Source organism: Streptomyces sp. NPDC051940 (assembly GCF_040680895.1).
Classification (GTDB): domain Bacteria; phylum Actinomycetota; class Actinomycetes; order Streptomycetales; family Streptomycetaceae; genus Streptomyces.
Genome location: NZ_JBFAXR010000020.1, coordinates 1 through 84,587, shown reverse-complemented (window position 1 = coordinate 84,587; position 84,587 = coordinate 1). Strand labels below are relative to the sequence as shown.

Below are 84,587 nucleotides of genomic sequence, written 5' to 3'. Positions count from 1 at the left end.
CGATCTCGGCGACGCCCGCGCTGCGGGCGGTCGGGCCGCCCGAGGGGCGGCACGGGCGGGCGCAGCGGCCCCGCACCCGCCCCGCCCTCCGTAACCACGGCCCGGCGGGGGCGGGGGTGACCCCGGGGGCCGCGGCGGGAGTCATGCGGCGGACATCCGCCGTACGGCTGCAGGGCTGCAGGAGGCAGGGCGGAAGGACGGCTCGCGGTGACGCCCCGCGCTGCGGGCGGTCGGGCCGCCCGAGGGGCGGCACGGGCGGGCGCAGCGGCCCCGCACCCGCGCCGCCTCCGCAACCACAGCCCGGCGGGGGCGACCCCGCGCAACCACTCCCGGGCGCGTGCCGGGGGCAGCCCTCGCAACCACAATCACGGCGGGGTCCGGGGGCAACCCCCGCAACACCACAGTCACCCGGGGTCCGGGGGCAGCCCCCGAAACCAGGACGCGGCGGGGGCCCGGGGGCACCCCCCGGGCCCACACCGCGAGGTCACTCGCCGGAGAGCACCGCCTGCGCGGCCCGCCGAGCCTCCTCGGCGGACTCCGCAGCCCGCGCCGCCGCAGCAGCGCGCTCGCACTGCGCGAGCGTGTGCTTCGCCAGCGTCGCCCGCACATACGGAATCGCCGCCGCACCCATCGAAAGGCTGGTGACACCCAGTCCCGTGAGCACACACGCCAGCAGCGGATCCGACGCCGCCTCACCGCACACACCGCAGCTCTTGCCCTCGGCCTTCGCGGCCTCGGCCGACAGCGCGACCAGGTCCAGCAGCGCCGGCTGCCACGGATCCTGCAGTCGCGACACCGCGCCGACCTGCCGGTCCGCGGCGAAGGTGTACTGCGCGAGGTCGTTCGTGCCCAGCGACAGGAACTCCACCTCCTGCAGCACCGACCGGGCCCGCAGCGCCGCCGACGGAATCTCCACCATCGCGCCGAACTTGGCCCGCAGCCCCGCCTCGCGGCACGCGTCGGCGAACGCCTTCGCGTCCTGCCGGTCGGCGACCATCGGCGCCATCACCTCGAGGTACACCGGCAGCCCGAGAGCCGCCTCGGCGAGCGCCTCCAACTGGGTGCGCAGCACGTCCGGGTGGTCCAGCAGCGACCGCAGCCCCCGCACACCCAGCGCCGGGTTCGGCTCGTCGGCCGGCGTGAGGAAGTCGAGCGGCTTGTCGGCACCGGCGTCCAGCACCCGCACCACGACCCGGCCCTCCGGGAAGGCCTCGAGGACCTGGCGGTACGCCTTGACCTGCTTGTCCTTCGGCGGCGCGGTGCTGGAGTCGTCCAGGAAGAGGAACTCCGTGCGGAACAGCCCCACACCCTCCGCCCCGGCCTCGACCGCCGCCGGCACGTCCGCCGGCCCGCCGACGTTCGCCAGCAGCGGCACCTTGTGCCCGTCCGACGTCGCCCCCGGCCCGGTCGTCGCGGACAGCGCCGCCTTGCGCTCCTCCGCGGCCCGCGCCAGCTCCGCCCGCCGCTCGGCGCCGGGCTCGACGAACACGTCGCCCGTGCTGCCGTCCACGGCCACGACCGTGCCCTCGGCCAGGTCCACCGCGCCCGGCAGCGCCACCACGGCCGGCACGCCGAGCGCCCGGGCGAGGATCGCGCTGTGGGACGTCGGCCCGCCCTCCTCGGTGACGAAGCCGAGCACCAGCGCCGGGTCCAGCAGCGCCGTGTCGGCGGGCGCCAGATCCCGGGCGATCAGCACGTACGGCTCGTCGCTGTCGGGCACACCCGGCATGGGCACCCCCAGCAGCCGCGCCACGATCCGGTTGCGCACGTCGTCCAGGTCGGCGACCCGGCCCGCCATGTACTCCCCGGCTCCGGCGAGCAGTTCGCGGTACGAGGCGAACGCGTCGTACACCGCCCGCTCCGCGGAGCTGCCGACGTTGATCCGCCGGTCCACGTCGGCCATCAGCTCGGGGTCCTGGGCCATCAGCGCCTGGGCCTCCAGCACCGCCTGCGCCTCGCCCCCGGCCAGATTGCCGCGGGCGGTCAGGTCCGCGGCGACGGCCTCGACGGCCTGCCGGGCGCGCTCCTGCTCGCGCGGTGCCTCCGCCGCGGGAATCTGCTTGGCCGGCGGTTCGAGCACCGCCGTGCCCATGTGCCGTACCTCGCCGATCGCCACGCCGTGGCTCACGCCCACGCCGTGCAGGGTTGTCTCCATTGCCTCAGCCCTCTGTGTGTATCGCGTCCGTGCCGGTCCTCATGGGGCGTCAGCTCCAGTCGAAGAGCTTGTCCCCGGCCTTGACCTCGCCGTCCTCCGCCAGAGCGGTGAGCGCGTCGGCCGAGGCCTCCAGGGCGACCACCGGCGAGATCGGGGACTTGCCCGCGGCCTCGACCTCGGCCGGGTTCCAGCGGACCATCTCCTGGCCGCGGGTCACCGTGTCGCCCTTGTTCACCAGCAGCTCGAAGCCCTCGCCGCCCAGCTGCACGGTGTCGATGCCCAGGTGCGTCAGCACACCGTGGCCCTCCGAGTCCACCACCACGAAGGCGTGCGGGTGAAGGGAGACGACCACGCCGTCCACGGGGGCCACGGCCGTGCCCGGGGCGCGCTCGGGGTCGATGGCCGTGCCGGGCCCCACCATCGCGCCGGAGAAGACGGGGTCGGGGACCGCCGCGAGCCCGACGGCTCGCCCGGTCAAGGGGGACATGACAGTGGTCATCGGGTGCCTCCAAGGTGGTGCCGGCGTCGGCGCTGCCACTGCCTGACCCGGGCGGCACGCCGTCTCCCGAGCCTAACCAATGGGAAGGAAAGGTTCCGCGCCGAGCGCAGCCAACCGGGGCTCCCACCAGGGAAGACCCGAGCCCCCGGAGGCAGGGGCCCGCGCGCGTCGCGCGCGGGGCTGCCGGTAGGGTCAGGGGGCATCCCGATCGGAAATGTCAGGTACAGGAGGCCCCCGGGTGGAGGTCCAGGAGACGGCGGTCCAGACGGACCGGATCCTCACCGTCCCGAACATCCTCAGCATGGCCCGCCTCGTCGGCGTCCCGCTGTTCCTCTGGCTCATCCTGTGGCCCGAGTTCGGGGGGCCCGACAACGACGGCTGGGCCCTGCTCATCCTGGCGTTCAGCGGGATCAGCGACTACCTCGACGGCAAGCTGGCCCGCCGCTGGAACCAGGTCTCCAGCCTCGGCCGGATCCTCGACCCCGCCGCGGACCGGCTGTACGTCCTGTCCACCCTGGTCGGCCTCACCTGGCGCGAGATCCTCCCGCTGTGGCTCACGGCGCTGCTGCTGGCCCGTGAGGCGATGCTGGGGGTGGCCGTGTTGGTTCTGCGCCGGCACGGGTACCCGCCCCCGCAGGTCAACTTCCTCGGCAAGGCAGCCACGCTCAACCTCATGTACGCGTTTCCGCTCCTTCTCCTCAGTGACGGAAGTGGCTGGCTGCAGTCACTCTCTGCTATTTTCGGATGGGCGTTCGCCGGCTGGGGTACGGCACTGTACTGGTGGGCAGGGATCCTCTACGTGGTTCAGGTCCGCCGGCTGGTCCGGGCGGACGCCGCGGCCGGCTAGCCCGCCGACGACGGCGTAGCTCAGCGACCGGGTGCCCGCCCGCGCTTTCCGTGGCCTACTTGGCGGTGAGGTCGGCCAGTCCCTGACGCCCCAGGGGCTGTATCCGTCTGTGCCAAGGAGGACGCTTCCGAATGAAGGCCGTCGTGATGGCCGGCGGGGAAGGCACCCGCCTTCGCCCGATGACCTCGAGCATGCCCAAGCCGCTGCTGCCGGTGGTGAACCGGCCGATCATGGAACACGTACTGCGGCTGCTGAAGAAGCACGGGCTGACCGAGACCGTGGTGACCGTGCAGTTCCTCGCCTCGCTGGTGAAGAACTACTTCGGTGACGGCGAGGAGCTCGGCATGGAGCTCTCCTACGCCAATGAGGAACGACCACTCGGCACCGCCGGGAGCGTCAAGAACGCCGAGGAGGCGCTGAAGGACGACGCGTTCGTGGTGATCTCCGGGGACGCGCTGACCGACTTCGACCTCACCGACCTGATCGAGTTCCACAAGGAGAAGGGCGCCCTGGTCACGGTCTGCCTGACCCGGGTGCCCAACCCGCTGGAGTTCGGCATCACCATCGTGGACGAGGAGGGCCGCGTCGAGCGGTTCCTGGAGAAGCCCACCTGGGGCCAGGTCTTCTCGGACACCGTCAACACCGGCATCTACGTCATGGAGCCGGAGGTCTTCGAGTACGTCGAGAAGGACACCCCCGTCGACTGGTCCGGCGACGTCTTCCCGCAGCTGATGAAGGAGGGCAAGCCGGTCTTCGGCTACGTCGCCGAGGGCTACTGGGAGGACGTCGGCACGCACGAGAGCTACGTCAAGGCCCAGGCCGACGTCCTCGACGGCAAAGTCGACATCGACATCGACGGCTTCGAGATCTCGCCCGGCGTATGGGTCGCCGAGGGCGCCGAGGTGCACCCGGACGCGGTGCTCCGCGGCCCGCTGTACATCGGCGACTACGCCAAGGTCGAGGCGGGCGTGGAGATCCGCGAGCACACGGTCGTCGGGTCCAACGTCGTCGTGAAGTCCGGTGCGTTCCTGCACAAGGCGGTCATCCACGACAACGTCTACATCGGCCCGCACACCAATCTGCGCGGCTGCGTCATCGGCAAGAACACCGACGTGATGCGCGCGTCCCGGATCGAGGACGGCGCCGTCATCGGCGACGAGTGCCTGGTCGGCGAGGAGTCGATCATCCAGGGCAACGTCCGCGTCTACCCCTTCAAGACCATCGAGGCCGGCGCGTTCGTCAACACCTCGGTGATCTGGGAGTCCCGCGGCCAGGCCCATCTGTTCGGCGCCCGCGGCGTCTCCGGCATCCTGAACGTCGAGATCACCCCGGAGCTGGCCGTCCGGCTCGCCGGCGCCTACGCCACGACGCTCAAGAAGGGCTCCACGGTCACCACCGCCCGCGACCACTCCCGCGGCGCCCGCGCGCTCAAACGGGCGGTCATCTCCGCCCTGCAGGCGAGCGCGATCGACGTCCGCGACCTGGAGAACGTACCGCTGCCGGTGGCCCGCCAGCAGACGGCCCGCGGCAGCGCCGGCGGCATCATGATCCGCACCACGCCCGGCGTGCAGGACTCCGTCGACATCATCTTCCTCGACGAGCGCGGCGCCGACCTCTCCCAGGCCGCCCAGCGCAAGCTGGACCGCGTCTACGCCCGCCAGGAGTACCGGCGGGCGTTCCCCGGCGAGATCGGCGACCTGTCCTTCCCGTCCAGCGTCTTCGACACCTACACGGGCTCGCTGCTGCGCGCCGTGGACACGAGCGGCATCGCCGAGTCGGGCCTGAAGGTCGTCGTCGACGCCACCAACGGCAGCTCCGGACTGGTGCTGCCGAGCCTGCTGGGCCGCCTCGGTGTGGACGCGCTCACCATCAACCCCGGACTGGACGAGTCCCGCCCGACGGAGACCGCCGAGTCCCGCCGCGCCGGCCTGGTCCGGCTCGGCGAGATCGTGGCCTCCGCCCGTGCCGCCTTCGGGGTCCGCTTCGACCCGGTCGGCGAGCGGCTCTCCCTGGTGGACGAGAAGGGCCGGATCGTGGAGGACGACCGGGCCCTGCTGGTGATGCTCGACCTGGTCGCCGCCGAACGGCGCAGCGGCCGGGTGGCGCTGCCGGTCACCACGACCCGGATCGCTGAGCAGGTGGCGGCGTACCACGGCACCCAGGTGGAGTGGACGACGACATCCCCGGACGATCTGACCCGGGTGTGCCGCCAGGACGGCACGGTCTTCGGCGGTGACGGGCTCGGCGGGTTCATCATTCCCGAGTTCTCGTCCGTGTTCGACGGCTCGGCGGCGTTCGCCCGGCTGATCGGACTGGTCGCCCGCACCCAGCTCACGCTCAGCCAGATCGACGCGCGCATCCCGCGGGCCCATGTGCTGCGCCGCGACCTGGCCACGCCGTGGGCGGTGAAGGGCCTGGTCATGCGGCGCGTCGTGGAGGCCGCGGGGGACCGGGCGGTGGACACCACCGACGGCGTGCGGGTGGTCGAGGCGGACGGCCGCTGGACCCTGGTCCTGCCCGACCCCGCGGAGGCCGTCACCCATCTGTGGGCGGAGGGCCCGGACGACGCGTCGGCCCAGGCCCTGCTGGACGGGTGGGCGGCGATCGTCGACGGCGCCGGCGAGTAGCGGCAACCCCCGGGCCCCGTCCGCGGCAGGCGGGCGGGGCCCCGGATACGCCCCGGAATTCATGCCTCCACACCGGCCGTGCCAGGATGTGCGGCATGCCGCAGCAGGGACCCGAACGGAGCAACGCGCGGACGCGTCCGCGTCCGGACGCCTCCATGTCCCTGCTCACGGAGATCATGGAGCACTCCCTCGACGACGGATACGCCGAGGCGGCCCGTCGTCCCGACGGTGCGCGCGGCCACCGGGCGGGCGCGCGACTGCTCGCCGCCGTGGGACTCGCGGTGGCCGCGCTCATCGTCACCGTCGCCGCCACCGAGGCCCACGACGCGGCGCCCACGATCGCCAAGGAGCGCGACGACCTGATCGAGCGCGTCGACGCCGAGACGGACCAGGCGGACGATCTGCACGACGAGGTCGACGCGCTCCGCGACGACCTCGACGCCCGCCGGGCCAAGGCGCTGGACAACCGGGGCGCGGCCGCCCTGGACCGGCTGGGTCTGCTCTCCGGCGCCACGGCGGTCGAGGGCCCCGGCATCAAGCTGGTCGTGGACGACGCGGCGGACACCTCCTCCGGCTCCGGCGACGGCGCGCGCCAGTCCACCGGGTTCTCCGACACGGGACGGCTGCGCGACCGCGATCTGCAGCGCGTGGTCAACGGTCTGTGGGCGGCCGGCGCCGAGGCGGTCTCCGTCAACGGCCAGCGGCTGACCGCCCTGTCGGCCATCCGCGCCGCCGGCGACGCGATCGTCGTCGACAACAGGCCGCTGGCACCGCCGTACACGCTGCTCGCCGTCGGCAGGGGCAAGGACCTCAGCGACGCCTTCCAGAACGGCGCCGACGGCCAGTACCTGTACGTGCTGCAGGAGAACTACGGGATCCGCACCAGGATCTCCGTACAGGACAACGTCACTCTGCCGGCCGCGGCCGGTCTCACCGTACGCAACGCACAGCCGGTGTCGCCGGCGGGGAAGGGCACGCCTTGATCGCGGTACTGGGGCTCATCTTGGGGGTCGTGGTCGGGTTCCTCGTCCGGCCGGAGGTGCCCACGGCGGTCGAGCCCTATCTGCCCATCGCCGTCGTGGCCGCGCTCGACGCGGTCTTCGGCGGCCTGCGGGCCATGCTCGACGGCATCTTCGACGACAAGGTCTTCGTGGTGTCCTTCCTGTCCAACGTGGTGGTCGCCGCGCTGATCGTCTTCCTCGGCGACCAGCTCGGCGTGGGCGCGCAGCTGTCCACCGGCGTGGTCGTCGTGCTCGGCATCCGGATCTTCTCCAACGTCGCGGCCATCCGCCGCCACGTCTTCCGGGCGTGAGGCCGATGAGCGACTCCTGGAGCCCTCAGAACGGCGACAGCGCGCCGGACGGCCCGCCGCCCGCCCCCGACGCCCGGCCCGCCGCCGGGGACGGCCGTACGGGCCGCCAGCGCCTGCTGGCCGCCCTGTGGCCGCCCCGGCTGGGCCGTGGCCAGCTCGTCGTCGGCCTGCTGCTGTTCATCGTCGGCCTGGGCCTGGCCATCCAGGTCACCTCCACCGGCAGCTCCAGCGCCCTGCGCGGCGCCCGCCAGGAGGACCTGGTCCGCATCCTGGACGAGCTCGACGACCGCAAGCAGCGCCTCGAGGAGGAGAAGTCCCGGCTGGAGGACCAGAAGGCCGAGCTGGAGAACAGCACGGACCAGGCCGAGGAGGCCCGGCGGCAGAACGCCCTGCGTGAGAAGCAGCTCGGCGTCCTGGCGGGCACCGTCGCCGCCGAGGGCCCGGGCATCCATCTGACCGTCGGCGACCCGCACGGCATCGTCGAGGCCGACATGCTCCTCAACACCATCCAGGAGCTGCGCGCCGCGGGCGCCGAGGCCATCCAGATCAACGACGTACGGGTGGTGGCCTCGTCCTACGTCGAGGACGGCGCGGACGGTGTGTCGGTCGACGGGCAGGAGCTGACCGCCCCCTACGTCTTCAAGGCCATCGGCCGCCCCGCCGATCTGGAGCCCGCTCTGCGGATTCCCGGCGGCGTGGTGCAGACCATGGAGAAGGAGCAGGCCACTGTGCAGATCGAGCCCCAGGACAAGGTCGTTGTGGACGCCTTGCGGGACGCGAAGCGGCCTGACTACGCTCGGTCGTCGTCGTAGACCGCGACTATGGGGGGCGGCGCATCGAACTGGTGACGCGTAGTGGAAACTGTGGGGACGGCTGTGCACGTTCACCTGCTGTGCGTTTGCGATGTGGTCCGTTGATGCAGGCATGGCTCCGAGAGTCCCTGCCCCACGGGCGGGTCTGTTCAAGGTTCAAGGGGAATCGCCCGTGAAGTTGTTTCAGAGGTTGTTCGGTAAGGGCCAGGCGGCGCAGGCCACCGGTCGGCACCGCGCCCCGGCGCGCCCGGCGGACGAGGGCGAGCGCCCGCTGTTCCGGGACCAGGCCGGCGCCGCGCCCACCCCTGCGGGTGACATTTCGGGTGGTCAGGGCGCGTCTTCTGTTGACCCTGGGGTGCCGGGCCGCATAGGTTTCCAGGAACCGTCAACCTCAAGTACGGGTGGAGACTTCGGCTCGCCCGAGTACTTGGGGCCGAACAATGCCGTCGCGGGTGATCCGCGGCAGGAGGCGCAGCCCATGGTTTGTCAGAGGTGCGGACACCGCAACGCCGAGGCGAGTCGGTTCTGCTCCAACTGCGGCGCCCCGCTGCGGGCGGGCGCGGTTGCGGAGCGCCCGTCGGAGACCACCTCGACGATCTCCATCTCGGGCATCGAGGCGTACGAGGCGGAGGTGATGGGCCAGGCGGCGCCGTCGCTGTCCCCCGAGGCCCAGGCCGCGGTCGACGCCCTGCCGATGGGCTCGGCGCTGCTGGTGGTGCGCCGCGGTCCGAACTCGGGCAGCCGGTTCCTGCTCGACGGGGAGCTGACCACCGCGGGACGGCATCCGCAGAGCGACATCTTCCTGGACGACGTCACGGTCTCCCGGCGGCACGTGGAGTTCCGCCGCGGCCCGGACGGCCTGTTCACCGTCGCCGACGTGGGCAGCCTCAACGGCACCTACGTCAACCGCGAGCGGATCGATTCAGCGGTCCTGGCCAACGGCGACGAGGTGCAGATCGGCAAGTTCCGCCTGGTCTTCTACGCCAGCCAGCGGGGCGTCTGAGCCGGTACGACTGCGGGAAGACGGGTTGATGTCGGACGCGGGCACGGGCGGCCCGGCCACCGCGGTGGCCGGGCGGCTGATGAGCATCGGATCGGTCCTCGCCGTACTGCGCGAGGAGTTCCCCGAGGTCACCATCTCCAAGATCCGTTTTCTGGAGGCGGAGGGGCTGGTCGAGCCGCAGCGCACGCCGAGCGGGTACCGCAAGTTCGCGCCGGCCGACGTGGCACGCCTGGCGCAGGTCCTGCGCATGCAGCGCGACCACTACCTGCCGCTGCGGGTGATCCGCGAGCAGCTGGACGCCGCCGAGCGCGGTGACCGGCTGCCGCAGCCCGGCGTGCCGGTGCACGCGGGGGACCCCTCGGCGTACGGGGAGGATCCCGAGGACGCCGGTGAGGCCGACCGCCTCAGCCGCCCCGAGCTGCTGCGCGCCGCCGGGGTGGACGAGGACGACCTCGCGGACTGGGAGTCCTACGGGCTGCTCTCCCCGGACGGCCAGGGCGGCTACGACCAGGAGTCCGTGGCGGTCGTACAGTTGTTCGCCGGACTCGGCCGCTACGGCTTCGAGCCCCGGCACCTCAAGGGCGCCAAGGCCGCCGCCGAGCGGGAGGCGGGGCTCATCGAACAGGCGATCGCCCCGCTGCGGCGCCATCGCAGCTCCCGTACCCGGGCCGAGGCGGAGGCGGCGGCCCAGGAGCTGATCGGCCTATCCAGCCGGTTGCACTCCGTACTCCTGCAGTCGGCGTTGCGTGCCCGCAAAGGCTGAAATCGGGCCATCCGCACCCCAACCGGTCGGGCCGTCGGCCTGCCCGACTACCCAAACCCGTCGGAGACGGCCTAGGGTTGCTGTGTGAACGAGCTCGACGTCGTCGGTGTCCGGGTTGAAATGCCCTCCAATCAGCCGATCGTTCTCCTGCGGGAAGTGGGCGGCGACCGGTACCTCCCCATCTGGATCGGACCGGGGGAGGCGACCGCGATCGCATTCGCCCAGCAGGGCATGACGCCCGCCCGTCCGCTCACCCACGACCTGTTCAAGGACGTCCTCGACGCCGTGGGCCAGCGACTGGCGGAGGTCCGGATCACGGACCTGCGGGAGGGTGTCTTCTACGCCGAGCTGGTGTTCGCCTCCGGGGCCGAGGTCTCCGCCCGCCCCTCCGACGCCATAGCGCTGGCCCTGCGCACGGGTACGCCGATCTACGGCAGCGACGGGGTGCTGGACGACGCGGGCATCGCGATCCCGGACGAGCAGGAGGACGAGGTGGAGAAGTTCCGCGAGTTCCTCGACCAGATCTCGCCCGAGGATTTCGGGACGAGCCAGCAGTAGTCCGGACAAGCCGGCGGTGGTGTGCAAGTCAGAAGAGCAGACTGCCTCACGCGCGCGCCTGCTAAACCACCCGTAGGGTGATTATCACTCGGCGTGCCGAGTGTGGCGTTCGTTGACGGACCCCGGGTGACTGCCTACCGTCGGACAGGCAGGTCAGGGAGCGGAGGTCGGCGTGAGATCCACCGGCAACGAAATGACGGCAGGGGCGGGCCCTTCTGATGGCCCCTTCCCGCTCCACGGACGATCCCTGCAGGGGGCGGCCACTGTGAGCTCCGGCGAAACCATCGGCTACCGCGGGCCCACGGCCTGCGCCGCGGCCGGCATCACCTACCGCCAGCTGGACTACTGGGCCCGTACGGGGCTGGTCGAGCCGAGCGTCCGCCCCGCCTACGGCTCGGGCACGCAGCGCCTCTACGGGGCGCGTGACGTGGTGGTGCTCAAGATCGTGAAGCGGCTGCTGGACACGGGCGTGTCGCTCCAGAGCATCCGCACGGCGGTGCGGCACCTGTCGGCGAGCAGCTCCTCCGATCTGCAGCAGATGACGCTCATCTGCGACGGTGCCACGGTGTACGAGTGCACCTCGCCGGACGAGCTGGTCGAGCTGCTGTCGGGCGGCCAGGGGATCTTCGGGATCTCCGTCGGCGCGGTCTGGCGCGACGTCCAGGGCGCCCTCACCCAGCTGCACGGGGAGCGCGTGGACACGGGTGAGACGCTGCTGGGCGACAGCCAGAGCGACGAGCTGGCCGCGCGCCGGCGGGGCCGGGCGGGCTGAGGGCACCCTGGGGCCGCTGTGTCCCGTGGTCTCCTGACTGACGTTGTCAGTGGTGTGGTGCACCATTCGGAGTTGTGAAGGCAGCACCCACCATCCTCCATCTGGACATGGACGCGTTCTTCGCTGCCGTCGAACAGGCCGCGAAGCCCAGTCTGCGCGGCAAACCGGTGGTCGTCGGGGGCATCGGCCCGCGTGGGGTGGTGGCCACGGCCTCTTACGAGGCGCGGGTGTACGGGGTCCACTCCGCGATGCCGACCGCGCAGGCGCGGCGGCGGTGCCCGAACGCGGCGTACCTCGTGCCGCGCTTCGGTGTCTACCGGCAGGTGAGCGACCGCGTCATGGCGCTGCTGAGCGAGCTGTCGCCGCTGGTGGAGCCGCTCAGCCTGGACGAGGCGTTCGTCGATCTGGAGGCCGGGGGAGTGGCATCGGACGAGGCGGCCGCGCGCCGGGTCGCCGAGCGGCTGCGCGCCGACATCCGGGCCCAGACGGGGCTGTCGGGGTCGGTGGGGCTGGCGGGGTCCAAGATGCTCGCGAAGATGGCGTCCGAGATGGCCAAGCCGGACGGGCTGGTTGTCGTCCCGCCCGGCACGGAGCGCGAACTGCTCGCCCCGATGCCCGTACGGGCCCTGCCGGGCGTCGGCCCCGCCACGGCCGAGACCCTGCGGCGCGCCGGGCTCTCGACGATCGAGCAGGTCACCGAGGCTGGCGAGGACGAGCTCGTACGACTGCTGGGCAAGGCGCACGGTGTCTGGGTGTCCGCGATGGCCCTCGGCCACGACGAGCGGCCGGTGGTCGCGGAGCGTGACGCCAAGTCGGTGTCCGTGGAGGACACCTTCGACGTGGACCTGCACGACCGGATCCGGATCCGCACGGAGGTGGCGCGGCTCGCGGACCGGTGCGTGGTGCGGCTGCGGGGCGCGGGGCGGTCGGGGCGGACGGTGGTGCTCAAGGTGCGGCGGTACGACTTCTCGACGCTGACCCGGTCCGAGACGCTGCGCGGGCCGACGGACGACCCCGTGGTGGTCCGTGAGGCGGCGGAGCGGCTGCTGGAGTCCGTGGACACCACGGGCGGCGTCCGGCTGCTCGGCGTGGGCGTCTCCGGGCTGGCGGACTACACCCAGGAGGACCTCTTCGCCCAGGCCGAGCAGGCGGCCGCGCCGGTGCCGGAGCCGGCTCCCGACGCGGCCGGGCCGGAACCCGCTCCGGAGCCGGAGACACGCCGGTGGCTGCCGGGGCTGGATGTGCGGCACGCCGAGTACGGGGCGGGCTGGGTGCAGGGGAGTGGGCTCGGGCGGGTCACGGTGCGGTTCGAGGGGCCGGGGGCGGTGGTGCCCGGGCGCGTGCGGACGTTTGCGTCCGACGACCCTGATCTGCAGGCGGCTGAGCCGCCTCCGCTCCTCCGCGACGGGTGACCCCGGGGCCCTGTGCCTATGGGACGGGTCGCCTGTCCGTGTCGGCGCCGCCCGCGCCTTCGGCGCGGGGTTGCCCCCGCCCACACGCCACCCGTTGCGGGTTGTCTTGCCTGACGTCGGCGCCTGGGGTGTGGGCGGCATCCGGTGTGGGGGTCGCGTTCCCCGCCTCGGTCAGCCCTCCGGGAGAGACGATGCTTGTCGGTGCGTGCCCGTCGCCACGGCTTGGCCGAGTTCGTGGGGCCGCGTTCCCGGCTTCGGACAGCCCGTGCGCCGGTACGGCCGGCTACTCGGCCGCGGGTGGTGCTCCGGCTTGAGCGGCCCACGTGGGTCGGCGGTGCTCCGCCTGGCCCTGCCCGCGTCAACCAGGAGCAGTCGGGCGCCGGTGGTTCCGGCCGAAGGCCGCAAGGAGGTCGCCGTCGCTCGCGGCGCGGCCGGTGCCATGGGTGTGACCGTCGTCACCGGCGTGTTCGCGGTGACCGGCGACCGGTGCCACCGGCGTGACCGCCCGTGACCGGCGCGGCTGCCGCAAGGGGCGGCCACCGTGGTCGGCGCGACCGCCCCTGCCGCGCGAGCCGCGCGGCCCGCGCTAGCCCTCCGCGCCCGCGATCCGGCCGAAGTCGTGGTCCTCCGGAGGGGGCGGGGTTCGCTCCGACGTGGGGAGGGCGAGGCCGTAGTGGTGGTAGAGCTGTAGTTCCTGTTCGGGGGAGAGGTGGCGGCCGACGCCGAAGTCGGGCGCGTCCTTGATCAGCTCCCGGTCGAAGGGGACCTGGAGCCCGCCTGAGGCCAGGGAACTGGGCTCGAGGGGGACGAACGCGTCACGGTGGAAGAGGCCCGTCCGGATCGCGGCCCACTGCGGCCGCCCCGTCGCATCGTCGAGGTAGACCTCGTCAACGGTGCCGATCTTCGTCCCATGCTCGTCGTACGCCTTGCATCCGATGAGGCTGCGGGGATCGATATCAGTCTGCACGGTCCCTCCAACGACTCGACTGTTCCGCTGGAACCACCCAATGCCAGATTGCGCCAAACGGCCACTCGAGGGAAACCACCCGGGTCCGCGGCGGCCCGCGAGGGCCCCCGCGGACGCCGCGCCACCGGCCGCCGGCACGCACCCCCGCGCTGGTACGCTTGCAGCGGCTGCAGACCCCGCGCGGGAGAGTCCGTCACCACGCACCACGACGACGGCGCCGAAGGAGCAAACCCTCCCCGGAATCTCTCAGGCACACGTACCGCACGGACGAGGTCACTCTGGAAAGCAGGGCCGGGCACACGCCCGGGCCTCACCGACGGTGAAAGCCGGCTCCCGGGCCGGTGAAGCTCTCAGGTTGAGATGACAGAGGGGGAGGCCGTTCGGGTGCCTGCCCTGGCGCCCCTCGAAGGTCGATCACGACCAGGAGGCCTTGTCGATGACCCCCACCCACCGCCCGACCCTCGCAGAGCTCGAGCGCGGCATCCCCTTCGAGCAGCGCCACATCGGCCCGGACCCCGAGGCCGAGGCCAAGATGCTGGCCCAGGTCGGCTACGGCTCCCTGGACGAGCTGACCGCCGCCGCCGTACCCGACGTGATCAAGGGCGCAGAGTCGCTCGCCCTGCCCGAGGCGCGCACCGAGGCCGAGGTCCTGGCCGAGCTGCGCGAGCTCGCCGACCGCAACCAGGTCCTCAGCTCCATGATCGGCCTGGGCTACTACGGCACCTTCACCCCGCCGGTCATCCTGCGCAACGTGATGGAGAACCCGGCCTGGTACACGGCGTACACCCCGTACCAGCCGGAGATCTCCCAGGGCCGGCTCGAGGCGCTGCTGAACTTCCAGACGGTCGTGGCCGACCTCACCGGCCTGCCCACCGCCGGCGCCTCCCTGCTCGACGAGGGCACCGCCGCCGCCGAGGCGATGGCGCTGTCCCGCCGGATGGGCAAGGTCAAGCAGGGCGTCTTCCTGGTCGACGCCGAGACCCTGCCGCAGACCGTCGCCGTGATCGAGACCCGCGCCGAGCCGACGGGCGTCGAGGTGGTCGTCGCCGACCTGAGCGAGGGCATCCCCGCGGAGATCGCCGAGCGCGGCGTCTTCGGCGTGCTGCTGCAGTACCCCGGCGCCTCCGGTGCCGTACGCGAGCTGAAGCCGCTCATCGAGCAGGCGCATGGGCTGGGCGCGGTCGTCACCGTGGCCGCCGATCTGCTGGCCCTCACGCTGCTGACCTCCCCGGGCGAGCTGGGCGCGGACATCGCCGTCGGCAACACCCAGCGCTTCGGCGTCCCGATGGGCTTCGGCGGTCCGCACGCCGGCTACATGTCGGTGCGCGAGAAGTTCGCCCGCAGCCTGCCCGGCCGACTGGTCGGCGTGTCCAAGGACGCCGACGGCGCCCAGGCGTACCGCCTCGCGCTGCAGACCCGTGAGCAGCACATCCGCCGCGAGAAGGCCACCTCCAACATCTGCACCGCGCAGGTGCTCCTCGCCGTGATGGCCGGGATGTACGCCGTGTACCACGGCCCCGACGGCCTGCGCGCGATCGCCCGCCGCACCCACCGCTACGCCGCGATCCTCGCCGCGGGCCTGACGGACGGCGGCGTGGAGCTCACCCAGGGCGCCTTCTTCGACACCCTCACTGCCCGCGTCCCCGGCCGCGCCGCCGAGGTCGTCGCCGCCGCCCGCGCGGCCGGCGTGAACCTCCGGCTGACCGACGCCGACCACGTCGGCATGGCCTGCGACGAGACCACGAACCGGGCCGTCGTCGAGGCCGTGTGGTCCGCCTTCGGCGTGACCGGCGACATCGAGGCGCTCGACGCCGGCATCTCGGACGCGCTGCCCGAGGGCCTGCTGCGCACCGACGAGGTCCTCACCCACCCCGTTTTCCACCAGCACCGCTCCGAGACGGCCATGCTGCGCTACCTGCGCAAGCTCGCCGACCGCGACTACGCGCTGGACCGCGGCATGATCCCGCTGGGTTCCTGCACGATGAAGCTGAACGCCACCACCGAGATGGAGCCGGTCACCTGGCCGGAGTTCGGCGCCCTGCACCCCTTCGCCCCCGCCGACCAGGCCGAGGGCTACCTCACCCTGATCCGTGAGCTGGAGGAGCGCCTCGCCGAGGTCACCGGCTACGACAAGGTCTCCATCCAGCCCAACGCGGGCTCCCAGGGCGAGCTGGCCGGTCTGCTGGCCGTCCGCGCGTACCACCGCGCCAACGGCGACACCGGCCGCACCGTCTGCCTGATCCCGTCCTCCGCGCACGGCACCAACGCCGCCAGCGCCGTGATGGCCGGCATGAAGGTCGTCGTGGTCGCCACCGCCGAGTCCGGCGACGTGGACGTCGAGGACCTGCACGCGAAGATCGAGAAGCACCGCGACGAGCTGGCCGTGCTGATGGTCACCTACCCGTCCACGCACGGTGTGTTCGAGGAGCAGATCACCGAGGTCTGCGCCGCGGTGCACGAGGCCGGCGGCCAGGTCTACGTCGACGGCGCCAACCTCAACGCGCTCGTCGGCCTCGCCAAGCCGGGCAAGTTCGGCGCGGACGTCTCGCACCTGAACCTGCACAAGACCTTCTGCATCCCGCACGGCGGCGGCGGCCCCGGCGTCGGCCCGGTCGCGGTGCGCGCGCACCTCGCCCCGTACCTGCCGAACCACCCGCTGCAGCCCACCGCCGGCCCGGAGACGGGCGTCGGCCCGATCTCCGCCGCCCCGTGGGGCTCCGCGGGCATCCTGCCCATCTCCTGGGCGTACGTCCGGCTGATGGGCGCCGAGGGCCTGCGCCGCGCGACCCAGGTCGCCGTGCTCAGCGCCAACTACGTCGCCAAGCGCCTCGAGCCGCACTACCCGGTGCTCTACACCGGCCCGAACGGCCTGGTCGCACACGAGTGCATCATCGACGTCCGGCCGCTGACCAAGGCGACCGGCGTGTCCATCGACGACGTCGCCAAGCGGCTCATCGACTACGGCTTCCACGCCCCGACGATGTCGTTCCCGGTGGCCGGCACCCTGATGATCGAGCCGACCGAGTCGGAGGACCTGGCCGAGCTCGACCGGTTCTGCGACGCGATGATCGCCATCCGCGCCGAGATCGACAAGGTCGGCTCGGGGGAGTGGGACAAGGACGACAACCCGCTCGCGGGCGCCCCGCACACCGCCGCGCAGGCCGGTGGCGCGTGGCCGCACCCCTACAGCCGGTCCGAGGCGCTCTTCCCGGCCGGTGTGAACGCCGCCGAGAAGTACTGGCCGCCGGTCCGCCGTATCGACGGCGCCTTCGGCGACCGGAACCTGGTCTGCTCCTGCCCGCCCATGGACGAGTACGACAACTGACAGCCGCTCCGGGCAGTGCCCGGGTACACATCAGGCCGGTCCGGCGCTCCTGCCGGGCCGGCCCTGGTATGTCCGGGATCCGCCGTGCCGTACCGCCGCCGGTTCAGGCCGCGGTGATCACCGTGCTGGTGCCGAGCGGGCGGTGCGGTGCGATGATCCGTCCGTCGGGGAGGAGTTCACCGGTGTCCTCGAAGAGCAGCACTCCGTTGCAGAGCAGGCTCCAGCCCTGCTCGGGGTGGTGCGCGACGGGGTGCGCGGCCTCGCGGTCGGCGGAGTCGGCGGACGGACAAGTCGGCTGGTGCGGGCACATGGTGGTGGGAATCTCTCGCTGGGTCTGCTGGGTGATGTGACTGGTTGCCTTGCTCATTGCCGTCCCCCGTTGGCGATTCGGTCGGACTCCAGTGTTGCCCCAAGACCGTCGTTCCGCAGGGATTTCGCGAGGACTGGTCTCGCTAGGGGAGGACGCATCACCCGAGCGGACGGTTGCCCGCCCGGAACCATCCCATCGGGTGGTCAACGGGCCACCCGATGGCTAGTCCTTCCGGGGGGTGCTCAGGCGGTCGTGCGCAGCAGCGGCGCCGGCGTCAGCCGGTGGGTGAGCACCGGGAGCAAGTCCGCGACGCGGTGCGGGCGATGGGCCGCGATACCGGGCGGGGCGGGCGCCAGCGGCACCAGCAGGTCGTCGGGCGCGGGGCGCCCGGTGAGGCCGTCGGACGCGGTGTCCGCGTGCAGCCACAGCGTCAGCATGTACAGCTCCGGGATGGACAGCAGCCGGGCCTGGAAGAGCGCGGGGAGCGACTCCACCTGGCGCAGCGCCCGTTCCGTGGACGTCACGTAGGGACCCTCCACGAAGTGCGAGAACGCCCAGCCGTCCGGGGTGAGTCCCGCCTCCGCCGCGGCCACCAGCTGGTCCCGGCCGCGCAGCTGGAAGCGCCAGCCGCCCAGCCGGGTGCACGGCGGTCCGCCGGCGGCGCTCACCCCGTCCATGATGTGCACCGGCAGCGGGTGTTCGGGGCTGACGGGACCCTGGTGGCGGATCAGCGCGGGGGTACGGGACCCGCGGACGGCGGTGGGGGATGCCAGGGCGGTCAGGATGCTGCGGAGCGCGGGAGCGGGAGCCGGAGGTGCAAGCAGCGGCATGTCAGTCGCCTCTCACTGGGACAGACCTGTGGTACGGGGATGGATGCGGACGGCGCTGTCGGCGTGCGGGGCCAGAGGGGGTGTGTCCGCATCTCCGTAGGGCCTGTCGTCGTCACTCCCGGTGCATGCCGCGGGCGGCGCGGCCGCCCCTGCGGACCTATGACGGGAGTGACGACGACAGGCCCCAGCATGGGCGGTGCCAACTCTCTGCCTCGACCGTGAGTTTAACCGGCCCGTGTTGAGGTGGGGTTTCGGCTAGGCGGCGGCAATATTGCCTGCAAGGAGAATTCGCGCCGTTGTGGGATCGCCGCAATCCAGGACGAGCCGTGTTTCCCGTGCCCGCGACCTGGCGCAAGCGGTTTCCGTGAGATGGCCGGAACTCGTCGGTGATTTTCACCATGCCGGTCCGCCGGGCGCCGGGCCTCTCATTATGCCCAGGGAATGTGCCAGTGGGGGGAGTCCAGTTCGAGCCTACTGTGACCGGTCCTGGACCGGGGAGTTATCGATCACATGTGCTGGGCATCATCCCGGCACGTCTGGTGCGAGGAGGGACGCTTCGATGGGCGAGAAGGTCGTGTCCGGCGGGTTCGACCTGTCCGACCGTCAGCGTTACCGGCACCGGCTGCGGCAGTGTCTGGCCGGGCTGGAACGACTGCTCGAGGAGAAGCGGTTCGACCGGCCGCAGAATCTCATGGGGCTGGAGATAGAGCTGAATCTGGTGGGGAGCGACGGTTTCCCGCGCATGCTGAACCACGCCGTCCTGGAAAGGATCGCGAGCCCCGACTTCCAGACGGAGCTGGGGCAGTTCAATCTCGAGGTGAACATCGCCCCGCACCGGCTTTCCGCCCGCGTGCTCGACCAGCTCGCGGAGGAGCTGCGCACGGGGCTCGGATACGCCGACCGCAAAGCGCAGGAGCTCGCCGCAAGAATAGTGATGATCGGAATTCTGCCCACGCTCACCAGCGACGACCTGGTCGCCGCGAACCTCTCCGAAGTGGACCGCTACCACCTGCTCAACGAGCAGATCATGACGGCCCGCGGCGAGGAGATATCCGTCGACATCCAGGGCGTCGAGCGGCTCACCTACAGCGCCGAGTCGATCGCCGCCGAGGCCGCCTGCACCTCCGTACAGCTGCATCTGCAGGTCACCCCGGGCAGGTTCGCCGACGTCTGGAACGCCGCGCAGGCGGCGACCGCCGCGCAGATCGCCGTGGGGGCGAACGCGCCCTTCGCCTTCGGCCGCGAGCTGTGGCGCGAATCGCGCCCCGAGCTGTTCCTGCAGGCCACCGACACCCGGCCGGCGGAGCTGCAGGCACAGGGCGTGCGGCCGCGGACCTGGTTCGGGGAGCGCTGGATCGACGGCGTCTTCGACCTCTTCGAGGAGAACCTGAAGTACTTCCCCGCGCTGCTGCCGCTGTCCGGGGAGGAGGACCCGCAGCAGGTCCTCGACGAGGGCGGCACGCCGTCGCTGTACGAGCTGGTCCTGCACAACGGCACCGTCTACCGCTGGAACCGGCCCGTGTACGGCATCGTCAACGGCGTACCGCATCTGCGGGTGGAGAACCGCGTGCTGCCGGCGGGGCCGACCGTCACCGACGTCATCGCCAACGCCGCCTTCTACTACGGCCTGGTGCGCACCCTCGCCGACGAGCAGCGGCCGGTGTGGGGGCGGTTGGCGTTCGACGACGCGGCGCGCAACTTCACCGAGGCGTGCCGGCACGGTATCGACGCCGAGCTGCTGTGGCCCAGCAGGCGGCGCCTCGGGGGCGTCGTCCGGGTGCCCGCGGTGCGGCTGGTGCGCGACGAACTGCTGCCGATGGCCGCCGCCGGGCTCGACGCCTGGGGCGTGGACGCCGCGGACCGGGACCGCTACCTCGGCGTCATCGAGGAGCGCTGCAAGCGCCGGGTGAACGGCGCCTCGTGGCAGGCGGCGGCCTTCCACCGGGAGCTGCGGGCGGGGCTGAGCCGGGAGGCGGCGCTGGCGGCCATGACGCGGCGCTACTGCGAGCTGACCCGCACGGAGGAGCCGGTGCACCTCTGGCCGGCGTAGCGCAACGCCCGGTCACCGTGCCGCCGTCTGGGCGGCGTCCATCACCGCCCGCAGCAGCACCTCGTGGATGTCCGCCGGGTCGCGTACGGGGTAGGAGGCGCCGCCCACCGCCTTGGCGATCTTCGCGCAGGCGGCCGTGTCCGCGTCCGGGCCCACCGCCAGGGTGATCAGGCCCACCGGGCGCTCGGGATCGGCGAGCGCCTTCAGCTGCCTGGTCAGCGCGGTCAGCCCGATGCTGCCCGGATCGTCGTTCGCGCCGTCCGTGACGATGACCAGCGCGTTGAACCGCCCGTTCGCGTAGCCGTCGAGGGCCTTCCGGTACGCCGCGAGCGTCGTGTCGTACAGGCCCGTCGAACCGCCCACGACCGGCCGCAGCGAGCCGAACGCCCGCGTCAGGCGCTCCCGCTGCAGCATGCCGTCGCCCACCCGGTCGCCGAGCGGCTCGGGCGGGACCAGCTCCTCGTAGTCCCGGCTGCCGTCGAGCCGCGTGGCGAAGCGCCACAGGCCGATCTCGTCCCGGTCGGTGAACTCCGGGAGGGCCTGCAGCAGCGCGGACCGGGTGACGTCCATCCGGGTCTCGCCGGGCCGGGACGGCACGGGGAAGGCCATGGAGCCCGAGGCGTCGACCACGGTCACCAGCCGGGCGGGCTGGACGGTGATCGTCCACATCTGCAGCATCGCCGACATCGTCCCGGCGTCGGGCACCTTCGCCGGTTCCTGCGTGTACGGCTGCGGGTCGCGCCCGCCCGCCGTGCGCACCGTGGTCTCGTCGGCGGCGCCGTCCCGGTCGCGGAAGCCGTGCCGGCGCAGCGCCTGCTCGCCGCGGGAGTCGTTGATCATCAGCAGCAGCCGGTTGGCGGCCGCCGTCATGTCGCCGTCCATCTCCTGGGTGTCCAGCACGGTGTACGGGTAGTCCAGCGCGGCCGCGCCGTCCGTCGGATAGAACAGGGAGAGCGCGGGGGCGTCACCGCTCTTGTTGTGGGCGAAGGCCGCCTGCTCGCTCAGGATCAGCGCGTTGTTGCCGGAAGCCGTCTCGACGGGGGAGTCGTCGCGCGGCAGGGAGGCGATGACCTGCTCGTCACCCGGCTGGATGCGTTCGGCCAGCTGTTTGGCGGCGGAAGCTGTGAGGGTGGCGGCATCCGCCTCATCGGCGCCGGCAGCGGAGGACGCGTGGATGGACTGAAGGGCCAGCAGCGAGGTCGCGCTGCGTGCGGGATCGGCGGCGCCGACGCCCAGCGCGGCCTTGCCCGCGCGGGCCTGCGCCAGCTGCGTCCAGCTGTACGTCCTGGCCGGCCAGCCCAGCGCCTCGGCGGCCGGTTCCACGGCGGCCAGGGTGACCGGGCTGGACGCCACCCGGCCCATCGCCTCGAGCTCGCTGTCCCCGCGGCTGGCGAGGACGTTCTCCGGCCAGACGGACGAGTCGGGTATCCAGACGTCGAAGTCGCCGCGTCCGCGCCGCAGGCCGTCCGCCACCAGGGCGCTCTGCCGGGCCGTGACGCGGACGGCCACGCAGCGGCCGCTGATCTTCATGTCCTCGGTGCGGGTGCGGGCGGTGATCTCCTTGAGCGCGGGCGCGATGTCCGGCGAGGCGACGAGGTCCAGCCGGACGTCGTCCTTGCCGCACTCCTCGCCGAAGGGCAGCAGACCGCTCTGCTGGGCGGCCAGCCCGCCCACCACGGCCGACAGCGCCACGGCGGCGGCCAGCACCACGCGGCGCGCGCGGACGCCCCGGCGGCCCCCGGCGTCGCCGCGGTGTCCGTCGTCGGGCATGCTGTGTCGTCCCATGAGTGCCGCCCCCCGGGGCTCTCGTCCTGGTACTGGTCAGATAGCTCGTTCGTGTTTTCGAGACCCTAGCGGCCTGAGGTGCTTGTGAGACTGGAAATCAGCAAGAACACGGGAGGGGTTCCGGTGGGCGAGACGGCGGCGGAGTCCGCGGCGGAGTGGGAGCCGGGGCCGGGCGGGCAGTCACGGCGGATGCTGGTCGCCGAGACCTGGCTGGTGCTCGCCGTGTCCCTGGGCGCGAGCGCGCTGTCGGCGCTCATCAGCTTCGTCGGCTCGGTGACCCGGCCCGGGGGGCTGAAGGACCAGTCCGCGAACCTCAACACCTCGGCGGCGCCCGGACGGCCGTGGCTGGATCTGTCGTGGCAGCTGTTCGACATCACGACGTCCCTGGTGCCCGTGGCGCTCGTCGCGTACCTGCTGCTGCGCGAGCGGGCCGGAGGGCTGCGGGCGATCGGCTTCGACCTGCGCCGGCCGGGGTTCGACCTCAGCAGGGGCGCGCTGGTCGCGGCGGGGATCGGGGGCAGCGGGCTGCTGCTGTACCTCGGTGCGCGGGCCTCCGGCGCGAACCTCACCGTCGTGCCCGAGTCGCTGCCGGACGTGTGGTGGAAGATGCCGGTGCTCGTCCTGTCCGCGCTGGAGAACGCCGCGCTGGAGGAGGTCGTCGTCCTCGGCTACCTGCTGCGCCGCCTCGGCCAGCTGGGCTGGACCCCCGCCGCGGCGCTCGCCGCCTCCGCCCTGCTGCGCGGCTCGTACCACCTCTACCAGGGACTGGGCGGCTTCGTCGGCAACGCGGTGATGGGCGTCATCTTCGTCCTTCTGTACCGCCGCTGGGGCCGGGTGGGTCCCCTCTTCGCGGCCCACGCCCTGATCGACATCGTCGCCTTCGTCGGCTACGCCCTGCTGGCGGGCAAGGTGGGGTGGCTGCCGACGGGATAGGCGTGCGGTGCCGGGTTCCGGCGGGCAGGCTGGGCGTATGCCCTTCCCCGACGAACCCGCCACCGCCCATGTCGTCGCGTACCGGCAGGCGTGGGCCCGGGAGTTCGAGGAGATCGCGGGCGTGCTGCGGGGGGTGCTCGGGGCGGAGGCGGTGGCCGTCGACCATGTGGGGTCGACCGCCGTGCCGGGGCTCGCCGCCAAGGACTGCGTGGATGTGCAGGTGCGCGTGCGGCGGATCGACGAGGGGGCGCAGCGGCGGCTGATGGCGGCCGCCGGTTTCCGGTGGCGGCCCGAGGCGTGGAACCGGGTCGAGCGTGTGCGCGGCGTCGCGTGTCCCAAGGCGGTGTTCGCGCCGGCCGTCGGCGCGCGGCGGTGCAATGTCCATGTGCGGCAGTACGGCGGCCCGAACGCCCGGTTCGCGCTGCTGTTCCGGGACTACCTGCGCGGGGACGCCGCCGCCCGCGCCGCCTGGGGCGACTTCAAGCGCCGGCTGTCCCGGGCCGTGCCCGACCTCGCCGCGTACGGGCAGATCAAGGCGCCCGCCACCGAACTGCTGATGACGGGCGCCGAGAGCTGGGCCGAACGGACCGGATGGCGGCCGCCGCCCGGGTGAGACGTCAGTCCGTGCCGGACTCCATCGCGGCGCGGTCCAGCGCCGCGTCCTCCTCGGAGACCTCGCCGCGGGAGGCGATGGCCTCCGCGCCGCCCTCCGGCATGGCGCCGATGAGGCCGATCGCGGCCGCCGAGGTGCCGAGCGCCGCGTCGGCGGTGCCGATCAGACCCAGACCCGCGTACTGCTCCAGCTTGGCCCGCGAGTCGGCGATGTCGAGGTTGCGCATCGTGAGCTGGCCGATCCGGTCCACCGGGCCGAAGGCCGAGTCCTCGGTCCGCTCCATCGACAGCTTGTCCGGGTGGTAGCTGAACGCCGGGCCCGTCGTGTCGAGGACCGAGTAGTCCTCACCGCGCCGCAGCCGCAGCGTCACCTCGCCGGTGACGGCCGCGCCGACCCAGCGCTGCAGCGACTCGCGGACCATCAGGGCCTGCGGGTCCAGCCACCGGCCCTCGTACATCAGCCGGCCGAGCCGCCGGCCCTCGTTGTGGTACTGGGCGAGGGTGTCCTCGTTGTGGATCGCGTTGACCAGCCGCTCGTACGCCGCGTGCAGCAGCGCCATGCCGGGCGCCTCGTAGATGCCGCGGCTCTTGGCCTCGATGATCCGGTTCTCGATCTGGTCGGACATGCCGAGCCCGTGCCGGCCGCCGATCGCGTTGGCCTCCATGACGAGGTCGACGGCGGAGGGGAACTCCTTGCCGTTGATCGTCACCGGCCGCCCCTGCGCGAAGCCGATCGTCACGTCCTCGGGGAGGATGTCGACGTCCTGGTCCCAGAACCGCACGCCCATGATGGGCTCCACGGTCTCGACGCCGGTGTCCAGGTGCTCCAGGGTCTTGGCCTCATGCGTGGCCCCCCAGATGTTGGCGTCGGTGGAGTACGCCTTCTCCGTCGAGTCCCGGTACGGCAGACCGTGGGCCAGCAGCCACTCCGACATCTCCTTGCGGCCGCCGAGCTCGGTCACGAAGTCCGCGTCCAGCCACGGCTTGTAGATCCGCAGGTTCGGGTTGGCGAGCAGGCCGTAGCGGTAGAACCGCTCGATGTCGTTGCCCTTGAAGGTGGAGCCGTCGCCCCAGATCTGCACGTCGTCCTCGAGCATCGCCCGGACGAGCAGCGTGCCGGTCACGGCCCGGCCCAGCGGCGTGGTGTTGAAGTACGCCCGCCCGCCGGAGCGGATGTGGAACGCGCCGCACGCGAGCGCGGCCAGGCCCTCCTCGACCAGCGCGGCACGGCAGTCGACCAGGCGCGCGATCTCGGCGCCGTAGGTCTTCGCGCGACCGGGCACCGAGGCGATGTCGGGCTCGTCGTACTGGCCGATGTCGGCGGTGTAGGTGCACGGGACGGCGCCCTTGTCGCGCATCCAGGCGACGGCGACGGAGGTGTCGAGTCCGCCCGAGAAGGCGATGCCGACACGTTCGCCGGCGGGAAGGGAGGTGAGGACCTTGGACATAGGAAGAGTATGCATGAAGACGCATGGTCATGCAAAGCCCCTTCGGGGATTTCCGGTGACGATCCGACTGGACCTCGGTCAGTCGATGCCTTCGACGATGCGGAAGTCGCGCTCGACGCCGTCGGCGAGGGTGGCCAGCGCCTCCTGGTAGGCCGCACTCTCGCGCGCCGCGACGGCCTGCTCGAAGCTGTCGAACTCGATCAGGATGGTGCGCTCGGCGATTCCGGCGTCATGCGCCGCGACCCGGCTGCCGCGGGTGAGGAGCCGGCCACCCCCGGCCCTGACGGCCGGACCGGCCAGCTTGTCGTAAGCGGCCAGCTTCTCGGGGTCTGAAACGGTGCGGTAGACGCTGACCCAGTAGCCCTTGGGCATGGAACCTCCAGTGTCGGGATGCGTGCATCTGACTTAAGGCTTGGTCTCGGACGGACGTCGGCGGGCGAGCGCGAGGCTTGTCAGCGTCGTGACCGCCATGGCGCCGATGCCGACCAGCGCCGCGGTGGTGTAGGCGCTGTCGTCGGGGAAGAGGTGGCCGGGGCGGGTGCCCGCGGCGAGGATCAGGCCGCCGACGGCGCTGCCCAGGGCGTACCCGACGCTGCGGACGACGTAGTTGAAGCTCATGGCGCTCGACGTCTCGCTCCTGGGGGTGACGGCCAGGATGACGCCGGGCATCGCGGCCGAGAAGCCGCCGACGCCGAAGCCGAGCACGCCCATCGCCGCGAACAGCTCGGCCAGGTCCGACCGGGCCGCCGCGAACAGGGCGAACCCGCCACCGACCACGACGGCGCTGCCCGCCAGGAGCAGGGGGTCGGCGATCCGCGTCCGGACCCGCGGCGTGAGCTTGCCGGCGACGAACCCCAGCACCGAGAACGGGATGAGGACCAGCCCGGCGACGAAGGTCGTCAGCCCGAAGCCGTAGCCGGCGCCCTGCGGCGTCTGCGCGTACCGGGTGATGAGCGTGAGCAGGAGGTACATGCCGATCCCGCCGACGAACATGGCGAGGTTCGCCCCGGCGACCGCCGGGTGCCGCACCGCCCGCACATCGACCAGGGGAGTCGTACTGCGCAGCTCGATGACGACCCAGACGCAGAGCAGCACGACCGCGACGACGGCGAGGCCCGCCGCCACGGCGAGGTGCCGGCTCCACAGGTTCCGGTCGCCGGCGAGGAACAGCACCAGGAGCAGCGCGGCGGCCAGGACGACCGCGCCTGCCACGCCCACGTGGGCGGAGCGGCCTTCGGGGGCTTCGGGTATGGAGCGCCACGCGGTCAGGAGGGCGGCGGCGGTCACGACCAGGCCGAGGCCGTAGGCGGCCCGTACCCCGCCGAGCTCGGCGAGCAGTGCGGCCAGCGGGTAGCCGACGCCGGCCCCGATGATCGAGACCACCGAGATCAGGGCGATCACGGCCGCGCCGCGCTCCTCGGGGAGGTGGTCCCGGGCCACGCCCATCATCAGCGCCGTCAGCCCGAGCCCGACGCCCTGGGCCGCCCGGCCGGCCAGCAGCCACGCGAACGGCAGGGGCAGCACGGTGAGCGCGCTGCCGGCGACGACGACCGCCAGCGTGGCGAGGATCGTGGCCCGCCGGTGCGGGCCGGCTCCGAGCCGGCCCAGGACCGGCGTGGCGACGGCGCCGCTGAGCAGCGCGACGGTCAGCGTCCACTGCGCGCTGCCGAGCGAGACGTGGAACGAGGTCGCCACGCTGGTGATGAGCGGCGTCCCGAGGCTGGCGACCGCCGCCACGACCAGAGCGATGAACATCAGGGCGGGGACCAGCAGCCGCCCCTCGGAACGCGCCGCCGGGAACGCCTTCGCGGCGACCCCGCCGACCGGCTGCCCGCTCACTTCTTCAGCCCTTCGCGGTCCTGGCTTTCGAGCTCTGCCAGATGTTTCAGCGCCGGAAGGGCCGCCACCAGCGCCTCGACCTCGTCGCCCGTGAGCTCGCCGATCAGCCGCTCGAACGCGTGGACGCCCGCCTGGCGCCGCGTCCGGACATAGGAGGCGCCGGCCTCGGTCAGGCACACCAGCGTGACCCGCTTGTCGGACGCGTCACCCCGCCGCTCGACCAGGCCGGACTCCTCCATCACCCGGACCAGGGCGGTCATCGCGGGCTGGGTGACGCCCTCGACCGCGGCCAGATCGGTGATGCGCCGCGGGCCGGTCCGGTCCAGGGTGGCCAGGGTGGCGGCGGACGTCAGGCTCATGTCCCGGGGCAGGCGTCTCGTGGCCCTGGTGGCCAGGCCGTAGAGGGCCGCCCCGATGGCGGCGGACGCGCCAGGAGCGGTGTCTTGACGACTCATGCCCGAAGCATAGCGCTTTTATATTCACAGTTTATGGAAATGGTCGACCGGCCGAGACTTCCGGTGGAGGGACTTGTCGTAAACCAGTTTCCGATATATCGTCGAGACATCGCGATGCTCTCGCGACCCAACGAAGAAAGGTTTACGATCATGCGACCCCCTCACTATGCACACGGAGGCGGCCCCCGTGACGGCCGCCGCGCTGCGTTCGGTCCCTTCGGACCGCCCTTCGGCCCGTTCGGCGGGCCCGGCCCCTTCGGTCCCCGAGGCCGCGGCGGACACCGCGGGCGCGCCCGCCGGGGCGATGTCCGCGCGTCGATCCTGGCGCTGCTCAAGGACCGGCCGATGCACGGCTACGAGATGATCCAGGAGATCGCCGAGCGCAGCGGCGGTGCCTGGAAGCCGAGCCCCGGCTCGGTCTACCCCACCCTTCAGCTCCTCGAGGACGAGGGCCTGATCAGCAGTGAGTCGGAGGGCGGCAAGAAGCTCTTCACCCTCACCGACGCGGGCCGTACCGAGGCCGACGCCGGTCCGGACGCCCCCTGGGCGGACGCCGGCCGCAGTGTCGACTGGGAGGCTATGCAGGAGATCGGCCAGGCGGGCATGGCCCTCGCCGAGGCGTTCCGCCAGGCCTGGACGACCGGTACGCCGGAGCAGCGCGAGAAGGCGCTCGCCGTCGTCAACGACGCCCGCAAGAAGCTCTACCTCATCCTCGCCGACGAGGATGAGAGCTGAGAGGGAGCCCGCCGCTGCTCCGGTGGGCCCTCCCGGGACGGACGGCTACCGCGCCGGACCCGTCCCCGCGGCGAGCGGCCGCACGCTGATGCGCCCGCTGCTGCACACCTCGCCGAACGGCCAGCGGACGTCCGTATGCGTCCGCTGGTCCGGCGGGATCACTTCCAGCACCGCCGCGGCCCGCTGACAGGGCCCGGTGGTGCTGTCGCCCGTTCCGGGCACCTGCGACCAGTTCAGCCGCGCCCAGATGGCCGCCCCCGGCCGGACCGTCAGCTGCACCGGCGTGACGGTGCGGTCGCGGACCACCAGCGTGGGCAGGTCGCGCCCGTCCGCCGCGACCAGCTGCAGCCCCGGGTAGCCCTGCGTACGGCAGGGGCTGTCCGAGACGTTGGTCAGCACCAGCGCCGTGTAGCGGTTGCCCGCCGCCGGGTTGAGCAGCCGCAGCGAACCCTTCAGCGCCGCCGTCGCGCACCAGGCGGGGCGGGACGAGGTGTCCTGCTGGGCGCCCGCCCCGCTGTCCTGCGCCGTGCCCTCGCCGGAGCCCTCGGGGGTGCCCGCGTCCGAGCTGCTCGACGGGGGTGCCGCCTCGCTCGGCGCAGGCGACTCCTGCTCGGACGTGTTCTTCCGTACTGCCTGGTCCCCTTGCTCCCCTTGGTCCCCGGTGCCGCAGCCGGCCGCCAGCAGGCCGGCCAGGGCAACGGCCGTGAGCGCGGCGCGGGTTCGGGATCGGTTCATGACGTCCTCCTTCGCTCGGGATGACCGTGCCGAAAGGTGGTGCCGGTGCTTGGACTCGGAAGTGGTGCCAGAGGTTCCGTCCGTACGTCTACCCGCTGTACGTCGGTAAGGTGCCACCGCTGGTGACACTCCTGACGGCGAGGTGTCATGATGTGCGGATGCACAACTCTCAGGGGCGGAACGCCGGGCTGGGCCTTGCCCTGGCGTCGGCGCTCGCATTCGGTGGTTCGGGGGTCGCGGCCAAGCCGCTGATCGAGGCGGGACTCGACCCGTTGCACGTCGTCTGGCTGCGGGCGGCGGGCGCCGCCCTGGTCCTGCTGCCGCTCGCCTGGCGCCACCGATCCCTGCTGCGCACCCACCCCGCCCTGCTGGCCGGCTTCGGGCTGCTGGGCGTGGCCGGCGTGCAGGCCTTCTACTTCGCCGCCATCGCGAAGATCCCCGTCGGCGTCGCCCTGCTCATCGAGTACCTGGGCCCCGCCCTGGTGCTGGGCTGGATCCGCTTCGTCCAGCGCCGCCCCGTGTCGCGTGCCGCGGCGATCGGCGTCGTGCTCGCGGTCACCGGGCTCGCCTGCGTGGTCGAGGTGTGGGCGGGGATGCGCTTCGACGTGGTCGGTGTCCTGCTGGGGCTCGGCGCGGCCGTGTGCCAGGCGTCGTACTTCATCCTCGGCGACCACGGCACCGACAGCGACGACGGTGCGCCCGATCCGCTCGGCGTGATCGCGTACGGACTGCTGATCGGTGCCGTCGTGCTCACCGTGGTGGCGCGTCCCTGGGGGATGGACTGGTCGGTGCTCGGCGGGAAGGCGGAGCTCGGCTCGGCGTCGGTGCCCGCCGTGCTGCTGCTCGGCTGGGTGGTGCTGGTCGCCACCGTCATCGCGTACCTCACCGGGATCGTCTCGCTGCGCCTGCTGTCCCCGCAGGTGGCCGGCGTGGTGGCGTTCCTGGAGGCGATCGTGGCCACGGTGCTGGCCTGGGTGCTGCTCGGCGAGCACCTCTCCGCCCCGCAGCTGGCCGGCGGGGCGCTGGTGCTGGTCGGCGCGTTCATCGCCCAGACCTCGCGGCCCAAGACGGCCGCCGCCGAGCCCGTCGCCTCCGGCGGACCGGGGGCCGAGGAGCGGGACGCGGAGGCGGTCACCGGCGACCGGGTCCCGGACTCCGAGACGGGATTGCCGGTCGGCGGTCCGGCGGCCTAGGGTCGTGGCCATGCCGCGCACCACTGTTCTTCCGCCCCCCGCCGCGTAGGGCGGGCCGCACCGGGAAGCCGCCGGGGCCGCCGATCCCGTCAGGGACACGGCCGGACCCCGCGCCGGTCGCCGCTGCCCGCAGAAGGGACAACGCGACCACTTCCTTCACGCGCGGAGAGTTCACGTGCAGAATCACACGTCCGCCCTGTCCACGGGGCGGGGACTGTTCTACCTGGTCATCGCTGGAGCCGCCTGGGGTACGGCGGGAGCCGGCGCCTCGCTGGTGTACCGGATCAGCGATCTGGGCCCCGTGGGCCTGTCCTTCTACCGCCATGCCGGCGGCACCCTGCTGATGCTGCTCCTGCTGGCGGTTCGCGGCCGGCGGCCGCGGACCCGGCCCGCGGGACGCCGGGCGCCGATGCGTACCTGGGTGCGCCGGGTGGTGACGGCGCTGAGCATGGCGCTGTTCCAGACCGCCTACTTCGGTGCAGTCCAGTCGACCGGGCTGGCCGTCGGAACGGTGGTCACCCTGGGCGCCGGACCGGTGCTCATCGCCTTCGGCGGACGGGCGTTCCTCGGTGAGCGCATCGGACGCGGCGGGCTCGCCGCCGTGGCGGGGGCGCTGGCGGGGCTCGTCGTGCTGGTGCTCGGCGGCTCGGACGCCACCGTCCGCCCGCTCGGCGTGGTCCTCGCGCTCCTCTCCGCGTCCGGTTACGCCACCACGACGCTCATCACCCGGTGGACCGGACAGTCGGGCGACGGTGAGGACGCCGTGACGACGACCGCCTGGACGTTCGGCCTCGGCTGCCTTCCGCTGCTGCCGGCGGCCGTCGCGGAGGGCCTGCTGCCCCAGACGCAGGACACCGTCCAGCTGCCCCTGCTGCTGGCCTACATCGTGCTTGTGCCAACGGCGCTCGCGTACGTCCTGTACTTCGGCGGCGCGACCGTCGTACGGGCCGCCACGGTCTCCGTGATCATGCTGATCGAGCCGGTGAGCGCCGCCGTCATCGCGGTGACCCTGCTCGGCGAGGACCTGACGGTCGCCACCGTCGCCGGCACGGTGCTGCTCCTGGCCGCCGTCACCGCCCTCACCCTGGCGGAGGCACGCGAGGCGGCGAGCGCCCGCCGGGTGGAGCGGGCGCCGCTGCCGGCGGTCGCGGCGGCTCGCGACTGACCCGCGCGCGTAGGTGCCCGGAGGCGGGCACCTACGCGGAGGCGGCCGGGCGGCGCACCTACGCGGAGGCGTCCATCCTGCGCACCAGTTGGGCGCGCGCCGCCGCGTCGAGCGGGGCGCCCCGCTCGGCCAGGCCCGCGGCGACCCGCTCCTGGACGTACCGCGAGTTCTTCCCGGCGTACTTGAACTTCGCCCGTACCCCCGTGACCTCCAGCCGCAGCCCGCGGATTCCCGCCAGCAGCCTGCCGAACGGCTCGGTGCCCGGTTCGATCGGGGCGTGCGTGTCCGCGCCCTGGAAGTGCGCCATCTGCCGGGTGAGCAGCGCGGCCTTCTCCCCGGGGTCGTCCACCACGTGCGCCGTGCAGCGCAGCTGGACGGCGGCGTAGAAGCTGGTGGGCACCCCGTGTTCGGCCGGTACGCCCTCCTCGGCCTTCCAGGCACCGTGCACGAAGGCGTAGTCGTCGACCACGCTGAGCAGCACCTGCGGTGCCGCCTCGATGGCCTTCACGACCGGATTGGGCCGCGCCAGGTGGGTCACGACCTCGGCCCGTTCGGCGTCGTAGGCGAAGTGCACCGGCTGGACGAACGGCGGCTCGCCCGCCGGGCCGTTCACCGCCAGCTGGCCGAAGTCGTGCCGGGCGAGCCAGCCCTGCCATTCGGCGTCGTCCTGCGGGGCGTCCCAGGGGTGGATCAGCACGGCACGGCCTCCTGACCCAGCTCCGCCAGATAGCCGGGGGTGGTCACGCCGGCCGCCAGATCGGCGGACGGCAGCGGCTCGCCGTACACGGTGCGCACCGGGACGACGCCCGCCCAGTAGGGCAGGCCCTTGTCCTCCTCGTCGTCGTTCGCGCCGCCGGTACGGACCTTCGCCGAGACCTCCGCCAGATCGATGACCAGCACCGCCGTCGCAGCGAGCTCCTTGGCGTTCGCCGGCCGGGAGTCGGCGGAGCGGCCCGCGACGACGTGGTCGACCAGCGCGTCCAGCGCCTCGGCCCTGGCCACCGGGTCGGTCACCTGGCGGGCGGTGCCCTGCACCACGACCGAGCGGTAGTTGATGGAGTGGTGGAACGCCGAGCGGGCCAGCACCAGCCCGTCGACGTGGGTCACGGTCAGGCACACCGGCAGACCCGGGTCCGCCGCCTGTCCGGCCATCCGCAGCGGGCGCGAACCCGTCGACCCGTGGACGTACAGCTTCTCGTCGACGCGTCCGTAGAGGGTCGGCAGGACGACGGGGGCGCCGTCGCGTATGAAGCCGAGATGGCAGACGTACCCTTCGTCGAGGATCGAGTGCACCAGCTCGCGGTCGTAGGACGCGCGCTCCTTCGACCGGGTGGGGACGTTGCGGTCGGTCGTGGGGTAGCTTCCCATGGCGGGCTCCATTGCACTAGTGCATAATGTTGTTTGTGCTAGGAGAATACATGATCACGGGTCGGCGGGCAGCCGAGATCTCGGCCGACATCGAGCGGGCGGTGGGGGAGGGGCGCCTCGCCCCCGGCGAACTGCTGCCCCCGATGCGCCAGTTGGCGGAGCAGCTGGGGGTCAATCCGAACACGATCGCGTCCGCCTACCGGACGCTGCGTGAGCGCGGGGTGATCGAGACCGACGGCCGCCGCGGCAGCCGGGTGCGGGCGCGGCCGTCCACCACCGCCCGTGAGCGGATCCGGGTGGAGGTCCCCGAGGGCACGCGCGACCTCGCCGACGGCAACCCGGACCTCGCGCTGCTGCCGTCCCTGGCCGACGCCCTCGCGTACGCCGCGGACCGGGCGGCGGAGGCACCCGTGCTGTACGGCACGGCGGCCGCCCGCCCGGACCTCCTGGCGCTCGCGCGCGAGGCGTTCACGGCGGACGGAGTCCCGGACGGCCCGGTCGCCGTCACCTCCGGGACGCTGGACGCGATCGAGCGGCTGCTGACGGCGCATCTGCGGCCCGGCGACGCGGTCGCCGTGGAGGACCCGGGCTGGGGTGCGGTGCTGGACCTGCTCCCGGCGATGGGCCTGCGGTCCGTACCGGTCGCGCTGGACGACGACGGGCCGCTGCCGCACGCGGTGGAGCAGGCCCTGGCCGAGGGCGCCCGCGCGCTCGTCGTCACCGTCCGCGCGCAGAACCCCACGGGCGCCGCCGTCTCCGCCCGGCGCGCGGGCGAGCTGCGCGCGGTGCTGGCGCGGCATCCCGAGGTGCTGGTCATCGAGGACGACCACGGACACCACATCGTCGACCTGCCGGTGCACCCGCTCGCCGGGGTCACCACGCACTGGGCCTTCGTCCGCTCGGCCGCCAAGGCGTACGGACCGGATCTGCGGCTCGGGGTCTTCACCGGCGACCAGGTGTCGGTGGACCGGGTGCTGGGCCGGCAGCGGCTCGGCGTCGGCTGGGTCAGCCACCTGCTCCAGGACGCGGTGGCGGAGCTGTGGCGTACCGGCGCGGTCGATCCGCGCGCGGTGGCCGCCGCGTACCGGGAGCGCCGCGACGCGCTCATCGGACGGCTCGCGGCGCGGGGCGTGGCCGCGCACGGCCGCAGCGGGATGAACGTGTGGATCCCGGTGCCCGACGAGACGGGCGCGGTGGCCCGGCTGATCCAGGCGGGCTGGGCGGTCGCCCCCGGGGCGCGCTTCCGGCTGGCCTCCCCGCCGGGGATCCGGGTCACCGTGTCGCGCCTGGCGGCGGACGACATCGGGCCGCTGGCCGAGGACCTCGCCTCGGCCTGCGGCCCGGTCGCCTCGCGGCACTACGGGTGACTTGCGGCGCTGTCGAGAGACCCGCGGCGCGGTGAGTGCCCCGCGGTACCACGGGTGATCAGCGCCGCGGCCTGCTCTGGGTGAGGGCGGCTCCCGCCAGTACGACCAGCGCCCCCACCGGCGTGTTCCACCCCAGCTCCTCGCCCAGCAGCAGGAAGCCGGCCGCGGTCGCGATCACCGGGATGAAGTACGTGACCATGGTGGCCGTCGTCGGGCCGACCTCCGCGACCAGCCCGTACTGCAGCAGGAACGCGACCCCCGTGCCGAGCGCCCCCAGCGCCAGCACGGACAGCAGCGGGAGCAGCGGGAAGGACGTCGGCAGCGGCGTGAAGAAGGCCGTCGCCACGACCAGTTGCACCGTGCCCAGCAGCAGCTGTGCGCCGGCCATCGACAGGTTGGAGTCGCCGCGCCCGGCCAGCGTGCGGCGGACGTACAGCCAGCCCACCGCGTAGCTGGCGGAGGCGATCAGCGCCATAGCCGTACCTGCCGGGTCCTGGCCGGAGAAGCCCTGCCAGGCGCCCAGCACCACCAGCACGCCGGCGAAACCGACGCCCAGGCCCGCCACCTTGCGCCGGGTCGGGCGGTCGTCGGACAGGGCGGTGAGCGACAGCAGCATGCTCCACAGCGGGGTGGTGGCGTTGCAGATGCCCGCCAGCGCCGACGGGATGGTCGTCTCGGCGTACGCGAAGAGGGTGAACGGCAGCGCGTTCAGGAGGAAGGAGGCGACGGCGATGTGCCCCCAGGTGCGGGCGCCGCGCGGCAGCCGCTCCCGCTTCCACAGCAGCGCGCCCATCAGCACCGCGGTGCCGAAGACCATCCGCCCGAGGGTCACCTGCAGCGGGGCGAAGCCGTCGGTGCCGACCTTGATGAACAGGAAGCTGAAGCCCCAGATGAGCGAGAGGGCCCCGAACCGGATCCGCCAGTCGAGCACCCGGCGGGACGGGGCCGTCGCGGCGCCGGCGGTGGTCCCCGGCGTGGCGGCGGGGGAGGCGGAGGAGGGCTGCTTCGGGGTGTCGACTGCGGTGGTCATGATGGCTATGTTGCCCGCCGCAACCTCGTAGCACCAGCGAGACTTTCTTCGCCGTATTGCGTAGCATCACTTATATGAATCTCGAGCGCCTCCGTACCCTGGCGGCCGTCGCGCGGCACGGCTCCGTGAGCGCCGCCGCCGAGGGCCTGCACGTGACGACGTCGGCCGTCTCCCAGCAGCTGGCCAAGCTGGAGCGGGAGGCCGGTCAGCAGCTGCTCGCCAAGCACGGGCGCGGCGTCCGGCTGACGGACGCCGGACGGCTGCTCTCCGAGCACGCCGTGCGCATCCTGTCCCAGGTCGAGGTGGCGCAGGCGGACCTGGAGGCGCACCGCGGACAGGCCGTGGGGGACCTCACCGTCGCGGCCTTCCCGACCGCCGCCCGGGGTCTCGGCCCCCTGGCCCTGACGGCGCTGCGGGCGCAGCATCCGGAGCTGCGGACGCGGCTGTGCGAGATGGAGCCGGACGACGCGCTGCCGGGCGTCGTACGCGGCGACTTCGACCTCGCGGTGGTGCTGGACTGGTACAACAAGCGGATGCCGCTGCCCCCGGGCCTGGCCCGGGCGGATCTGCTGGACGACGTGGCGGACGTCGCCCTGCCGGCCGGTCATCCGCTCGCGGACCGCGACGAGATCGATCTGGAGGACCTCGCGGACGACGAGTGGATCGCGTGGCCGCAGGGCGAGTTCTGCCGGGAGTGGCTGATGTTCACGATGCGCGGCAAGGGCATCGAGCCGCGCGTCATGCACACCGCCGAGGAGCACCACACCCAGCTGGCGCTGGTCGCCGCGGGCCTCGGCGTGGCCGTCGCGCCACGCCTGGGCCGCGGCCCGCTGCCCCCGGGCGTACGGGCGGTGCCGGTGCGCAACACCATGCGCCGCCACATCTACGCCGTGTGGCGCTCCGACGCCGACCGCCGCCCGTCGATCCGGGCGGCGGTGCGGGCGCTGCGGGAGGCGGGGGAGGGGGCGGGGGCGGGGTGAACCCCGTGGTTCCCCGCGGCCGGACGGGCTGATCCCGAATCCGGCAGGCGGGCTCAGCCCAGCCCGAGCTTGCGGAAGTCCCAGGAGGTCAGCGACTCGGGCGTCAGACGGATCCACGCGTGGCGCCCGTCGTACACCATCGCGTCCATCCCGAAGTTCTTCCGCGCGAACAGCCGCTCCGGCGCCTCGAGTTCCGCGCACGGCTCGCCCGTGCGCGGCGCCTCGCCGACGAACTCCGCCGTGCCGGTCAGCTCCACGCCGCGCAGCTCGCCGTACTCCTCGCCCGCGTCGACCACCACCGACAGCCGGGGCCGCTCGCGCAGCTGGGCCCAGCGGCGGCTGCGGGTGATCGAGTAGAGCCACAGGGAGGTGCCGTCCCACGCGAACCACAGCGGGCTGACGTGCGGGGTGCCGTCGGCGCCGGCCGTCGCGACCCGGCAGGTGCGCTCCGCGGCCAGGAACGCGTCCCGTTCGGCCGCCGTCATCATGATGCGCCGGCCGCGGCGCTGTCCGGTGCTGGTCATCCGTCCTCCGCACTGTTGCCATCTGACTGGGTGTCAGAAATCATGGATGCTCTTCCCCCGGGAGGCAACGGTGACCGCGGTCACGCGTCCCGGGCCCGCGTCGAAGGGGGCACCATGGCGGCATCCGGCAGCGTACTGGCGGACCTTGTCGCACCGCCGGACACCGTGCTGATGACCGTGGAGTGCCAGCGCGGCGTGGTCGGCCCCGACAGCGCCCTGCCCGAACTGGCCGAGGCGGCCCGTACGTCGGGCGCGCTCGCCAACGTGGCCCGGCTGGTGGCCGGCGCGCACGAGGCCGGCGTCCAGGTGCTGCACGCCGTGGCCGAACGCCGCCCCGACGGCCGGGGCGCGAGCCGCAACGCCCGGCTGTTCCGCGCCGCGGAGCGGCTGCCCGTACAGCAGTTGGCGGGCAGCGCGGCGGTACGGCTGGCGGATCCGGTGCCCGTCGCGGACGAGGACCTCGTCGTACGCCGCCTGCACGGCCTGTCGCCCCTCGCCGGCACGGGCGTGGACGCCCTGCTGCGCAACCTCGGCTGCCGCACGCTGATCGTCACCGGCGTCTCGGCCAACGTGGCCGTCCCGAACGCCGTCTTCGACGCCGTCAACCTCGGCTACACGGCGGTCGTCCCCGCGGACGCGATCGCGGGCGTTCCGGCGGACTACACCCAGGCGGTGCTCCGGCACTCCCTGGCCCTGGTCGCCACCCTGACCACGACGGACGACCTGCTGGGGTGCTGGAAGCGGGGCCGCCCCGCGGAGTGAACGGACTGTACCTTTAACCAGTAATTATTACCATTTCGATATCCTGTGGTGAACCAGGGCCTCGGCTGCTGTCATTCAGGAGGTAGTGCATGCGTCTGCCGCGGACGAGCGGTCGCGACCTACAGCGGATGCTGCCGCTGGCGGCGCTCGGGATCATCGCGATCGGCGATGTGCTGCTGGGCCCCGAGGTCGGCCTGCTACCCGTGTACGCCGCGGTCCCGGCGCTGGCGGCCGCGTGGGGCACCACCCGCTGGGTGGTCGCCAACGGCACGCTCGCCGCCGTGCTGTGCGTGTTCTCCGCCGCGTACGGCGGGGTGCTCGGGCACACCCGGGTGTACATCGCCCTGCTCGCCATCGCCTTCGTCACCGTGGCCGCCGCGGTGGTCGGCGCGTTCCGCCGGCGGACCGAGCGCGAGCTGATGGCGGTCCGGGCGGTGGCCGACACGATGCAGCGCGTCCTGCTCTCCCCGCCGCCCGAACGCGCGGGACCGCTCGCCATGGCCGCCTCGTACGACTCCGCGGCCCGGGCGGCGCGGGTCGGCGGCGATCTGTACGAGGCGGTCGTCCTGCCCGACCGGGTGCGGTTCGTGGTCGCGGACGTCCAGGGCAAGGGGCTCGACGCGGTCCGCGTGGCCTCCGTCGTGCTGTCCGCCTTCCGGGAGTCGGCGCCGTACGCCGACCGGCTGGAGGAGACCGCCGACCGGATCGAGCGCGCGCTGGGCCGCCGTACGGACGGCGGACGCTTCGTCACCGCCGTGCTGGCCGAGGTGACCGCGGACGGCGGGCTCACCCTGCTCAACCACGGACATCCGGGTCCGCTGATCCTGCGCGCCGACGGAGGCGTGGAGTTGGCGGAGCCCGCCGACCCGGCCCCGCCGCTGGGCATGGCCGCGCTGTGCGACGCCGCTCCCGCCGTATACCGGCGCAAGCTCGCCCCGGGCGACAGGCTGCTGCTCTACACCGACGGGGTGACCGAGGCGCGTGACGCCGCGGGCGTCTTCTACCCGCTGCGGGACCGCGCCGGGACGGTGGTAGCGGCCTCCGGCCCCGCCGAGGCGCTGGGCCGGCTGCGCGCGGACCTCGCGGAGTACACGCGGGCGCAGGCGGCGGACGACTCCGCACTGATGCTCGTCGCGTACGACCCGGCCGGGGAGCGCCGCCGTCCGGGGGACGAACGCCCGGACCACCGACCGGAAGAGCGGGTCCGCGGGGCGGCCGGTGCGGACCTCGCGATGCGGACCTGAGGGGCGCACCTCGGGGGCGGGCCGGCCGCCGAGCGGAGACGTCCGGACCGCCCCCGAGGGGACCGCGCGGGCGCTACGACAGGTACAGCTCGTCGCCCTCCGTGCGCACCGAGGCGGGATCCAGCGGCCTGGTCGCCGGACCGTTCTTCACCGAGCCGTCCTCGATGGAGTACTTGCTGCCGTGGCAGGCGCAGTTGATGGTTCCGTCGCTGACGGTCGCCACGATGCAGCCCTGGTGGGTGCAGACGGCGGAGAACGCCTTGAACTCGCCCTTCGCGGGCTGGGTCACGACGACCTTGTCGTCCTTGAAGATCTTGCCGCCGCCCTCGGGGATGTCCGAGGTCTTCGCAAGCTCGCCGGCCTCCTCACCGGAGTCCTCCGTGGCCTCCTGCAAAGGCTCCCCTCCGGTGCTCTGCGTGGCGTCCGGAGTCCCGCCCGTGTCACCGCTTCCCGAGTCGTCCGACCCGCAGGCGGCGAGCGCCGCCGTCAGCCCCACCGCTCCCGCGGCGGCGACCACGGTGCGCCGCGGCGCACTCCGTCCGTTTTCCAGCGATCCATTCATGGCTTGCGAACCTCTGCTCACAGGGGACGTTTCAGCCCCTCCATACGTACACGCCCCCGTGTGTGTTCAGCGGCCGCTGCGGATTCCTTGCCAGGCAGTCGACCCGAATCGACCGCGACGGGCCGCGGCGCCGGTGCCGTGCCCTCTCGGCGCCCTTCCCGTCATGTTCTGATGGGCGTATGCCCATCTTTGTCGGCACCTCGGGATGGCAGTACAAGGACTGGCGCGGCGTGCTGTACCCGGCCGGGGTGCCCCAACGGCTCTGGCTGGAGGAGTACGCGGCGGGTTTCGCCACGGTCGAGCTGAACAACGCCTTCTACCGGCTGCCGGACCGGGAGACCTTCGCGGCCTGGCGGGAGCGTACGCCGCAGGACTTCGTCATCGCGGTCAAGGCCAGCCGCTACCTGACCCACATCAAGCGGCTGCGCCAGCCCGAGGAGCCCGTGGGCCGGCTGATGGGCCATGCCGAGGCTCTCGGTGATCGGCTCGGTCCCGTGCTCCTGCAGCTCCCGCCGACCCTGCGTGCGGACACCGGGCTCCTGGACGAGTGCCTGAGTCACTTCCCGGCCGGCACCCGAGTCGCCGTCGAGCCCCGCCACGACTCCTGGTGGACGCCCGGGTTCCGCACGGTGCTCGAAAACCGCGGTGCCGCGCTGTGCTGGGCCGACGTCCAGGCCCGGCCGACCACGCCCCTGTGGCGGACCGCCGACTGGGGCTATCTGCGCCTGCACCTCGGACGTGCCCGGCCCTGGCCCCGCTACGGGCGGCAGTCCCTGCGCACATGGGTGCGACGACTCGCCGACACCTGGCCCGGGCACTGCGACATCCATGTGTATTTCAACAACGACCAGGGAGGAGCCGCGGTCCTGGACGCCGTCTCCTTCGCCCGCATCGCGGCGGCCGCGGACATGACCGTCAGCCGCACCCCGTGGTAGCCGCGTCGATCGGCTGTTCGTTCGCGGATCACTGGAGCATGCGGGTCGTGCGCTGCGTGTTCTGCGTCGTAGCGCGGGCCAGGCCGAGCGCGTGTTCGGGCCACCACGTTCCTGCGGGCGGGCCACCGCCGCATGAACCGTCGGAGTCACCCGGGTTCTTGATCCACAAGTAGGCGTCGACGAGGGGGTCGTCCGTCTTCGTCGTCGGCGGGTGACCCAGCGCCCGCCCCGGCGGGTTGCACCACGTGCCGAGGAGCGGACCGTTGCCGTTCCTGCTCGTGTCGAGGACGAAATGCTTGCCGCCCAGAAACTCGGAGATCCGCCGGCCGTAGGCCTTCAGGCTCGCGGTGGTCTGGAAGTTGGCGGTATTGAGTACGAATCCGTCGGACCGCTCGATCCCGGACTGCCGCAGCGGCGCCACGAGCTGCCACGGATCAGCGATCCAGCCGGAATTCCCGGCATCCAGATAAACCTTCACCCCGGGTTGTCGCTTGAGCCGGGCGACGGCCTTGGCGAGAAGTCGCGTCCGCTCCGCTCTCATTCCTTTCGGGGTGCACCCGTCCACCATGTGAGGCACCGCGTCGGGTTCGAGCACCACGATCGCCTTTCCGTTTCCGATCGCCTTGGCGAATGCGCCGATCCATCTCAGATACCGCTCGGCGTCCGGTGCGCCACCCGCGGAGTGCTGGCCGCAGTCGCGGTGGGGGATGTTGTAGGCGACGAGTACCGCGGTCTTCTTCTTCTTTTCCGCTCCGGCCATCACTCGTGCGATGTCGGGCACCGGGTCGTCCCACGCCACCCAGGTCGCCTGCGGCTGGTCGGAGATGCGCCGCAGGATCCGGGCGTCACGGGTGCGCCCTTCCAGCTTCCACTGCCTGACCTGGCGCGCCGCGTCGCTTTCCGGGTCGTTCCAGAACGGTGAGCTGTCGATGACACCGGGACGTACCGGGCTCGCCGGGCCGTGACTCGCGCCGGTCCGTCCGTCTGCGGCCGTGGCTCCGCTCACCACGGTGCCGATCGCCACGACCGCGGCCGTGGCAGGCACGAGCATGCGAGTGGATTTCAGGCAGGGCGAACCCGACATCTACTTCCCCAGTACGTGAGAGATCAGATCAGTCATCAAGATCGTGTCATATCGCCCATCTGTTCGCTTCGGTGGTGTCTGCCGACCGGGTGGGGAACTCCGCCCGGTTGGCGGAATCGCCGTGACCGGCTCGGGATCGATCCCGGAGGAAGCCGGAGGAAGCCGCCCGCGGATCTCTCCGGCATTTCCGAGCCGGTAGCCCGATCGGACTACGCCAGCAGGTTGGGTGCCCATGCCATCGGTCATGGTTGGCGATGGGGCTTCCAATTGGCGACAGAAAGGCATATCGCCGTGGCGATACTGTGCAAACCGGTCGTTTCCGTCCCGGAGCATGTGATTACCATGGAGGAAACGCTGAATCTGGCCCGCACGCTCCATGCCGACCACCCCCGGCTCGAACTCGGACTGCGTCTGATCGAGAACACCGGGGTGGCGAAGCGGCACATCGTGCAGCCGATCGAGGAAACGCTCAGACATCCGGGCTTCGAGGCGCGCAACGCGCTCTACGAGGCGGAGGCCAAGGCCCGGGTTCCGGCGGTGGTCCGGGAGGCGCTGGACGGGGCCGAGCTCGGCACCCGGGACATCGACCTGATCATCTACGTGTCGTGCACCGGCTTCATGATGCCGTCGCTCACCGCCTGGCTGATCAACACGATGGACTTTCCCAGCGACACCCGGCAGATACCCATAGCCCAGCTCGGCTGTGCCGCAGGCGGCGCCGCCGTGAACCGGGCGCACGACTTCTGTGTCGCGTATCCCGAGGCCAACGTGCTCATCGTGGCCTGCGAGTTCTGCTCCCTGTGCTATCAGCCCACGGACCTCGGTGTGGGAAACCTCCTCTCCAACGGCCTGTTCGGCGACGGCGTGGCCGCCGCCGTGGTGCGGGGCACCGGCGGCACCGGCATCTCCCTGGAGCGCAACGGCTCCTACCTCGTCCCCGGCACCGAGGAGTGGATCGCCTACGCCGTCCGCGCCACGGGCTTCCACTTCCAGCTCGACAAACGCGTCCCCGGCACGATGGAACCGCTGGCACCCGCCCTGCGGGAACTGGCCGGCTCGCACGGCTGGGACGCGTCCGACCTCGACTTCTACATCATCCACGCCGGCGGGCCGCGCATCCTCGACGACCTGAGCAAGTTCCTCGACGTACCGCCCGACGCGTTCCGCTTCAGCCGGGCGACGCTCACCGAGTACGGGAACATCGCCAGCGCCGTCGTCCTCGACGCCCTGCGCAGGCTCTTCGAGGAGGGCAGCGCAGCGAGCGAACACCGCGGAATGCTCGCCGGGTTCGGGCCCGGCATCACCGCCGAGATCGCTCTGGGCCGATGGACCACGACCGGCTGACCCGCGGCGCCCACCACCACCCACGAAGAAAGCAGGGATCAGCCCCGTGACCTCGCACCCGCAGACCCGACCGCCCGTGCACGACTGGCCCGCGCTGGACCTGCACGGCGTCGACTTCGACCCGGTGCTCTCCGAACTCATGCAGGAGGGCCCGATCACCCGGATCAGACTGCCCAACGGCACGGGCTGGGCCTGGCTGGTCAGCCGGTACGAAGACGTCAAAGCCGTGACCAACGACGACCGGTTCAGCCGCGAAGCCGTCGTGCCGGCCGACGTGACGCGCCTCGCGCCGCACTTCATCCCGGTCCCCGGCGCCGTGGGCTTCGCCGATCCGCCCGACCACACCCGGCTGCGGCGCGCCGTGGCCGCCGCGTTCACCAAACGCGGGGTGGAGCGGCTGCGCGAACGGACCCAGGACATCCTCGACGAGCTGGTGGACGGTCTGCTCCGGCAGGGGCCGCCCGCGGACTTCACCGAGCAGTTGCTCGTCCCGTTCCCGCTCGCCGTGATCTGCGACGTGATGGGCGTGCCCGCGGCCGACCAGCCCCGTATGCACGAGTGGACGTACAGCATCCTGTCCTCCTCCCAGGGGGCGGCGCGCAGCGAGGAGGCCAAGAACGCCATGGCCGCCTACTTCACCGAGCTGCTCCGCGAGCGCCGCGGCACCGGCGGCGAGGACGTCTGCGGACTCCTGGGCGCCGCGGTGGCGCGGGACGAGCTCAGCGAGGAGGAGGCGGTCGGGCTCGCCCTGCTGATCCAGATCGGCGGTGAGGCCGTGACGAACAACAGCGGCAACATGCTCTACATCCTCCTCACGCACCCCGAACACGCGGCCCGGCTGCGGGCCGAACCGGAGCTGCGCCCCCGGGCCGTCGACGAGCTCCTGCGCTACATCCCGCACCGCAGCGCGGTGGGCCTGTCCCGGGTGGCCACCGAGGACGTGGAGCTCTGCGGCGTGACCATCAAGGCCGGCGAGGCGGTCTACAACTCCTACCTGGCCGCCAACCGCGACGCCGAGGTCTTCCCGGACCCCGACACGATCGACTTCGAACGGTCGCCGAATCCGCATCTGGCCTTCGGACACGGCCCGCACTACTGCATCGGCGGGCTGCTGGCCAAGATGGAGTCCGAGTCGCTGGTCTCCACGGTCCTCGACCGTTTTCCGGGTCTGCGCTTGACGGTGCCGCCGGAGGAGGTCCCGTTCCGCCGCGGCGCGCTGATCCGCGGTCCCGAGGCGCTGCCGGTGACCTGGTGAGCGGGGGACCGGAGGGGTTCGTCGTACCCACCGGAGCGGGCCGTACGCTGCGCGCGCCCGCGCACGAGGTCACCTTCAAGGTGACCGGCGAGCACTCGCGCATCGCGTCGAGCTTCGAGGTGGTGGTGCCGCCCGGGTTCGACGTCGGCGCGCATGTGCACGCGCGCAGCGAGGAGCTCTTCTACGTACTCGAGGGTGAACTCGAGGTGCTGGCCTTCGAACCACGGGTGCGCACGCCGGACAACTGGCGCCACTGGGTCTCCTCCAGCGGACGGCGGGTGGTGCGGGCGACCGCCGGCACGGTGCTGGTGGTGCCCCCGGGCTGTCCGCACGCCTTCGCCAACCGGACCGGGGAACCGGCGAAGATGTTCTTCCAGTCCTCGCCGCCGCCGCATCACGAGGACTACTTCGAGGAGGTCCTCGAGCAGCTAGCCGATGGCGGCGGTCCGGACCCCGAGGCCATGGCGCGGCTGCGGGCTCGCTACGACATCGAGCAGCTGACGCCGATGCGTTACTCGGCTCCGCCGGTGCACTCCGACGGGCGCTGAAGGCGACCTCCGCGTCACCCGTTCGGAGTACCAGCTCCGTTGCCGGGGCGGGCCCGCGCTTCGTTCCCGTCGGCCGTGGGGTGACGCGCTCGGGGTGCAGCAGCCAACACCCGGACCGAGCATGAGGGGAACGAATCCGTAGCTCGGGGCTGGAGGTCACTCATGACCTATGCACAGGAGCCCACCGCCACGCGGACGCGGGCGGCTGCTCCCGATGATCTCTCCGACGCGGAGGTCAGGCTCGCCGAACTCGCCTGGATCAAGGACGAGATCGCCGACGGGCCCAGCCCCGAGGCGACGGAGAAACAGCACGCCCGTGGCAAGCTCACCGCCCGTGAGCGCCTGGACCTGCTGCTGGACGACGGCTCCTTCACGGAGGTCGAACCCCTGCGGCGGCACCGGGCGGTCGGGTTCGGGCTGGAGGAGAACAGGCCCTACACGGACGGTGTGATCACCGGCTGGGGCACCGTGCACGGCCGCCCCGTCTTCGTCTACGCACACGACTTCCGGATCTTCGGCGGCGCGCTCGGTGAAGCGCACGCGGAGAAGATCCACAAGGTGATGGACCTGGCGGAAGCGGCCGGCGCACCCCTGGTGGGGCTGTGCGACGGGGCGGGCGCACGGATCCAGGAGGGCGTGAGCGCGCTGGCCGGATACGGCGGCATCTTCTTCCGCAACACGCGGTCGTCGGGGGTCATCCCGCAGATCAGCGTGGTGGTCGGGCCCTGCGCGGGCGGCGCCGCCTACTCGCCCGCGCTCACCGATTTCGTCTTCGTGGTCCGCAACGTGTCCCAGATGTGCATCACGGGGCCCGACGTCGTGGAGGCCGTGACCGGATCGCGCACGACCCTCGAGGAGCTGGGGGGTGCCGACGTCCACGCGCGGAAGACGGGAGTGGCCGGTTTCGCCTACGAGGACGAGGAGAGCTGCTTCGAGGACGTACGGTTCCTGCTGTCCTTGCTGCCGTCGAACAACCGCGAACTCCCGCCCGTGGCACAGACCGACGACCCCGCCGACCGCAGTTGCCCGGAGTTGCGGAACCTGGTCCCGGCCGACCCGCACATGGCGTACGACATGCGGGCGGTCATCGCCGCGGTGGTGGACGAGGGCGACTTCTTCGAAGTTCACGAGGTCTGGGCGGAGAACGTGATCTGCGCGCTGGCGCGGCTTGACGGGCACGTCGTCGGGGTCGTGGCCAACCAGCCGCAGACGCTGGCAGGGGTGCTGGACATCCACGCCGCGGAGAAGGCCGCCCGGTTCGTGACCATCTGTGACGCCTTCAACATCCCCCTGGTGACACTCGTGGACGTACCCGGTTTCCTGCCCGGCGTAGACGAGGAGCACGGAGGCATCATCCGGCACGGCGCCAAGCTGCTCTACGCGTACTGCAACGCCACCGTGCCCCGGGTCTCCGTCGTCCTGCGCAAGGCGTACGGCGGTGCCTACATCGTCATGGACTCGCGGTCGATCGGCACCGACATGGCCTACGCCTGGCCGACGAACGAGATCGCGGTGATGGGGGCCGAAGGCGCGGCGAACATCGTGTTCCGCCGCGAGATCGAGGCGGCCGACGAGCCGGAGGCCGTGCGCGAGCGACTGGTGGAGCGGTACAAGTCGGAGCTGATGCATCCGTACCACGCCGCCGAGCGGGGCCTGATCGACAACGTCATCGACCCCGCCGAGACCCGTACCGTGCTCATCCGGTCGCTGGCCGTGCTCCGGTCGAAGCACGCCGATCTGCCGTCGCGGAAGCACGGCATCCCGCCCTTGTGACGTGATCACCCTCGGTTACTATGCTCACTTCATGCCGGAGGCGGGACGCCCTCCAGAGTCCTCCGCGTATCGCAAGGCTGAAGAGATGGGTGGCCTGGGAAAGTGTTGAATGAGGTCACTGCGACCCGCTACATCACGCCCCTGCGTGAGGGCGGCTCGCTGCCGGGGCTCGTCGAGGCCGACGACCTCGGGACGTACGTCATGAAGTTCACCGGCGCCGGTCAGGGGCGCAAGACCCTCGTCGCCGAGGTGATCTGCGGTGAGCTGGGCCGGCGGCTCGGGCTGCGGGTGCCCGACCTGGCGCTGATGCAGCTCGACCCCGTGATCGGGCTCGCCGAGCCCGACCAGGAGGTGCAGGAGCTGCTCAAGGCCAGCGGGGGGCTCAACCTCGGGATGGACTTCCTGCCCGGCTCCATCGGCTTCGACCCGCTCGCCTACGAGGCCGACCCGGGTGAGGCCGGGCGGATCGTCTGGTTCGACGCGCTGATCAACAACGTCGACCGGTCCTGGCGCAACCCCAACATGCTCGTCTGGCACGGGAAGCTGTGGCTCATCGACCACGGCGCCACCATGATCTGGCACCACAACTGGCCGGGCGCCGACAAGGCGGCCGCCAAGCCGTACGACGCCTCCGACCACGTCCTGTCGTCGTACCGTCCGGAGGTCGCGAAGGCGGCCGCCGAGCTGGCGCCGCGCGTCACCGAGGAGCTGCTCACCGAGGTGACGTCCCTCGTCCCCGACGCATGGCTGGCCGACGAGCCCGGCTTCGCCTCGCCCGGCGAGCTGCGCCGCGCGTACGTCCGTACGCTGCTGGCCCGCGCGGACATCGGCGAGCGGATCACCCTCGGCGCGCGCACCCCCGACCGTCCGTCGCAGGTGCCCGGCTGGCTGGCCGCCGAGCTGCCGAAGAGGAGCGCGAAGTGAGCAAGCGCGAGGTCTTCGAGTACGCGCTGGTGCGCGTCGTCCCCCGGGTCGAGCGCGGGGAGCAGATCAACGCCGGTGTCGTCGTGTACTGCCGGGCCCGGTCGTTCGTCGCCGCCGCCACCGACCTGGACGTCGAGCGGCTGCTGGCGCTGGACCCCGCGGCGGACGTCGCCGGGGTGCGCGCCGCCCTGCACGCGGTGGAGAGCGTGTGCTGCGGGGGAGCGGCCGCCGGGCAGGCCGGCGGCGACGACGCCGGCCGCCGGTTCCGCTGGCTCATCGCGCCGCGCTCCACCGTCGTACAGCCCGGACCGGTGCACACCGGACTGACCGAGGACCCGGCCGCGGAGACGGAGAGGCTGCTGGATCTCCTCGTACGGCGGCCCGTCGCGCGGGCCGCGGGTGACGGGTGAGCAAGGCAACCGTTGACAGGGGGCGGGACGGACTTCTAGCGTCACGTCTGCGGAACCTACTAAGCGGTTGCTCATCGGATTCCAGGGCGAGGAGAACACGAGGATGACCACCACGGAACAGCGAGTCGCGATCGTCACCGGAGCCGCCCGCGGCATCGGCGCCGCGACCGCGGTCCGGCTGGCCGAGGAGGGCCGCGCCGTCGCGGTCATCGACCTCGACGAGTCGGCGTGCAAGGACACCGTCGAGAAGATCACCGCGGCGGGCGGCAGGGCCATCGCCGTCGGTTGCGACGTCTCCGACGCCGAGCAGGTCGAGGCCGCCGTCGCCCGTATCGCCGAGGAGCTGGGCGCGCCGGTGATCCTGGTGAACAACGCCGGCGTGATCCGCGACAACCTGCTCTTCAAGATGTCCGAGGGCGACTGGGACATGGTCATGAACGTGCACCTCAAGGGCTCGTTCCTGATGACCCGCGCGGTGCAGAAGCACATGGTCGACGCGGGCTTCGGCCGGGTCGTCAACCTCTCCTCGTCCTCCGCCCTCGGCAACCGCGGCCAGGTCAACTACTCCGCCGCCAAGGCCGGCCTGCAGGGCTTCACCAAGACCCTGGCCCTGGAGCTGGGCAAGTTCGGCATCACCGCCAACTCCGTCGCCCCCGGCTTCATTGCCACCGAGATGACCGCGCAGACCGCGGCCCGGATCGGCATGGACTTCGAGGACTTCAAGAAGGCCGCCGCCGACGGCATCCCGGTCAAGCGCGTCGGGCAGCCGGAGGACATCGCCAACGCCATCGCCTTCTTCACCGGCGAGGCGGCCGGCTTCGTCTCCGGCCAGGTCATGTACGTGGCCGGCGGACCGCTCAACTGACGGGGGGACGACACCACATGACCGCCAACGACAGCGGACGGGTCGCCCTCATCACGGGCGCCAGCCGCGGCATCGGCTACGGCATCGCCGAGGCGTTCGTCGCCCGCGGCGACCGGGTCGTCATCACCGGCCGGGGCGAGGACGCGCTGAAGGAGGCCGTCGAGAGGCTCGGCGGCCCCGACCGCGCCCTCGGCATCGCCGGCAAGGCCCACGACGAGGCCCACCAGGCGGCCGCGGTCGCGCAGGCCATGGAGACCTTCGGCCGCATCGACCACCTGGTCAACAACGCGGGCACCAACCCGGTCTTCGGCCCCATCGCCGACATCGACCTGAACGTGGCCCGCAAGGTCTTCGAGACCAACGTCGTCTCCGCGCTGGGCTTCGCCCAGCAGGTGTGGAAGGCGTGGCAGTCCCAGCACGGCGGCACGATCGTCAACGTGGCCTCCGTCGCGGGCCTGAACGCCTCGCCCTTCGTCGGCCCGTACGGCATCAGCAAGGCCGCGATGATCAACCTGACGCTGCAGCTGGCGCACGAGTTCGCCCCGATCGTCCGGGTGAACGCCATCGCGCCGGCCGTCGTCAAGACGAAGTTCGCCACCGCCCTGTACGAGGGCCGCGAGGAGCAGGTCACCGCCCAGTACCCGCTGGGCCGGCTCGGTGTCCCGGAGGACGTCGCCGGCGCGGCGGCCTTCCTCACCTCCGACCAGTCCGCCTGGATCACCGGCCAGACGCTGGTCGTGGACGGCGGCATCTTCCTCAACGCGAGCGTGGGGTAGGGGAGTCGGGCCGTTGCGCGAGCGGCCCCGTTCCGCGAGCGTCGTACGCCCGTGGAGCGGGGCCGCCGCGTCGTTGACCTGGACATGTTGCGGGAGCCGGAGGGTGCGGTAGGGTCTGCGGCCAATGTCGGGCGGCGGTTTGGGGAGCGAACGCGTGTTCAGTCGGGCAAGACCTCGCACACTGGTGGCGGCGACGGCCCTGACCTTCTTGGTCGGGGGCTGCGGCGTACTCACGCCGGGGGGCGGTGACGACGACCGGCACATATCGGTGGGGACCACGAGCGCGCCCAGCACGCTCGACCCGGCGAACGCCTGGGACGGTTCGTGGGAGTTGTACAAGAACGTCTACCAGACGCTGCTGCACTTCCCCAGCGGCACCACGGAGCCCGAACCCGACGCGGCCCGGACCTGCGGCTTCGAGGACTCCAAGAGCAAGGTCTACTCCTGCACCCTGCGCCCGGGCCTCGAGTTCTCCAACGGCCACGAGCTGGACGCCGACGCCGTCAAGCACTCCATCGACCGGGTACGGAAGATCAAGGCGCCCGTCGGCCCGGCGCCGCTGCTGGCCAACCTCAAGAAGGTGGAGGTGACGGGGAAGGACAAGATCACCTTCCGCCTGGACGAACCGGACAGCACCTTCCCGTTCATCCTCGCCACCCCGGCCGCCTCCATCGTCGACCCGGCCGAGTACCCGGCCGGTGAACTGCGCGACGACGCGGACGGCCTCGTCGGCTCCGGCCCCTACGTCCTCGAGGACTACGAGCCGGGCGAACGGGCGGAGCTGCGGGCCAACCCGTCGTACGGGGGCGACGCGGAGCTGCGCAACGACTCAGTGACCATCAGGTACTACGCGTCCTCCGAGAAGATGATGGCGGAGCTGAAGGACGACCGGATCGACCTGACCTTCCGCGGCATGACCGCCGGGCAGATCACCGAGTTCCACGACAACGGCGGCGTCGTGGGCGGTCTCAAGCTCACCCAGGTGGTCGGCGCGGAGATCAACTACCTGGTCTTCAACCCGGGCCACGACGGTGTCGGCGAACCCGCGGTGCGCCAGGCGATCGCGCAGCTCGTGGACCGTGACGAGCTGGTGCACCGGGTGTACGACCGGACGTCGGAACCGCTGTACTCGATGGTCCCGAGCGGGATCGCGTCGCACTCCACCCCGTACTACGACCTGTACGGGAAGCCGGACCCCCGCAAGGCCCGGCAGCTGCTTCAGGACGCCGGGATCGCCACCCCGGTGCCGCTCACCTTCTGGTACACGACGGACCGGTACGGGGCGGCCACCGCCGACCAGTTCAAGGAGCTCAAACGCCAGCTGGACGAGTCGGGCCTGTTCCGGATCACGCTCGAGGGGCGTCCTTGGGAGGAGTACCAGGAGGGCTACAAGAAGGGCGAGTACCCGGTGTTCGGCCGCGGCTGGTTCCCCGACTTCCCGGACGCCGACAACTACATCGCCCCGTTCGTCGGCGCGGAGAACGCCGTCGGCACCCCGTACGAGGCGAAGCGGATCACCGGGGACCTGCTGCCGCGCTCGCGCACGGAGGCCGACCGGGCCCGCACGCTGCGGTACTTCATCGAGGCCCAGAAGATCCTCGCCCGGGACGTGCGGCTGCTTCCGCTGTGGCAGGGGCGGCTGTACGTGGCCGGCTCCGAGGACGTCGGCGGCATCGAGTCGAGCCTCGACCCGTCCACCATCATGCTCATGTCCGAGCTGCACAAACTGGACTGGTGACCGGGCTGTCAGTGGGCAGGGGTACGGTCGTGGCTGTCGTCAGATGACTTGCACCGGAAGGAACTTCACGTGGACGCAGCCGTGACCGAGATGCTGCCCCCGTCCTGGCGGGGTGTGCTCGGTGAGGAGCTCCAGCAGCAGTACTTCAAGGAACTCACCGAGTTCGTCGAGGAGGAGCGGGCCAACGGCCCGGTGTACCCCCCTCGCGACGAGGTGTTCGCCGCGCTGGACGCCACCCCCTTCGACCAGGTGAAGGTCCTCATCCTGGGCCAGGACCCGTATCACGGCGAGGGCCAGGGCCACGGTCTGTGCTTCTCGGTGCGGCCGGGCGTGCGGATCCCGCCGTCCCTGCGCAACATCTACAAGGAACTGCACGCCGAGAAGGGACTGCCCGTCCCGGACAACGGCTATCTGATGCCGTGGGCCCAGCAGGGCGTGCTCCTGCTGAACGCGGTCCTCACCGTGCGCGCCGGCGAGGCCAACTCGCACAAGGACCGCGGCTGGGAGCACTTCACGGACGCCGTGATCAAGGCCGTCGCCGAGCGCGAGGACCCGGCGGTGTTCGTGCTGTGGGGGGCGTACGCGCGCAAGAAGAAGCGGCTGATCGACACCGAGCGGCATGTGGTGGTCGAGGGCGCGCACCCCTCGCCGCTGTCGGCGAAGAAGTTCTTCGGCTCGCGCCCCTTCAGCCAGATCGACGAGGCGATCGCGGCCCAGGGCCACGAGCCGATCGACTGGCGCATCCCGGACCTGGGCGCGAGGTAATCCGTTGATCGGTCGTGCGCGGTCCGGCAGGATCCGCGCATGACCGACACGGACGCGCCACCCCACGGCTTCGACCCGGAGATCCTCGCCTACTACGAGAAGGGCAGGGAGAACGGCCGGCTGCGCGCGTCGGAGAACGCCTCCAACCGGCTGGAGTTCTGGCGTACCCAGGACGTGCTGCGGCGGCGGCTGCCCGCACCGCCCGGCCGCGTCCTGGACGTGGGCGGCGGTTCCGGGGTGCACGCCGAGTGGCTGGCGGCCGACGGGTACGCGGTGGAGCTGGTCGACCCCGTGCCGCTGCATGTCGCCCAGGCTTCCGCGCTGCCCGGGGTCGCCGCGCGGGTCGGTGACGCGCGCGACCTCGACTGCGCCGACGGCGTGTACGACGCCGTGCTCGTGCTCGGCCCGCTCTACCACCTGCCCGAGCGGGCCGACCGGCTGCGGGCGCTGCGCGAGGCGGCCCGCGCGGTGCGCCCCGGCGGGGTGATCGCGGCCGCCGCGATCAGCCGGTACGCGGGGGTGAACGACACCCTGCGGGAGGGGCGTTACTTCGAGGCCGAGGTGCGGGAGCGGATGGACCCCGCGCTCGTGGACGGCCGGCTCGGCGACGAGGGGCAGCGGCTGTTCACCACGGCGTACTTCCACGACCCGGCGGAGATCGCCGGCGAGTTCCACGAGGCGGGGCTGACGGACGTCGTCAGCCACGGTCTGGAGGGGACGGCCTGGCTGATGCCGGGGATGAACGGGCATCTGGACGACCCGGAGCGCCGGGCCCGGGTGCTGGACCTGCTGCGCCGGCTGGAGTCGGCGCCGTCCCTGATCGGGGCGAGCGGGCACATCCTGACGACGGCGGTCCGGGGCTGAGGGCGCGCGCAGCCGTTCGCCGGTCCGGTATGCCGAGGACGTGCCCGTACGCCGGGCGCCGGACACCGTCCGCCAGCCTCACCGACTTCGCCGCTCCCGCCGGTTAGCGTCGTCGCGTACACCTGACGCAGCCGCAGCACCCGGGAGCCCGCGTTGGCCGAGGACGCCGTGATGACGAGGATCGGCCAAGCCGTGATGCTCCACCGCGGCGGCGACCGCGAGGAGGCCCGGCTGCGGCTCTTCGCGCTCTGGGCGGAGCTGGGCGCCGACGCCGGCCCCCTGCACCGCTGCACGCTCGCCCACTTCCTCGCCGACACCCAGGAGGACGCGGAGGACCGGCTGGCCTGGGACCTGCGCGCCCTGCAGGCCGCCGACAGCGCGGCCCGGGACGCCGTACCGGAGGGCCCCGAGGACCGCGCCGTCCGCGCCTTCTACCCCTCGCTCCACCTCAGCCTCGCCGCGGACCACATCCGCCTGCGCCGCCCGGAGCGGGCCCGCCGCGAACTGGACCGGGCGCGTGAGCGGGCCGCCGCGCTGACCGACGACGCCTACGGCCGCGCGGTGCACGCCGCGATCGCCCGACTCGACGGCAGCCTGAGCGGCGCGCCCGAGCGGCCCTGAGCGGGTGCCGGGAGGGCGGTCAGTTCCCGTACCTGTCGCAGAGCTTCGCCTGGCTGCTGTCCGGCTCCCAGCGGCCGTACTCCTTGCCCAGCGCGCACAGCCGCGCCAGCGTCGACTCCGGTGCGGGCTCCGGCCGCGACCTGGGCGACTCCCGGGGCGAGGGCGGCACCGGGGGAGCGGAGCCGGGAGCCGCGGACGGGCGCCGGATCCCGTCGGACGCGGGGCGGGCACCCCGCGGCAGGGCCTCGGTCGTGGCCAGGGTCTCGCGGGCCGGCGGCTCCACGACCTGCGGCGCGGGCCGCAGCCCCACACTCGGCTGCGGTACGGCGGCGGGCCCCGCCCCGTCGGAAGGGGCCGCGCCCCCGCCGCAGCCGCCCGCCGCGGCGGCGGCCAGGGCCAGGAACAGGGTCACGGTGCGCTTCGCCGGCATCCGCCAACTCTCCCGGCCCCGCGCGGCGTTGGGAACTCCCCGCAGGAGTGACGCCAAGGGCGCCGCGGCGACCCCGTAAGCTCGTGCGGATCAGGCGGACGGAAGCTCGTGCGGATCAGGCGGACGGACAGGAGACCTCACCATGGGACACGGCGGCGCACCGCTCCGGGCGGGCGTGATCGGGCTCGGCGACATCGCCGAGAAGGCGTACCTCCCGGTGCTCGGCGCCCAGCCCGGGCTGGAGCTGCATCTGCAGACCCGCACCCCGGCCACCCTGCACCGCGTCGCCGACGCCCTCCGGCTGCCCGGCGCTCAGCGGCACGCCGACCTCGACTCGCTGCTGGCCGCCGGCCTGGACGTGGCGTTCGTCCACGCCCCCACCGCCGTGCACGAGGAGATCACCACCCGGCTGATCGAGGCGGGTGTCCCGGTGTACGTCGACAAGCCGATCGCGTACGACCTGGCCGCCTGCGAGCGCGTGGTCCGCCTGGCCGACGAGCGCCGCGTCAGCCTCGCCGTCGGCTTCAACCGCCGCTACGCGCCGTCGTACGCCCAGTGCCTGGAGCACCCGCGCGAGCTGATCCTGATGCAGAAGAACCGGGTGGGTCTGCCCGAGGACCCGCGCACGATGGTCTACGACGACTTCATCCACGTCGTCGACACCCTGCGCTTCCTCGCCCCGGGCACCGCCGACCACATCGACGTCCGCGCCCGGGTCCGCGACGGCCGGATGCACCACGTGGTGCTGCAGCTGTCCGGGGACGGCTTCACCGCGATCGGCGTGATGAACCGGCTCTCCGGCTCCACGGAGGAGATCCTCGAGCTGTCCGGCCAGGACACCAAGCGCGAGGTGCGCAACATCGCCGAGGTGATCGACCACAAGGGCCAGCCGAGCGTGCGCCGCCGCGGCGACTGGGTCCCCGTCGCCCGTCAGCGCGGCATCGAGCAGGCGGTGCTGGCGTTCCTGGACGCGGTACGGGCGGGCAAGTTCCTGAGCGCGCACGACGCGCTGCTCACTCACGAGCTGTGTGAGCGAGTGGTACACGCGGCGATCGATCAGTCCGCCTGAACACCTCCGCCGCCCCGTACAGCGCGAGGGCGGCGAGCGCCGCGTACACAGCCCAGTCCCCGAACCGGACGTACAGCGTCGTCCCTCCGGCCAGCGGGACGTCGTACACCCGCGCCGTGCTCGCGTCCGTGCCCAGCCTCGGGCCGGCCGGCGATCCGTCCGGTCCGTACACGGCGCTCACTCCGGTGAGCGTGGCGTGCAGCGCCGGGCGGCCGGTCTCCGCCGCGCGCAGGGCGGCCAGCGAGGCGTGCTGGCCGGGGGCCCAGCTGCGCTGGAAGGTGGAGGTCGACGACTGGGCGATCAGCACGTCCGCGCCGTCGCGGACCAGACGCCGGCTCATGTCGGGGAACGCCGACTCGAAGCAGACCAGCGGCCCGACCCGGACGCCCGAGTCCAGCGGGAGCAGCACCTGGGCCGCCCCGCGCCGCCGGTCCTCGCCGGCCGCGCGGCCGACGGAGGTCGCCCAGCCCAGGGCGTCGCGCAGCGGGATGTACTCGCCGAAGGGCACCAGGCGCATCTTGTCGTACCGGCCGAGCACCTGGCCGTCCGGGCCGACGAGCACCGAGCTCTTGTAGATCCCGGGCTTGTCCGAGCGCCGGGCGTCCACGTTCACCAGGATCTCGGCGCCCGTCTGCCGGGACAGGGCGGCCAGCCGCCGGGTGAAGTCGGGCCGGCCGGCCAGATCCGCGCCGACGCTGCTCTCGCCCCACACCACCAGGTCGAGCCCGCCCGCCGGCAGGCTCCGGGTCAGTTCCTCGCCGCGGTCGAAGCGGGCCTCGTACCCGTCGATCACGCCGGGCTGCACCACGGCGATCCGCAGGCTGCCGCGCGCGTCGGGCCGCGGCGCCCAGAGCCACACCGCACAGACGGCGAGGCTCGCCGCCACCAGCGAGGCGGCAGCGGTCGTACGCGCCGGGGGCGTCGTCACCAGCAGCGCCACGGCGGCGTTGGCGGCCACCACGAGCAGGCCCACCAGCCACACGCCGCCGACCGAGGCCACCCGCAGCATCGCGGGTACCTGCCACTGGCTCGCGCCCATCAGCCCCCACGGGCCGCCGAGGTACTCCCACGACCGCACCAGCTCGATCGCCGCCCACCCGGCCGGCACCACCAGCAGGACGGCTCCCGGCCCGCGCCGGAACGCGTGGCGGACCAGCAGACCCCACGGCGCCCACAGCGCGCCCAGCAGGGCGGCGATGACCAGCGTGAACACATGCAGGTTGGGGATCAGCCAGTGGTGCATCGCCGTCATGAAGCCGATGCCGCCGAGCCAGCCCTCCAGCAGGGCCCGCCGGCCGTCCGGCGCCGTCCGCAGGAGCAGCAGCCAGGGCACCAGGGCGACGTAGGCGAACCACCACCAGGCGGGCGCGGGGAAGGCCAGCGCGGGCAGCGCGCCCGCCGCCACCGCGCCGGCGCTCCGGCCCCAGGACGCTCCGCTCCGTTCCGCTGCGCGACGTTCCGCCGGACGCCCCGGCCGGTCCGCTCGTCCGGCTGGGAGCCTGGGGGTCAGCCCCCGGAGAATTGCGGCGATCACATGTCCAGTCTCGGTCACACATCCAGCCCACGCCCAGAGGGCGAACGGTGGGTCTGCCTCCCGTTCGGCGCAATCGCCCGCCTCAGCGGATGCGGGGGCCCCGTCCGGGGTCGACCCTGTGCGGGACCGGGACGTACGGAGGCGGGCATGGCGCGGGGCAGTGCGGGTGACAGGCGGCGGGTGCCGCGCGGCAGGGGCGGGGCGGACCGTCGCACCCTCGCCAGGGCCGCGGCCTCGGCCGGGGCCGTGGCGGCAGGCATCGCCCTGTGCGCGGCGGCGGGCGGCACACCCGCGCCCGCACGCGTGCAGCCGCCCGCGGACCCCCGGCCGCAGGGGCGGGCGTTCACACTGCTGGCGACCGGTGACGTCATCCCGTATCCGTCGATCATCGATCAGGCGCGGGCGGACGGCGGGGGAGCGGCGTACGACTTCGGGCCGATCTTCGCCGGCGTGCGGGACATGGTGGCGGGCGCCGATCTGGCGCTGTGCCATGTCGAGACGCCCTTCGGCGAGCCCGACGGGCCCTTCACCGGCTACCCCGTCTTCTCCTCGCCGCCCCAACTCGCCGCCGCCCTGAGCGACGTGGGCTACGACAGCTGCTCCACCGCCTCCAACCACGCGCTCGACGGCGGCACCGAGGGCGTACACCGCACCCTCGAGGCGCTGGACGAGGCGGGGGTGGCGCACGCCGGCTCCGGGCGCACCCGGGGCGAGTCCGGGCGGCCGGCGCTGCTGCGGGCGGGCGGTGCGACGGTGGCGCAGCTGTCGTACGCGTCCTTCACCAACATCGAGGGACCGGCACAGGCGGTGAACCTGCTCGACGCGCGCCGGGTGATCGCGGACGCCCGTGCCGCGCGGCGGGCGGGCGCCGACATCGTCGTGGTGAGCGTGCACTGGGGCACGGAGTGGCAGCAGGAGCCGGACGGGGCCCAGCTGCGGCTGGCGGACCGGCTCACCGGCTCCCGTACGGCCGGCCGCAAGGACATCGACCTGGTCGTCGGCACGCACAACCACGTCGCGCAGCCGTACGAGAAGGTCAACGGCACCTGGGTGGTCTACGGTCTGGGCGACCAGGTCGCCAGCTTCGTGCCCGGGCTGTACCGGGGCAACGAGGGGTCGGCGGCGCGGTTCACCTTCGCGCCGCGGGCGGGCGGCTGGACGGTGGTGAAGGCGGAGTTCCTGGCCCAGCACTCCGACACGGGCCCGCCGTTCCGGCTGCTCCCCGCGACGCCCGGCTCCGCGCCCGAGGTGTACGGGCGGGTGGCGGAGGCGGTCCTCAGCCGCGGGGCGGGCGCGGACGGGCTGCGGGAGGGGGCCGGCTGACGTCCGGCGCGAGCAGTCGCAAGACGTGCGGCGGCAGCGAGCGGGACGGCCTCCGGCGGGAGGAGCCGGAGGACCTCCGGCTCACACCGCGGCGGGCGTCACTGCGCCCGGTTGTACACCTCGAGGAACTCGTCGAAGGACAGCAGGCCGTCCGCGTTGCGGTCCTTGTCCTTGAGCACGGCCTCGGCCATGCCGACGGTGTACATGTGGTCGCCCAGGGCCGACATCGCCTGCTTGAACTCGTCGGCGGTGACGAACCCGTCCCCGTTCAGGTCGTACTTGGCGAACGCCTGACGTGCGCCATCGACATCGGTCACTGCTGTGTTCCCCTCGCTGTGCGGAGTGCTTCTTCGACCCCAACCCTAGGGCACCGGTGTGATGAGCCCACCAGTGCCCCGGGGTCCCCGTCGCGGGCGGTCAGTGGGCGGGCTCGCCCGCCGTGGGCTCCAGGGCGCCGAAGGCGACCAGGGCGAAGATCAGCAGGCCCAGCAGGACGCGGTAGACCACGAACGGCATGAAGGACCGGGTCGTGATGAAGCGCATCAGCCACGCGATGACGGCGTAACCGACGAAGAAGGCGATGACCGTCCCGAGGACGATCGGGCCCCACTCGATGTGCGGCTGGTCCGCGACCTTCTTCAGCTCGAACAGGCCCGACGCCAGCACCGCCGGGATCGCGAGCAGGAACGAGTAACGGGCCGCCGCCTCACGGTTGTAGCCCAGGAACAGACCGCCCGTGATCGTGGCGCCGGAGCGCGAGACGCCCGGGATCAGCGCCAGCGCCTGCGCGCCGCCGAAGAGCAGCCCGTCACGGGTGTTCAGGTCGGTGAGTGCCTTGCGCTGCGTGGGCGCCCGGTGCCGGCCGCCGGTCGCGTCGCGCGACGCGCGCCGGTCGGCGAAGCCGAGGAGCAGGCCCATCACGATGAGGGTGGTCGCGGTCAGCCGCAGATCGCGGAACGGACCCTCGATGGAGTCCTGGAACACCAGCCCCAGCACGCCGATCGGGATCGAGCCGACGATGATCAGCCAGCCCATCCGGGCGTCGTGGTCGGAGCGCATCGCCTTGTCGGTGAGCGACCGCGCCCACGCCGAGACGATCCGCACGATGTCCTTGCGGAAGTACAGCAGCACCGCCGTCTCGGTGCCGATCTGGCTGATGGCGGTGAACGCCGCCCCGGGGTCCTCCCACCCGGCGAACGCCGCCGTGAGCCGAAGGTGCGCACTGGAGGAGATCGGGAGGAATTCCGTGAGCCCCTGGACGAGCCCGAGGATCACTGATTCGAACCAGGTCATGAGGAGGCGCTTCAGTCCTTCGGCATAGGCGTCCCCGTCGCTCGGCGCTGGGGAGGGTCGCAGATGATGTTAAGCCCCTGCCGGAAGGGCGCCTTCCCCCGGGTCCGCCGGGGCCGCTCCCGGTTCCACCGGGCTCCCGGCCGACCTGTTGCGCCGCCGCCACCACGCCAGTCCCGCCCCGCCGCCGGCGCTCGCCACCAGCAGCGCCACCGCCGCCCAGAACGCCGCCGAGCCCGGCTCGGACGCGGCGCTGCCCGCCAGGACGTACGCGGCGGTGTTCGGCACGCAGCCCACCGCCGTTGCCAGCAGGAACGGCAGCCAGCCCGTGCGGGAGACGGCCGCGCAGTAGTTCACCGCGGCGAACGGCACCCCGGGGAACACCCGCGCCGCCAGCACCGACCGGAAGCCGTGCCGGCTGAGCTGCCGGTCCGCCGCCGTCAGCAGCCGCCCGCGCACCAGCCACGGCCGCAGCGCCCCGCGCCCGAGCCCGCGGCCCAGGCCGAAGGCGATACCCGCGCCGAGGACCGTCCCGGCGACGGCCGCCGCCAGCCCGGCCTGCATGCCGAGGAGCGCGCCGGACGCCAGATTGAGCAGCGGACGCGGTACGAAAGCGGCCGTGCACAGCCCGTACAGCAGGCCGAACAGCGCCACCGCGCTCCCGCCGGCCAGCTCGAACGGCCATCCGGCCGCGAGCAGGTCCTGCGGCTGGTAGACCACCGCCGCGCTCGCCGCGCCCCCGAGCAGCGCGACGAGCAGCGCCAGCCTCGCGCGCGGCGAGACCAGGGCGGAGGTGGCGGCGGTCAGCATTGGGGGAGCGTAACCGACACCATGGCGCGAGCACCGTGACGTGGGGCTCATCCGGTACACAACCGCTACGGTGCGCCCATGGCCGCGCCCCGCCCCACGCCCCCCGCCAGCGCCCTCGCCGACACCGTGCTGGACCGTCTGACCTCGGTGTATCCCACCGCCGCCGATCCGGCGAAGGCCGCGGGGATGGAGGCGTACCTCAAGGGTGTCTGCCCGTTCCTCGGCATCCCGTCACCGCGGCGGCGCGAGCTGTCCCGGGCGGTGCTGGACGGCACGCCCCGCCCGGACGAGGCGGACGCCACGGCGATCGCGCTGCGGTGCTGGGAGCTGCCCGAGCGCGAGTACCACTACTTCGCCGCCGACTACCTGCGCCGCCACGTCAAGCGCCTGAGCTCGGGCTTCCTCCCCACGGCCCGCCATCTCATCCGGACGCGCTCCTGGTGGGACACCGTGGACGCGCTCGCGGCGCACGTCGTCGGCGGGCTCGTCGCCGCGGACCCGAAGCTCGCGGCCGAGATGGACCGCTGGATCGGCGACCCCGACCTGTGGGTCGCCCGCACCGCCCTGCTGCACCAGCTGCGCTACAAGGAGGCGACGGACGCCGACCGGCTCTTCGGCTACTGCCTGCGCCAGTCGGGCCACCGCGACTTCTTCATCCGCAAGGCCATCGGCTGGTGTCTGCGGGAGTACGCCAAGACCGCGCCGGACGCGGTGGCCGCGTTCGTCGCCGGCCACCGGGATGAGCTGTCGCCGCTGTCGGTACGGGAGGCGCTGAAGAACCTGTGACGCCCCCCGGCGTCAGCCCGCCACCCAGGCGGTCGCCTCGGCGCGCTCGGCGAGCGGGAAGGTCTTGAGCTCGCCCGGCGTCATCCAGCCGAAGAGGTGCGTGACGCGGACCATCCACTCCACGTCCGTCACCAGCGCCACCCGCTTCCAGGCCCGCAGATGCTCCACGCCGACCTTGAGGTCCTGCCAGAGCGCGCCCGCGGACATCCCGTCGAAGTCCGGTACGACGAGCAGGAACCGCACCTCGCCGGACTTCGCGGCCTCGACCAGCGCGGGCAGCACCACGTCGCGGTAGTCCTCGGCGGAGAGCTTCCCGGACGCCTCGAAGCCGACGACTCCCGCGGGCATGTCATCGAGGGTGGTGATCACGGCAGCCTCCGGTTCTCCGGTACGTCGAGGTCGCGGGCCGGGACAGGTCACCGGCCCGCTCCTCGAGCCTGCCCGCGCGGCGGGTGGGCGACCACAGGGGGTGGGCCGTACAGGTGAGGCCGCGTCGAACGCCTTCGCCGCAGGCGAGAGCCAGGGCCGGGAATGGCCGCGCGGGGAAAACCGTTGGACGTGGCGACCCCAACTGTCCGAGGATCCTCACATGTTCCGGCACGCCTTCCACGCAGCTCTGTCCGCAGTCGCGGACGCGCTGAAGGCTGCCCTGGACTTCTTCTTCGCAGCAGCCGCAGACGGCGCCCGAAGCTGACCCTTCCCGGATTCGTCCGCGGACCCCGCTGGGGGAGGGTCGGCGGGACCACGGGGTCCGCGTATCCACTGCGATCCGCGAGGAAGCATCATGGCCAAGCAGGCCTACGTCCGCACGAAACCGCATCTCAACATCGGCACCATGGGTCACGTCGACCACGGGAAGACGACCCTGACCGCCGCCATCACCAAGGTCCTGGCCGACCGCGGCGCCGGCACCTTCGTCCCGTTCGACCGCATCGACCGGGCGCCGGAGGAGCGCGACCGCGGGATCACCATCAACATCGCGCACGTCGAGTACGAGACGGACACCCGGCACTACGCGCACGTGGACATGCCGGGGCACGCCGACTTCATCAAGAACATGGTGACCGGCGCCGCCCAGCTCGACGGGGCGATCCTGGTGGTCTCCGCCACCGACGGGATCATGCCGCAGACCGCGGAGCACGTCCTGCTCGCCAAGCAGGTCGGCGTGGAGCACATCGTCGTCGCGCTGAACAAGGCCGACGCCGGCGACCCCGAGCTGACCGACCTGGTGGAGCTGGAGGTCCGCGAGCTGCTGACCGCCCACGGCTACCCGGGCGACCGGGTTCCGGTGGTCCGCGTCTCCGGGCTGCTGGCGCTGCAGGGCGACCCGCGGTGGACGGGGGCGGTCGAGGCGCTGCTGGACGCCGTCGACACCTATGTGCCGATGCCGGTGCGCTACCTCGACGCCCCGTTCCTGATGCCGGTGGAGAACACGCTCACCATCACCGGCCGCGGCACCGTCGTCACGGGCGCCGTCGAGCGCGGCACCGTCCGCGTCGGCGACCGCGTCGAGGTGCTGGGCGCCGGGGTGGAGACGGTCGTCACCGGCCTGGAGACCTTCGGCAAGCCGATGGAGTCCGCCGAGGCGGGCGACAACGTGGCGCTCCTGCTGCGCGGCGTCGCCCGCGACGCGGTGCGCCGCGGCCACGTGGTGGCCGCGCCGGGCAGCGTCGTCCCGGCGCGGCGCTTCACGGCGGAGGTCTACATCCTCTCGGCCGGCGAGGGGGGCCGCCGTACGGCGATCGCCAGCGGCTACCGGCCGCAGTTCTACCTCAGGACCGCGGACGTCGTCGGCGACGTCGACCTCGGCGAGGGCGGCGTCGCGCTGCCCGGCGACCGGGTCACGATGACGGTCGAGCTGGGCCGTGACACGCCGCTCGAGCCGGGCCTCGGCTTCGCGATCCGCGAGGGCGGGCGCACGGTCGGCGCGGGCACGGTCACCGCCGTCGGGTAGGGCGCGTACAGGAGGCGTCCGGCCGGGCGCGTACGAAGCGCGTGCGGCCGGGCGCGTACACAACAAGGGAAGCCGCGGCCGGTCACACCGGCCGCGGCTTTTGCCACAATGGGCCCGTGGACGACCGGATACCCGCCTACGCCGACGTGGACTTCGGCGCCGCCAAACTGCTGCCGGACGTCGACCGCGCCGGTGGCTGGCTGCTGACGGTCGACGGGGCGCCCCAGTCGTACGTCGACCTCGAGGACCCGACCCATCTGGAGTTCGAGTACGCCCGCCGGCTCGCCCACGTCATCGACCTCGCCGCGGCGCCGGACGAACCGCTCGACGTCCTGCACCTGGGCGGCGGCGCCCTCACCCTGCCGCGCTACCTCGCCGCCGTCCGGCCGGGCTCGCACCAGCTGGTCGCCGAGGCCGACCGCGCGCTGATCGCTCTGGTCGGCGCCCATCTGCCGGTGCCCGAGGACGCGGACATCACCGTGCGGGCGGCCGACGCCCGGGCGGCCCTGGAGGAGGCGCCCCGGTCCTCCGTGGACCTGGTGATCGCCGACGTCTACGGCGGTTCCCGCTCCCCGGCGCACATCGCGTCCGTGGAGTTCGTCCGGGCCGCGGCCCGCGCCCTGCGGCCGCACGGCTGCTACGCCGCGAACCTCGCGGACGCGGCACCCTTCGCGTTCCTGCGCTCCCAGCTGGCGAACGCCGCGGCGGTCTTCCCGTACCGCTGCCTGATCGCCGAACCGGCGGTGCTGCGCGGCCGGCGCTTCGGCAACATCCTGCTCATCGCCTCCTGGGACGAGCTGCCCGTCCACGCCCTCGCCCGGCGGACCGCGGCGGACCCCTTCCCGGCGCGGGTGGAGTTCGGACCCTCCCTGGCGAGGATCGCCGGCGACGCTCAGCCCGTGACGGACGCGGACGCGGTGCCGTCCCCGGAGCCGCCGGACGGGGCCTTCACGATCGGCTGAGCCACCGGGCCCTGCGCCGGGATCCGGCCCTCACCCTCACCCCGAGCCTCAGACCCGGCCGGCGGACCCTCGACCTCGACCTCAGCTCGAGACTTCTCCGGTCGCCGCTCCAGCCGCCGTACGTCGGGCACGCACAGCACGCCCGCCGTGAGGAGCACGATGAGCGCCGCCCCGCCCCACAGCGCCTGCCCGCGACCGAACACGTCCATCGCCGGACCGGCCAGCGCCGCCGCCAGCGGTACGCCGGCGAGCGAGCCGAACCAGTCGTACGACGACACCCGGGACAGTTTGTCCTCGGGGATCTCCTGCCGCAGCGCCATCATCCAGGTGACGCCGAACACCTCGATCGACACACCGCTGACGAACATCACCGCCGTCAGGGCGTGGGCGTTCAGCGGTACGGCCAGCGCGGCCGTCGGCAGGGCGAAGGGGAACACGCACAGGACGCCGGTGAGCAGCATGCGACGCGGCTTGAAGCGCGTCATCAGCAGCGCCCCGCCCATCGTGCCCGCGCCGAAGGCGGCGAGCGCCAGTCCCCAGGGGCCGGCCCCGCCAAGCGAGTCCTCGGCGATGAGCGGCCCGTACACCGACTCGGCCGCCGCGACCACGGCGTTGACCACCGAGAACTGCATGACGATGCTCCACAGCCAGGGCCGCGCGACGAACTCCCGCCAGCCCACCCGGAGGTCCCCGACGATCCCGCCGCCCGGCTCGCGCTCCGGCACCCGGCTGACGTCCAGGAACGCGCGCAGCGCCCCCGCCAGCGCGAACGCCGCCGCGTCCAGAGCCAGCACCCAACCCGGGCCCACCCCCGCGATCAGCGCGCCGCCGAGCGCGGCGCCGCCGATGTGGGAGGCGTTCATGCCGAGCCGGAACATGGCGAAGGCGCGGCCGGTGTTCTCGCCCTCGACGCTGGTGAGCACCATGCCCTCGGCGGCGGGCGCGAAGAACGCCTGGCCGACACCGCCGAGGGCGGCGAGCGCGGCCATCTGCCACAGCTCCGCCCGGCCGGTGATGACCAGCAGGGCGAAGAGCCCCTGCGACACGCAGTTCAGCGCGTTCGCCGCGACCATCACCCGGTGCCGCGGGAAGCGGTCCGCGACCGCCCCGCCGATCAGCAGGAACGCCACCAGCGGCAGCGTCCGCGCGGCGGCCACCAGGCCGGCGTCGGTGGCGCTGCCGCCCGCCTCGTACACGGCGAACATCGAGGCGATGAGCGCGCCCGACGTGCCGATGCCGGTGATCACGGCGGCGGCGGAGAGCAGGGTGTAGTTGCGTCCCGCCCAGGCGGGACGCCGGGGTATCGGGACGGGACGGGAGGATCGCGAGGTCACATGCGGACTATGGCCGCTGCCGCGGCGTCCGCCAAATCGATTTCGCCCCCCGGGCCGCGTCGTTCGTCACAGCAGCCGCAGCGAACCCGTGATCTGGTTGATCACGCTGTCCGGGATCTCCTCCGGGACGCCCGTGTCCGAGATGAGCACGAAGGAGGCCATCGCGCCCTCCTTGTCCTTGAAGCTGACCGCCACCGCCTTGCCGTCCGTGTTGAGGCAGCCGTCCTCGTCCTTCGCCTTCGGTACGCCGGTGACGCTCGCCCGCGCGATGTGGCCGGACACCCCGTGCCCGTTGGTGAACGGCTCCACCGCGGCCTTCTTCAGCGCGCCCTTCTGCTTCTGGTCGTAGGCGGCGAGCACCCACGACTCGGCGGTGTCCCCGGCCGCCTCCTTGGTGTTGCGGGCGCCCACCGCGCCCTTGGTGCCGGCCATGGCGCGGCTCGCGCTGCCGCACCAGTTGTCCTTGTAGGTGGCGACGCCGGTCATCGCCACCAGGATCTCGCCGTCGTCGCTCTCGAAGCCGGTGGTGAGCCCCGCGGACTTGACCTCCCACCCGGCGGGCACGTCGAAGGCGTTGTGCCGCTTGTTGTTGGCCACCGCCTTCCAGCCCTCGACCACCGGCTGCACCGCGGACCCGCGCGGGTTCTCCGGGTCCACCGACGCGTTCCCGCCCGGGGCCGAGGCCGAGGGCCCCGCGGACGCGGACGCGGAGGGCGAACCGGAGGCGGCCGGGGTGGCGCCGCCGTCCCCGCGGTTGTGCCACACGATGACACCGACGACCACGGCCGAGGCCAGCACGGCGAAGGCGGCGATCATGCCGACGACGGCCTGGGTGCTCACCGGCTCCTTGCCGCCGGTCCCCGGCGGCGGGAGGTGGCCGGGCTGCTCGGGCGGCACGCTCGGCCCCGGCTGCTCCGGCGGGCCCCACTGCCCGCTCTGGTAGGGCTGCTGGGGCTGGGCGTACGGGCCGGGTGGGCCCGGCTGTGCGTACGGCCCGGGCTGCGGGCCGGCCGGGCCCGGCTGCGCGTACGGGCCGGGCTGCTGCCCCGGCGGCACCGGCTGCTGATACGGATTCTGCTGCTGCGGGTGCTGCTCGCCCCCGGCCTGCTGTCCTGGCCACATGGCCAGCACGATAGACGGACCGGACCATGGCCCCGCAATGCTACTCACTGGTAACGTGTCGGCATGTCCGACACCTTGACGAACATCGGCGAGCTGATGGCGGCCACCGTCCCCATGACCCGCACCCTGAACCTGGTCTACGACGAGGTGGCCCCCGACCGGGCCGTCGTCACCCTGCCCGACCAGCCCGACTTCCACAACCACGTCGGCGGCCCGCACGCGGGTGCCATCTTCACCCTCGCCGAGTCGGCGAGCGGCGCGATCGTGCTGGCGGCCTTCGGGGACCAGCTCTCGCGCGCCGTCCCGCTGTTCGTGAGCGCGGAGGTCGTGTACACGAAGCTCGCGATGGGCCCGGTCACCGCCACCGCCACGCTCGGCCGTCCGGCGGCCGAGGTGGTCGCGGAGCTGGACGAGGGCGAGCGGCCCGAGTTCCCGGTCGACATCGACATCACCCGCGAGGACGGCGCCGTGACCTCGCGGATGAGCGTGGTGTGGACGCTCCGGCCGAACCGCTGAGAGCGGTCGGCTCAGCCCTCGTCCGGTGTCACGTCCTCGGCGTGCATCCGGGCGAGGGCCGTGTACATCTCGGCGTTGATCCTGATGTGCTCGCGCTCCTCGTCCGTCAGCGCCCGCTTGACCTTCGCCGGCACGCCCGCGACCAGCGAGCCGGGCGGCACCTGCAGGCCCTGCGGCACCAGCGCCTGCGCGGCGACCAGCGAACCCGCCCCGATCCGGGCGCCGTTCAGCACCGTCGAGCCCATGCCGATCAGCACGTCGTCCTCGATGACGCAGCCGTGCACCACCGCGTTGTGCCCGACCGTGACCCGCTCGCCGATGCTGACCGGGAAGCCGGGGTCGACGTGGACGGTGCAGTTGTCCTGGATGTTGCTGCCCGCGCCCAGCTCGATCGGGCCGCAGTCGGCGCGCAGCACCGCGTGGTACCAGACGCTGGAGCCGGCGGCCAGCGTCACGTCCCCGAGCACCACCGCCGTCGTGGCCACGAACGCCTCGGGGTCGGCCTTCGGCTCCTTGCCGCCCACGCCGTGGATCAGGGGTCGCTGTGCCATGCTCCGCTCACTTCCTCTCGGGTCGCGTCCTCTCGGGTCGCGCCGAGTGCACCGTATGGCATCGGGACCGGCGGGCGGCCCGCCGGGTGGGGGGAAGATCACATGTCGCGGGTACGGCAGGTCGCGGCGGCCCTGAGTACGGTGTCGGCGTGCCCAAGGACCGCGCAGTGAACGAGCACCGCCCGCAGGGCTCCCTGGTGTCCCGCGCGCTGTCGCGCGCCGTGCACGCCGGCTGGCGCTGGGTGCAGCGCGCGGGCGCGGTGAGCGCCGAGCGGCCGGGTCCGTACCGCTTCCGCCGGATCGGCACGGGTACGAAGATCGCCTTCCCGGTCGGCACGATCTTCGGCGATCCGTGGATCGAGCTGGGCGACCACTGCATCATCGGCCAGCACGTCACCCTCACCGCCGGCATGATGCCGGATCTCGACCTCGGCCCCGATCCGGTGCTGCGCCTCGGCAACGGGGTGGTGCTCGGCCGCGGCAGCCACGTCGTCGGGGACGTCCCGGTGACCATCGGCGACGACGTCTACTGCGGCCCGTACGTCTACATCACCAGCTCCAACCACTCCTACGACGACCCGCACGCCCCCGTCGGCAAGCAATGGCCGCGCACCGCGCCGGTCGAGATCGGCTCCGGCAGCTGGCTGGGCGCGGGCGCGCTGATCCTGCCCGGGGCGAAGCTCGGGCGCAACGTCGTGGTGGCGGCGGGTTCGGTCGTACGGGGCGAGGTCCCGGACCACACGGTGGTGGCCGGCGCCCCCGCGAAGCCGGTACGCCGCTGGGACCCGGAAACCGGCTGGCAGCCCCCGCTGCGCACCCCGCCCCCGGTGCCGATCCCGGACGGCATGACGCCCGACCAGCTCCGCGCGCTGGCGGACTGGGACCCGCACCAGGACCCCGGCACACTGGACACAGCGACCTGACCCACCACCCCGAAGGGCCCCCGTGAGTACCCGCACCCTGCGCATCCTGCTAGCCGTGGCCGTGGCGATCCAGGGCCTGGCGATGCTCCTGTACGCGGTGCGCTACCTGTGGTGACGCGGAGCGACGCTCCCCCCGGGTCGCCGGGCGCGCGATACGGCCGCTGAGGACCCAGCCCCGGGCCGCGGGTGCGGGGCACCTGTGGTGGGGGTTGGAGTCTGGGCCGCGGGTGGGCACTTGCGGTGGGGGTTGGAGTCTGGGCCGCGGGTGGGGCACTTGCGGTGGGGGTTGGAGTCTGGGCCGCGGACGGGGCACTTGCGGTGGGGGTTGGAGTCCGGGCCGCGAGTGGGGCACCTGTGGGGGCCCCGATCCCGGGCCGCGGGCGCAGCGTGCTTGCGATGGGGGCTGAACCCCGGGCCGCGGGTGCGGCGTGCTTGCGGCGGGGCTGAACCCCGGGCGACGGTTGGGGCGTGCTCGCGATGGGGGCTGAAACCTCGGGCCGCGGGTGCGGCGTGGCTGGGGGGCAACCCCCGGCCGTCCAGCCTGCGGCGTCGGCGATGACGGGACCGAAACCAGCCCGTCCGGCGTTTGAGGACAGAGGCGCGCAGCGCCGATTCGGGGGCCCGGGGGCGAAGCCCCCGCAGCGCGACGCAACCGAGAAAGGCTCACCCCGCAGCGAGCAGAACCGTACCGGCGAGGGCGAGCGACGCCCCCGCCGCCTGCACGGGCCGCAACCGCTCCCGCAGCACCCCGAACGCCGCCAACGCCGTGACCACCGGATACAACGACGCCAGCACCGCCGCCACCGTGACCGGCCCACGCTGCGCGGCCAGCGCATACGTGCCGTTGGCCGCCACGTCCGCCAGCCCCACGAAGGCCAGCGCGGGCAGCGCCCGCACCAGCCCGGGCACCCCGTCCGCGCCCAGCGCGGGCGTGGCCGTGCGACGGGCCTGGGCCCACAGCGCGGCGCCGCCCACCACCAGGTTCGCCACCCGCTGCACGAACAGCGCCAGGAACAGCCCCCCGACCGTGGTCGACGCCTCCGCGATCAGCGCGAACACCGCACCGAACCCCGCCGCGGCGACCAGCGTCAGCACCAGCGTCTCCCGCGCGATCCGCCCGCCGCGGCGCTGCGGTCCGCCGGCCAGGGCGATGCCCGCCACCGCGACGGCGATGCCGGCGTACTGCCACACCTGCGGCCGCTCCCCGTAAGCGATCAGGCCGACGCCGAAGGGGACCACCACGCCCATCGTCGCCAGCGGCGAGACGATGCCCATCGGCCCGGCGGCCAGCGCCCGGTAGAAGGCGAGCATCGCCACCGGCCCCACGACCCCGGCGGCCACGGCGTACCAGAGCAGCGGCCCGGCCTGCGACCAGGCGCCCGTCGCGACGACGACGACCCCGAGCGTGACCGCGGCGAGGAGCTGCGACACCACGACCACGGTCAGCGCGCGCATGCGCTGGGTGAGCACCCCGCCGCCGAAGTCGGCGAGCCCCCAGAGCAGGCTGGCGGAAAGAGCCAGGGCAGCGGTCATGAGTGGTGCTCCTCGCAGTACTGTGTGATGGACCCTGTAGTGCACCAGACGGTAGTTCATCGCGATGGACTCTGTCATCCATAATATTGGACGGCCCGCCCTGTGACCGACCTCGACGCCCTCACCCAGTCCCTGGCCCGCAACCTCAAGCGCTGGCGCCAGGAGCGCGGATTCACCCTGGAGGCGCTCGCCGCCCGGGCCGGGGTCAGCCGCGGCATGATCATCCAGATCGAGCAGGCGCGGACCAACCCCAGTATCGGCACCACGGTGAAGCTGGCGGACGCGCTCGGGGTCAGCATCACGGCGCTGCTCGACTACGAGAGCGGCCCGCAGGTGCAGCTCGTCCAGTCGGAGCAGCAGGTCCGGATGTGGTCCACGGACGCGGGCAGCTGGACCTCGCTGCTGGTGGGTACGCAGGCGCCCGGACCGGTGGAGATGTGGCAGTGGCATCTGGAGCCCGGCGACGAGAGCGCCTCGGACCCGCACCCGCCGGGCACGTACGAACTGCTCCATGTCACCGGCGGCGAGCTCACGCTGATCGTGGACGGCACGCCGCACCGCGTGCCGGCGGGCGCGTCGGCCACGTTCGAGGGCAGCGTCCCGCACACCTACCGCAACGACGGCCCGGTACCGGTGGACATGACGATGGCGGTCTCCGTGCCGCCGGTCCGCTGAGGGGGCCGTCCACCGCGGACGCGGCCGTCCGTAGGCTGGGGCCCATGCGATCGCCCATCGGAGACTTCGACGACGTCACCCCCGCCCCCGACTGCCTCGACCTGCTCACCGAACCGGTGGCGGCGGCCCTGCGCGCCTGGCGCGGCCCCGTACCGGCCGGGGAGATCCTCTACGTCGACAGCGATCCGGAGATCGCCGACACCGCCGCCTTCTGCGAGGCGTACGGGCAGGACCTGCTGGAGAGGTCCGCGAACTGCGTGATCGCGGTCGGCAAGCGGGCGGGGGAGACGACGTACGCCGCCTGCCTCGCCCTGTCCACCACCCGGGTCGACGTCAACGGCGCCGTCCGGCGTCATCTGGCCGCCCGCAAGGCGTCGTTCGCCCCGATGGACGCGGCGGTCGGCGAGACCGGCATGGAGTACGGCGGCATCACGCCCATCGGCCTGCCCGAGGGCTGGCCGATCCTCGTCGACGCGGCCGTCGCCGACGCCCCGTACCTCGTCATCGGCAGCGGCCGGCGGCGCGGAAAGCTGCTGGTGCCGGGCAAGGCGCTCGCCGCCCTGCCGGGCGCGGTGGTGCTGGAGGGGCTCGGCGTACGGGTCTGATCAGCCGAGCGGCTTGGAGAGGTCCCGCGACAGCGCGAGCGAGTGCTCGGCGAAGCCCATGGACCGGTAGAGGCGCTCGGCCTCGTCCGTGGCGTGCAGATCGACGCGCGTGACGCCCTGCCCGGCGAACCAGTCGAGCAGGGCGGCCGTCGTCTGCCGGGCGTAACCCTGCCCGCGGTGGCGCAGGTCGGTGCAGACATTGAAGACGAAGCCGAAGCGGCCCGTCGGATGCCCCGGCGCGGGCAGCCGCTGCTCCACGGTGCCCACCGCGCACGCCGCCAGATACGGGCCGTCCCCGTCCACGACGAACGCCCCGAGGGTGCGCGGCCGGGCCGCCAGCTGCAGCTCCAGCAGGCGCTGCGCCTCTTCCTCCCACGGACCGGGCCGGTCCGCACCGTTCATGGCCTGGAACATCAGCCTGCGCAGGCGTACGAGCTCGGCGGCGTCGGCCGGCTCGGCGGGGCGTATCGCGATCATGGCCTTACGGTAGCCGAGCCGCCGCCCGCGGACCTCAGGCGGGCGTGAGCTCGAAGACCGGGTGCAGGCCGGCCTCGGCGACGAACTCGGCCACGGGCGAGTCCTTCGTCGCCGTGAAGTGCGGCCGGGTCTTCGTCGCCACGGCGACATAGCGCTTGAGCACCGGCCCGGACTCCTCGGGGCCCGCCTCGCGGAGCTTGTAGTGCCGGGTCGTCCGTCCGTAGCGCAGGCTGACGCGGTCCGCGGCGCGGGCGTTCTCCACCCAACCCACGGTTCCGTACGGGGCCACCAGCCAGAGCCTGCCGGACTCCTCCACGGGGACGACCGGAACGGTGTATTGCCGTCCGGTCCTGCGCCCCGCGACGGTGAGCAGCTGGATCGGCCCCCACCCGGCGCGGGCGAGCAGGCCGACGAAGGCGTTCCCCCAACGCCACCGCCGGCTGCGGAAGTCGGGAGCGGGCCGTGCGGTCTCGGGCATGACACATCCCTCCTCCCCTCCACCGTCGCACCCGGCGGCGGGCCGCGTCACCCCACGTGCACGGCGCTCTCACCGACCACCGCCAGGTGCCGCGGAGGACCCGGCCGGTACAGCACCAGCGTGACCACGAAGCCGATCGCGAAGAACGCCGCCGACCACCAGTACGCCGTCGCGTAGCTCTCGATCGCGGCCTGCGCCTTCACCTGCGGGGTCGGCTCCTTGCCGACGAGGTAGTTCGCCGCGGCCGTCGTCGCGAGCGTGTTGAGCAGCGCCGTGCCGATCGAACCGCCCACCTGCTGGCTGGTGTTGACCATCGCGGAGGCCACGCCCGCGTCGTGGGCGGCGATGCCGGAGGTGGCCAGGTTCATCGCGGTCGCGAAGATCAGACCCATGCCGATGCCCTGGACGAGCGTCGGCGGCATGACGTGCGCCGCATAGGTGCTCTCGGCGTCGAGAGCGGTCAGCCACACCATCGCCGCCGCGGCCAGGATCATGCCGAGGGGGACGATGGGCTTGGCGCCGTACCGGGGCACCAGCACGTTGGTGGTGAAGATCGACGAGGCGATCATGCAGGCCACCAGCGGCAGGAACGCGACACCCGTGGACACGGGGGAGTAGCGGAGGACCTGCTGCAGGTAGTACGTCAGGAACAGGAACACGCCGAACATGCCCGCACCGGCGATGAACATCGCCAGATACGACGCCCCGCGGTCCCGGTCCAGCACCACGCGCAGCGGCAGCAGCGGATGCGGGGCCCGCGTCTGCCACCAGGCGAAGACGATCAGCAGCGCGCCGCCCGCCAGGAGGAAGCCCCAGGTCAGCACGTCGCCCCAGGCGTGCGTCTCGGCGTTCGAGAAGCCGTAGACGATGCAGAACAGGCCCACGGTCACCAGGACCGTGCCGGGCACGTCCAGCCGCGGCCGGTCCGCGGGCCGGCCGCCGTGCAGCAGCCGCGCGCCGCCGATCATCGCGACCACGGCGAAGATCAGGTTCACATAGAGGCACCAGCGCCAGTCCAGGTACTCGGTGAGCACACCGCCGAGCAGCAGGCCGACCGCGCCGCCGACGCCCGCGATGGCGCCGTAGATGCCGAACGCCTTGGCCCGCTCCTTGGGGTCGGTGAACGTCGTCGTCAGCAACGACAGCGCGGCCGGGGCGAGCAGCGCGCCGAAGGCACCCTGCAGGGCACGCGCCACGACCAGCATGCCGAAGCTGGTCGCCGCACCACCCAGCGCCGAGGCCGCCGCGAAGCCCGCCAGACCCACGAGGAAGACCGCCTTGCGCCCCACCAGGTCGGCGATCCGGCCGCCGAGGAGCAGCAGGCTGCCGAAGGCCAGGGCGTACGCGGTGACGATCCACTGCCGGTTGCCGTCGCTGAAGCCGAGATCCGCCTGCGCGGACGGCAGCGCGATGTTCACGATCGTCGCGTCGAGCACCACCATCAGCTGCGCGATACCGATGACGGCGAGGATCAGCCAGCGGTGCTCGTGCCGTCCGCCGGCGTGCGCGGCGCCCGTCGGCGGAGCGCTGCGTGGCCCGGAGCCGGTGGACTCGGCGGATGCGGGCGTGTGCTCCATCGTGGCCTCCAGCCGGACGGTGCGCCCCGAGATCATTCGACCTCTCCCACGCTAAGCGCCGCACTCCCGGACGGCGACCGGAGCCCCGACCTGGCCGGACACCCTCGCGCCGGCCCCGCACGGCTACCCGAGGCGGGGTATCTCGATCGCCGGGCAGCGGTCCATGACCATGTCCACGCCCGCCTCCCGGGTACGGGCGTGCGCCTCGTGATCGATCACGCCGAGCTGGAACCAGACCGCCTTCGCACCGATCGCGACCGCCTCGTCGGCGACCTGGCCGGCCAGATCGCTGTTGACGAACACGTCCACCACGTCGACCGGGAAGGGGATGTCGGACAGCGTGGCGTAGCCCTGCTCGCCGTGGACGGTCTCCGCCTTCGGGTGGACCGGCACGACGCGCTTGCCGTAGCGCTGGAGCACCTCGGCCACGCCGTACGCGGCGCGTCGCCGGTTCGTCGACAGACCCACGACCGCCCAGGTGTCTCCGGACTCCGTGAGGATCTTGCGGATCAGGTCCTGCTCCCCGGACATGCTGCCTCCTGTCACCCCGGGCACCACCGCCCGGACCGCGTACGTTATCCGCCAGGGTCAACCGTCGCGACACCCTGTGGATTCCGCAGGCCGGGGGGCGCGGCGGTGCCGCTCCGGAGCCCTACCGCCGCGTATGCCGCTCCGGAGCCCTCAGCGCACCAGGTCCGCGTACACCGCCGACTCCACGTACGCGTTCTCGCGGGCGTCGCCCGAGCCGGGGGCGAGGCGGGACGCCGCGCGCATGAGGTCCGGGCGGGGGCCGTCGGGGGCGGACCAGGGGGAGAGGGCGAGGAACTCGCGCTTGTCGCCCGCGTAGCGGTGGTCCTCGGGGAGGTCGTCGGGGCCGAAGGAGGCGTTGCCGACGTAGCGGCGCGGGGGCGCCTGGGCGTCGCGGGCCGTGATCGCGCTCTGGCCGTCGAAGACCAGGTCGAAGAGGTTGCCGGTCATCATGGGCGTGATGTTGTAGCGGAAGTGCAGGGTCGGGTCGGCGACCGCCCGCCAGGTGGAGCCCATCCACTCCAGCGGCTGCCACGAGCCGCTGTCCGCGGCCCAGCGGCCGGGGTTCGCGTCGGCCTGGATCATCACGTCCACCCCTTGCTCGTCCATACACGCGGCGTAGCTCACGCGCAGGTCCGCGCAGGGCTCGAAGCCGGGCGGGCGTTCGCCGAACGCATAGCCGTAGGTGAAGGCCGGGAGCGAGGTGGCGAAGCCGAGCCGGAAGCCCTCCACCGTGACACCCGCCGCGTTGGCCACCGCCGCGGGGCCGCGGCGCGGGCCCTCGTCGAGACCGAGGACATCCGTCTCCAGCGGTGTGAGGGGGACCTTCTCGTTGCGGAAGAGGAGGTTGCGTTCGCCGTCCGGGGCGTTCGCGCGGACGTCGCGCGGCCCCCACAGGAACGTCGTGTTGGCGACGTGCGCGTCCGTCGCCACGTACGCCCGCCCGGAGCGCACCGTCTGCGGGTCCGCGAACAGCGCCACCTCGAGCGGGTTGCGGGTCTCGCGGTAGCGGGCCTGGTTGTTGCCGGCGACCACGTACACGCCGTAGTCGCGCGCGATGTCGGAGAACGTCCTGCTGAACGCCCGGGCGAAGGTGTCCGTCTCGGCGAGCAGCAGCGCCTTGCGCGGGTCGAGCGGGCCGAACTTCGCCTGGTACGCGGCGATCTGCGGCGCGTAGGCCGTGTTCAGCTGGGCGAGCGCCGCCCCCATGCCGAGCGGGACGGTCTCGCTGACGGCACGCGCGCGGGTCGACGCCTGCGCGCGTACACCGGCGCCGCGCGGGCCTACGGCCAGCGTCGGCAGTCCGACGTCCTCCGGGAAGACGACCAGCGTGGGTCGGCCCGGCACGCGGTACGGCTCGACGTAGCGCTCGACGAGGCACCGCATCGCGCTCCGGTACGCGGCGTACGAGGCGCCGTCGCCGATCCGCAGCCGGTAACCGAGCGCGAAGACGCGCAGGGCACCCTTCGGGTCCGTGCTGCCCGACACCGCCGCCGGTCCCCGGGCGCACCGCACCGGGTCGTCCCGCACCGCGTCCGCCTGCTGCCCCGTGACGACGGCCGCCGCCATGTGCACGGGTGCCGCGCCCGGGCCGAGCAGGGCGGCGAGGGTCCATGGCACCAGCACGGCGAGCGCCGCCGCCCGTACGACGCGTGCGCCGCGTCCGGGCGGTGCGGCGGGCGGCCCCGCGGGGTGGACGACGGTGGTGAGCGCCAGCCGGTCCCATCCCGATGCCCGGCCGGGCGCCAGCACCAGCGCCGCCCCGGCAAGCCATCCGAGTCCCAGCGTCACGGCGCCGAAGAGCCCGAACACGCCCGCGCCGTACACCAGCTGGCGCAGCGCCATCCGCCGCAGGCCCGCCGCCTCGCCCGTACGCGCGTCCACGACGCGCAGACCGGTGAGCCGCTTGGCCGGCGTACGCCCGGACCGCCACTCGGCGACCGACCACGCCAGCCAGCCGACGCCGAGCGTGCCGGCGAACAGCGCGCACTCCAGCAGGAAGGCGGCGAACCGGCGGCGGAGGGACGCCGGCGGAGGCGCGTCCCCGCCGGTGGGGGGTGCGTCGGGCCCGCCCGGCGGCGGAAGCGCGCCTCCCTCGGCGAGTGGTGCGTCGGTACCGCCCGCCGACTGAACCGCGCCCCCGCCCGCGGCCGTGTCACTCGTCACCGAGGATCTCCTCCGCCGCCCGCTCGCCCGATTCCAGCGCGCCGTCCATGTAGCCCGCCCAGCGCGTCGCTGTCTCCGTGCCGGCCCAGTGCAGCGGGCCCACCGGCCGGCGTAGCGCGGGGCCGAAACGGGTGAGGGCGTGCGGGGTGGCGAAGGCGCCGTAGCAGCCGCGGGTGAACTCCTCGGCCGCCCAGTCCTGTTCGACGTACCCCTGCGCCTGGCGCGCCCGCGGGCCGAAGTACGCGGCGAGGTCGTCCAGCACCAGCTCGCGGCGCTCCTTCGGCCCGAGCCGTGCGGCGGCCTGGGCGTGCCGGGCCTCCAGGAAACCGGTGAGCACGGCGGGCGTGCCGTCCGCGTGGCTCCCGTCGAAGACCGTGCCCACTGCCCGTACGTCGCTGTTCGCCTGGCCGGCGAGCCCGTCCGCGCGCCAGAACGGCTCGTCGTAGACGACGTTGACCTTGATGGTCCAGCCCATCGGCATCCGCTGCAGCAGCTGGTCGCGCTCCGCCGGAAGCCCGGGGGAGTAGCGGATCCGCGTGGCGGCGGGCGGCGGCAGCGCGACGACGGCGTGCGCGGCCCGGTACTCCCGGCCGCCGGCCCGTACGCGTACGACTGACCGGTCCCAATCGACGTCCGTCACCGCGGCACCGAGCACCACCCGCTCGCCGAGCCCGGCGGCGAGGTGTTCCGCCACCGCCTGGGTGCCGCCGGAGACGCGGTCCTGCTGGGCTCCGCCGGTCGTGTTGATGAGTGAGTCGACGCCGCCGCCCGCGTGGACGTAGAACTGGGCCCACAGGGCGGACATCTCCTCCGGTCCGGCGCACCACACCGCCTCCGTGATCAGCCGGAAGAAGGCGCGGCCCGTCGGCGTGCGCACGCGCTCCCGCAGCCAGCTGCCGAACGTCTGGCCGTCCAGGGCGGCCGCCCGGGCCGCCTCCCACGGGGCGTCGAGCGGCACCCGCCGCGCCGCCCGGTCCAGGCGCAGCTGCGCCTGCCCGATGTCGGCCAGCACGAGGGGGTTCAGCCGGGGTACGCGGCCGCTGTAGCGCAGCCGCCGCCCGCCGAGCTCGGCGAGCTTCGCGCCCTCGTCGTACGTCGGGAAGGTGCCGCGGCCGAGCTCCGCCAGCAGCGCGAGCATCCGGTCCTGGCCCGGCCCGACCCACTGGCCGCCGGACTCGACGTAGGACTCGCCCACGGGGACGCTGAGCACCCGGCCGCCCACCCGTTCGCGGGCTTCCAGCACGAGCACGTCCCGCCCGGCGGCCGCCAGCCGGCGTGCGGCGGCGAGACCGGCGAACCCGGCCCCGACGACGATGACATCGGTCACGTATCCCCACCCCCCCATCCCGTGTGCAGCGTGTATGTCCTACTGGTCGTGATCGGACACGGTCAAGATCCTGGACAGGGTCACTCATGATCGGTGGGGCCGGGCCGCGGCGTAGGGTGAGGGGATGCAGGAGCAGTACCAGACGGTCGCCGGCGAGGGCGTCCACGAGACCGAGGTGAACCGTTCGCGCTTCATCTGCGCGCTGGCGCCCGCCGCCACCGAGTCGGAGGCGCAGGACTTCCTCGCCCGGATCCGCAAGGAGCACCCGACCGCCTCGCACCACTGCTTCGCCTACGTGATCGGCGCCGGCGCCGAGGTCCAGAAGGCCGGAGACGACGGCGAGCCGGGCGGGACGGCCGGTCTGCCGATGCTCCAGATGCTGCTGCGCCGCGACCTGCGCTACGTCGTCGCCGTCGTCACCCGCTACTTCGGCGGCACCAAACTGGGCGCGGGCGGCCTCATCCGCGCCTACGGCGGCGCGGTCGGCGCCGCGCTGGACACCCTCGGCACGGTGACGCGTCAGCGGTTCCGGCTGGCCACGGTCACGGTGGACCACCAGCGGGCCGGCAAGGTGGAGAACGACCTGCGGGCGACGGGCCGCGACGTCCGGGACGTGGCGTACGGGGCGCGGGTGGTCATCGAGGTGGCCCTCCCCGAGGGGGAACTGGCCGGGTTCCGCGCCTGGCTGGCGGACGCGACCGCCGGCAGCGCCGAACTGGACCTCGGCGGCGAGACCTACGGGACGGTCTGAGCCGGGGGTTCCCGCCCGTGATGTCAGTGCCCGCCGATAGGGTCCTGGGTCATGCGATTCCTGCACACATCGGACTGGCACCTGGGGCGGTCGTTCCACCGGGTGGGCCTGCTGGGCGCCCAGCGGGACTTCCTCGGGTACCTGGTGCGTTCCGTGCGTGAGCACGACGTGGACGCCGTGCTGGTGGCGGGGGACGTCTTCGACCGGGCCGTGCCGTCGCTGCCCGCCGTCGAGCTGTACGACGAGACGCTGCACCGGCTGGCCGAGCTGGGCGTCCCCACGGTGATGATCTCCGGCAACCACGACTCCGCCCGCCGGCTCGGCGTCGGGGCGGGGCTGATGGAGCGGGCCGGGATCCATCTGCGGACCGACCCCGCGGGCTGCGCCACCCCGGTGCTGCTGCGCGACGCGCACGGCGACGTCGCCTGCTACGGGCTGCCCTATCTCGAACCGGCCCTGGTACGCGGCGAGTTCGGCGTCGAGCGGGCCGGGCACGCCGAGGTGCTCGCCGCCGCCATGGACCGGGTGCGCGCGGACCTGGCGGCGCGCCCCGTCGGCACCCGCGCCGTGGTGCTCGCGCACGCCTTCGTCACCGGCGGCGAGGCGTCCGACAGCGAGCGGGACATCACCGTCGGCGGTGTGGCCTCCGTCCCCGCCTCCGTCTTCGACGGTGTGCACTACGCCGCCCTCGGCCATCTGCACGGCAGCCAGCGCATCTCCGAGCGCGTGCGCTACTCCGGCTCCCCGCTCGCGTACTCCTTCTCCGAGGCGGCCCACCGCAAGTCGATGTGGCTCGTCGACCTCGACGCCGCCGGAGCGGTCACCGCCGAGCGCCTCGACTGCCCCGTCCCGCGTCCGCTGGCCCGGCTGCGCGGCCGCCTCGACGACCTGCTCGACGACCCGGTGCACGAGGGGCACCGGGAGGCCTGGGTGGAGGCCGTGCTGACCGACCCCGCCCGCCCGTACGAGCCGATGGCCCGGCTCTCCGCCCGCTTCCCCCACCTGGTCAGCCTCGTCTTCGAGCCCGACCGCGCCCCGGACGACCCCCTCGTCTCCTACGCCGAGCGGCTCAGGGGCCGCACCGACCAGCAGATCGCCGAGGACTTCGTGGGCCATGTCCGCCCCGGCACCACCGCGACCGGCGCCGAACGCGCCCTGCTCGGCCGCGCCTTCGACGACGTGCGCGCCGACCTCGCCGCCCAGGAGGCCGGCCGTTGAGACTGCACCGCCTGACCGTGTCCGCCTTCGGCCCGTTCGCCGACGCCGAGGAGATCGACTTCGACGCCCTCTCCGGCGCCGGCATCTTCCTGCTGCACGGCCCCACCGGCGCCGGCAAGACGTCCGTGCTGGACGCCGTCTGCTACGCCCTGTACGGCGGCGTCCCCGGCTCCCGGCAGGGCGGCGTGCTGCGCAGCGACCACGCCGAACAGACGACGCCCACCGAGGTGGAGCTGGACTTCACCGTCGCCGGCCGGCGCCTGCGGGTCACGCGCCGCCCCGCGCAGCCCCGGCCCAAGAAGAAGGGCACGGGTCTGACGGAGGAGAAGGCGGTCTCCCTGCTGGCCGAGCACACCCCGGACGGCGGGCTGAAGGCCCTCAGCCGCTCGCACCAGGAGATCGGCGAGGAGATCGGTCAGCTGCTCGGCATGACCCGCGACCAGTTCTGCCAGGTCGTGCTGCTCCCGCAGGGCGACTTCGCCCGCTTCCTGCGCGCCGACGCCGAGGCCCGCGCCAAGGTCCTCGGCCGGCTCTTCGACACCCGCCGCTTCGCGGAGGTGGAGGAGCGCCTCGCCCGGTTCCGCCGCGACGCGGCGGAAGCCGTCGGCGCGGGCGACGAGCGGCTCGTCTCGCTCGCCCACCGGATGGCCCAGGCCGCCGACCGGCTGCCCGACGTCCCCTTCCCCGAACTCACCGCCGGGGCCCCGGGGCTCGGCTCCGCGGTGCTCGGATACGCGGCCGTCGCCCGCTCCACCGCACGCGAACTGGCCGCCGCCGCCGCGCAGGCGGCGCTGACGGCGGACGAGGGCCACCGGGGCGCCGTTCGCCGGCTCACCGAGGCGCGCGAGCTGGCGGGGCTGCAGCAGGCGTACGCCGACGCCCGCCGGCGTACCGACGAGGCGCGGGAGCGCCGGCCCGAGCGGGAGCGCACCGGCCGCAGGCTGGACTCCGCCCGTGCGGCCGACCGGGTCGTGCCCGCGCTCCAGCTGCGCGACGAGACCGAGTCCGTGCACCGGTCCGCCGCCCACGCCGAGGGACAGGCCCGCGCGCGGCTGCCGCAGGGCATCGGCGAGGAGAGCGCGGAGCGGCTGACGGCCCGCGAGCGCCAGGTGCGCGAGGAGCTCGGCTCGCTCTCCGCGGCCCGTACGGCGGAGGCCCGCGCCCGCGAGCTGGGCGGGGAACTCGCCGTACTGGACCGCGAGTCGTCCGCCGACGACACCCTGCTCGCCGACGCCGCGGAGTGGCTCGACACCTGGGAGACCGAGCGAGGGGCGCTGCTGCAGCGCATCGACGCCGCTCAGGGCGCGGCCATGCGCGCCGAGCAGCTCGCCGCGCGCCTGGAGGGCGCCACACGCACCCTGCAGGCGGCCCGCCGCCGCGACGCGCTCGCCGGCGAGCAGGCCGACGCCGACGCGGCGCTGCTCGGCGCCCGCGAGCGGGCGGCGGCCGAGCGGCAGCGCTGGCTCGACCTCAAGGAGCGCCGGCTGCAGGGCATCGCCGCCGAACTGGCCGCCGGTCTGCGCCCCGGTACGGACTGTCCGGTGTGCGGGTCGCGTGAACACCCCGCCCCCGCGCGGGCCGACGCCGGCCACGTCGACAAGGACGCCGAGGACCGCGCCCTCGCCGGCTACCAGAGCGCCGAGTCCGCCCGCGAGACGGCCGAGCAGCGCGTGCGCTCGCTGCGCGAGGCCCACCAGGCGGCCGCCGAGGTGGCGGAGGGGGCCGAGGTCCGCGCGCTGACGGAGGAGGTCGCCGGGTTGCAGACGCAGGCGGCGGCCGCCCGCGCCGAGGCGGCCGGCGCGCTGGCCGCCCGCGAAGCCCTGGACCAGGCCGAGCTGGAGCACGAGCGCCGCCTCGACCAGCATCAGGAGGCCGAGCGCCGCGCCGCCGCCCGCACCTCGCGGCGCGAGACCCTCCTCGCGGAACGGACCGCGCTGGAGGAGCAGCTGACCGCCGCGCGCGGTGACGCGCCCTCGGTCGCGGAGCGTGCCGCCCGCCTCACGTACCAGGCGGAGGTCCTCGAAGAGGCAGCCACCGCCGCCCGGGAGGCCGAGGTGAGCGCCCTGAAGCTGAAGGAGGCCGACGCGCGACTCGCCGACGCGGCGTTCCGGGCCGGGTTCGACACGCCGACGGCCGCCGCGGACGCCGTGCTCGACCGCCACGCCCAGCGCGAGCTGCAGGACCGGCTCGACGCCTGGCAGCGCGAGGAGGCCGCGGACGCGAGGATCCTGGCCGACGCGCGTCACCGGGAGGCCGCGTCCCGGGCGCCCGCCGACATCGCCGCCGCCGAGCAGACCGTGGAGCGGGCCGCCCACCGGATGCGCGCCGGTGCCGCGGACGACGCCGCGGCCACCCGCCGCTGCGCGGAACTCGACCGGCTGTCCGCCGAGGCGACCTCCGAGATCCGCCGGGTGGCGCCGCTGCGCGCCGAGTACGACCGCGTGGCCCGCCTCGCCGGACTCGCGGCCGGCACCTCCGCCGAGAACGAGCGCAAGATGCGGCTGGAGTCCTACGTCCTCGCCGCCCGCCTCGAACAGGTCGCGGCCACCGCCTCCGTCCGACTGCGCCGGATGTCGGCGGGTCGCTTCACCCTGGTCCACTCCGACGGCCGCGGCGGCCGGGGCCGCTCGGGACTCGGCCTGCACGTCATCGACGCCTGGACGGGCAGCGAACGCGAGGCGTCCACCCTTTCCGGCGGCGAAAGCTTCTTCGCCTCCCTCGCCCTGGCCCTGGGCCTGGCGGACGTGGTCACCGAGGAGGCGGGCGGCGTCCGGCTCGACACCCTCTTCATCGACGAGGGCTTCGGCAGCCTGGACGAGCAGACGCTGGACGAGGTCCTCGACGTCCTGGACTCCCTCCGCGAACGCGACCGCACGGTGGGCATCGTCAGCCACGTCCCCGACCTCCGCCGCCGTATCCCCGCCCAGCTGGAGGTCCGCAAGTCCCGGTCGGGCTCGACGGTCCGGCTGCGGACGGCGGGGGAGTGGTGAGGGCGGCCCGCAGCCGGCGGAGGAGCGGTGAGCGCGGCCCGCAGCCCGCGGATCGCGCCACTCAACGGCCGAGCAGGCCGCCGAACTCGGCCATGAAGCGGTCGACCATCCCGAGTTCGCGGCGGTCGAGCCGCCAGCCCGGCGCCCGGCAGTGCGCGGAGCCGAACCAGCCACGGCGTACGGAGATCTCCTTCTCGGCCGCCACGATCAGCTCCACGTGCTGCATCCAGTACGAGAGGTACGGCAGCAGGGCCGTGTGCAGGCCGAGCGCGCCCACCTCGTCCCCCCGGTGCCACAGCTCCCAGATCCGGACGTACAGCTCGGTGAAGGAGCACCCGGGCTGCACCCCCACCGCCCCGCGGCGCAGGGCGTCCGGCAGCTGCAGCCCCGCGTAGCCGACCAGCGCGGGCAGCCGGAGCGCCTCGATCAGCCGGCCGGGGGGCGCGGACTCCACCTTCACATAGCGGAGGTTGGCGTGCTCCGCCGCGAGCGCGTCGATCGCCGCCGCGTCGAGCGCGGTGCCCGTCTGGGCGGGCGCGTACTGCAGCACCACGGGCAGCGGGTCCACCGCGGCGAGCACGGTGGCCAGATGGTCGCGCACCGCGTCGGCCGAGGGGGAGAGCAGGTGGGGCGGGAGCAGGTTGAGGGCGCCCGCGCCCAGGTCCGCGGCCCGGCGGGCGGAGTCGACCGCGACGACCGTCGCGTGGTCGGCGACGGACACGACGGCGGTGAAGCCCTCGATCCCCCGGGTGACGGTCAGCAGCCGCCGGGTCAGCAGCTCCCGCTCGGCCGCCGTCAACTTGTGGAACTCCGAGGCGTAGCCCGGGAACATCACCGACGTGACGCCGGTGGAGAGCACCGCGTCCAGCACGCGGTCGAATCCGCCCGGGTCGAGCGACCCGTCGGCGTGGAACGGGACCTCGAGGACGGGGCAGACCGCGCGGATCGTCATCGGCGACAGACCTTTCGGGTTACGGAACGGACGGCTGTCGGCAGCCCCATCAGAACGCCCTGCGAGGCACCGCGTGCCCGCTGGACCCGGTGAGGAAGTCCAGATCGCAGCCGCGGTCCGCCTGGAGGACGTGCTCGACGTGCAGCCGCGTCCACCCCCGCTCGGCGCCCGCCAGTGGCGGAGGCGGGGTCCACGCCGCCCGCCGCTCGGCCAACTCCTCCTGACCCACCAGCAGATCGAGCCGCCGTCCCGGGACGTCCAGCCGTATGCGGTCGCCGGTCCGCACCAGGGCCAGCGGCCCGCCGACGGCCGACTCGGGCGCCACGTGCAGCACGCAGGTGCCGTACGCCGTACCGCTCATCCGGGCGTCGGAGATCCGCACCAGGTCGGTGACGCCCGCGTCGAGCAGCTTGCGCGGCAGCGGCAGGTTGCCGGCCTCCGGCATCCCCGGATAGCCGCGCGGCCCCATCCCGCGGACCACCAGCACGGTGTCGGCGCTGACGTCGAGGGCCGGATCGTCGGCCGCCGCGGCGTACTCCTCCAGCGAGTCGAACACCAGCGCCGGGCCTTCGTGGACGAGCAGCGCCGGATTGGCCGCCGACGGTTTCACGACCGCCCCGCCGGGCGCGAGGCTGCCCCGCAGCACCGCGAGCCCGGCACCGGGCGGCTGCACGGGGTCGGTGAGCGGGCGGATGACGGAGTCGTCGTACACCTCCGCCTCCGAGGCCGTCAGCGAACGCCCGGTCACCGTGACCGGACCGTCGTGCAGCAGTCCGCGCAGGCGCGTCACCAGCGCCGGGACGCCGCCGGCGTAGGCGAACTCCTCCATCAGCAGCCGGCCGCTGGGCATGACGTCGGCCAGCAGGGGCACACGGCGGGCGATCGCGTCGAAGTCGTCCAGCTCCAGCGGTACGCCCAACCGCCCGGCGAGGGCCAGCAGATGCAGGACGGCGTTGGTGGAGCCGCCGATCGCGGCGCTCACGGTGATCGCGTTCTCGAACGCCTCGCGGGTCATGATCCGCGAGGGCCGCAGATCCGTCCGGGCCAGCTCCACCGCCAGCGCCCCCGTCTCCTCCGCCAGCACGGCGCGCCGGGAGTCGGCCGCCGGGAGCGCGCCCGTTCCGGGGAGGGCCATGCCCAGTGCCTCCGCCACACAGGCCATGGTGGAGGCCGTACCCATCGTCATGCAGTGGCCGGCCGACCGGTTCAGGCAGGACTCGAACTCGGCGAACGCCTCCGGACCGATCCGCCCGGCCCGCAACTCCTCGGTCATCCGCCACACATCCGTGCCCGAGCCGACCGCCCGGCCGCGGAAGCGGCCGTTGAGCATCGGGCCCCCGGTGAGTACGACCGCGGGCAGATCGGCGCTGGCGGCGCCCATCAGGGCGGCCGGTGTCGTCTTGTCGCAGCCGGTCATCAGGACGACGGCGTCGAGCGGATTGGCCCGCAGGGACTCCTCGACGTCGATCGCCATCAGATTGCGGTACATCATCGAGGACGGGCGCAGGAAGGGCTCGCCGGGCGAGAACACCGGGAACTCCAGTGGCAGTCCGCCCGCCCGCAGCACCCCGCGCCGCACCTGTTCGGCGAGGCCGGTCAGATGCCGGTTGCAGGGCGTCAGATCGGAGGCGGTCTGGCAGATGCCCACGACCGGGCGGCCGTCGAAGGCCCATGAGCCGTGCCCGGTGGCCCGCAGATGGTGGCGGGCGACGAAGCCGTTCTTGGTGTCGCCGGCGAACCACGCGCGGCTGCGCGGGACCGCCGCCGCGGTCGGGCCGGGGCCGTGCGGGGCCGCCCCCGCCGTCGGGCCTGGGCCGCGCGGGGC

82 protein-coding genes and 1 riboswitch are annotated in these 84,587 nt (G+C 73.1%); of the genes, 47 read left to right on the top strand and 35 right to left on the bottom strand.

Annotated elements, in window-relative coordinates; translation table 11 throughout:
* Nucleotides 1–484 precede the first annotated feature (484 nt).
* Both ptsP and AB0M28_RS11410 read right to left on the bottom strand, forming a co-directional pair.
* The gene (gene ptsP, locus AB0M28_RS11415; protein ID WP_365401453.1) at nt 485–2,155 is read right to left on the bottom strand and encodes a phosphoenolpyruvate--protein phosphotransferase; all 1,671 of its coding nucleotides are present in this window, start codon (nt 2,153–2,155) and stop codon (nt 485–487) included.
* A gap of 49 nt (nt 2,156–2,204) precedes the next feature.
* A complete protein-coding gene (locus AB0M28_RS11410; RefSeq protein ID WP_365401450.1) occupies nt 2,205–2,654 on the bottom strand; it encodes a PTS glucose transporter subunit IIA in 450 nt (149 codons plus the stop codon).
* A gap of 238 nt (nt 2,655–2,892) precedes the next feature.
* On the opposite strand from AB0M28_RS11410, the gene AB0M28_RS11405 reads away from it, so the two are divergent.
* The 11 genes from AB0M28_RS11405 to AB0M28_RS11355 all read left to right on the top strand — a co-directional run bounded on the left by AB0M28_RS11405 (nt 2,893) and on the right by AB0M28_RS11355 (nt 13,271).
* Complete coding sequence (locus AB0M28_RS11405) at nt 2,893–3,501, top strand: CDP-alcohol phosphatidyltransferase family protein (protein ID WP_365401447.1); 609 nt, start codon at nt 2,893–2,895, stop codon at nt 3,499–3,501.
* Between the two features lie 131 nt (nt 3,502–3,632).
* A complete protein-coding gene (locus AB0M28_RS11400; protein ID WP_365401444.1) occupies nt 3,633–6,128 on the top strand; it encodes a mannose-1-phosphate guanyltransferase in 2,496 nt (831 codons plus the stop codon).
* Between the two features lie 86 nt (nt 6,129–6,214).
* Nucleotides 6,215–7,111: a DUF881 domain-containing protein gene (locus AB0M28_RS11395; RefSeq protein WP_365401441.1), complete on the top strand. Its 897-nt coding sequence runs from the start codon at nt 6,215–6,217 to the stop codon at nt 7,109–7,111.
* On the top strand, nt 7,108–7,440 hold the full coding sequence (locus tag AB0M28_RS11390; protein WP_365401439.1) for a small basic family protein: 333 nt from the start codon (nt 7,108–7,110) through the stop codon (nt 7,438–7,440). The genes AB0M28_RS11395 and AB0M28_RS11390 overlap by 4 nt, the downstream gene beginning before the upstream one ends.
* 5 nt (nt 7,441–7,445) lie before the next feature.
* Nucleotides 7,446–8,252, top strand: coding sequence for a DUF881 domain-containing protein (locus tag AB0M28_RS11385; protein WP_365401436.1), 807 nt, complete (start codon nt 7,446–7,448; stop codon nt 8,250–8,252).
* A gap of 478 nt (nt 8,253–8,730) precedes the next feature.
* Nucleotides 8,731–9,255, top strand: coding sequence for an FHA domain-containing protein (locus AB0M28_RS11380; protein WP_365401433.1), 525 nt, complete (start codon nt 8,731–8,733; stop codon nt 9,253–9,255).
* A 28-nt stretch (nt 9,256–9,283) separates the two neighbouring features.
* The gene (locus AB0M28_RS11375; RefSeq protein ID WP_365401430.1) at nt 9,284–10,018 is read left to right on the top strand and encodes a MerR family transcriptional regulator; all 735 of its coding nucleotides are present in this window, start codon (nt 9,284–9,286) and stop codon (nt 10,016–10,018) included.
* Nucleotides 10,019–10,102: 84 nt separating this feature from the next.
* On the top strand, nt 10,103–10,576 hold the full coding sequence (locus AB0M28_RS11370) for a bifunctional nuclease family protein (protein ID WP_365401427.1): 474 nt from the start codon (nt 10,103–10,105) through the stop codon (nt 10,574–10,576).
* A 265-nt stretch (nt 10,577–10,841) separates the two neighbouring features.
* A complete protein-coding gene (locus AB0M28_RS11365; protein ID WP_365401424.1) occupies nt 10,842–11,348 on the top strand; it encodes a MerR family transcriptional regulator in 507 nt (168 codons plus the stop codon).
* A 74-nt stretch (nt 11,349–11,422) separates the two neighbouring features.
* Nucleotides 11,423–12,760 (top strand): DNA polymerase IV, encoded by a 1,338-nt coding sequence (locus tag AB0M28_RS11360; RefSeq protein WP_365401421.1) that lies wholly within the window; start codon nt 11,423–11,425, stop codon nt 12,758–12,760.
* A 382-nt stretch (nt 12,761–13,142) separates the two neighbouring features.
* Nucleotides 13,143–13,271: a hypothetical protein gene (locus AB0M28_RS11355; protein ID WP_365401419.1), complete on the top strand. Its 129-nt coding sequence runs from the start codon at nt 13,143–13,145 to the stop codon at nt 13,269–13,271.
* A gap of 75 nt (nt 13,272–13,346) precedes the next feature.
* Here AB0M28_RS11355 and AB0M28_RS11350 read toward each other — a convergent pair whose 3' ends face one another.
* Nucleotides 13,347–13,727, bottom strand: a complete 381-nt coding sequence (locus AB0M28_RS11350) for a PRC-barrel domain-containing protein (protein WP_365401416.1) — start codon at nt 13,725–13,727, stop codon at nt 13,347–13,349.
* A 171-nt stretch (nt 13,728–13,898) separates the two neighbouring features.
* A riboswitch (glycine riboswitch) is annotated at nt 13,899–13,999 on the top strand.
* Nucleotides 14,000–14,163: 164 nt separating this feature from the next.
* Between AB0M28_RS11350 and gcvP the strand changes: the two genes are divergently transcribed.
* Nucleotides 14,164–17,052, top strand: coding sequence for an aminomethyl-transferring glycine dehydrogenase (gene gcvP, locus AB0M28_RS11345; protein WP_365401413.1), 2,889 nt, complete (start codon nt 14,164–14,166; stop codon nt 17,050–17,052).
* 103 nt (nt 17,053–17,155) lie between these two features.
* Here gcvP and AB0M28_RS11340 read toward each other — a convergent pair whose 3' ends face one another.
* Both AB0M28_RS11340 and AB0M28_RS11335 read right to left on the bottom strand, forming a co-directional pair.
* Nucleotides 17,156–17,362, bottom strand: coding sequence for a DUF5999 family protein (locus AB0M28_RS11340; RefSeq protein WP_365401473.1), 207 nt, complete (start codon nt 17,360–17,362; stop codon nt 17,156–17,158).
* A 242-nt stretch (nt 17,363–17,604) separates the two neighbouring features.
* Complete coding sequence (locus AB0M28_RS11335; RefSeq protein ID WP_365401411.1) at nt 17,605–18,192, bottom strand: hypothetical protein; 588 nt, start codon at nt 18,190–18,192, stop codon at nt 17,605–17,607.
* 559 nt (nt 18,193–18,751) lie between these two features.
* Between AB0M28_RS11335 and AB0M28_RS11330 the strand changes: the two genes are divergently transcribed.
* Nucleotides 18,752–20,242 carry a glutamate--cysteine ligase gene (locus AB0M28_RS11330; protein ID WP_365401408.1) on the top strand — a complete coding sequence of 497 codons (1,491 nt, stop codon included), beginning with the start codon at nt 18,752–18,754 and terminating at the stop codon, nt 20,240–20,242.
* Between the two features lie 12 nt (nt 20,243–20,254).
* Here the strand turns inward: AB0M28_RS11330 and AB0M28_RS11325 are convergent, their stop codons facing one another.
* Nucleotides 20,255–22,012, bottom strand: coding sequence for a hypothetical protein (locus tag AB0M28_RS11325; protein WP_365401405.1), 1,758 nt, complete (start codon nt 22,010–22,012; stop codon nt 20,255–20,257).
* 204 nt (nt 22,013–22,216) lie between these two features.
* On the opposite strand from AB0M28_RS11325, the gene AB0M28_RS11320 reads away from it, so the two are divergent.
* Both AB0M28_RS11320 and AB0M28_RS11315 read left to right on the top strand, forming a co-directional pair.
* A complete protein-coding gene (locus tag AB0M28_RS11320; protein ID WP_365401471.1) occupies nt 22,217–22,960 on the top strand; it encodes a CPBP family intramembrane glutamic endopeptidase in 744 nt (247 codons plus the stop codon).
* A 37-nt stretch (nt 22,961–22,997) separates the two neighbouring features.
* The gene (locus tag AB0M28_RS11315; RefSeq protein WP_365401402.1) at nt 22,998–23,573 is read left to right on the top strand and encodes a GrpB family protein; all 576 of its coding nucleotides are present in this window, start codon (nt 22,998–23,000) and stop codon (nt 23,571–23,573) included.
* 4 nt (nt 23,574–23,577) lie between these two features.
* Here the strand turns inward: AB0M28_RS11315 and argG are convergent, their stop codons facing one another.
* From argG to AB0M28_RS11295, 4 genes are all read right to left on the bottom strand, one after another.
* Entirely contained in the window at nt 23,578–25,020 is a 1,443-nt protein-coding gene (gene argG / locus AB0M28_RS11310) for an argininosuccinate synthase (RefSeq protein ID WP_365401400.1), read from the bottom strand.
* Between the two features lie 78 nt (nt 25,021–25,098).
* A complete protein-coding gene (locus tag AB0M28_RS11305; RefSeq protein ID WP_365401398.1) occupies nt 25,099–25,392 on the bottom strand; it encodes a DUF1330 domain-containing protein in 294 nt (97 codons plus the stop codon).
* Between the two features lie 33 nt (nt 25,393–25,425).
* Nucleotides 25,426–26,859: an MFS transporter gene (locus AB0M28_RS11300; RefSeq protein WP_365401396.1), complete on the bottom strand. Its 1,434-nt coding sequence runs from the start codon at nt 26,857–26,859 to the stop codon at nt 25,426–25,428.
* Nucleotides 26,856–27,218, bottom strand: coding sequence for a MarR family transcriptional regulator (locus AB0M28_RS11295; protein WP_365401468.1), 363 nt, complete (start codon nt 27,216–27,218; stop codon nt 26,856–26,858). Before AB0M28_RS11295 ends, AB0M28_RS11300 begins: the two co-directional genes overlap by 4 nt.
* Before the next feature lie 246 nt (nt 27,219–27,464).
* Here AB0M28_RS11295 and AB0M28_RS11290 point away from each other — a divergent pair, with 246 nt between their 5' ends.
* The gene (locus AB0M28_RS11290) at nt 27,465–28,049 is read left to right on the top strand and encodes a PadR family transcriptional regulator (RefSeq protein ID WP_365401393.1); all 585 of its coding nucleotides are present in this window, start codon (nt 27,465–27,467) and stop codon (nt 28,047–28,049) included.
* Nucleotides 28,050–28,094: 45 nt separating this feature from the next.
* Here AB0M28_RS11290 and AB0M28_RS11285 read toward each other — a convergent pair whose 3' ends face one another.
* Nucleotides 28,095–28,784: a DUF4232 domain-containing protein gene (locus AB0M28_RS11285; protein WP_365401391.1), complete on the bottom strand. Its 690-nt coding sequence runs from the start codon at nt 28,782–28,784 to the stop codon at nt 28,095–28,097.
* A gap of 158 nt (nt 28,785–28,942) precedes the next feature.
* Between AB0M28_RS11285 and AB0M28_RS11280 the strand changes: the two genes are divergently transcribed.
* On the top strand, nt 28,943–29,977 hold the full coding sequence (locus AB0M28_RS11280; protein ID WP_365401388.1) for an EamA family transporter: 1,035 nt from the start codon (nt 28,943–28,945) through the stop codon (nt 29,975–29,977).
* A 175-nt stretch (nt 29,978–30,152) separates the two neighbouring features.
* Nucleotides 30,153–31,142: an EamA family transporter gene (locus tag AB0M28_RS11275; protein WP_365401385.1), complete on the top strand. Its 990-nt coding sequence runs from the start codon at nt 30,153–30,155 to the stop codon at nt 31,140–31,142.
* A gap of 58 nt (nt 31,143–31,200) precedes the next feature.
* On the opposite strand, the gene AB0M28_RS11270 is transcribed toward AB0M28_RS11275, so the two are convergent.
* Together AB0M28_RS11270 and AB0M28_RS11265 are read right to left on the bottom strand one after the other, a co-directional pair.
* A complete protein-coding gene (locus AB0M28_RS11270) occupies nt 31,201–31,839 on the bottom strand; it encodes an FMN-binding negative transcriptional regulator (RefSeq protein ID WP_365401382.1) in 639 nt (212 codons plus the stop codon).
* Nucleotides 31,833–32,510, bottom strand: a complete 678-nt coding sequence (locus AB0M28_RS11265) for a pyridoxamine 5'-phosphate oxidase family protein (RefSeq protein ID WP_365401379.1) — start codon at nt 32,508–32,510, stop codon at nt 31,833–31,835. The genes AB0M28_RS11270 and AB0M28_RS11265 overlap by 7 nt, the downstream gene beginning before the upstream one ends.
* Nucleotides 32,511–32,545: 35 nt before the next feature.
* Here AB0M28_RS11265 and AB0M28_RS11260 point away from each other — a divergent pair, with 35 nt between their 5' ends.
* A complete protein-coding gene (locus tag AB0M28_RS11260; RefSeq protein WP_365401376.1) occupies nt 32,546–33,877 on the top strand; it encodes an aminotransferase class I/II-fold pyridoxal phosphate-dependent enzyme in 1,332 nt (443 codons plus the stop codon).
* Nucleotides 33,878–33,935: 58 nt separating this feature from the next.
* Here AB0M28_RS11260 and AB0M28_RS11255 read toward each other — a convergent pair whose 3' ends face one another.
* Nucleotides 33,936–34,907, bottom strand: coding sequence for an EamA family transporter (locus AB0M28_RS11255; protein WP_365401373.1), 972 nt, complete (start codon nt 34,905–34,907; stop codon nt 33,936–33,938).
* A 74-nt stretch (nt 34,908–34,981) separates the two neighbouring features.
* Between AB0M28_RS11255 and AB0M28_RS11250 the strand changes: the two genes are divergently transcribed.
* Entirely contained in the window at nt 34,982–35,887 is a 906-nt protein-coding gene (locus AB0M28_RS11250) for a LysR family transcriptional regulator (RefSeq protein ID WP_365401370.1), read from the top strand.
* A 53-nt stretch (nt 35,888–35,940) separates the two neighbouring features.
* Here the strand turns inward: AB0M28_RS11250 and AB0M28_RS11245 are convergent, their stop codons facing one another.
* Nucleotides 35,941–36,411 (bottom strand): pyridoxamine 5'-phosphate oxidase family protein, encoded by a 471-nt coding sequence (locus tag AB0M28_RS11245; RefSeq protein WP_365401367.1) that lies wholly within the window; start codon nt 36,409–36,411, stop codon nt 35,941–35,943.
* A gap of 114 nt (nt 36,412–36,525) precedes the next feature.
* Between AB0M28_RS11245 and AB0M28_RS11240 the strand changes: the two genes are divergently transcribed.
* Together AB0M28_RS11240 and AB0M28_RS11235 are read left to right on the top strand one after the other, a co-directional pair.
* The gene (locus tag AB0M28_RS11240; protein WP_365401364.1) at nt 36,526–37,173 is read left to right on the top strand and encodes a cysteine hydrolase; all 648 of its coding nucleotides are present in this window, start codon (nt 36,526–36,528) and stop codon (nt 37,171–37,173) included.
* Nucleotides 37,174–37,262: 89 nt separating this feature from the next.
* Nucleotides 37,263–38,417: a PP2C family protein-serine/threonine phosphatase gene (locus AB0M28_RS11235; protein ID WP_365401361.1), complete on the top strand. Its 1,155-nt coding sequence runs from the start codon at nt 37,263–37,265 to the stop codon at nt 38,415–38,417.
* Between the two features lie 73 nt (nt 38,418–38,490).
* On the opposite strand, the gene AB0M28_RS11230 is transcribed toward AB0M28_RS11235, so the two are convergent.
* Nucleotides 38,491–38,979, bottom strand: a complete 489-nt coding sequence (locus AB0M28_RS11230; RefSeq protein ID WP_365401358.1) for a Rieske (2Fe-2S) protein — start codon at nt 38,977–38,979, stop codon at nt 38,491–38,493.
* Between the two features lie 179 nt (nt 38,980–39,158).
* Here AB0M28_RS11230 and AB0M28_RS11225 point away from each other — a divergent pair, with 179 nt between their 5' ends.
* Nucleotides 39,159–39,914, top strand: coding sequence for a DUF72 domain-containing protein (locus tag AB0M28_RS11225; RefSeq protein ID WP_365401355.1), 756 nt, complete (start codon nt 39,159–39,161; stop codon nt 39,912–39,914).
* Nucleotides 39,915–39,942: 28 nt separating this feature from the next.
* Here AB0M28_RS11225 and AB0M28_RS11220 read toward each other — a convergent pair whose 3' ends face one another.
* The gene (locus AB0M28_RS11220) at nt 39,943–40,965 is read right to left on the bottom strand and encodes a glycoside hydrolase family 6 protein (RefSeq protein ID WP_365401352.1); all 1,023 of its coding nucleotides are present in this window, start codon (nt 40,963–40,965) and stop codon (nt 39,943–39,945) included.
* Between the two features lie 324 nt (nt 40,966–41,289).
* Between AB0M28_RS11220 and AB0M28_RS11215 the strand changes: the two genes are divergently transcribed.
* From AB0M28_RS11215 to AB0M28_RS11160, 12 genes are all read left to right on the top strand, one after another.
* A complete protein-coding gene (locus AB0M28_RS11215) occupies nt 41,290–42,342 on the top strand; it encodes a type III polyketide synthase (RefSeq protein ID WP_365401349.1) in 1,053 nt (350 codons plus the stop codon).
* A 46-nt stretch (nt 42,343–42,388) separates the two neighbouring features.
* Nucleotides 42,389–43,597, top strand: coding sequence for a cytochrome P450 (locus AB0M28_RS11210; RefSeq protein ID WP_365401346.1), 1,209 nt, complete (start codon nt 42,389–42,391; stop codon nt 43,595–43,597).
* Nucleotides 43,594–44,145, top strand: coding sequence for a cupin domain-containing protein (locus AB0M28_RS11205; protein WP_365401344.1), 552 nt, complete (start codon nt 43,594–43,596; stop codon nt 44,143–44,145). The genes AB0M28_RS11210 and AB0M28_RS11205 overlap by 4 nt, the downstream gene beginning before the upstream one ends.
* Nucleotides 44,146–44,307: 162 nt before the next feature.
* Nucleotides 44,308–45,918 (top strand): acyl-CoA carboxylase subunit beta, encoded by a 1,611-nt coding sequence (locus AB0M28_RS11200; RefSeq protein ID WP_365401341.1) that lies wholly within the window; start codon nt 44,308–44,310, stop codon nt 45,916–45,918.
* Nucleotides 45,919–46,020: 102 nt separating this feature from the next.
* Nucleotides 46,021–46,842 carry a HipA family kinase gene (locus tag AB0M28_RS11195; protein ID WP_365401338.1) on the top strand — a complete coding sequence of 274 codons (822 nt, stop codon included), beginning with the start codon at nt 46,021–46,023 and terminating at the stop codon, nt 46,840–46,842.
* Nucleotides 46,839–47,252, top strand: a complete 414-nt coding sequence (locus tag AB0M28_RS11190) for a DUF3037 domain-containing protein (protein WP_365401335.1) — start codon at nt 46,839–46,841, stop codon at nt 47,250–47,252. Before AB0M28_RS11195 ends, AB0M28_RS11190 begins: the two co-directional genes overlap by 4 nt.
* A gap of 103 nt (nt 47,253–47,355) precedes the next feature.
* The gene (gene fabG / locus AB0M28_RS11185) at nt 47,356–48,117 is read left to right on the top strand and encodes a 3-oxoacyl-ACP reductase FabG (protein ID WP_365401332.1); all 762 of its coding nucleotides are present in this window, start codon (nt 47,356–47,358) and stop codon (nt 48,115–48,117) included.
* 17 nt (nt 48,118–48,134) lie between these two features.
* Complete coding sequence (locus AB0M28_RS11180; protein ID WP_365401329.1) at nt 48,135–48,893, top strand: SDR family oxidoreductase; 759 nt, start codon at nt 48,135–48,137, stop codon at nt 48,891–48,893.
* A gap of 154 nt (nt 48,894–49,047) precedes the next feature.
* The gene (locus AB0M28_RS11175; protein WP_365401326.1) at nt 49,048–50,631 is read left to right on the top strand and encodes an ABC transporter substrate-binding protein; all 1,584 of its coding nucleotides are present in this window, start codon (nt 49,048–49,050) and stop codon (nt 50,629–50,631) included.
* A 90-nt stretch (nt 50,632–50,721) separates the two neighbouring features.
* Complete coding sequence (gene ung, locus AB0M28_RS11170) at nt 50,722–51,396, top strand: uracil-DNA glycosylase (protein ID WP_365401465.1); 675 nt, start codon at nt 50,722–50,724, stop codon at nt 51,394–51,396.
* A gap of 39 nt (nt 51,397–51,435) precedes the next feature.
* On the top strand, nt 51,436–52,260 hold the full coding sequence (locus tag AB0M28_RS11165) for a methyltransferase domain-containing protein (RefSeq protein WP_365401323.1): 825 nt from the start codon (nt 51,436–51,438) through the stop codon (nt 52,258–52,260).
* 171 nt (nt 52,261–52,431) lie between these two features.
* Nucleotides 52,432–52,881 carry a hypothetical protein gene (locus AB0M28_RS11160; RefSeq protein ID WP_365401462.1) on the top strand — a complete coding sequence of 150 codons (450 nt, stop codon included), beginning with the start codon at nt 52,432–52,434 and terminating at the stop codon, nt 52,879–52,881.
* A 19-nt stretch (nt 52,882–52,900) separates the two neighbouring features.
* Here AB0M28_RS11160 and AB0M28_RS11155 read toward each other — a convergent pair whose 3' ends face one another.
* Nucleotides 52,901–53,311, bottom strand: a complete 411-nt coding sequence (locus tag AB0M28_RS11155; RefSeq protein ID WP_365401320.1) for a hypothetical protein — start codon at nt 53,309–53,311, stop codon at nt 52,901–52,903.
* A gap of 142 nt (nt 53,312–53,453) precedes the next feature.
* Between AB0M28_RS11155 and AB0M28_RS11150 the strand changes: the two genes are divergently transcribed.
* Nucleotides 53,454–54,380, top strand: coding sequence for a Gfo/Idh/MocA family oxidoreductase (locus AB0M28_RS11150; RefSeq protein ID WP_365401317.1), 927 nt, complete (start codon nt 53,454–53,456; stop codon nt 54,378–54,380).
* Here the strand turns inward: AB0M28_RS11150 and lnt are convergent.
* Complete coding sequence (gene lnt, locus AB0M28_RS11145) at nt 54,325–55,785, bottom strand: apolipoprotein N-acyltransferase (RefSeq protein ID WP_365401314.1); 1,461 nt, start codon at nt 55,783–55,785, stop codon at nt 54,325–54,327. The genes AB0M28_RS11150 and lnt overlap by 56 nt on opposite strands.
* A gap of 276 nt (nt 55,786–56,061) precedes the next feature.
* On the opposite strand from lnt, the gene AB0M28_RS11140 reads away from it, so the two are divergent.
* Nucleotides 56,062–57,237 carry a CapA family protein gene (locus tag AB0M28_RS11140; RefSeq protein ID WP_365401311.1) on the top strand — a complete coding sequence of 392 codons (1,176 nt, stop codon included), beginning with the start codon at nt 56,062–56,064 and terminating at the stop codon, nt 57,235–57,237.
* 98 nt (nt 57,238–57,335) lie between these two features.
* Here AB0M28_RS11140 and AB0M28_RS11135 read toward each other — a convergent pair whose 3' ends face one another.
* The 3 genes from AB0M28_RS11135 to AB0M28_RS11125 all read right to left on the bottom strand — a co-directional run bounded on the left by AB0M28_RS11135 (nt 57,336) and on the right by AB0M28_RS11125 (nt 59,337).
* Nucleotides 57,336–57,554, bottom strand: a complete 219-nt coding sequence (locus AB0M28_RS11135; RefSeq protein WP_365401308.1) for an EF-hand domain-containing protein — start codon at nt 57,552–57,554, stop codon at nt 57,336–57,338.
* Between the two features lie 100 nt (nt 57,555–57,654).
* Nucleotides 57,655–58,530, bottom strand: a complete 876-nt coding sequence (locus AB0M28_RS11130) for an undecaprenyl-diphosphate phosphatase (protein ID WP_365401305.1) — start codon at nt 58,528–58,530, stop codon at nt 57,655–57,657.
* A 69-nt stretch (nt 58,531–58,599) separates the two neighbouring features.
* A complete protein-coding gene (locus tag AB0M28_RS11125) occupies nt 58,600–59,337 on the bottom strand; it encodes a VTT domain-containing protein (protein WP_365401302.1) in 738 nt (245 codons plus the stop codon).
* A 78-nt stretch (nt 59,338–59,415) separates the two neighbouring features.
* Here AB0M28_RS11125 and AB0M28_RS11120 point away from each other — a divergent pair, with 78 nt between their 5' ends.
* A complete protein-coding gene (locus AB0M28_RS11120; RefSeq protein WP_365401299.1) occupies nt 59,416–60,123 on the top strand; it encodes a DNA alkylation repair protein in 708 nt (235 codons plus the stop codon).
* A gap of 12 nt (nt 60,124–60,135) precedes the next feature.
* Here the strand turns inward: AB0M28_RS11120 and AB0M28_RS11115 are convergent, their stop codons facing one another.
* On the bottom strand, nt 60,136–60,471 hold the full coding sequence (locus AB0M28_RS11115; protein ID WP_365401296.1) for an STAS/SEC14 domain-containing protein: 336 nt from the start codon (nt 60,469–60,471) through the stop codon (nt 60,136–60,138).
* Nucleotides 60,472–60,907: 436 nt separating this feature from the next.
* Here AB0M28_RS11115 and tuf point away from each other — a divergent pair, with 436 nt between their 5' ends.
* Together tuf and AB0M28_RS11105 are read left to right on the top strand one after the other, a co-directional pair.
* Nucleotides 60,908–62,077, top strand: a complete 1,170-nt coding sequence (gene tuf / locus AB0M28_RS11110; RefSeq protein WP_365401293.1) for an elongation factor Tu — start codon at nt 60,908–60,910, stop codon at nt 62,075–62,077.
* A 116-nt stretch (nt 62,078–62,193) separates the two neighbouring features.
* Nucleotides 62,194–63,039: a fused MFS/spermidine synthase gene (locus tag AB0M28_RS11105; RefSeq protein WP_365401290.1), complete on the top strand. Its 846-nt coding sequence runs from the start codon at nt 62,194–62,196 to the stop codon at nt 63,037–63,039.
* Here the strand turns inward: AB0M28_RS11105 and AB0M28_RS11100 are convergent.
* On the bottom strand, nt 62,970–64,373 hold the full coding sequence (locus AB0M28_RS11100) for an MFS transporter (RefSeq protein ID WP_365401287.1): 1,404 nt from the start codon (nt 64,371–64,373) through the stop codon (nt 62,970–62,972). The two genes, AB0M28_RS11105 and AB0M28_RS11100, sit on opposite strands and share 70 nt — an antisense overlap.
* 66 nt (nt 64,374–64,439) lie before the next feature.
* The gene (locus AB0M28_RS11095) at nt 64,440–65,495 is read right to left on the bottom strand and encodes a hypothetical protein (RefSeq protein WP_365401284.1); all 1,056 of its coding nucleotides are present in this window, start codon (nt 65,493–65,495) and stop codon (nt 64,440–64,442) included.
* Between the two features lie 63 nt (nt 65,496–65,558).
* Here AB0M28_RS11095 and AB0M28_RS11090 point away from each other — a divergent pair, with 63 nt between their 5' ends.
* Entirely contained in the window at nt 65,559–66,011 is a 453-nt protein-coding gene (locus tag AB0M28_RS11090; protein ID WP_365401281.1) for a DUF4442 domain-containing protein, read from the top strand.
* Between the two features lie 11 nt (nt 66,012–66,022).
* Here AB0M28_RS11090 and AB0M28_RS11085 read toward each other — a convergent pair whose 3' ends face one another.
* The gene (locus AB0M28_RS11085; RefSeq protein ID WP_365401278.1) at nt 66,023–66,562 is read right to left on the bottom strand and encodes a gamma carbonic anhydrase family protein; all 540 of its coding nucleotides are present in this window, start codon (nt 66,560–66,562) and stop codon (nt 66,023–66,025) included.
* A 167-nt stretch (nt 66,563–66,729) separates the two neighbouring features.
* Between AB0M28_RS11085 and AB0M28_RS11080 the strand changes: the two genes are divergently transcribed.
* A complete protein-coding gene (locus AB0M28_RS11080; protein WP_365401459.1) occupies nt 66,730–67,485 on the top strand; it encodes an acyltransferase in 756 nt (251 codons plus the stop codon).
* Nucleotides 67,486–68,148: 663 nt separating this feature from the next.
* Here AB0M28_RS11080 and AB0M28_RS11075 read toward each other — a convergent pair.
* Nucleotides 68,149–69,018 carry an EamA family transporter gene (locus AB0M28_RS11075; protein WP_365401275.1) on the bottom strand — a complete coding sequence of 290 codons (870 nt, stop codon included), beginning with the start codon at nt 69,016–69,018 and terminating at the stop codon, nt 68,149–68,151.
* A 102-nt stretch (nt 69,019–69,120) separates the two neighbouring features.
* Here AB0M28_RS11075 and AB0M28_RS11070 point away from each other — a divergent pair, with 102 nt between their 5' ends.
* Together AB0M28_RS11070 and AB0M28_RS11065 are read left to right on the top strand one after the other, a co-directional pair.
* Complete coding sequence (locus AB0M28_RS11070; RefSeq protein ID WP_365401272.1) at nt 69,121–69,693, top strand: XRE family transcriptional regulator; 573 nt, start codon at nt 69,121–69,123, stop codon at nt 69,691–69,693.
* Nucleotides 69,694–69,737: 44 nt separating this feature from the next.
* The gene (locus AB0M28_RS11065; protein WP_365401269.1) at nt 69,738–70,298 is read left to right on the top strand and encodes a YbaK/EbsC family protein; all 561 of its coding nucleotides are present in this window, start codon (nt 69,738–69,740) and stop codon (nt 70,296–70,298) included.
* On the opposite strand, the gene AB0M28_RS11060 is transcribed toward AB0M28_RS11065, so the two are convergent.
* From AB0M28_RS11060 to AB0M28_RS11035, 6 genes are all read right to left on the bottom strand, one after another.
* Entirely contained in the window at nt 70,299–70,775 is a 477-nt protein-coding gene (locus AB0M28_RS11060) for a GNAT family N-acetyltransferase (RefSeq protein ID WP_365401266.1), read from the bottom strand.
* 34 nt (nt 70,776–70,809) lie between these two features.
* Nucleotides 70,810–71,253 carry a nitroreductase family deazaflavin-dependent oxidoreductase gene (locus tag AB0M28_RS11055; RefSeq protein ID WP_365401263.1) on the bottom strand — a complete coding sequence of 148 codons (444 nt, stop codon included), beginning with the start codon at nt 71,251–71,253 and terminating at the stop codon, nt 70,810–70,812.
* Nucleotides 71,254–71,300: 47 nt separating this feature from the next.
* Nucleotides 71,301–72,830 carry an MFS transporter gene (locus AB0M28_RS11050; protein ID WP_365401455.1) on the bottom strand — a complete coding sequence of 510 codons (1,530 nt, stop codon included), beginning with the start codon at nt 72,828–72,830 and terminating at the stop codon, nt 71,301–71,303.
* 123 nt (nt 72,831–72,953) lie between these two features.
* Complete coding sequence (locus tag AB0M28_RS11045) at nt 72,954–73,361, bottom strand: CoA-binding protein (RefSeq protein ID WP_365401260.1); 408 nt, start codon at nt 73,359–73,361, stop codon at nt 72,954–72,956.
* Between the two features lie 150 nt (nt 73,362–73,511).
* The gene (locus AB0M28_RS11040; RefSeq protein WP_365401257.1) at nt 73,512–75,524 is read right to left on the bottom strand and encodes an RDD family protein; all 2,013 of its coding nucleotides are present in this window, start codon (nt 75,522–75,524) and stop codon (nt 73,512–73,514) included.
* Complete coding sequence (locus tag AB0M28_RS11035) at nt 75,514–76,851, bottom strand: FAD-dependent oxidoreductase (protein ID WP_365401254.1); 1,338 nt, start codon at nt 76,849–76,851, stop codon at nt 75,514–75,516. The genes AB0M28_RS11040 and AB0M28_RS11035 overlap by 11 nt, the downstream gene beginning before the upstream one ends.
* Nucleotides 76,852–76,975: 124 nt before the next feature.
* Here AB0M28_RS11035 and AB0M28_RS11030 point away from each other — a divergent pair, with 124 nt between their 5' ends.
* Genes AB0M28_RS11030 through AB0M28_RS11020 form a run of 3 tightly spaced genes read left to right on the top strand, consistent with a single transcriptional unit; the run spans nt 76,976 to nt 81,810 of the window.
* Nucleotides 76,976–77,602, top strand: a complete 627-nt coding sequence (locus tag AB0M28_RS11030; protein ID WP_365401251.1) for a YigZ family protein — start codon at nt 76,976–76,978, stop codon at nt 77,600–77,602.
* Nucleotides 77,603–77,653: 51 nt separating this feature from the next.
* Nucleotides 77,654–78,820, top strand: coding sequence for an exonuclease SbcCD subunit D (locus AB0M28_RS11025; protein WP_365401248.1), 1,167 nt, complete (start codon nt 77,654–77,656; stop codon nt 78,818–78,820).
* Nucleotides 78,817–81,810, top strand: coding sequence for an SMC family ATPase (locus AB0M28_RS11020; protein WP_365401245.1), 2,994 nt, complete (start codon nt 78,817–78,819; stop codon nt 81,808–81,810). The genes AB0M28_RS11025 and AB0M28_RS11020 overlap by 4 nt, the downstream gene beginning before the upstream one ends.
* A 61-nt stretch (nt 81,811–81,871) precedes the next feature.
* On the opposite strand, the gene AB0M28_RS11015 is transcribed toward AB0M28_RS11020, so the two are convergent.
* Together AB0M28_RS11015 and AB0M28_RS11010 are read right to left on the bottom strand one after the other, a co-directional pair.
* A complete protein-coding gene (locus AB0M28_RS11015; protein ID WP_365401242.1) occupies nt 81,872–82,762 on the bottom strand; it encodes a dihydrodipicolinate synthase family protein in 891 nt (296 codons plus the stop codon).
* A gap of 49 nt (nt 82,763–82,811) precedes the next feature.
* Nucleotides 82,812–84,587 (bottom strand): IlvD/Edd family dehydratase (locus AB0M28_RS11010; protein WP_365401239.1); only part of this gene is annotated, 1,776 nt, incomplete at its 5' end.

Excerpts from the sequence above, each read along its gene's own strand:
- AB0M28_RS11335 (WP_365401411.1), bottom strand. The coding sequence starts at position 18,192 with ATGCCGCTGCTTGCACCTCCGGCTCCCGCTCCCGCGCTCCGCAGCATC.
- AB0M28_RS11280 (WP_365401388.1), top strand. The coding sequence starts at position 28,943 with ATGCACAACTCTCAGGGGCGGAACGCCGGGCTGGGCCTTGCCCTGGCG.
- AB0M28_RS11375 (WP_365401430.1), top strand. The coding sequence starts at position 9,284 with ATGTCGGACGCGGGCACGGGCGGCCCGGCCACCGCGGTGGCCGGGCGG.
- AB0M28_RS11115 (WP_365401296.1), bottom strand. The coding sequence starts at position 60,471 with ATGCCCGCGGGAGTCGTCGGCTTCGAGGCGTCCGGGAAGCTCTCCGCC.
- AB0M28_RS11120 (WP_365401299.1), top strand. The coding sequence starts at position 59,416 with ATGGCCGCGCCCCGCCCCACGCCCCCCGCCAGCGCCCTCGCCGACACC.
- fabG (WP_365401332.1), top strand. The coding sequence starts at position 47,356 with ATGACCACCACGGAACAGCGAGTCGCGATCGTCACCGGAGCCGCCCGC.
- AB0M28_RS11095 (WP_365401284.1), bottom strand. The coding sequence starts at position 65,495 with ATGTGGCCAGGACAGCAGGCCGGGGGCGAGCAGCACCCGCAGCAGCAG.
- AB0M28_RS11085 (WP_365401278.1), bottom strand. The coding sequence starts at position 66,562 with ATGGCACAGCGACCCCTGATCCACGGCGTGGGCGGCAAGGAGCCGAAG.
- AB0M28_RS11235 (WP_365401361.1), top strand. The coding sequence starts at position 37,263 with ATGCGTCTGCCGCGGACGAGCGGTCGCGACCTACAGCGGATGCTGCCG.
- AB0M28_RS11265 (WP_365401379.1), bottom strand. The coding sequence starts at position 32,510 with ATGGGAAGCTACCCCACGACCGACCGCAACGTCCCCACCCGGTCGAAG.
- ung (WP_365401465.1), top strand. The coding sequence starts at position 50,722 with ATGCTGCCCCCGTCCTGGCGGGGTGTGCTCGGTGAGGAGCTCCAGCAG.
- AB0M28_RS11305 (WP_365401398.1), bottom strand. The coding sequence starts at position 25,392 with ATGCCCAAGGGCTACTGGGTCAGCGTCTACCGCACCGTTTCAGACCCC.
- AB0M28_RS11015 (WP_365401242.1), bottom strand. The coding sequence starts at position 82,762 with ATGACGATCCGCGCGGTCTGCCCCGTCCTCGAGGTCCCGTTCCACGCC.
- ptsP (WP_365401453.1), bottom strand. The coding sequence starts at position 2,155 with ATGGAGACAACCCTGCACGGCGTGGGCGTGAGCCACGGCGTGGCGATC.
- gcvP (WP_365401413.1), top strand. The coding sequence starts at position 14,164 with ATGACCCCCACCCACCGCCCGACCCTCGCAGAGCTCGAGCGCGGCATC.
- AB0M28_RS11220 (WP_365401352.1), bottom strand. The coding sequence starts at position 40,965 with ATGCTCGTGCCTGCCACGGCCGCGGTCGTGGCGATCGGCACCGTGGTG.
- AB0M28_RS11245 (WP_365401367.1), bottom strand. The coding sequence starts at position 36,411 with ATGACCAGCACCGGACAGCGCCGCGGCCGGCGCATCATGATGACGGCG.
- AB0M28_RS11155 (WP_365401320.1), bottom strand. The coding sequence starts at position 53,311 with ATGCCGGCGAAGCGCACCGTGACCCTGTTCCTGGCCCTGGCCGCCGCC.
- AB0M28_RS11325 (WP_365401405.1), bottom strand. The coding sequence starts at position 22,012 with ATGCCCGACGACGGACACCGCGGCGACGCCGGGGGCCGCCGGGGCGTC.
- AB0M28_RS11340 (WP_365401473.1), bottom strand. The coding sequence starts at position 17,362 with ATGTGCCCGCACCAGCCGACTTGTCCGTCCGCCGACTCCGCCGACCGC.
- AB0M28_RS11090 (WP_365401281.1), top strand. The coding sequence starts at position 65,559 with ATGTCCGACACCTTGACGAACATCGGCGAGCTGATGGCGGCCACCGTC.
- AB0M28_RS11330 (WP_365401408.1), top strand. The coding sequence starts at position 18,752 with ATGGGCGAGAAGGTCGTGTCCGGCGGGTTCGACCTGTCCGACCGTCAG.
- AB0M28_RS11030 (WP_365401251.1), top strand. The coding sequence starts at position 76,976 with ATGCAGGAGCAGTACCAGACGGTCGCCGGCGAGGGCGTCCACGAGACC.
- AB0M28_RS11385 (WP_365401436.1), top strand. The coding sequence starts at position 7,446 with ATGAGCGACTCCTGGAGCCCTCAGAACGGCGACAGCGCGCCGGACGGC.
- AB0M28_RS11045 (WP_365401260.1), bottom strand. The coding sequence starts at position 73,361 with ATGTCCGGGGAGCAGGACCTGATCCGCAAGATCCTCACGGAGTCCGGA.
- AB0M28_RS11380 (WP_365401433.1), top strand. The coding sequence starts at position 8,731 with ATGGTTTGTCAGAGGTGCGGACACCGCAACGCCGAGGCGAGTCGGTTC.
- tuf (WP_365401293.1), top strand. The coding sequence starts at position 60,908 with ATGGCCAAGCAGGCCTACGTCCGCACGAAACCGCATCTCAACATCGGC.
- AB0M28_RS11250 (WP_365401370.1), top strand. The coding sequence starts at position 34,982 with ATGAATCTCGAGCGCCTCCGTACCCTGGCGGCCGTCGCGCGGCACGGC.
- AB0M28_RS11065 (WP_365401269.1), top strand. The coding sequence starts at position 69,738 with ATGCGATCGCCCATCGGAGACTTCGACGACGTCACCCCCGCCCCCGAC.
- AB0M28_RS11165 (WP_365401323.1), top strand. The coding sequence starts at position 51,436 with ATGACCGACACGGACGCGCCACCCCACGGCTTCGACCCGGAGATCCTC.
- AB0M28_RS11400 (WP_365401444.1), top strand. The coding sequence starts at position 3,633 with ATGAAGGCCGTCGTGATGGCCGGCGGGGAAGGCACCCGCCTTCGCCCG.
- AB0M28_RS11225 (WP_365401355.1), top strand. The coding sequence starts at position 39,159 with ATGCCCATCTTTGTCGGCACCTCGGGATGGCAGTACAAGGACTGGCGC.
- AB0M28_RS11075 (WP_365401275.1), bottom strand. The coding sequence starts at position 69,018 with ATGACCGCTGCCCTGGCTCTTTCCGCCAGCCTGCTCTGGGGGCTCGCC.
- AB0M28_RS11150 (WP_365401317.1), top strand. The coding sequence starts at position 53,454 with ATGGGACACGGCGGCGCACCGCTCCGGGCGGGCGTGATCGGGCTCGGC.
- AB0M28_RS11160 (WP_365401462.1), top strand. The coding sequence starts at position 52,432 with ATGACGAGGATCGGCCAAGCCGTGATGCTCCACCGCGGCGGCGACCGC.
- AB0M28_RS11315 (WP_365401402.1), top strand. The coding sequence starts at position 22,998 with ATGCCCTTCCCCGACGAACCCGCCACCGCCCATGTCGTCGCGTACCGG.
- AB0M28_RS11395 (WP_365401441.1), top strand. The coding sequence starts at position 6,215 with ATGTGCGGCATGCCGCAGCAGGGACCCGAACGGAGCAACGCGCGGACG.
- AB0M28_RS11180 (WP_365401329.1), top strand. The coding sequence starts at position 48,135 with ATGACCGCCAACGACAGCGGACGGGTCGCCCTCATCACGGGCGCCAGC.
- AB0M28_RS11295 (WP_365401468.1), bottom strand. The coding sequence starts at position 27,218 with ATGAGCCTGACGTCCGCCGCCACCCTGGCCACCCTGGACCGGACCGGC.
- argG (WP_365401400.1), bottom strand. The coding sequence starts at position 25,020 with ATGTCCAAGGTCCTCACCTCCCTTCCCGCCGGCGAACGTGTCGGCATC.
- AB0M28_RS11200 (WP_365401341.1), top strand. The coding sequence starts at position 44,308 with ATGACCTATGCACAGGAGCCCACCGCCACGCGGACGCGGGCGGCTGCT.
- AB0M28_RS11290 (WP_365401393.1), top strand. The coding sequence starts at position 27,465 with ATGCGACCCCCTCACTATGCACACGGAGGCGGCCCCCGTGACGGCCGC.
- AB0M28_RS11140 (WP_365401311.1), top strand. The coding sequence starts at position 56,062 with ATGGCGCGGGGCAGTGCGGGTGACAGGCGGCGGGTGCCGCGCGGCAGG.
- AB0M28_RS11025 (WP_365401248.1), top strand. The coding sequence starts at position 77,654 with ATGCGATTCCTGCACACATCGGACTGGCACCTGGGGCGGTCGTTCCAC.
- AB0M28_RS11050 (WP_365401455.1), bottom strand. The coding sequence starts at position 72,830 with ATGGAGCACACGCCCGCATCCGCCGAGTCCACCGGCTCCGGGCCACGC.
- AB0M28_RS11060 (WP_365401266.1), bottom strand. The coding sequence starts at position 70,775 with ATGATCGCGATACGCCCCGCCGAGCCGGCCGACGCCGCCGAGCTCGTA.
- AB0M28_RS11320 (WP_365401471.1), top strand. The coding sequence starts at position 22,217 with ATGCTGGTCGCCGAGACCTGGCTGGTGCTCGCCGTGTCCCTGGGCGCG.
- AB0M28_RS11130 (WP_365401305.1), bottom strand. The coding sequence starts at position 58,530 with ATGACCTGGTTCGAATCAGTGATCCTCGGGCTCGTCCAGGGGCTCACG.
- AB0M28_RS11055 (WP_365401263.1), bottom strand. The coding sequence starts at position 71,253 with ATGCCCGAGACCGCACGGCCCGCTCCCGACTTCCGCAGCCGGCGGTGG.
- AB0M28_RS11255 (WP_365401373.1), bottom strand. The coding sequence starts at position 34,907 with ATGACCACCGCAGTCGACACCCCGAAGCAGCCCTCCTCCGCCTCCCCC.
- AB0M28_RS11230 (WP_365401358.1), bottom strand. The coding sequence starts at position 38,979 with ATGAATGGATCGCTGGAAAACGGACGGAGTGCGCCGCGGCGCACCGTG.
- AB0M28_RS11125 (WP_365401302.1), bottom strand. The coding sequence starts at position 59,337 with ATGCTGACCGCCGCCACCTCCGCCCTGGTCTCGCCGCGCGCGAGGCTG.
- AB0M28_RS11410 (WP_365401450.1), bottom strand. The coding sequence starts at position 2,654 with ATGACCACTGTCATGTCCCCCTTGACCGGGCGAGCCGTCGGGCTCGCG.
- AB0M28_RS11285 (WP_365401391.1), bottom strand. The coding sequence starts at position 28,784 with ATGAACCGATCCCGAACCCGCGCCGCGCTCACGGCCGTTGCCCTGGCC.
- AB0M28_RS11240 (WP_365401364.1), top strand. The coding sequence starts at position 36,526 with ATGGCGGCATCCGGCAGCGTACTGGCGGACCTTGTCGCACCGCCGGAC.